At 53.4% G+C, this 115,343-nt stretch carries 104 protein-coding genes and 1 tRNA gene (2 of these 105 running past the window's edge); 61 read left to right on the forward strand and 44 right to left on the reverse strand.

The features are described from left to right. A protein-coding gene (locus ABJM21_RS16170; protein ID WP_348301949.1) for an Ig-like domain-containing protein crosses the window boundary here: on the reverse strand, window positions 1-14,305 show its 5' portion. Its footprint begins 125 nt before the window's first position; 14,305 of the gene's 14,430 nt are visible here — the first part of the coding sequence; its start codon is at window positions 14,303-14,305; its stop codon lies off the left edge, out of view. A gap of 620 nt (window positions 14,306-14,925) precedes the next feature. On the opposite strand from ABJM21_RS16170, the gene ABJM21_RS16175 reads away from it, so the two are divergent. The 3 genes from ABJM21_RS16175 to ABJM21_RS16185 all read left to right on the forward strand — a co-directional run bounded on the left by ABJM21_RS16175 (window position 14,926) and on the right by ABJM21_RS16185 (window position 20,192). Continuing rightward, window positions 14,926-18,072 (forward strand): glycosyl hydrolase, encoded by a 3,147-nt coding sequence (locus ABJM21_RS16175; protein ID WP_348301950.1) that lies wholly within the window; start codon window positions 14,926-14,928, stop codon window positions 18,070-18,072. A 330-nt stretch (window positions 18,073-18,402) separates the two neighbouring features. After that, entirely contained in the window at window positions 18,403-18,915 is a 513-nt protein-coding gene (locus tag ABJM21_RS16180) for a serine acetyltransferase (RefSeq protein ID WP_348301951.1), read from the forward strand. A gap of 35 nt (window positions 18,916-18,950) precedes the next feature. Then, entirely contained in the window at window positions 18,951-20,192 is a 1,242-nt protein-coding gene (locus tag ABJM21_RS16185) for a glycosyltransferase (protein ID WP_348301952.1), read from the forward strand. A 40-nt stretch (window positions 20,193-20,232) separates the two neighbouring features. Here ABJM21_RS16185 and ABJM21_RS16190 read toward each other — a convergent pair whose 3' ends face one another. Continuing rightward, the gene (locus tag ABJM21_RS16190; protein ID WP_348301953.1) at window positions 20,233-25,185 is read right to left on the reverse strand and encodes a hypothetical protein; all 4,953 of its coding nucleotides are present in this window, start codon (window positions 25,183-25,185) and stop codon (window positions 20,233-20,235) included. 460 nt (window positions 25,186-25,645) lie between these two features. On the opposite strand from ABJM21_RS16190, the gene ABJM21_RS16195 reads away from it, so the two are divergent. Further along, window positions 25,646-27,475: a helix-turn-helix domain-containing protein gene (locus ABJM21_RS16195; protein WP_348301954.1), complete on the forward strand. Its 1,830-nt coding sequence runs from the start codon at window positions 25,646-25,648 to the stop codon at window positions 27,473-27,475. Window positions 27,476-27,526: 51 nt separating this feature from the next. Here the strand turns inward: ABJM21_RS16195 and ABJM21_RS16200 are convergent. Continuing rightward, window positions 27,527-27,616: transfer RNA gene (locus tag ABJM21_RS16200), tRNA-Ser, on the reverse strand. Between the two features lie 106 nt (window positions 27,617-27,722). Between ABJM21_RS16200 and ABJM21_RS16205 the strand changes: the two genes are divergently transcribed. Further along, a complete protein-coding gene (locus ABJM21_RS16205; protein ID WP_348301955.1) occupies window positions 27,723-28,736 on the forward strand; it encodes a peptidylprolyl isomerase in 1,014 nt (337 codons plus the stop codon). A 204-nt stretch (window positions 28,737-28,940) separates the two neighbouring features. Further along, window positions 28,941-29,906 (forward strand): peptidylprolyl isomerase, encoded by a 966-nt coding sequence (locus ABJM21_RS16210; RefSeq protein WP_348301956.1) that lies wholly within the window; start codon window positions 28,941-28,943, stop codon window positions 29,904-29,906. Here ABJM21_RS16210 and ABJM21_RS16215 read toward each other — a convergent pair. Next, complete coding sequence (locus tag ABJM21_RS16215) at window positions 29,903-30,370, reverse strand: Lrp/AsnC family transcriptional regulator (RefSeq protein ID WP_348301957.1); 468 nt, start codon at window positions 30,368-30,370, stop codon at window positions 29,903-29,905. The genes ABJM21_RS16210 and ABJM21_RS16215 overlap by 4 nt on opposite strands. Before the next feature lie 132 nt (window positions 30,371-30,502). On the opposite strand from ABJM21_RS16215, the gene ald reads away from it, so the two are divergent. From ald to ABJM21_RS16235, 4 genes are read left to right on the forward strand one after another with little or no spacing between them, the layout of a single operon-like run. After that, window positions 30,503-31,627 carry an alanine dehydrogenase gene (ald, locus tag ABJM21_RS16220; RefSeq protein WP_348301958.1) on the forward strand — a complete coding sequence of 375 codons (1,125 nt, stop codon included), beginning with the start codon at window positions 30,503-30,505 and terminating at the stop codon, window positions 31,625-31,627. Between the two features lie 14 nt (window positions 31,628-31,641). Next, window positions 31,642-32,613, forward strand: coding sequence for an oxidoreductase (locus ABJM21_RS16225; protein ID WP_348301959.1), 972 nt, complete (start codon window positions 31,642-31,644; stop codon window positions 32,611-32,613). Beyond that, window positions 32,613-32,825, forward strand: coding sequence for a DUF5818 domain-containing protein (locus tag ABJM21_RS16230; RefSeq protein WP_348301960.1), 213 nt, complete (start codon window positions 32,613-32,615; stop codon window positions 32,823-32,825). Before ABJM21_RS16225 ends, ABJM21_RS16230 begins: the two co-directional genes overlap by 1 nt. Window positions 32,826-32,828: 3 nt before the next feature. Next, entirely contained in the window at window positions 32,829-33,371 is a 543-nt protein-coding gene (locus tag ABJM21_RS16235) for a GNAT family N-acetyltransferase (protein WP_348301961.1), read from the forward strand. Here the strand turns inward: ABJM21_RS16235 and rpoN are convergent. From rpoN to ABJM21_RS16260, 5 genes are all read right to left on the reverse strand, one after another. Then, window positions 33,368-34,882, reverse strand: a complete 1,515-nt coding sequence (gene rpoN, locus ABJM21_RS16240) for an RNA polymerase factor sigma-54 (protein WP_348301962.1) — start codon at window positions 34,880-34,882, stop codon at window positions 33,368-33,370. The two genes, ABJM21_RS16235 and rpoN, sit on opposite strands and share 4 nt — an antisense overlap. 19 nt (window positions 34,883-34,901) lie before the next feature. Further along, window positions 34,902-35,642 carry an LPS export ABC transporter ATP-binding protein gene (gene lptB / locus ABJM21_RS16245; RefSeq protein WP_348302081.1) on the reverse strand — a complete coding sequence of 247 codons (741 nt, stop codon included), beginning with the start codon at window positions 35,640-35,642 and terminating at the stop codon, window positions 34,902-34,904. Window positions 35,643-35,908: 266 nt separating this feature from the next. Next, on the reverse strand, window positions 35,909-36,457 hold the full coding sequence (locus ABJM21_RS16250) for an LptA/OstA family protein (protein ID WP_348301963.1): 549 nt from the start codon (window positions 36,455-36,457) through the stop codon (window positions 35,909-35,911). After that, the gene (gene lptC / locus ABJM21_RS16255) at window positions 36,458-37,102 is read right to left on the reverse strand and encodes an LPS export ABC transporter periplasmic protein LptC (protein WP_348301964.1); all 645 of its coding nucleotides are present in this window, start codon (window positions 37,100-37,102) and stop codon (window positions 36,458-36,460) included. A gap of 57 nt (window positions 37,103-37,159) precedes the next feature. After that, window positions 37,160-37,777: a ribonuclease D gene (locus ABJM21_RS16260; protein ID WP_348301965.1), complete on the reverse strand. Its 618-nt coding sequence runs from the start codon at window positions 37,775-37,777 to the stop codon at window positions 37,160-37,162. Window positions 37,778-37,921: 144 nt separating this feature from the next. Between ABJM21_RS16260 and ABJM21_RS16265 the strand changes: the two genes are divergently transcribed. Both ABJM21_RS16265 and ABJM21_RS16270 read left to right on the forward strand, forming a co-directional pair. Continuing rightward, a complete protein-coding gene (locus ABJM21_RS16265) occupies window positions 37,922-38,284 on the forward strand; it encodes a DUF4870 domain-containing protein (RefSeq protein WP_348301966.1) in 363 nt (120 codons plus the stop codon). Between the two features lie 188 nt (window positions 38,285-38,472). Next, complete coding sequence (locus ABJM21_RS16270) at window positions 38,473-39,147, forward strand: cold-shock protein (RefSeq protein ID WP_348301967.1); 675 nt, start codon at window positions 38,473-38,475, stop codon at window positions 39,145-39,147. A gap of 121 nt (window positions 39,148-39,268) precedes the next feature. Here the strand turns inward: ABJM21_RS16270 and ABJM21_RS16275 are convergent, their stop codons facing one another. The 3 genes from ABJM21_RS16275 to ABJM21_RS16285 form a co-directional block, all read right to left on the reverse strand. Further along, window positions 39,269-39,733 carry a DNA starvation/stationary phase protection protein gene (locus tag ABJM21_RS16275; RefSeq protein ID WP_348301968.1) on the reverse strand — a complete coding sequence of 155 codons (465 nt, stop codon included), beginning with the start codon at window positions 39,731-39,733 and terminating at the stop codon, window positions 39,269-39,271. Between the two features lie 134 nt (window positions 39,734-39,867). Beyond that, on the reverse strand, window positions 39,868-40,434 hold the full coding sequence (locus tag ABJM21_RS16280; RefSeq protein ID WP_348301969.1) for a TMEM165/GDT1 family protein: 567 nt from the start codon (window positions 40,432-40,434) through the stop codon (window positions 39,868-39,870). An 11-nt stretch (window positions 40,435-40,445) separates the two neighbouring features. Then, window positions 40,446-40,781 carry a hypothetical protein gene (locus ABJM21_RS16285; protein ID WP_348301970.1) on the reverse strand — a complete coding sequence of 112 codons (336 nt, stop codon included), beginning with the start codon at window positions 40,779-40,781 and terminating at the stop codon, window positions 40,446-40,448. A 218-nt stretch (window positions 40,782-40,999) separates the two neighbouring features. Between ABJM21_RS16285 and rpmG the strand changes: the two genes are divergently transcribed. Further along, window positions 41,000-41,167, forward strand: coding sequence for a 50S ribosomal protein L33 (gene rpmG / locus ABJM21_RS16290; RefSeq protein WP_066741431.1), 168 nt, complete (start codon window positions 41,000-41,002; stop codon window positions 41,165-41,167). Between the two features lie 39 nt (window positions 41,168-41,206). Here the strand turns inward: rpmG and ABJM21_RS16295 are convergent, their stop codons facing one another. After that, window positions 41,207-41,575, reverse strand: a complete 369-nt coding sequence (locus tag ABJM21_RS16295) for a response regulator (RefSeq protein WP_348301971.1) — start codon at window positions 41,573-41,575, stop codon at window positions 41,207-41,209. A 53-nt stretch (window positions 41,576-41,628) separates the two neighbouring features. On the opposite strand from ABJM21_RS16295, the gene ABJM21_RS16300 reads away from it, so the two are divergent. The 5 genes from ABJM21_RS16300 to ABJM21_RS16320 are packed head-to-tail and all read left to right on the forward strand — an operon-like array spanning window position 41,629 to window position 45,000. Then, window positions 41,629-41,916 (forward strand): DUF3572 domain-containing protein, encoded by a 288-nt coding sequence (locus tag ABJM21_RS16300; RefSeq protein ID WP_348301972.1) that lies wholly within the window; start codon window positions 41,629-41,631, stop codon window positions 41,914-41,916. Continuing rightward, window positions 41,913-42,587, forward strand: coding sequence for an HAD family hydrolase (locus ABJM21_RS16305; RefSeq protein ID WP_348301973.1), 675 nt, complete (start codon window positions 41,913-41,915; stop codon window positions 42,585-42,587). The genes ABJM21_RS16300 and ABJM21_RS16305 overlap by 4 nt, the downstream gene beginning before the upstream one ends. Window positions 42,588-42,600: 13 nt before the next feature. Beyond that, window positions 42,601-43,068, forward strand: coding sequence for a RidA family protein (locus tag ABJM21_RS16310; RefSeq protein ID WP_348301974.1), 468 nt, complete (start codon window positions 42,601-42,603; stop codon window positions 43,066-43,068). After that, the gene (locus tag ABJM21_RS16315) at window positions 43,046-43,819 is read left to right on the forward strand and encodes a glycerophosphodiester phosphodiesterase family protein (protein WP_348301975.1); all 774 of its coding nucleotides are present in this window, start codon (window positions 43,046-43,048) and stop codon (window positions 43,817-43,819) included. Before ABJM21_RS16310 ends, ABJM21_RS16315 begins: the two co-directional genes overlap by 23 nt. Window positions 43,820-43,833: 14 nt before the next feature. Next, window positions 43,834-45,000 (forward strand): GNAT family N-acetyltransferase, encoded by a 1,167-nt coding sequence (locus ABJM21_RS16320; RefSeq protein WP_348301976.1) that lies wholly within the window; start codon window positions 43,834-43,836, stop codon window positions 44,998-45,000. 4 nt (window positions 45,001-45,004) lie between these two features. On the opposite strand, the gene ABJM21_RS16325 is transcribed toward ABJM21_RS16320, so the two are convergent. The 5 genes from ABJM21_RS16325 to ABJM21_RS16345 form a co-directional block, all read right to left on the reverse strand. Further along, window positions 45,005-45,301, reverse strand: a complete 297-nt coding sequence (locus tag ABJM21_RS16325; RefSeq protein ID WP_348302082.1) for an SEL1-like repeat protein — start codon at window positions 45,299-45,301, stop codon at window positions 45,005-45,007. A 174-nt stretch (window positions 45,302-45,475) separates the two neighbouring features. After that, the gene (panC, locus tag ABJM21_RS16330) at window positions 45,476-46,315 is read right to left on the reverse strand and encodes a pantoate--beta-alanine ligase (protein ID WP_348301977.1); all 840 of its coding nucleotides are present in this window, start codon (window positions 46,313-46,315) and stop codon (window positions 45,476-45,478) included. A gap of 117 nt (window positions 46,316-46,432) precedes the next feature. Then, the gene (locus ABJM21_RS16335; protein WP_348301978.1) at window positions 46,433-47,206 is read right to left on the reverse strand and encodes an SDR family oxidoreductase; all 774 of its coding nucleotides are present in this window, start codon (window positions 47,204-47,206) and stop codon (window positions 46,433-46,435) included. A gap of 4 nt (window positions 47,207-47,210) precedes the next feature. Beyond that, the gene (locus ABJM21_RS16340; protein ID WP_348301979.1) at window positions 47,211-47,612 is read right to left on the reverse strand and encodes an antibiotic biosynthesis monooxygenase family protein; all 402 of its coding nucleotides are present in this window, start codon (window positions 47,610-47,612) and stop codon (window positions 47,211-47,213) included. 9 nt (window positions 47,613-47,621) lie between these two features. Continuing rightward, window positions 47,622-48,929, reverse strand: a complete 1,308-nt coding sequence (locus ABJM21_RS16345) for a cytochrome P450 (RefSeq protein ID WP_348301980.1) — start codon at window positions 48,927-48,929, stop codon at window positions 47,622-47,624. A 109-nt stretch (window positions 48,930-49,038) separates the two neighbouring features. Between ABJM21_RS16345 and ABJM21_RS16350 the strand changes: the two genes are divergently transcribed. From ABJM21_RS16350 to ABJM21_RS16360, 3 genes are all read left to right on the forward strand, one after another. Continuing rightward, on the forward strand, window positions 49,039-49,629 hold the full coding sequence (locus ABJM21_RS16350) for a carboxymuconolactone decarboxylase family protein (RefSeq protein WP_348301981.1): 591 nt from the start codon (window positions 49,039-49,041) through the stop codon (window positions 49,627-49,629). 17 nt (window positions 49,630-49,646) lie between these two features. Beyond that, complete coding sequence (locus ABJM21_RS16355; protein ID WP_348301982.1) at window positions 49,647-50,918, forward strand: cytochrome P450; 1,272 nt, start codon at window positions 49,647-49,649, stop codon at window positions 50,916-50,918. Window positions 50,919-51,010: 92 nt separating this feature from the next. Beyond that, the gene (locus ABJM21_RS16360) at window positions 51,011-52,726 is read left to right on the forward strand and encodes a solute:sodium symporter family transporter (protein WP_348301983.1); all 1,716 of its coding nucleotides are present in this window, start codon (window positions 51,011-51,013) and stop codon (window positions 52,724-52,726) included. Here the strand turns inward: ABJM21_RS16360 and ABJM21_RS16365 are convergent. From ABJM21_RS16365 to ABJM21_RS16375, 3 genes are all read right to left on the reverse strand, one after another. After that, on the reverse strand, window positions 52,719-53,654 hold the full coding sequence (locus ABJM21_RS16365; RefSeq protein WP_348301984.1) for a TauD/TfdA family dioxygenase: 936 nt from the start codon (window positions 53,652-53,654) through the stop codon (window positions 52,719-52,721). The genes ABJM21_RS16360 and ABJM21_RS16365 overlap by 8 nt on opposite strands. Window positions 53,655-53,710: 56 nt before the next feature. After that, window positions 53,711-54,790 carry a Gfo/Idh/MocA family oxidoreductase gene (locus ABJM21_RS16370; protein ID WP_348301985.1) on the reverse strand — a complete coding sequence of 360 codons (1,080 nt, stop codon included), beginning with the start codon at window positions 54,788-54,790 and terminating at the stop codon, window positions 53,711-53,713. A 101-nt stretch (window positions 54,791-54,891) separates the two neighbouring features. Beyond that, window positions 54,892-56,022 (reverse strand): serine hydrolase domain-containing protein, encoded by a 1,131-nt coding sequence (locus tag ABJM21_RS16375; protein ID WP_348301986.1) that lies wholly within the window; start codon window positions 56,020-56,022, stop codon window positions 54,892-54,894. 396 nt (window positions 56,023-56,418) lie between these two features. Between ABJM21_RS16375 and ABJM21_RS16380 the strand changes: the two genes are divergently transcribed. From ABJM21_RS16380 to ABJM21_RS16410, 7 genes are all read left to right on the forward strand, one after another. After that, a complete protein-coding gene (locus ABJM21_RS16380) occupies window positions 56,419-57,231 on the forward strand; it encodes a division plane positioning ATPase MipZ (protein ID WP_348301987.1) in 813 nt (270 codons plus the stop codon). A 3-nt stretch (window positions 57,232-57,234) separates the two neighbouring features. After that, window positions 57,235-57,669 carry a J domain-containing protein gene (locus tag ABJM21_RS16385; RefSeq protein WP_348301988.1) on the forward strand — a complete coding sequence of 145 codons (435 nt, stop codon included), beginning with the start codon at window positions 57,235-57,237 and terminating at the stop codon, window positions 57,667-57,669. A gap of 111 nt (window positions 57,670-57,780) precedes the next feature. Further along, window positions 57,781-59,190 (forward strand): phosphomannomutase/phosphoglucomutase, encoded by a 1,410-nt coding sequence (locus ABJM21_RS16390; RefSeq protein WP_348301989.1) that lies wholly within the window; start codon window positions 57,781-57,783, stop codon window positions 59,188-59,190. Between the two features lie 180 nt (window positions 59,191-59,370). Further along, window positions 59,371-60,294 (forward strand): AraC family transcriptional regulator, encoded by a 924-nt coding sequence (locus ABJM21_RS16395; RefSeq protein ID WP_348301990.1) that lies wholly within the window; start codon window positions 59,371-59,373, stop codon window positions 60,292-60,294. A 304-nt stretch (window positions 60,295-60,598) separates the two neighbouring features. Continuing rightward, window positions 60,599-61,081 (forward strand): YHS domain-containing (seleno)protein, encoded by a 483-nt coding sequence (locus tag ABJM21_RS16400; protein ID WP_348301991.1) that lies wholly within the window; start codon window positions 60,599-60,601, stop codon window positions 61,079-61,081. 59 nt (window positions 61,082-61,140) lie between these two features. After that, window positions 61,141-61,551, forward strand: coding sequence for an MAPEG family protein (locus ABJM21_RS16405; protein ID WP_348301992.1), 411 nt, complete (start codon window positions 61,141-61,143; stop codon window positions 61,549-61,551). Window positions 61,552-61,749: 198 nt separating this feature from the next. Continuing rightward, on the forward strand, window positions 61,750-62,157 hold the full coding sequence (locus tag ABJM21_RS16410) for a DUF1801 domain-containing protein (protein ID WP_348301993.1): 408 nt from the start codon (window positions 61,750-61,752) through the stop codon (window positions 62,155-62,157). On the opposite strand, the gene ABJM21_RS16415 is transcribed toward ABJM21_RS16410, so the two are convergent. Further along, entirely contained in the window at window positions 62,120-63,241 is a 1,122-nt protein-coding gene (locus tag ABJM21_RS16415) for an AI-2E family transporter (protein WP_348301994.1), read from the reverse strand. The two genes, ABJM21_RS16410 and ABJM21_RS16415, sit on opposite strands and share 38 nt — an antisense overlap. Window positions 63,242-63,379: 138 nt before the next feature. Here ABJM21_RS16415 and ABJM21_RS16420 point away from each other — a divergent pair, with 138 nt between their 5' ends. From ABJM21_RS16420 to ABJM21_RS16440, 5 genes are all read left to right on the forward strand, one after another. After that, window positions 63,380-64,327, forward strand: coding sequence for an MBL fold metallo-hydrolase (locus tag ABJM21_RS16420; RefSeq protein WP_348301995.1), 948 nt, complete (start codon window positions 63,380-63,382; stop codon window positions 64,325-64,327). A gap of 98 nt (window positions 64,328-64,425) precedes the next feature. After that, the gene (locus tag ABJM21_RS16425; protein ID WP_348301996.1) at window positions 64,426-65,097 is read left to right on the forward strand and encodes a crotonase/enoyl-CoA hydratase family protein; all 672 of its coding nucleotides are present in this window, start codon (window positions 64,426-64,428) and stop codon (window positions 65,095-65,097) included. A gap of 58 nt (window positions 65,098-65,155) precedes the next feature. Further along, window positions 65,156-67,591, forward strand: a complete 2,436-nt coding sequence (locus ABJM21_RS16430; protein ID WP_348301997.1) for a ligase-associated DNA damage response DEXH box helicase — start codon at window positions 65,156-65,158, stop codon at window positions 67,589-67,591. A 60-nt stretch (window positions 67,592-67,651) separates the two neighbouring features. Next, the gene (locus ABJM21_RS16435; RefSeq protein ID WP_348301998.1) at window positions 67,652-68,635 is read left to right on the forward strand and encodes an aspartyl protease family protein; all 984 of its coding nucleotides are present in this window, start codon (window positions 67,652-67,654) and stop codon (window positions 68,633-68,635) included. A gap of 67 nt (window positions 68,636-68,702) precedes the next feature. Beyond that, entirely contained in the window at window positions 68,703-69,677 is a 975-nt protein-coding gene (locus tag ABJM21_RS16440; RefSeq protein ID WP_348301999.1) for a retroviral-like aspartic protease family protein, read from the forward strand. Here the strand turns inward: ABJM21_RS16440 and ABJM21_RS16445 are convergent. Both ABJM21_RS16445 and ABJM21_RS16450 read right to left on the reverse strand, forming a co-directional pair. Next, on the reverse strand, window positions 69,667-70,320 hold the full coding sequence (locus tag ABJM21_RS16445; RefSeq protein WP_348302000.1) for a glutathione S-transferase: 654 nt from the start codon (window positions 70,318-70,320) through the stop codon (window positions 69,667-69,669). The genes ABJM21_RS16440 and ABJM21_RS16445 overlap by 11 nt on opposite strands. Further along, entirely contained in the window at window positions 70,317-71,276 is a 960-nt protein-coding gene (locus ABJM21_RS16450) for a rhodanese-related sulfurtransferase (RefSeq protein WP_348302001.1), read from the reverse strand. Before ABJM21_RS16450 ends, ABJM21_RS16445 begins: the two co-directional genes overlap by 4 nt. 60 nt (window positions 71,277-71,336) lie before the next feature. Here ABJM21_RS16450 and pdeM point away from each other — a divergent pair, with 60 nt between their 5' ends. From pdeM to ABJM21_RS16475, 5 genes are read left to right on the forward strand one after another with little or no spacing between them, the layout of a single operon-like run. Beyond that, complete coding sequence (pdeM, locus tag ABJM21_RS16455) at window positions 71,337-72,077, forward strand: ligase-associated DNA damage response endonuclease PdeM (protein ID WP_348302002.1); 741 nt, start codon at window positions 71,337-71,339, stop codon at window positions 72,075-72,077. Between the two features lie 17 nt (window positions 72,078-72,094). Next, window positions 72,095-73,237, forward strand: a complete 1,143-nt coding sequence (locus ABJM21_RS16460) for an 8-amino-7-oxononanoate synthase (protein ID WP_348302003.1) — start codon at window positions 72,095-72,097, stop codon at window positions 73,235-73,237. Continuing rightward, entirely contained in the window at window positions 73,234-73,863 is a 630-nt protein-coding gene (gene bioD, locus ABJM21_RS16465) for a dethiobiotin synthase (RefSeq protein WP_348302004.1), read from the forward strand. Before ABJM21_RS16460 ends, bioD begins: the two co-directional genes overlap by 4 nt. Then, on the forward strand, window positions 73,860-75,119 hold the full coding sequence (locus ABJM21_RS16470; protein WP_348302005.1) for an adenosylmethionine--8-amino-7-oxononanoate transaminase: 1,260 nt from the start codon (window positions 73,860-73,862) through the stop codon (window positions 75,117-75,119). The genes bioD and ABJM21_RS16470 overlap by 4 nt, the downstream gene beginning before the upstream one ends. A 27-nt stretch (window positions 75,120-75,146) precedes the next feature. Beyond that, complete coding sequence (locus tag ABJM21_RS16475) at window positions 75,147-77,003, forward strand: sodium:proton antiporter (protein WP_348302006.1); 1,857 nt, start codon at window positions 75,147-75,149, stop codon at window positions 77,001-77,003. On the opposite strand, the gene ABJM21_RS16480 is transcribed toward ABJM21_RS16475, so the two are convergent. Beyond that, window positions 77,000-77,671, reverse strand: a complete 672-nt coding sequence (locus ABJM21_RS16480; protein ID WP_348302007.1) for a YggS family pyridoxal phosphate-dependent enzyme — start codon at window positions 77,669-77,671, stop codon at window positions 77,000-77,002. The genes ABJM21_RS16475 and ABJM21_RS16480 overlap by 4 nt on opposite strands. A 46-nt stretch (window positions 77,672-77,717) precedes the next feature. On the opposite strand from ABJM21_RS16480, the gene ABJM21_RS16485 reads away from it, so the two are divergent. Further along, complete coding sequence (locus ABJM21_RS16485; RefSeq protein ID WP_348302008.1) at window positions 77,718-78,272, forward strand: thiamine phosphate synthase; 555 nt, start codon at window positions 77,718-77,720, stop codon at window positions 78,270-78,272. A gap of 43 nt (window positions 78,273-78,315) precedes the next feature. Here the strand turns inward: ABJM21_RS16485 and ABJM21_RS16490 are convergent, their stop codons facing one another. Next, complete coding sequence (locus ABJM21_RS16490) at window positions 78,316-79,050, reverse strand: hypothetical protein (protein WP_348302009.1); 735 nt, start codon at window positions 79,048-79,050, stop codon at window positions 78,316-78,318. Between the two features lie 384 nt (window positions 79,051-79,434). Here ABJM21_RS16490 and ABJM21_RS16495 point away from each other — a divergent pair, with 384 nt between their 5' ends. From ABJM21_RS16495 to holA, 4 genes are all read left to right on the forward strand, one after another. Further along, window positions 79,435-79,896, forward strand: a complete 462-nt coding sequence (locus tag ABJM21_RS16495; protein WP_348302010.1) for a DUF3576 domain-containing protein — start codon at window positions 79,435-79,437, stop codon at window positions 79,894-79,896. Between the two features lie 64 nt (window positions 79,897-79,960). Continuing rightward, the gene (gene leuS, locus ABJM21_RS16500; protein WP_348302011.1) at window positions 79,961-82,516 is read left to right on the forward strand and encodes a leucine--tRNA ligase; all 2,556 of its coding nucleotides are present in this window, start codon (window positions 79,961-79,963) and stop codon (window positions 82,514-82,516) included. Next, window positions 82,513-83,031, forward strand: coding sequence for an LPS assembly lipoprotein LptE (lptE, locus tag ABJM21_RS16505; protein ID WP_348302012.1), 519 nt, complete (start codon window positions 82,513-82,515; stop codon window positions 83,029-83,031). The genes leuS and lptE overlap by 4 nt, the downstream gene beginning before the upstream one ends. 37 nt (window positions 83,032-83,068) lie before the next feature. Beyond that, entirely contained in the window at window positions 83,069-84,115 is a 1,047-nt protein-coding gene (gene holA, locus ABJM21_RS16510; RefSeq protein WP_348302013.1) for a DNA polymerase III subunit delta, read from the forward strand. A 6-nt stretch (window positions 84,116-84,121) separates the two neighbouring features. Here the strand turns inward: holA and ABJM21_RS16515 are convergent, their stop codons facing one another. Further along, window positions 84,122-84,631, reverse strand: a complete 510-nt coding sequence (locus tag ABJM21_RS16515) for a DUF4402 domain-containing protein (protein ID WP_348377539.1) — start codon at window positions 84,629-84,631, stop codon at window positions 84,122-84,124. Between the two features lie 368 nt (window positions 84,632-84,999). Here ABJM21_RS16515 and msrB point away from each other — a divergent pair, with 368 nt between their 5' ends. Then, window positions 85,000-85,398 carry a peptide-methionine (R)-S-oxide reductase MsrB gene (msrB, locus tag ABJM21_RS16520; protein ID WP_348302014.1) on the forward strand — a complete coding sequence of 133 codons (399 nt, stop codon included), beginning with the start codon at window positions 85,000-85,002 and terminating at the stop codon, window positions 85,396-85,398. 111 nt (window positions 85,399-85,509) lie between these two features. Beyond that, on the forward strand, window positions 85,510-87,630 hold the full coding sequence (locus ABJM21_RS16525; RefSeq protein WP_348302015.1) for a PBP1A family penicillin-binding protein: 2,121 nt from the start codon (window positions 85,510-85,512) through the stop codon (window positions 87,628-87,630). 26 nt (window positions 87,631-87,656) lie between these two features. Here the strand turns inward: ABJM21_RS16525 and ABJM21_RS16530 are convergent, their stop codons facing one another. Genes ABJM21_RS16530 through ABJM21_RS16540 form a run of 3 tightly spaced genes read right to left on the reverse strand, consistent with a single transcriptional unit; the run spans window position 87,657 to window position 89,423 of the window. Further along, window positions 87,657-88,400 (reverse strand): SprT family zinc-dependent metalloprotease, encoded by a 744-nt coding sequence (locus ABJM21_RS16530; RefSeq protein ID WP_348302016.1) that lies wholly within the window; start codon window positions 88,398-88,400, stop codon window positions 87,657-87,659. Next, entirely contained in the window at window positions 88,387-88,833 is a 447-nt protein-coding gene (locus ABJM21_RS16535) for a YcgN family cysteine cluster protein (protein WP_348302017.1), read from the reverse strand. The genes ABJM21_RS16530 and ABJM21_RS16535 overlap by 14 nt, the downstream gene beginning before the upstream one ends. Continuing rightward, window positions 88,821-89,423 carry an SCO family protein gene (locus ABJM21_RS16540; RefSeq protein ID WP_348302018.1) on the reverse strand — a complete coding sequence of 201 codons (603 nt, stop codon included), beginning with the start codon at window positions 89,421-89,423 and terminating at the stop codon, window positions 88,821-88,823. The genes ABJM21_RS16535 and ABJM21_RS16540 overlap by 13 nt, the downstream gene beginning before the upstream one ends. 105 nt (window positions 89,424-89,528) lie before the next feature. On the opposite strand from ABJM21_RS16540, the gene ABJM21_RS16545 reads away from it, so the two are divergent. Beyond that, window positions 89,529-90,197: an ankyrin repeat domain-containing protein gene (locus ABJM21_RS16545; RefSeq protein ID WP_348302019.1), complete on the forward strand. Its 669-nt coding sequence runs from the start codon at window positions 89,529-89,531 to the stop codon at window positions 90,195-90,197. A 24-nt stretch (window positions 90,198-90,221) separates the two neighbouring features. Here the strand turns inward: ABJM21_RS16545 and ABJM21_RS16550 are convergent, their stop codons facing one another. From ABJM21_RS16550 to ABJM21_RS16600, 11 genes are all read right to left on the reverse strand, one after another. Next, complete coding sequence (locus ABJM21_RS16550) at window positions 90,222-90,764, reverse strand: MmcB family DNA repair protein (RefSeq protein ID WP_348302020.1); 543 nt, start codon at window positions 90,762-90,764, stop codon at window positions 90,222-90,224. Between the two features lie 234 nt (window positions 90,765-90,998). Beyond that, complete coding sequence (locus ABJM21_RS16555) at window positions 90,999-91,709, reverse strand: cell wall hydrolase (RefSeq protein WP_348302021.1); 711 nt, start codon at window positions 91,707-91,709, stop codon at window positions 90,999-91,001. Window positions 91,710-91,903: 194 nt separating this feature from the next. Beyond that, window positions 91,904-92,239 (reverse strand): DUF1491 family protein, encoded by a 336-nt coding sequence (locus ABJM21_RS16560; protein WP_348302022.1) that lies wholly within the window; start codon window positions 92,237-92,239, stop codon window positions 91,904-91,906. Beyond that, window positions 92,236-92,715 (reverse strand): PaaI family thioesterase, encoded by a 480-nt coding sequence (locus ABJM21_RS16565; protein WP_348302023.1) that lies wholly within the window; start codon window positions 92,713-92,715, stop codon window positions 92,236-92,238. The genes ABJM21_RS16560 and ABJM21_RS16565 overlap by 4 nt, the downstream gene beginning before the upstream one ends. 2 nt (window positions 92,716-92,717) lie before the next feature. Beyond that, window positions 92,718-93,185: a PTS sugar transporter subunit IIA gene (locus ABJM21_RS16570; RefSeq protein WP_348302024.1), complete on the reverse strand. Its 468-nt coding sequence runs from the start codon at window positions 93,183-93,185 to the stop codon at window positions 92,718-92,720. 140 nt (window positions 93,186-93,325) lie between these two features. Further along, window positions 93,326-93,898: a ribosome-associated translation inhibitor RaiA gene (gene raiA, locus ABJM21_RS16575; RefSeq protein WP_348302025.1), complete on the reverse strand. Its 573-nt coding sequence runs from the start codon at window positions 93,896-93,898 to the stop codon at window positions 93,326-93,328. 64 nt (window positions 93,899-93,962) lie between these two features. Next, window positions 93,963-94,661, reverse strand: a complete 699-nt coding sequence (dnaQ, locus tag ABJM21_RS16580; RefSeq protein WP_348302026.1) for a DNA polymerase III subunit epsilon — start codon at window positions 94,659-94,661, stop codon at window positions 93,963-93,965. 27 nt (window positions 94,662-94,688) lie between these two features. Further along, complete coding sequence (gene coaE, locus ABJM21_RS16585) at window positions 94,689-95,288, reverse strand: dephospho-CoA kinase (protein ID WP_348302027.1); 600 nt, start codon at window positions 95,286-95,288, stop codon at window positions 94,689-94,691. Further along, on the reverse strand, window positions 95,285-96,103 hold the full coding sequence (gene aroE / locus ABJM21_RS16590) for a shikimate dehydrogenase (RefSeq protein ID WP_348302028.1): 819 nt from the start codon (window positions 96,101-96,103) through the stop codon (window positions 95,285-95,287). Before aroE ends, coaE begins: the two co-directional genes overlap by 4 nt. After that, window positions 96,100-96,693 (reverse strand): nucleoside triphosphate pyrophosphatase, encoded by a 594-nt coding sequence (locus ABJM21_RS16595; RefSeq protein WP_348302084.1) that lies wholly within the window; start codon window positions 96,691-96,693, stop codon window positions 96,100-96,102. Before ABJM21_RS16595 ends, aroE begins: the two co-directional genes overlap by 4 nt. Window positions 96,694-96,709: 16 nt before the next feature. Beyond that, entirely contained in the window at window positions 96,710-97,555 is an 846-nt protein-coding gene (locus tag ABJM21_RS16600) for a pyruvate, water dikinase regulatory protein (RefSeq protein WP_348302029.1), read from the reverse strand. A gap of 302 nt (window positions 97,556-97,857) precedes the next feature. Between ABJM21_RS16600 and hemE the strand changes: the two genes are divergently transcribed. From hemE to ABJM21_RS16625, 5 genes are all read left to right on the forward strand, one after another. Then, complete coding sequence (gene hemE, locus ABJM21_RS16605; RefSeq protein ID WP_348302030.1) at window positions 97,858-98,892, forward strand: uroporphyrinogen decarboxylase; 1,035 nt, start codon at window positions 97,858-97,860, stop codon at window positions 98,890-98,892. Next, entirely contained in the window at window positions 98,889-99,332 is a 444-nt protein-coding gene (locus ABJM21_RS16610) for a CopD family protein (RefSeq protein ID WP_348302031.1), read from the forward strand. The genes hemE and ABJM21_RS16610 overlap by 4 nt, the downstream gene beginning before the upstream one ends. A gap of 167 nt (window positions 99,333-99,499) precedes the next feature. Further along, on the forward strand, window positions 99,500-100,756 hold the full coding sequence (rho, locus tag ABJM21_RS16615; RefSeq protein ID WP_348302032.1) for a transcription termination factor Rho: 1,257 nt from the start codon (window positions 99,500-99,502) through the stop codon (window positions 100,754-100,756). Between the two features lie 42 nt (window positions 100,757-100,798). Continuing rightward, window positions 100,799-101,095: an antibiotic biosynthesis monooxygenase gene (locus ABJM21_RS16620; protein ID WP_348302033.1), complete on the forward strand. Its 297-nt coding sequence runs from the start codon at window positions 100,799-100,801 to the stop codon at window positions 101,093-101,095. Further along, on the forward strand, window positions 101,092-101,814 hold the full coding sequence (locus ABJM21_RS16625) for a TerC family protein (RefSeq protein WP_348302034.1): 723 nt from the start codon (window positions 101,092-101,094) through the stop codon (window positions 101,812-101,814). Before ABJM21_RS16620 ends, ABJM21_RS16625 begins: the two co-directional genes overlap by 4 nt. 8 nt (window positions 101,815-101,822) lie before the next feature. Here ABJM21_RS16625 and ABJM21_RS16630 read toward each other — a convergent pair whose 3' ends face one another. Together ABJM21_RS16630 and ABJM21_RS16635 are read right to left on the reverse strand one after the other, a co-directional pair. Beyond that, entirely contained in the window at window positions 101,823-102,191 is a 369-nt protein-coding gene (locus ABJM21_RS16630) for a nuclear transport factor 2 family protein (RefSeq protein WP_348302085.1), read from the reverse strand. A 35-nt stretch (window positions 102,192-102,226) separates the two neighbouring features. Beyond that, the gene (locus ABJM21_RS16635) at window positions 102,227-102,925 is read right to left on the reverse strand and encodes a dienelactone hydrolase family protein (protein WP_348302035.1); all 699 of its coding nucleotides are present in this window, start codon (window positions 102,923-102,925) and stop codon (window positions 102,227-102,229) included. A gap of 135 nt (window positions 102,926-103,060) precedes the next feature. On the opposite strand from ABJM21_RS16635, the gene ABJM21_RS16640 reads away from it, so the two are divergent. The 10 genes from ABJM21_RS16640 (at window position 103,061) to ABJM21_RS16685 (ending at window position 114,653) form a co-directional block, all read left to right on the forward strand. Beyond that, on the forward strand, window positions 103,061-103,330 hold the full coding sequence (locus ABJM21_RS16640) for a DUF6489 family protein (protein ID WP_348302036.1): 270 nt from the start codon (window positions 103,061-103,063) through the stop codon (window positions 103,328-103,330). A 19-nt stretch (window positions 103,331-103,349) separates the two neighbouring features. Next, window positions 103,350-104,645: a tRNA uridine-5-carboxymethylaminomethyl(34) synthesis GTPase MnmE gene (gene mnmE / locus ABJM21_RS16645; protein ID WP_348302037.1), complete on the forward strand. Its 1,296-nt coding sequence runs from the start codon at window positions 103,350-103,352 to the stop codon at window positions 104,643-104,645. Between the two features lie 108 nt (window positions 104,646-104,753). After that, window positions 104,754-106,619, forward strand: a complete 1,866-nt coding sequence (gene mnmG / locus ABJM21_RS16650; protein WP_348302086.1) for a tRNA uridine-5-carboxymethylaminomethyl(34) synthesis enzyme MnmG — start codon at window positions 104,754-104,756, stop codon at window positions 106,617-106,619. Between the two features lie 7 nt (window positions 106,620-106,626). Then, entirely contained in the window at window positions 106,627-107,244 is a 618-nt protein-coding gene (rsmG, locus tag ABJM21_RS16655; protein ID WP_348302038.1) for a 16S rRNA (guanine(527)-N(7))-methyltransferase RsmG, read from the forward strand. Window positions 107,245-107,286: 42 nt separating this feature from the next. Continuing rightward, window positions 107,287-108,069 (forward strand): ParA family protein, encoded by a 783-nt coding sequence (locus ABJM21_RS16660; RefSeq protein WP_348302039.1) that lies wholly within the window; start codon window positions 107,287-107,289, stop codon window positions 108,067-108,069. Next, the gene (locus ABJM21_RS16665; RefSeq protein WP_348302087.1) at window positions 108,069-109,028 is read left to right on the forward strand and encodes a ParB/RepB/Spo0J family partition protein; all 960 of its coding nucleotides are present in this window, start codon (window positions 108,069-108,071) and stop codon (window positions 109,026-109,028) included. The genes ABJM21_RS16660 and ABJM21_RS16665 overlap by 1 nt, the downstream gene beginning before the upstream one ends. 266 nt (window positions 109,029-109,294) lie before the next feature. Further along, a complete protein-coding gene (locus ABJM21_RS16670; protein WP_348302040.1) occupies window positions 109,295-109,795 on the forward strand; it encodes a DUF4402 domain-containing protein in 501 nt (166 codons plus the stop codon). A 215-nt stretch (window positions 109,796-110,010) separates the two neighbouring features. After that, window positions 110,011-110,853 (forward strand): molecular chaperone, encoded by an 843-nt coding sequence (locus ABJM21_RS16675; RefSeq protein WP_348302041.1) that lies wholly within the window; start codon window positions 110,011-110,013, stop codon window positions 110,851-110,853. A gap of 54 nt (window positions 110,854-110,907) precedes the next feature. Continuing rightward, window positions 110,908-113,670 (forward strand): carboxypeptidase-like regulatory domain-containing protein, encoded by a 2,763-nt coding sequence (locus ABJM21_RS16680; protein ID WP_348302042.1) that lies wholly within the window; start codon window positions 110,908-110,910, stop codon window positions 113,668-113,670. A 92-nt stretch (window positions 113,671-113,762) separates the two neighbouring features. Next, entirely contained in the window at window positions 113,763-114,653 is an 891-nt protein-coding gene (locus ABJM21_RS16685) for an alpha/beta hydrolase (protein ID WP_348302043.1), read from the forward strand. A gap of 19 nt (window positions 114,654-114,672) precedes the next feature. Here the strand turns inward: ABJM21_RS16685 and ABJM21_RS16690 are convergent, their stop codons facing one another. Further along, window positions 114,673-115,343, reverse strand: the 3' portion of a protein-coding gene (locus ABJM21_RS16690; protein WP_348302044.1) for a diacylglycerol kinase family protein. Its footprint extends 238 nt past the window's final position; 671 of the gene's 909 nt are visible here — the last part of the coding sequence; the start codon falls outside the window, past its right edge — the gene reads right to left on this strand; it ends in the stop codon at window positions 114,673-114,675.

Raw genomic sequence — 115,343 nt, forward strand, 5'->3', positions numbered from 1 at the left:
TCTGGATTTCGCCTGTTGCTCCTTGAATAAGAACAGGAATTTCAACCACTTGTCCATCGGCGCGGATCGCCCGTACGATCAAGCGAACGGTTTCCGCGTCCACTGGTCGTTCGATAATCGCAAGGCCGCGCGCATCCATACGGATCCAGCTTGGCAGCGGGCTCCCATCGCGGGTGCGCAATTGATATTCAACCATGCGCGGATCACTCGCTGCACCGATGTCGCGGACTTCCATATAGATGACCCGATCGCGGACAACCGATTCAATCATTACCTGATCACTGCCGGTTGACAGCTGGCGAACCGAGAAGCCGGTAAGCCCTTCGACCAGGAAGTCACCAAAGCGCGGATCAAACAGACGGTCGGCACCAAAGCGCAGGTCGCGGATTTTATCGAGCTGATCGACAACATCGCTGATCGGATTACCGTCCACATCAAACGACCCAATACCGTTCAGGGAACGGAGCCCGTTGACGGCGGTTAGCAGTGGTCTGTCTCCATTCAAATCGGCGGTATTGTTCAACGAGCGGAAGCTGTTGGCCGTATCGTCGATAATCAGAGGCGTCGTGATAAAATCACTGATCGGGTCGACCGTGGTGCTTTGTGGTTCGCTATCGGGGAAACCGATACCGGGGTTGCCAAGCAGGTCGTTCACGTTCGCATTGGCCTGTGTAACGATGACGGTGGCGGTTGATTCCACAAAGCCGCCCTGACCATCGCTGACAATATAGGTGATTGTCGCAACGCCCTGAAACTCGGGATCTGCGAAATGGGAAATCGTACCGTCTGGATTGATCACCACCGTGCCGATATCAACTTTGGCGGTGAACACACTCAGCGGATCGCCATCGGGATCGCTGCCATTGGCAAGCACATCGATGATCGTCTCTGCACCGCCAATGCCGAACACTTGCTCATCGCCATCAACCGGTACTTCATTGACGTTACGGACGGTGACCGCGACGGTGGCAGTAGATGTCCCGCCATTGCCATCACTAATGGTATAAGTGATGGTGTCCGTGCCGAAAAAGTCGACATTTGGCGTGTAAGTGATTGTCCCATCCGGGTTGATCACCACTGTGCCATTGGCCGCAGCGGCATTGGTCACCGTCAGCGGATCACCATCGAGATCAACATCATTGGCGAGCACCGGAATGACCAGCGGCACCTCTTCATCGGTGTCGGCAACATCATTCGCCGCAACCGGTGGATCGTTGACCGGACTGACTGTCACTGTGATCGTCGCGGTGGTGAAGCCGCCATTGCCGTCGCTCACCTGATAGGTGATCACGTCCGTACCGTTGAAATTCGGATCAGGCGTGTAGGTAATCGTGCCATCTGGATTGATCGTCACCGTGCCATTGGGCGATGTTGCACTAACGATGGTAAGCGGATCGCCATCTACATCGCTAGCGTTGTCGAGCGGTGACAAGGTGACAGGCGTATCTTCCGGTGTACCTGCAACGCCCGGCGTGACCATTGGTGGATCATTAACCGGCGTAACATCGACGGTGACGGTTGCTGTAGAGGTACCACCCTGACCATCGCTGATCGTATAGGTGATGGTCGTTGGACCGTTGAAATCCGGATTGGGTGTGAAGGTAATCGTCCCATCGGGATTGATCACCACTGTGCCGTCTGGTGAGGTGGCATCGGTCACGGTCAGTGGATCGCCATCCGCATCCGTGTCGTTGCCGAGCACTGGGATGGTCACAGGCGCATCTTCCGGCGTCGAGACATTATCATTCACGGCCACTGGCACATCGTTCACCGGATTGACGGTGATCGTCGCGGTCGTCGTCGCGAAACCACCATTGCCGTCGGAGACCGTATAGGTGATCGTATCCGTACCGTTGAAATTCGGGTCAGGCGTATAGGTCACGGTGCCATCAGGATTGATGACTACTGTGCCATTGGGCGCAGTGGCCGCAGTCACCGTCAGCGGATCGCCATCGGCATCTGTATCATTGTCGAGTACAGACACGGTGACTGGCGTGTCTTCATCGGTCTGACCAACATCCGGCGTTGCCACTGGTGCGTCATTGACCGGGTCAACCGTCAGCGTGACCGTTGCTGTCGCCGTGCCGCCATTACCGTCACTAATCGTGTAGGTCACCGTCGTGGTGCCATTGAAATTTGGATTGGGCGTGAAGGTCACGGTGCCATCGGGATTGATCGTAACCTGACCATCTGGCGAGGTCGCCCCCGTCACGATGAGAGGATCGCCATCCACATCCGTATCGTTGCCGAGTACGTTCAGTGTGACAGGCGTGTCTTCTGGTGTCGTCGCGACATCGTCATTCGCCACTGGCGGGTCATTGACCGGATTGACGGTGACATCGACAGTCGCCGTCGCTGTGCCACCCTGACCATCGCTGATCGTATAGCTAATCGTCGTCGGGCCGTTGAAATCCTGATTGGGCGTGAAGGTGACCGTGCCATCGGGATTGATCACCACCGTACCGTCGGGCGAGCTGGCATTGGTAACCGTCAGTGGATCGCCGTCCACATCGCTATCATTGGCCAGTACAGGGATGGTAACTGGCGTTTCTTCATCTGTTACCGCCGTGTCATTCACTGCAACTGGTGGATCGTTGACAGGGCCAACGGTGACAGTCACCGTCGCAGTGGCCGTTCCGCCATTGCCATCACTGATTGTGTATGTGATCGTATCGGTGCCGTTAAAATCCTGATTAGGCGTGTAGTCAATCGTGCCATCTGGCTGTATGACCACCGTACCATTGGCCGCGCTGGCAGTTGTGACAGAGAGCGTATCGCCATCAGGGTCACTGTCATTGGCCAGAACCGGAATGTTAACCGGCAGGTCTTCCGACGTAGATGCCGTATCATTTACAGCAATCGGCGGAGGATTGGTGATTGTCCAGGTAAAGCTCTGGTCCACAGTTCCGCCTCTGCCGTCATCAGCGGTTACGACAACCGTATAGACACCGCCGGCTGGCTGGCTCGCATCACTGTCGATCGTACCGGAGATAATACCGGTGTTGGGATCAATAGACAGCCCAAGCGGCAAGCCCGCTGCCGTAAAGGTCAGTGTATCGCCATCAACATCTGAGAAGTTGGCAGCCACGGGTACGGAAACCACAGCACCATCGACATCGCCGCGCGGTGCAATCGGACTTGCCACCGGTGCGTCATTGACCTCGCCAACGTTAATTTCAACCGTCGCCGTAGAGGTGCCGCCATTGCCATCACTAATCGTATAGGTGATCGTATCGGGGCCGTTATAATCAGGGTCGGGAACATAGTTGATTGTGCCGTCCGGATTAATCGTCACGTCGCCATTGCCGGCCGTGGCCAAAGTCACGGTTAGCGTATCACCATCGGGATCCGTATCATTGCCGAGGACATTGATATCCAGCGGCGTATCTTCGGTCACCGCAATGGGCCCATCATTGACAGCGACTGGTGGTGGGTTGGTTACGGTCCAGCTGAAGGTGCTGGACACCGTTCCGCCAAAGCTATCATCGGCGGTGATGGTGACGCTATAAATGCCATCACCATTTGGTCCGCCCTGCGAAGCAGAAGGATCAATCGTTCCGGTAATATTACCAGCCGCATCAATAGTAAGTCCCGGAGGCAGACCCATTTGCGTAAAGGTCAGTGTGTCGCCATCAAGATCGTCAAAACTGCCGCTGACGTCTAACGCAATCACATCCGCGTCCGCATTGCCCAACGCCGGCAGCGCAGCAACTGTCGGTGCATCATTTTCAGCGCCAACCGTCACCGTCACTGTTGACGTAGAGCTTCCGCCCTGACCATCACTGATTGAATAAGTGATGGTATCGGTGCCGTTGAAATTGGCGTCTGGCGTATAGACAAGCGTTCCGTCCGGATTGATCACCACTGTGCCATTGGGCGCGCTCGCTGCCGTGACGGTCAGGTCATCGCCATCGGGATCATTGTCATTGGTCAGAACATCAATCGGCGCAGTTGCTGTATCCTCGGTTGTCGAAGCCGTATCCGTATTGGCCGTCGGTCCGGGATTGGTTATCGTCCAGATAAAGCTTTGCGTGGTTTCCAGTCCGCCATCATCGGTTGCGGTTATTTCAACCTGATAGACGCCGCCATTTACCTGGCTAGCATCAGCGTCAATGGTACCGGTGATATTACCGGCAGCATCAATCGATAGACCATCCGGCAGATTAGCAGCCGTAAAGGTTAGGACACCGCCTTCGGGATCGCTGAACAGCGGCCCAAAATCAGCACTGACCGCATCACCATCTTCGCTATCGCGATTGGGCAATATGGTCCCATCCGGCGCATCGTTGACGGGATCAATGACGATGGTGGCCACGGCTGTTGCAAATTCACCATTGGCATCTTGAATCGTGTAGGTCACGGTTGCCGTGCCGTTGAAATCCGGGTCAGGCGTAAAGTCGATTGTGCCGTCTGCAAGGATGACCGCCGTACCATTTGTCGCCACTGCGGACGTAATCACAATTGGCGTCATCGGATCGCCATCCGGATCGACATCATTGGTCAGGACATCGAGATTGATCAACGTGTCCTCTGTGCCGGAGTAATTATCGTTGATGGCCCGAGGCGGCTCGTTGGTGATCGTCCAGGTGAAGGTCGTGCTGACCGTTAGCCCAGCCGCATCTGTTGCTGTCACGGTCACGGTATAGATACCGTCACTGCCCGGTCCCCCAGAAGAGGCCAGCGGATCAGTCGTGCCGGTTACCTGGCCAGTCGCCGGATCAAATGTCAGGCCAGTTGGCAGGCCAGTAACATTATAAGTGAGCGTCGCATCATCGACATCGCTAAAGGCCGATCCCAGCGGAACCGTGATGGCTTCGTTGTTCGAGTCAAACAGATCGGGCAGGCCGACTGTTTCCGGTGCATCGTTCACTGCCGATACAGTCACTTCAACCGTAGCGGTCGCGGTGCCGCCATTGCCGTCGCTGATCGTATAGACAATCGTGTCGACACCATTGAAATTCGGGTCCGGCTGATAGGTCAGTGTGCCATCGGCTTCGATCACAATCGTGCCATTGGCGCTGTCGGCTGAAATCACCGTCAGCGTGTCACCATCGGGATCATTATCGTTGGTCAACACCGGGATGTTGACCGCAGTATCTTCAGGAGTGGTTGCTGTATCATTGGCCGCAACCGGTGGCGGGTTGTTAATCGTCCAAGTGAACACGGAATCCACCATGCCGCCATTGCCGTCATCGGCCGTGATTGTGACCGTATAGACACCCCCGTTAACCTGACTGGCGTCCGCATCTATCGTACCGGTAATTAAACCATTGGCGTCGATTGTTAGGCCCGCAGGCAAGCCGGCGGCTGTAAAGGTTAGCGTATCGCCGTCGAGATCTTCAAAACTGCCACTGACATCTACCGAGATTACATCGGCATCATCGTTGGTCTGATTGGTCAGCGGCGGATCGGCGGTCGGTGCGTCATTGACTGCGACTACGGTAACCTCAACGGTCGCCGTAGAGGTGCCGCCATTGCCATCGCTGATCGAATAGGTGATCGTATCCGTGCCGTTGAAATTGGCGGCCGGAGTATAAACCAATGTGCCATCGGGATTGATAACCACCGTGCCATTGGGCGCCGTTGCACTCGTCACCGTCAGGGTGTCGCCGTCCGGATCAGTGTCATTCGCCAGAACCGCAATCGGTGCGCTCGGCGTATCTTCGTTGGTGGTCGCGGTGTCGTTAGCCGCAGTCGGAGCCGGATTGGTGACAGTCCATGTGAAAGTGCCATCGACAGTTCCGCCATTACCATCGTCGGCAGTGATCGTGATCGTATAGACGCCGCCATTTACCTGGCTCGCCTGATTGTCAATTGTGCCGGTAATCAGGCCATTGGCATCGATCGACAGCCCAGCGGGCAAGCCGGCGGCGGTGAATGTTAGCGTGTCACCATCAAGGTCGCTGAACTTGTCACTCACATCAACGGAAATGACATCAGCATCTTCATTGTTGAGATTTGCAATGGGTATATCGACTTCCGGTGCATCATTAACTGGCGCTACCGTGACTTCGACCGTGGCTGTGGACGTCCCGCCATTGCCATCGCTGATCGTATAGGTAATCGTATCGGTGCCGTTGAAATCCTGATTGGGCGTGTAGGTTATTGTGCCGTCGGGATTAATTACAACCGTGCCATTGGGTGCGCTAGCCACCGTGACCGTCAGATCATCACCATCCGGATCATTGTCATTGGCCAATACCGGGATAGTAACCGGCGTATCCTCGTCGGTTGTCGCCGTATCATTGGTCGCCGTCGGAGCCGGGTTAGTGACACTATAGGTGAAGGTGGTGGAAACCGTTCCGCCATTGCCATCATCCGCGGTAACCGTAACCGTATAGACGCCGCCATTTACTTGGCTGGCCTGATTATCGATCGTGCCGGTGATCAGGCCGGTGTCTGGATCAATCGACAGTCCAGCGGGAAGGCCGGCTGCAGTGAAGGTCAGCGTATCACCATCGACATCGCTGAAATTGCCAGCGGTCGGGATAGAGGCCGTTTCGCCGTCAAGACCGGTAACATTGGGCAGCGGGCTATCGATAACTGGCGCATCATTGACCGGCGCGACAGTGACATCAACGGTGGCTGTTGACGTGCCGCCCTGACCATCGCTGATCGCATAGGTGATCGTGTCGGTGCCGTTGAAATCCTGATTGGGTGTATAGGTTATTGTGCCATCTGGATTAATCGTGACCAGGCCATTAGATGCCGTTGCCGATGTCACGCTGAGCGCGTCACCATCCGGGTCGGTATCATTGGCAAGCACGGCAATGGATACCGGCGTATCTTCATCAGTTGTCGCCACATCATCTACGGCTGTTGGCGCCGGGTTATTCACTTCCCAAACAAAGGTCTGACTTACTGTGCCGCCATTGCCATCGTCAGCCGTGACCGTCACGCTGTAAATACCATCGGAACCCGGACCACCTTGCGAAGCATCGGGATCAATTGTGCCAGTGATATTACCAGCCGCATCGATCGACAGGCCGGGAGGCAATCCCATGGCAGTGAAGGTCAGCGTGTCACCGTCAACATCCGTAAAATTACCGCTAACGTCAACAGCTATAACGTCCGCATCATTGTCATTTTGCGGCGCAATCGGTGTCGTTACAGGGGCATCATTTACCGCGTTCACTGTCACTTCAACCGTCGAAGTAGAGAAACCGCCCTGGCCATCGCTAATCGTGTAAGTGATCGTATCCGTGCCATTAAAATCCGGATCAGGGACATAAGTCACTGTACCATCCGGATTAATCGTCACTGTGCCATTGGGCGCATCGGCGGCTGTCACCGTCAACGGATCACCATCAACATCCGTGTCATTGGTCAGCACGGGAATATCAACCGGTGTGTCCTCATCGGTGGTCGCGCTGTCCATGTTGGCGACCGGCGGGTCGTTGACCGCATCGACTGTGACCGAAACGGTCGCGATAGAGGTACCACCATTGCCGTCGCTAATCGTATAGGTGATCGTCGTCAGGCCATTGAAGTTCGGAGCTGGCGTGAAGGTAATCGTGCCATCGGGATTGATCACCACCGTGCCATCAGGCGATGTCGCCGCTGTGACCGTCAACGGGTCGCCATCGGCATCGGTATCATTGGCGAGTACGCCGATGGTGACGGGCGTATCTTCATTGGTGGTCGCGACGTCGTCAACCGCCACAGGCGGATCATTGACCGGATTGACAGTAACTTCGACAACGGCCGTAGAAGTCCCGCCATTGCCATCGCTGATCACATAGGTGATCGTATCCATTCCGTTAAAGTCGGCGTCCGGTGCATAGGTTAGCGTCCCGTCCGGATTAATCGTTACGGTGCCGTTAAGCGCGGTTGCCATCGTCACCGTTAGCGGATCGCCATCCGGGTCCGTATCATTGGTCAGCACCGTGATATCAACCGGCGTATCTTCGTCGGTCGTGGCTGTGTCATTCACTGCTGTCGGCGCGGGATTGGTCACGGTCCAGGTAAAGGTCTGACTGGTGGTCAGGCCATCGGGATCGGTGCCCGTCACGGTGACCGAATAGACACCGCCATTGGGCTGACTGGCATCGCGGTCAATCGTGCCGCTGATAATACCGGTTGCTGGATCAATGCTCAGGCCGGCCGGCAGACCCGTGACACCAAAAGTCAGCGTGTCACCATCACGGTCGCTAAAGAAACTACCTGTATCGACCGAAACCGACTGATTGTCTTCATTAGTCACATCGGGAATTGGAAGAGACTCAGGCGCGTCATTCACTGCCACCACGTCGACGGTCAGAGTTGCCGTCGCTGTACCGCCCTGACCATCCGAAACGGTATAGGTAACAACAGCAGTACCATTGAAATCTTGTGCAGGGGTAAAGGTCAGCGTCCCGTCTGGATTTACGACAACAGTACCATCCGAGGTGTTCGCTGACGTGATCGTCAGCGGATCGCCATCAGGGTCACTATCATTGGTTAGAACGGCGACCGTGACGGGTGTGTCTTCTGGGGTGGTAGCCGTATCATTCACCGCTACTGGCGGGATATTCTGGATCGAATAAACAAAAGTCGTGGATACCGACTCACCCGATGGGTCGGTGGCAGTAACCGTGACGATAAACGGCCCGTTGACTGAACTATCGGAAGCAAGCGTGCCCGTAATCAAACCGGTATCCGGATCAATCGATAGCGCCGGTGGCAAGCCGGATGCCGTAAAGGTCAGATCATCGCCATCAATATCATCAAAGCCTTGCGCTGTCGGGATGGAAACATCTGCACCATCTTCGCCATTTTGATTGGCAAGGCCAACTGTTGTCGGGCCATCATTCACTGGGTTTACAGTGACAGTGACGGTCGCGGTAGAGAAACCGCCTTCGCCATCGCTAATCGTGTAGATGATCGTGTCTTCGCCATTGAAATTGGCATCGGGCGAATAAGCCAGCGTACCGTCAGGATTGATCGTAACAGTACCGTTGCCAGCCTCCGCCTCGGTAATCGTCAGTGGATCGCCATCATCATCAACATCATTGGTCAGCACAGCAATATTGACGTCCGTGTCTTCGTCCGTCGTCACACTGTCATTGCTCGCCACCGGGGCGGGGTTCGTGACCGTCCATGCAAAGGTGGTCGAAACGGTGCCGCCGCGACCGTCATCAGCCGTTACGGTAATTGAATAGACGCCGCCATTGACCTGGCTGGCGCTGCGGTCGATCGTACCGGAAATGACACCTGTGGCCGGGTCAATTGTCAGGCCAGCGGGCAGGCCAGCAGCGGTATAGGACAAGGTATCGCCGTCGGGATCACTAAATGCACCCGCAACCGGCAGGCTGATAACCTGACTATCCAGATTGGTCTGATCGCCGATACTGTTATTGGAAACCGGCGTGTCGTTAACATCCGCAACCGTAACCGTAATCTCGGCTATCGATGTGCCGCCCTCGCCATCCGAAATCTCATAAGTGATCGTATCGGTGCCGTTAAAATCGGGGTTAGGGGTATATGTGACCGTGCCATCGGGATTGATAACCACGTTGCCGTTCAACGCGCTGGCGGAAGTAATGGTGAGGTCATCGCCATCAGGATCACTGTCATTGGCCAAAGGTGAAATGGTGACCGGCGTGTCTTCATCCGTGGAAGCGCTGTCATCGACGGCTGTCGGCCCAGGATTGGCGACATTGAAAGTAATTGTCTGCGTTGTCGTACCGCCATTGCCGTCAGAGACGGTGATGGTCGCGGTGTATGTGCCGCCGCCCGTCTGGCTGGCCGAATTATCAATCGTGCCAGAGATAACGCCGGAAGCCGGGTCAATCGACAGACCAGGTGGCAGGTCCGCCGCCGCATATGTCAGTGTATCGCCATCAACGTCACTGAAATTACCAGCAACCGGCACAGAAATAACCGCGCCGTCTTCCGTATCCTGTGGCGGCAGTGCCGTGCCAACAGGCGCATCGTTGACCGGATCAACCGTCACTGTGATGGTCGCAGTCGCAGTGCCGCCTTCACCATCGCTGATGGTATAGGTGATCGTCGCCGTGCCATTGAAATTGGCGGGCGGGACATAGTTTACCTGATTGCCAACAACTGTTGCCTGACCCACCGAAGCGGCTGCGGCAATCAAGGTAATCGGATCGCCGTCAGGGTCGCTGTCATTAGGCAGCACGTCTATCAGAACCGGTGTGTCTTCATTGGTGGTGGCCGCATCGTCGACGGCAACCGGCCCTGGATTGGTTACGGTCCAGCTAAATGTCTGCGTGGTGCTAAGCCCGCCCGGATCGGTCGCGGTTACGGTAACCGTGTAAACACCGTTGGAGCCGGCTTGGCTGGCGCTGTTATCAATCGTGCCGGTTATCTCGCCTGTGGCAGAATCGATGCTGAGACCGGCGGGAAGGCCGGACACGCCATAGGTCAAGGTTGCATCATCGCTATCGGTGAAGCCGCCGGCTGTGGCGACGCTAATGCCCGTATCCGCATCAACATTGACCTGCGGCGGCAAGGCGCCCACGGGCGTCGGAGCATCGTTAACCGCGGCAACTGTGACTTCGACGGTTGCGGTCGCAGTTCCGCCTTCGCCGTCACTAATCGTATAGGTGATCGTATCAGTGCCGCTAAAACCGGCGTCAGGCGTGTAGGTCAACGTACCATTGGGATTGATGACGACAGTGCCACTGGCAGCGCTCGCCACTGTCACCGTCAAATCATCGCCATCGGGGTCATTGTCATTGCCGAGGACGGTTACTGTAACCGCTGTGTCTTCATCGGTTGAAGCGGTATCATTGGTTGCGGTTGGACCCGGATTGGTCACGGTCCACGCGAAAGTCTGGGTCGCAGGAGTGCCCTGAAAATCAGTCGCCGTTATAGTAACAGAATAAACGCCATTGGTGCCGCCCTGACTGGCACTGTTATCAATCGTGCCGGTAATCTCGCCAGTGCTGGAATTAATCGACAGCCCTGGGGGCAAGCCAGTTGCACTGTAGTTGATCGTCGGACCATCAATGTCGCTAAAACCACCAGCCGTAGCCACGCTCACACCATTATCGGCATCAACATTGGCCTGCGGTGGCAAGGAGCCAACCGGCACAGGGCCGTCATTCACCGCGTTCACAAAAATCGTAAAGACGGCCGTGTCGGTTCCGCCTTCGCCATCACTAATCGTATAGGTGATCACATCATTGCCATTAAAATTAGCATTGGGCGTATAGGTTAGCGTGCCATCTGCATTAATCACCACGGCCCCATTGGGCGCACTTGCAGAAACAACCGTTAGGTCATCGCCATCCGGATCCTGATCATTGTTCAGCACATTGACCGTGATCGGCGTGTCTTCATTGGTCGAGCCGCCACCGTTATTGGCTTGCGGCGGCGGATTGGTAATCGTCCATGCGAAATTTTGGGTCGCCGACTCACCATCCGGATCCGTCGCCGTAACCACAATATTATAGACGCCGCCAGAACCGCCCTGACTGGCGCTATTGTCTATCGTGCCGGTAATCGCGCCGGTACTGGCGTTGATCGACAAGCCGGGCGGCAGGCCAGTGGCCGAGTAGCTGAGCTCACCAAAGCCATTATCCGGATCGCTAAATCCTTGCGAGGTACCGACAAAAATACCCTGCGCTGCATCAACATTGGTTTGCGAAGGCAGGCTACCAACAGGCACGGGGGGATCATTTACCGATGCTACCGTCACATCAAAAGTTGCGGTCGATGTGCCGCCACGTCCATCGCTGATAGTGTACGTGACTGTATCGGTGCCGGAAAACCCGCCATTCGGCGTGTAATTTAATGTGCCATTGGCGTTGATTGTTACCGTGCCATTATTGGCATTTGCCGCCGTGACTGACAGGGAATCCCCATCACCGTCAAAATCATTGGCGAGCACATTAATGCCGGTAATCACCGTGCCCTCATCAGTAGTCTGGGTCGCATCATTGACCGCCGTTGGCGGATCATTAATTTCAACGACGCTGATGGTGGAAACCGCGACATTGGAACTCAGAGCCGAGTTCGCAAAGCTGATATCGATTGTACGGTCGACCTCAGACGGACGCTCCGTCGTATTTTCAAAAGTAATCGCTTTGAGGGCATTTTCGTATGCCCCCGCGCTTGCACCGCCGGTCAAAGAGACCCCGGTATCGGTTCGTGTGTAGTTGATTCCACCTGCCAATGTGCCCGATGCCGCTGTGGAACCATTGACCAGCAGCCGGTCGCCGGTTTGAGCATTGGTTAATGTTATGCTGGCATTTTGGACTGTGCCGTCTGGATTGGTAATCTCGACATCGCTATCCACGATGCTGGCTCCGGCGGCATTTTCGACATAAGTGCCGCTATAAGCTGAACCACCGGCAGTTCCGTCATTTGCATCCAGATCCAGTCGGGGTATCGAAACGGTAGTTCCGCCGGAACCGAGATTAAAATCTAGATCGCCGTCATGACCGAAACCGGCAGCAGTGAAGCCAGATGCGGGATCAAGATTATAGGTGATGGTGAAGCTGTTGGTATCCAGCCAATTGAAACGCGCCGCAGCTTGTGGACGGTTTTGAGTCTCGTTCTCCAGGCCCGATGCCGTAACCTCTCCTGGAATACTGGTATCAAAATCAATATCCGATATGCCGGCATTTTCAAAAGATGAAAGTGTATCAGTGCTAACTGTAACAAATTCACGGCTGCGGGGTTGCCCGCCGGAGCCGTCAATGTCGGCAACTGTAAAGGAAATATCGATATTCACCGGAGCTCCGCTACCGGCGTAGAAAATATCCCAGCGAATTTCGGTGGTAGCAACGCCCTCTGGGCCGCGCTCCCTCAGAAGAAGCCTCGGATCATCGCCTGACGTGCTAAACCGAATATCATCACCGGCGGTGAGAGAAACTACCGTTGCGCGCAAACTGATTTGCTGGCCGTTAAACGTCCCGACATTGGTCCATGTTGCAGTTGCACCTTCCCCAACGCGTGTATTGCTGTTGACAGCGTTACCAGCCCCATTGACCACGTTTGGGTTGCCTGACTGGACAGAAATCGACGTTGACGCCAACAATCCATCCCAATCTCGCGCGACCAGCGAAGCCGCCTCAACTTGGCCCAGCCGGTTTTCCAGCGTCCAGTCACCACCGCGCAAAATGCTGCCCGTATCGTCGATTGAAGCTGCGATGTCCGCACCGGTTGCCGCAGCCAGCGCGTTCATCAACTGCTGCCCCGCTTCATCCGCACCGACATCACAGCCGTAGATTAATATGTCACCGTCGGCCGAAAGCTTCGCACCTATCGACGCCAGCGACGATGCCAGCGCTCCGGAAACCGAAGCGCTGTCAATCTGGGTCGTACCCAACCAAAATACACCTTCATCACCATGACTAACGATATGGATGGCACCGATATCGCTGGCACCGGCCAAGGCGGTCATGATCTGATCCACCCCGTCGCTATTGCCATCAATGAGGACGACTATGCCTTTGCCGGCCCAGGTATCCGCTAGTTCCTGATAATTTTCGACATTGGTATCGATGAAAATATAGTCTTGCCCGGCGGCCGGCGCTGCACGCTGTTCAACCACAACATCCTCTACCATGGCTGGCTCGCCATTGTAGGATATCCGGTTCATGGCAAATCGGGAGTCATTGTCATCTATAATGAAATAGTCCCGGAAATCGGCAGGCCGAACACCTGATTCCCTGAGATCATAAGAGATCGGCTGCGGTGACACAGCGTCCTGGCGCACGACATTGTCTTGAACGGAAACAACCCCAACAACATCATCGGAAACTACAGCAGCGCGGCCGGTATCGCTGACGACAGCTTCTTTTGCAACGACTTGCTCTTTTACTGTAATATTTTCCGAAATATTTGATGATTGCTGCGCTGGGCCAACCGGTAATAAAACCGGATCATTGTTCACAGGAATGGTAAGCGCGGAACCAGCAACAGATGCAGCTGAATCTGACTCCGTTGCAACGACAGAGAAGGCTTCAGCATTGCTAGCAACAATAACCACATCCGCTCCGCCAAGCGATGACCCGTCCGCTACACTGCCCTTGCCAAGGCCGGAAACCAGATCACCAGAAAATGCGCTTTGCTCATCCAGCGCTGCGACGCTAACCGCTGTCAAATCGGGTTGGCTAACGCTTGAATCTGGCACTGATGTAATAGGTGGCGCAAGGCCAATATGGGGAACCGTATCTCCGGTTAGGCCATTATTTCCTGCGCTGAAAATACCTTGGGAAGATGCCCCGTTTTCCAGTGTATCCGCCGCGGTCAATGTTGCAGCTGCGGTGACAACCGCCGCGCCATCAAACATCATTCGAGGCTCAAGGGCAATGAGATGGGTTTGCGGAATCCTGGTATGCTTGGCCATCTAACTCTCCGAAATGAGCACTTCTTCACTATTATATTGCATCGCGCCTGCAACAGCTTGAAACAAAACAAATAGTCAACGCCCCAGACCGATTTGTTAGCGGCTATGGTTAACAGAGATGCGCAAGGTGCTGCAACCCCAAAATTCCAGCAGTTTCAGGCATTTTGTAAACTCTTCTCTCCTGCAAATTTGTCTGGCTAGTGATCTTTGCGCAGAATAGTTTTACAAAATATTATTTATAGAAATATCTATATTATAAATAGACGATTTAATAAAGCATAGTATTGAATTTAATATTGCCTGATCACTTTGCTGCCGAAAATGCTGACAAATGCCGAATCTTGATGGCAGGGCTGGATGTCGCCGGCGTGGCCGGGATACATTCGGTTTGCCACGCGCGGAGACTTTCTGCAGATGTTGCGGCTTGACATGATGCCGCCCTACATCCCATATAAATCAAATGATTTAAAATGGAGATACGGATATCAAAGCGTTGCGCGCAGCTTCTAACCAAGCAAGATGTGAATTTTAGTCACGGCCGATTGATGACAGCGAGAGGAAGCATTTTCAGAAGGTTATTTGATACTCTCCTGTTGCGGAACGGAGCGGTCAAAGGCCTATTGCTTTGGCTTCTTTCGTTAATCATCCTATTTTCTGTAATCGCAGGGCTTTGGCTAAAATCGACAATAGATACCGGTTTTGCCATTCCTGATGCAGAGCCAAACTCGGCGCTTTCCTGGCGTGATATCAATGCTCTAAATGCCATTGCCGATCAGCCATTGGATAGGCCTCAGGTAGAGCAAGGTCTTACTCCGAGCTACGATGCTGTTGAATATGATCCTTCTGAGATCCTAACACCTCCACGCAAGTTTGGCCCTTGGGCGTGGTGGTGGTGGCCCGGCGGCGATATCGATTTGGAGCAAGTCGAACAGCAGCTTGATGACTTGGCCGCAATGGGGTTTGCTGGCTTCGAACATGAAGCCTTTTCGGTCAATACAGGGTGGAAAGAGGACCAAGAAATTGCCAGCCGCGTTCTTACGGTTGGCACAGAGGATTATTTTAGAAAACTGGGCCGCGTTCTCGAGATGCTAGACGAACGTGATATGCAGATCGACCTTGGAGAATCCTCTGGTTGGCCGGCAAACGGCCCGCATATAACGCCTGAGCGCGGGATTTCTGACCTGAGCTTTGCGGAAATGTCCATTAATGGCGGGCGGTTTATTAACGCCCCTCTCCCCAAGCCTGTGCCGACCTACGCAGATTATCTGTTGCTGTTTCTGGAAGCATTTTCGGATGACGATATAGTCAATTTCACCAATGACGGTGCGAAGATAATTTCCGTTTTGGCAGCCAAGCCGATTTCGGGTGATCGCAGCAGTTTCTTCTTCAATTTGGAGGATCAGCTCCATTTGGATCCCGAATCCGTTGTTGATATTACCGATAAAGTGGACGGCCAAGGCGTTGTTCGTTGGCAAGCGCCCGACGGAGAGTGGTTGATTATCGCAGCCTATCAGCGTCCGTCAGCCTCTCTTGGTTCTGCTAGCACAGGGGCATATCCAAGAGGCGGTTTCGTTCTCGATCATTTCGACAAGGGCGAAGTCAGACGGCACTTGGAGTTTTCCTTCGGCGCCGAAACCAATTTATCAAAAGGCTTTGGCAAAGCAGTTCGGGGCATTTTTATCGATAGTGCGGAATTTGCCGTAAATACGCATATCACATCGGACTTCTTATCAGAGTTTGAAAAACGTCGCGGGTATAGCGTGGCGCCCCTCTTGCCGACAATTGCAGTGGATGGACGCCACCATTTTGCGGCGCATAGTTTGAGTATGAATGCAACGCCATCCTATTTGCTGACCGATCATGATGATAATATCAGACATGATTATGATCAGACCGTATCCGATCTCTATATTGAAAATTATCTCGGCGAATTGACGCATTGGTCCAATGCCAAAAGCATGGAAACAGTCGGAGAGGTTTTCGGGCTAAAGATCGATACGATACGTGCAATGGGACGTTTGGATATCCCGCAAACTGAGCAGCTATATGCTGGCGGCACGGACTTGTTTCTGAAGCTGTCTTCCGCTGCGGGAGCGCTTTATGGTCGGCGCATTGTCGCGGCCGAAACTTTTGTTTCGCTAGGGCGTGATTATACCTTCACTCCGCGCCGGCTTAAGATGATGGCTGACAAGGTTCTGTTAAATGGCATCAATCAGATACATTATCACGGCATAACTTATCCTTGGGAAACTAGCTCCAAAGAGGTTGGAAAGGTCAATTGGTTTCCTTGGTCGATGCCTGCAGCCTTCAACAAACTGCCGTCAGAGCTGTCCTTCACGTTCAATGCAACGCCCGACAATGTTTTCTGGTCAGATCTTCCGCCGCTGAACAAATATATCGCGCGCAGCCATTATATGTTGCGTCAGGGCGTACCGGATTATGATCTGCTGATATATTACCCCTTTCTTGGCTTTCCAAATGCCCTGGTGGGTGATGGATTTGCGCAGGAGCATCTATACCACGGCTATCTTGCCGATACAGACCATCCCTCCATGCAAACACTGGGTGGAGAAACTGAAAGCCAATCTCATCAATTGGACGACGGCAAGGTCAGAGACGACGTCAAATGGTTGAATCAGGTCCGGCAGTTAACGCATGGAATAGATGCGCAGGGTATCACCTGGAACTGGTTGAACAGTCATGCCCTCTCGTCAGGCCTTGTCGCGCCAGGCAAGCTACCCGCATCCGGCACTGCTTACAAAGCGATCTTGGTGCCTTTTGTTGATAAAATGCCCGCGGCCGATATGGAGCGCCTTCTCAATCTGGCGGATGCCGGTACGCAGATTCACATACTAGGGGATCCGCCGGTCGATCCACCGGGATATAAACAACATGCGGAACAAAGCGCGCGGCTTGCCCGCGCCATCGAGAGGGCAAAATCGCATCCAAACGTGACATTTTTCCCTGATAAAGCACGCTATCTGCCAGCCGTTACCAAGTTGCCGAAAACCAGTCTGCGTTTCTCCAGCCCATCCCTCGCAAGACGCGTAACACGTCAAGTTGGCCAGAACGGCCGCATCGATTTCATTGCCAGTATTTCCGCTAAGGATATCGCGTTGCGATTAAATGGTGATCCAACGATAGATCGATGGATATTCAACCCTATGACAGGGGCTGTCGAGGACTTCGTGCCGTTAAATGACAAGGGTGAATTTGTTTTGCCGTTGGAACCATTTGGCTCGCGATTCATTGTGGAAAATCTCAAGCGCCCAGATGTCGCATCGGCGACGCCGTGTCAGGATCCGGACCAAAACATGTTGCTCGATCGATGGACGGTAACTTCTAAAACACTTGAAAAGGACTTGTTGCTCGACCGCTTGACGGATTGGCGCGATGTTGATCGATTGCGCTATCATGAAGGCGCTGCGGATTACAGCACCACGCTCAATGTAAGAGGCCGCGACCAATGCATTAGGCTTGATCTAGGTTTAGTGCAGGGCGCAGCGGAAGTTTACGTCAATGGCCAACATGTTTCGCGGCTCGCCTATCATCCTTTTACAGTCAGTATTGGGGAATATCTGAAGGAAGGTGAAAACAATATCACCGTGCGACTTTTTCCGGCCCAACGAAACGCTTCCATTGGCAAGGCACTGGACGGAAACAAGAGATTTACGCAATTTAGGGATCGTTCAGAGCATTTAGTTGCAACCGGATTGCTTGGGCCTGTAAAAATATATTTTGATCGAGGAAACACGACCGTCGATTAGCGATCCAATTATTAAACTTGCAAGCTAGTGTCGGACCGGAGCGCGACCCGCTCATTTGGAGCTCCTCTTCTGCTTTTTCCCCATCAGAAGGGTCCGGTCCGACGATTTGTTATCCCAAAAGTGCCTAGTTTTGGGAAGATGTCCATTGGTACATAATCCCCGATCAATCTTTTATAAGTCTATTTGATTGTCGGTTAGTGATCCGCATCTGCCCGATTAATTATATTTTGACCCTAAGTGTCTAAATTCGTTACTGTGTTGTTTAGCACAAAGCGGGCTCTATGATGGTCTACCACGTAGCAACCATCGCAAATGACAAGGATTACTCCATTGGCTCTCAAAAATCGCGACAATGACTGGCGGTCGGATTTGGAAAGAGTGGATGGCACGCGCCCGATGCTGAAAGAGCAATCGCTTTGGGCCATCAAAGTCTATCGATATGGCCGGTCTGTCGACAGGCGCAATGGCGGCTTTCGGAAATGGTATGGAACTAAATTATACTGGATGCTGTTTCGCTTTTTTGAAACGCTGTTCGGGATCAGTCTGCCAAAAGAGGCTAGCGTCGGACCGGGTTTAAGGATCTGGCATTTTGGAGGAATCTTTATCAACCCGGGGGTTGTTCTAGGCTCTGGCTGTACGCTGCGTCAGGGCGTGACTATCGGCAACCGGGTTGAAGGCGGCGGCGTGCCTCATATTGGCGACAATGTTGAGATCGGCGCCTATGCGCAGATATTGGGCGACATTCGCATCGGAAATAATTGCAATATCGGCGCATCCGCCGTCGTCCTTTGCGACGTACCGGATGGAAAAACAGCGGTCGGAAATCCGGCCAAGATTATCTAGCGCCGGAATCACCAAAATTTTTGAAAGCCCGCCTCATGAATGCAAATGATGATATTTCTGACCGCACCAAGATAGCGTATCTGGTCAATCAATATCCCACCATCAGCCACACATTTATCAGGAACGAGATACTGGAACTCGAACGACAGGGGTTTGATGTAACCCGCATCTCTGTGCGCGGTTGGGATGCCGAACTTGCTGATGATGCTGATGTGGCCGAACGGAGCAAGACATCCTATTTGCTATCTGGCGGTGTCGGGCCGCTGATCGTCAGTCTGATCAAGATGCTGTTTTCCCATCCGATTTCCCTATTCTCGGCGCTTTTGCTGGCGATGAAAATGGGCCGGATCAGCGAACGCCCGATGCTTTTACATCTGGTCTATCTGGCCGAGGCATGTCTGCTGTTTGGCAAGATGCGGCAAAATGGCGTCTCCCATGTCCACTGCCACTTTGGCACTAATGCGACCGAAGTCGGCATGCTGTGCAGTGTCTTTGGCAAGACCTCTTACAGCTTCACGGTGCATGGCCCCGAAGAGTTTGACAAAGCCCACAGCCTCAATCTCCGCGAAAAAGTAAAGCGCGCGCAGTTTGTCGCCGCGATATCTGCCTTTGGGCGCAGTCAGATTTTCAGATTTGCGCGTGAGGAAGACTGGGGAAAGGTCAAAATCGTCCATTGCGGGCTGGGCAGTGAATTTATTGAGAGTGAGGTTTCGAACCCGCCAGCGACCCCGCATTTGGTGACGGTTGGCCGGTTTGCCGAACAGAAGGGGCAAATCATTCTGATCCGGGCGTGCCACCTGCTTGCCCAAAAAGGCGTACCGTTTGAACTGACTATGGTCGGCGACGGCGATATGCGACCGCAAATTGAGCAGGAAATTGCGCAATATGGTCTCGAAAAATCGATCCATCTGGTCGGTTGGAAAAATGGCGCCGAGATCAGGGACATCACCGCAAGGTCCAAGGCACTGGTTGTGCCGAGTTTTGCCGAGGGCCTGCCCGTGGTCATCATGGAAGCGATGGCCATCGCTCGGCCGATCATTTCAACTTATGTTGCCGGCATTCCAGAGCTTGTCCGTGACGGCACCGAAGGCTTTCTTGTTTACGCAAGCGATGCAGAGGGCCTCGCCATCGCCATGGAACAGCTTTTGAAGCTTGACGATGGCGCGCTCAAAACCATGGGTGAACGGGCGCGAGAGCGAGTCCGGCAAAGGCATTCCATCGTCACCGAGGCCGCCAAACTCAAAGCGCTTTTTCTAGACATCGAAAAATCACAATAAACCGGCATCCTTCAAACGATGTGATGGCGATGCTGCCCTATCAGAACCCAATTGCAAACCCGACCCGGCCGCCGGTTGTTCCTTTGACGGAAGAGCCGGCAATGCCGCCCGAAAAGTAGATTTTGTCCGTCAGCCGTCCGATAATTGCAGTCGAAAACCCGCGTTCGCCGCCATAGGTCGACAGATTGAAGGACAAGGACATTTTGCTGTCTGGCACGATAATGGCTCCAGACATGGCCATCGCCGCAGCTATGCCGCCATTGGCCTGACGGTCGACGAGCGAGACTTGCTCTTCCAACGCCGTGACCCGTCCACCGAGATTAACGAGTCCGCCAACGTCGAGAGAGGTGGCACCGAGATTGCCAGCCGCATCTGTGGTGACGAGGCTCAGCGCCCCTTCCTGTGCGGCCTGACTGGCGGCGGAGGTGATCCCGGAAATGCGCACCGTTGTATTCTCGCTGCCCAGAGCGATCAGGTTGTCGCGGTCGGCAACAGCGCCCGGGCCGATGGCAACGGCGCCATTGCCGATAGCCGAAGCGCCGTTGCCTAAAGCGATGGCTCCATTGCCATTAGCGACATTCAAATTGCCAATCGCCACCGCACCTGTGCCTGAGGCGCTATTGTCGGCACCCAGTGCCACAGCGCCGGTGCCGGTTGCAAAATTGGGATCGCCAATCGCCACTGCACCGTTGCCGGACGCGACATTCTGGGAACCGATGGACACGGCTTTGCCATTTATCGCCTGCGCGCCTGTGCCAATGGCTACCGACTCTTCGCCACTGGCTTCGCTGCCAGAGCCAATGGCGAGCGCGTTCTCTCCGGTAGCACTGGCGCCCGGACCCGTGCTGTTGCTGTCAAAATAGGCCAGTTCTTCGCTGTTCGCATCGGCCTGCGCCAGTGCGCGATTGGCGTCCGTTTGCGCCTGCATCGCCTCGGTCCGTGCGGTATCGGCACTAGCCTGTGCCTTGACCGCATTTTCAAAGGCTTCATCAGCTTTGTTCTGCGCATCGACCACACCAGCGCCAGCCTGATCCGCCGCCAGCTGCGCAGCCCTCGCTTCTGCACGCGCCGTGTCTGCTGTGGTTTGCGCTGTCGCCGCATTGGTAAAAGCTTCATCCGCCCGAGTTTGCGCTGCCGCTGCTTCCGTGCGCGCGGTATCAGCCGTGCTCTGGGCCGTAGCAGCGTTGGCAAGGGCTGTATTGGCGGTCCTTTGCGCATTATTAGCTGTCGTCTGGGCAGCCGCCGCATCGGCGACACCCTGATCGGCGGTCGCTTGCGCGGTCGCGGCATTGGCGAGCGCTGTGTCCGCCGTACCCTGCGCGGCGGTTGCAGCATCTGCGACGACATTCACCTGTCCAACATTGGCGGCATCGGTATTTTCCGTACCCGCCGCAACATTGGTTATTTGCCGTTCAGCGCCGGTACTCCCGATCGAAACCGTGTCGGCACGGTCGGCCACAGAACCTGCGCCCAGCGCTACCGCGTTGTCCGCTGTCGCTTGTGCATCATTACCGAGGGCTACCGCATCCCCGCCGGAAGCAACTGCACCAAGAGTATCATCGTCCCCGCCATCGCTGCCGATCGCTATAGATTGGTCACCGGTGGCATCGCTGTTTACACCGATGGCCGTGCTGTTTAAACCGGCCGCGCTGCTGTTATTTCCAAGTGCGGTGCTACGGTCACCGGCGGCATCACTGAAAGACCCGATGGCCGTGCTGCGGTCACCGGTGGCATCACTGAAAGACCCGATGGCCGCACTGCGGTCACCGATGGCGTCACTGAATGAACCAATGGCGATACCGTCTACACCGCTAGCCTCACTGAATGAGCCAATGGCGATGCCCTCTTCACCACTGGCCTCACTGAATGAGCCAATGGCGATGCCCTCTTCACCGCTGGCCTCACTGAATACGCCAATGGCGATGCCCTCTATACCGCTGGCCTTACTGGTGCGGCCCATGGCGATGCTGCTTTCACCGCTGGCCTCACTCCTTGTACCGATTGCGGTGCTGTCTTCACCGGTAGCGCTTGCTCTTGTTCCGAAGGCGATGGCATCATCACCCGAAGCTTGTGCGCTGTTACCAACCGCGCTCGCTCTTTCGCCGCTTGCCTCGCTATTGTCACCGATTGCGGTGCTGCCTGCCGCCGAGGCCATTGCCCCGTCACCGCATTCAAGCGTGTCGGCGGGATCGTCGGCGGTACCGGGGATGCCGTCAGGACCGGGATTGTTGCGACAGCCACTGGCGCCCGCCACCGCGAGGGATGAGTTAAGCTGGGCAAGGTTCACAGCATCGGTGTCTTGCGTACCTGCTGCGACATTGACGATCTGCCGCTCACCGCCGACAAAGCCGACCGATAAACTGTTGGCGCGATTGGCAATGGATCCAGCACCCAGCGCCACCGAATTAATCGCCGTTGCCTGTGTTTCATTACCGATTGCGATCGCGCCCCTGGCGGAGGCGGTAGCGGCAAGAGCGCCAATATTGTTGGGATCGTCGCCATCTGCACCAATAGCAATAGACTGGTCACCGCTGGCTTCGCTTCTTGAACCGACGGCGGTGCTGCGGTCACCGCTGGCTTCACTGAGAGAACCGAGTGCGGTGCTATATGCACTGGTTGCGTCGCTGGAAGTTCCGATGGCGGTGCTGCGTTCACCGCTGGCCACACTAGCCTGCCCGGTAGCAGTGCTGCTGATACCGCTAGATTCACTGAAACTTCCGGTAGCGGTGCTACCGACCCCGCTGGCCCGACTGTCGCGTCCGATAGCGGTGCTGTTGATACCACTGGCCTCGCTGGAAGCCCCGATGGCGGCGCTGCCCAAACCGCTGGCCACGCTGTTAAATCCGGAGGCGGTACTGCGTGCAGCACTGGCCTGGCTGGACGCTCCAATGGCGATGCTGCCGGTCCCGCTCGCCGCACTTCCGGATCCGAACGCGCTTGCTTGGGCATTGTTGGCCAATGCATCATTGCCCACTGCCGTGCTGTCATCGCTCGTGGCCCGCGCGCCCAGAGCATCGGGGTCCTGGCCATCTTCGCCTATGGCAACAGAACGCGCACCGGTGCTTCGAGAATCCGTACCAACAGCAACGGACCCCTCGCCAGTGGCCTGGGCTCCCCCGCCAACCGCAGTGGAGCCGGATGCAATCGCACCAAGACCAAGGGCCACCGCCCGTTCGCTGGTCGCTTGCGCATCATTGCCGATTGCAATTGCACCGCTGGCAGATGCGGTCGCGCCCTGATCATCTGCATCCTCGCCATCAGCGCCAATAGCAATAGAGCGGTCGCCGCTGGCCTCTGCCCCCACTCCATTGGCGGTGCTGTTGATACCGGTCGCCGCACTAAAGGCGCCCGTTGCGGTAGTGTTTATAGCCGTCGCCATACTCGTTCGGCCAAGGGCAGTGCTGGCATTGCCAGTGGCATCACTCGATACGCCAATCGCTGTGCTGGCGATCGCGGTTGCCTCGCTTAAAGTGCCTAATGCTGTGGCATTTAGAGCGGTGGCATCGCTTACAAAACCAATTGCGGTGGTGTTAGTTGCGGTTGCTCTGCTGCCGGTTCCCATGGAGGTTCCACTTAGACCGCTGGCCACACTGGCCTGCCCGATCGCAGTGCCACCTGTACCGCTGGCCTCACTTCTAAATCCGATCGCGGTGGTGCGATCACCGGCGGCCTCACTTTCAAATCCGATCGCGGTGCTGGTTTCACCGCTGGCCTCACTTCTAAACCCGATGGCGGTGCTTCTATCGCCTGTCGCCGCTGCCCCGTTTCCACATTCGAGCCTACCGTTGAAAATGTTGCGACAGCTGCCTGCACTGACCGTAGCGATGGATGCGGTAAGCTGCCCGAGGTTAACAGCGTCAGTATCTTCCGTGCCCGCTGCGACATTCACAATCTGTCGTTCCGCGCCCGCCGAGCCTACCGATACAGTATTCTCGCGATTGGCGACCGACCCAGCGCCCAGCGCAACCGAATTGAGCGCGGTCGCCTGTGCGCCGGATCCGAAGGTGCTGGCTCGAACAGCAGAAGCCAGCGCATCATTGCCTATGGCGGTGCTATCTTCCTCAGATGCGACAGCGCCTTGGGTGTCTCTATCAGCACCATCGCCGCCAATGGCGATGGACCTGTCACCACTTGCCAGGCTGGCTGGGCCGATTGCAGTGCCGACAATACCTGTAGCTATCGCATCATTGCCAATCGCGATCGCGCCGTCGCCCGATGCTATGGCACCGCGGATATTAGGGTCCGGACCATCCGCACCCAACGCGATGGATTGCTCGCCTGTGGCTTCGCTCAATGCGCCGAGGGCTGTGCTGCGATCACCGGCGGCCTCACTGAAAGCACCGACCGCTGTGCTTCTAATGCCCGACGCTTCACTGACAAACCCATTAGCGGTGCTGTCTTGGCTAGTCGCCATGCTGCTCGGTCCCATTGCAGTAGTGCCTGTGGCAGTCGCCATGCTTCGCGAGCCGAGGGCGGTGCTGCTGGGAGCTGTGGCCTGAGCGCCATCTCCGTAAGCGGAACTGTTCGTACCGCTCGCTCTACTGTCATGACCTGTCGCGGTGCTGCCGGTACCGGTGGCACGGCTTTCTGCGCCGATGGCCGTGCTGTTAATCCCGTTTGCATTGCTCACTCTACCAACGGCAACACTGCTCAAGCCACCTGCTGAGCTTTGGTAGCCGATGGCGGTGCTGGAGGGGCCGCTGGCCACGCTTTCAGTCCCAACTGCTGTGCTAGTGAAACCACTGGCCTCGCTATTTGCACCAATTGCGGTGCTTTCATCGCCGGTCGCCGTCGCTCCGACACCGCAGGCCAGTTGCAAATCATTGCCCTCTGCATCCGCCCCGCCATCATTGTCGGTGCCTGCATCGACCACGCCGTCATTATCCCGATCGAGCAGACAGGTTTCTGCCGAAGCAGGGTTGGCGGCGGTCAGCGCCGCGATGCTGGTGGCAAGCAAAAGACTGCAGCGGATTGTTTGGGTTGAAGGGGTCATGATGCAAATTCCTTGATGGGGGTGCGCGCCATTATGGCTGCTTGGCGGGCGGGTCGGCCCAATGATGTCTGATGGATATCTGGAGTGCTTGGTGGGCACGCGCGAAATGGACGGGACACCGGGGAGCACCCCGCCCATTCCCGCGGGTGCCTACTCATGCCCCCGAGACACATCGAACCTTTGGGGGTTCGAATTTCGGTCGCGCGACAGATCGCGTAAATATTGGGTCATATGGTCCTCCCCGGTGCTTTCAAACCGCCAGTGTCTGATCGATCACGGGCGCGGAAACGAAGGGCCGCCACGATGACTGGCCCTTGGGCCGAGTTCGTCCGATTGCAATATGCCGTTGCCAGCCATTGCAGTTCCGCTGCGTTTCTGAGATGGTGTAAACATCGGTAACGTTGGGTAATAAAGGGGTCGTGGTCAAATTGTCCGATACGCATCCAATTTTGTCCGAAATATGCTGTTGGCGGTCCAGAACCGGCGGCAAGCCCCGCGCGATTTGCAGGTTTTCGGGCGAATCACGGTGATCGGAATTGCACGAAAATGTGCACTTTGGCTTCTCGCCATGGCGCTAATCGGCTTGGTATCGTCCGCACCGGCTCATGCGCAAACCGGCAATGGTGCCTGTATCAATGACGGAGCAAGCGGGACCATTATCAACAGCCTCGCGGATTTACCCAGCGGTCAGTTGAAACCCCTTGCCGCCAGTTTCTTTCTCGATCCCGACGGGACGGTCGATGCAGACAGCATCACTGCCCAGCGCTTCACCTTGCAACCCTGCCAGGGTCAATTTGCAATACCGCGATCTCCGGGAGCCTTGTGGCTGAAATTTCAGGCGAGCAACCCTCATGAGGATGAGCAGATATGGGGCGTCTCGTTCATGGAAACCGTGATGGATGACGTGACCCTGTTTCAGGCACAGGACCGGAAGCTGGTCCAGATCGCGCGCGATGGGCGGACTATCCCGAAGGCGCAAAGCGACAATGACCGGCTGCAAACCGCTGTTTCATTCCGCATCGCACCGGAAGGGCAAGAAACCTATTATGTCCGGGTATCGGGCACCTATGCGCCCGCCGTCACCCCGGTTATCGGATCGGTCAGATTGCTGTCCAACTGGTCCAGCACATTTTCCGCGATATCCGCGCTGATGCTCGGCTTCTGTATCATCATGACGATATTCAGCCTGATATTATTCCGGCAAATTCACCCGCGTTTCTACCAATATTATGCGGCCTATCTGATCGGCATGTTCTTCGTCACCTTCCTCTATGACGGGTGGCCGCATATCATATTTGGCTCGACCGTTTCGACCGTGCAATGGAAGCCATTTGTCGAACTGGCGTCCGGTCTGGTGATGCTGGCCAATATTCAATATTGCCGGATATTGCTGACCATTGATACCGACCCGCGGCAGAGAAAGCAGGCGGTGTTTCACTGGCTGACCGGGCTGGGCGTGATCGCAACGATATGGGCGATGGCCGATCCCTTGGGCTGGGGAACGCCGGTTTCGATCCTGTTCATCATCAGTCCGTTTGTTTTGCTCTATGTGGCCGGGCGAAAAATATTTGATGGGGTCAAACAAGCTGTCCCGGTATTTGCATCCCTGCTCGCGCTCAGCATCGGCCTGTTTGCATCGCTCTATTTTTTCAAATTTCCAGTGAGCGTCACGACCACCAGTTCCACCTTTGAACTGATCATGATGCGACCGATTACCTTGAGTTATACCAGCTCGACGATCGTGGAAGCGATATTCATGATGGTCGCCATCTCCATCATGATCAATGCCATGCAGCGGCAAAGAAACGCTGCTGTGACCGAAGCGATCAAGCTTCGGAACGAGATAGACGTCTCTCAACAACAGCATCAACCAGCGCTACCCGGCGCGGACGAAGCAGGCGACACGCTTGATGCCCTTCTCGCGAGCAGTCTCGACAAAACACTTCCCCCGCCGGCCGGGCAGGGTTTCCTGGATCGCGCAACACGCGCGGTGATCGAAAATGTCGGCCAGCGCGGCTTTGGCGCGGGCGCTTTGGCCTCGGCTCTGGGGGTCACGGAAAAAACCCTCGGCCGCCGGCTCAAAAAGGCGCAAGGGCTGACACCGGCCGCCTTCATCCGCTCCATCCGTTTAAGCTATGCCCGCGATCTCATCATGCTTCGCCAATTTGATACTATCGCGGAAATTGCCGAGGCGTCAGGTTTTTCCAGCGTAAGCCATTTCGCCAAATTATTCCGTCAGGAGTTCAAGGAAACCCCGAGCGAAGCGTTCAAGTCGCTTGAACTTTTGTGACAGGCCGCTTTGGGGCGAAGCGGAAATTGCGCGAATATCCAAGGGGATAAATGGCGGAGTCGGAGGGATTCGAACCCTCGATAGGTTTAACCCTATACACGCTTTCCAAGCGTGCGCGATCGACCACTCTGCCACGACTCCGCATTGCTATTCAGAATCATAAGTGGTTCGAAACTCTGACAGCGCCGCCTCCCCTAGGGCGCGAAACGCTCTTTCGCAAGAGCTTGATGATGGTTAGGGTGCGCAGATGAGAAAAAATATCCTGATCGCGCCATTCGCTGCGTTACTCACACTAACTCCACTTTCGGCGCAAGAGCCGCCAAAACAGGAATATCCCAGCCCCAATGCGATAGTGGACGCGGCCCCGGCGAATGACTGGCAAGCCATAGCGGCCAGCGATCTGCTGGTCATGGATCTGGCCCCAGATGCAAAGGGTGAAGCGCGCCGCGTGGTCATCCAATTGATGCCGCCGCCTTTCTCGCAAGGCTGGATCGGCAATATCCGCAAGCTCGCCGCAGCGAAATTCTGGGATGGCACGAGCATCAACCGGGTGCAGGACAATTATGTGGTGCAATGGGGCGATGCGGGATACGACAATCCGGAATCGGGGGAGACCGAGCAGAAGGCTTTGCCGGAGGGTTTGGTTGAGGTGCCGGAGAGTGGGTATGTCAACAATAGTTATGACATCGAACAACTCATTTCCAAAAAGATATCTGAACATGTTTCGGATGAAGGATTAAAGGTCTCAGTCGAGGAGATAATGTTCCATCCGCGAGACTCATATACTGAAGGTTGGACTTTTTTCGCTGGCTGGCCAATTGCGGGAGACGGAGATAGTTATTGGCCCGTCCACTGCTACGGCATGGTCGGCGTAGGCCGCAACCTCTCCCCCAACACCGGTAGTGGCGCAGAACTCTATACCGTCATCGGTCATGCGCCACGCCATCTCGATCGCAATATCGCGGTGGTCGGGCGGATTATAGAAGGTATCGAACATCTTTCCAGCCTGCCGCGTGGCAAGGGGCAGTTGGGCTTTTATGCCGATCCCAAGAAACGCGTGCCGATCCAGTCGATCCGGCTGGGCACCGCCCTGCCCGATGCAGAGCAGCCCCAGTTTGAATATCTCAGCACCGATAGCAAAGCCTTTGCCCAATATGCCGATGCCCGCGCCAATCGCCGCGATCCGTTTTTTATCAAGCCAGCGGGCGGCGCGGATATCTGCAATATCCCAGTGCCGGTGCGGCGGGTGAAGGCGGATTGAATTTCCCCTTTCCTACAGCGGGCGAAATCGGTTAGAATTTGGCCATGCCCAAGCCATCCAGCCTTCTCGCGACATACGCACCCTGCCCCGGTTTTTCTGCCATTTTCGGGCGCAAAGCTTTTTCCGCTTTAGGGGGTGTGACCCTGTGTGACCCTAATGAATAATCCCAGCAAGTTTGGATTCTCGCGAAGGCAGGAATCCAGGGTGGCTATCGCAACCTTATTAGCGTTCTTACTGCCCATCGGCCCCGCGATGGCGCAGGAGGAAGATGATCCGGCCATCGAACAACCCGCACCAACCCCGCAAGAGGTGCTGGCCGCTGCGCCCGCCGACCATTGGTTGCCGATTCCGGTCACCGACCTGGTCATCTTCACTCTGCCTGATGATGCGGAGGGCAATAAGCGGCAGGCAGTGATCCAGCTGATCCCGGCCGAGCTATCCGGCGCGCATGTCCGCAATGTCCGGAAATTCGCCAGCCAACGCTGGTGGGATGGTACGAAAATCTATCGTGTCTCCAAAGATTTCGTCACCCAATTTGGCGGTAATCCCGACAACAAAAAAGTCCCCAAAAATCTCGAGACGGTTCCGGAAAGCGACTATTTCAATGCTGCTCTAGGTACCAAGCGCGATACAGACAGGGCCGCGCTGGATGCTGCCGTTGCTTATAGCAATGAATATCAGGGTACGGAAATCCGGCCGCTGATGAAGATGATCTATGAAAGCTATGGCAGCAAAGTCGGCTTTGGCGCGGGCTGGCCGATTGGCACCAAGGATGGCAAAGCCTTTCCGATCACCTGCCGCGGGTCGCTATCGCCGGCCCATTATGATCCGCCTGATGCGGGGACGGGCGCGGAAATCTCGATCATTACGGGCGAATCTGCGCGCAGTCTCGACATGACTTTTGGCATGGTCGGGCGGGTGATTGATGGCTTGGAACATGTCACCAACCTGCCACTCGGCACCGCAGCGGGCGGATTTTATGCCGACAAGTCACAGCATATCCCGATCACATCGGTCCGGCTGGCCAGCGAACTGCCGGTGGCCGATCAGCCGCGCTATGAATATCTCGCGAGTTACAGCCCGTCGCTGCTGCAATATATTGAGGCCCATGGCGGCTATGGCAATATTTGCACGGTACCGGTGCCAATTCGTCATATGAAGCCGCGTTAATCCAGTAAACGCTCCACCGGATAGCCAGACCATTTCTTGATCGCACGGATCGCAAAAGCGCTATGCATGGCAGCAACGCCGGGCAAGCGCGCCAGACAATTGCGATGAATATCATCATAGTCGGCAACATCCCGCGCCGCGACCCGCAGACGGTAATCGGCTTCGCCAGACATAAGGTGGCATTCCAATATTTCATCAATCTGATGAACCGCTGTTTCAAAGGCCGAAAAAGATATTTCGGTTTGCGCAGTCAGACGAATTTCTATGAATACATCCAGTTGTAATCCGATTTTGCGGTTATCCAACTCTGCAACATAGCGCTTAATAGCTCCTCCTTTTTCCAACGCCTTGATCCGGCGATGGCAAGCAGACGGCGACAACCCTACTTTTTCGGACAGGCTGGTCAGCGGAACCTGACTATCTTGCTGCATATGCTCCAGCAATGCGATATCGAGTCGATCCATTGAATTTTTTCCGACTATTTGATGATATTTTAGAATCATATTTCAATATATTGAAATTTGAAACAACTATTTCGAAATTATTCTTGCCCAGTTTGCGCTATTATCGGTTCAACATATTTAGGAGACTCGATCATGCGCGTTGGAACACCCAAAGAAGTCAAAAACCATGAATATCGCGTCGGGCTGACGCCGGAGTCGGTGCGGGAACTGTCCGCCCATGGCCATGATGTGCTGGTCGAAACCGGTGCCGGTCTGGGCATCGGGGCAGAAGATAGCGAATATGAAGCGGCAGGTGCGACTATCGCTAGTCTTGCATCAGACATATTTGAAAAATGCGACATGGTGGTCAAGGTGAAAGAACCGCAGCCTGCCGAGCGCGCAATGCTGCGCGAAGGGCAGATTTTGTTCACCTATCTCCACCTTGCGCCCGATCCGGATCAGACCGCCGATCTCGTCAAATCTAAAGCGACCTGTATCGCCTATGAAACCGTCACCGGTTCCGGCGGCCTGCCCTTGCTGAAACCTATGAGTCAGGTGGCTGGACGCATGTCGATTCAGGCCGGTGCCACAGCGCTGGAAAAAGCCCATGGCGGACGAGGCATATTGTTGGGCGGTGTCCCCGGTGTATCTCCCGGCAAAGTGACAGTGATCGGCGGCGGCGTAGTTGGCTTTAACGCCGCACAAATGGCCGCTGGTCTGGGCGCCGATGTCACCATCCTTGATCGCAATCCCGACGTACTCGAAAGTCTTGGCAATTATTTTGAGGCGCGCGCGAAAACACGTTTCTCGAACAAAGCCAATCTCGCTGAATGTGTCGCCGAGGCCGATCTGGTTATCGGCGCGGTGTTGATCCCCGGTGCCGAAGCGCCCAAGCTGGTGACACGCGATATGCTTTCGACCATGCGGCCGGGTTCGGTGCTGGCCGATGTGGCGATTGATCAAGGCGGCTGTTTTGAAACATCCAAGGCGACGACCCATCAGGACCCGACCTATGTTGTCGATGATGTGGTTCATTATTGCGTCGCCAATATGCCGGGCGCTGTATCGCGGACATCCACCTATGCGCTCAACAACGTCACCCTGCCCCACGCTCTGGCCATTGCGAATAAAGGTTGGGAGGCGGCCTTGCGTGACGATATCCATCTCGCCGAGGGGCTGAACGTATGGAACGGGCACGTTACCTATCGCGCGGTGGCCGAAGATTTGGGCTATGAATATATGCCTGTGTCAGAGATAGTGGGGCATAAACCCGAATAGAAGGACATCATATAATGGCAGCAGCAGATCAGAAACTGCTTGGTTCAGGCTTTCCAGCGAAGAGTGAACCGCATGAAGTGCTGGCTGACATTGACCTGACAGGCAAGATCGCGATTGTCACCGGCGGCTATTCCGGCATTGGTCTGGAAACGACGCGGGCACTGGCTGCCAAAGGCGCGAAGGTCGTGGTACCGGTTCGTGATGAGGCCAAGGCAGCGGATAATTTGTCGGGCGTGGACGGCGATGTGTCTTCCGCCACGATGGATTTGTCCGATATTGCTTCAGTCCGCAGTTTTGCCGATGCCATGTGTGGCAGTCTGAGCCAGTTGGACCTGCTGATCAACAATGCCGGGATCATGGCTTGCCCGCTTGAACGTGTCGGTCCCGGATGGGAAAGCCAGTTTGCTGTGAATCATATGGGTCATTTCGCCCTGACCAAAGGCTTGATGCCCTTGCTTGAAAAAGCAGATGCGCCGCGCGTCGTCGCGCTGTCTTCAATCGCCCATAAACGCAATGGGATTTTGTGGGACGATATCCAGTTCGAGAATAGCGAATATAATAAGTGGACCTCCTATGCGCAGGCCAAGAGTGCCAATGCATTGTTCGCCAATGCGCTCAGCCGGCGGATGGCCGGTTTTGGTGGGCGTGCTTTTTCGGTGCATCCGGGCGGTATTTTCACGCCGCTGCAGCGCCATTTACCCGTCGAAGAGCAAATCGCGCTGGGTTGGCTTGACGAAAATGGTGAGCCGTCGGAAATGGCGAAAAACGGATTTAAGACGCCAGCACAGGGTTGCACTACCAGCCTGTGGGCCGCGACTTCGCCGCTGTTGAACGACAAGCATGGCCTCTATTGCGAGGATTGCGATGTCGCCCAATTGATGGACGAAAATTCGCCGCCTTTTGCCTGTGTCGCACCTCATGCTTGTGATGACGATGATGCCGAGCGCCTTTGGGAATTGAGCGAGGCCTTGCTGGCAAAAGCCTAATGAAGGACAATCCGAACGACAGCGAATATGCCGGTCTGTTAGTCCGCGATGGCACCGGCTTCGTTCTACAATCCGACGATGGCCAGCGTTATCGCCTGGAATTGCTACGCACACCGATTGATGAAGTGGAAAAGCGGGTCATCATCACCGGGCTGCTGATCGGTGATGGCCAGATCGAGGCCGAGGGTGTGCGGCTGGCGGATGGGAGCTGAACGATGACGGGGCAAGACATGAATATGCGCGCAGCAAATGCACAAGACCTCCCTGCCCTGCACAAGTTAGTGGAAAGCGCCTATCGCGGCGATAGCGCCAAGCGCGGCTGGACCCATGAAGCGGATTTGCTGGGCGGACAGAGAACCGATCTAGAGGCTTTGCGGGAAATTGTTGCGGGCACAGACCAGGTCATTTTACTCGCGTTGGATGGTCAAGACATCGCCGGTTGCGTACAGCTCGTGCGCGTCAAAGAGGGGGTTGCTTATCTTGGTCTGCTGACTGTCGATCCGGATAGGCAAGCGGGTGGACTGGGCAAGAAATTGCTGGACGCGTCGGAACAATATGTTGCCGAAAACTGGCAAGCCGGGGCGATTGAGATGACCGTCATTCTCCAGCGCGCCGACCTGATCGCCTATTATGAACGGCGCGGATATAGCCAGACTGGTGAGCGGCGCCCCTTCCCGCTCGATGATCCGCGCTATGGTCTGCCCAAGACTCAGGAACTGGAATTTGTGGTGTTACGGAAGGAGATTGCAGCGGATTAAGCCGCCTTACCCTCAAGCGCTTTCTGCCGGCGGCGTTGAACCGAACTACCCAGCCCCAGGGCTTCGCGATATTTGGCCACTGTCCGCCGGGCAATATCGAAGCCCTTGTCTTTCAGCAGCGCAACCAGCTTGTCGTCTGACAGGATCTTCTTCGGATCCTCATTGTCGATCAGCGACTTAATATGGCTCTTAACCGCTTCCGCCGACGCCGCCTCGCCGCCGGTCGATGACTGGATGCCGCTAGTGAAGAAATATTTGAGCTCAAACGTCCCGCGCGAACAGGAAAGATATTTGTTCGACGTCACCCGGCTTACCGTCGATTCGTGCATCTCGATCTTGTCCGCAACATTCTTCAGCGTGAGCGGCCGCAAATGCTCCACCCCTTCGCGGAAGAAATTTTCCTGCTGTTTCACGATCTCAGTAGCAACCTTGATAATCGTACGTTGCCGCTGATCAAGCGCTTTGACCAGCCAACTCGCATCGGCGAGGCAATCATTGAGCCATTCTTTTGATGCCTTGTCCTGCGCGCCGTCTTTCAGTTCCGTAAAATAAGTCCGATTGACCAGCACTTTAGGCAGGGTCGCGCTATTGACTTCGATCAGCCATTTCCCACCACGCTCAGCGATAAAGATATCGGGAACAACCGCCTGCACATCACCGCCACCAATCTTGCAGCCGGGTTTGGGATCATAGGCACGAATTTCGGAAATCATGTCCATCAGGTCTTCATCGTCCACGCCGCACATGCGCTTGAGCTGCGGCAAAGCACCTTTGGCCAGCAGGTCGAGATTGTCGATCAGCCGCGCCATCGCCGGATCATAGCGATCCGCTTCCTTCGCCTGCAGTGCCAGACATTCTGAAAGATCCCGCGCACCGACACCAACCGGTTCCAGGCTCTGAACCTCAACCAATATGCGTTTCACATCATCCAGCTGCACACCGAGCCGGTGCGCAAATTCGAGCAGATCGGCCTGCAAATAACCGCATTCATCAATCTGGTCGATCAGATGCTGGGCAATGAATAAATCCGCCCCTGATAATATCGCGCCTGCCTGTTCCATCAAATGTTCAGCCAGCGTCGTCTCTGCAACCAGCATATTTTCAAAATCTGGCGCTTCGCCGCCAACGGCACCACTGCTCGATGAGGATGAGTCGTTTAGCCCCAAGCTGCCGTCCAGCGCCCCATCGCTTTCACTCAGGCTGTTGTTCGAAAACTGGTCCGCATCTCCAGCCATATCCAGTGTGGATTCCGCCTCGGCCGGGCCAGAAGACAATATCTCGTCGCTACCCTGCGTTCCCGGCTCAGGCGGCAGGTCGGTAGCACTCTCATCACTTTTTGATTCCGCACTGATTTCACCAGTGTCGAGCAGCGGGTTTTTTTCGATTTCCTCGGCAATATAAGTTTCCAATTCGAGATTGGATAAAGCCAGCAGTTTGATCGCCTGCTGCAATTGCGGCGTCATCACCAACGATTGGCTTTGCCTCAGGTCAAGACGGGGGCCTAATGCCATTATTCCGATCGCAACCTAGTCATAGCGCAAAGCCTTCACCAAGATACAGCCGTCGGACATTCTCATCTTTGACCAATGCCTCTGGACTTCCGGCAAATAAAACCTGACCATCATAGATGATGCAAGCGCGGTCGACGATATCCAGCGTCTCGCGGACATTATGATCTGTGATCAACACCCCAATACCGCGATTTTTCAATTGCACGACGAGATCGCGAATATCTGAAATCGAGATCGGATCGATGCCCGCAAACGGCTCATCGAGCAAAATAATTGACGGGTCAGCCGCCAATGCACGCGCAATTTCACAGCGGCGGCGTTCGCCGCCTGATAAAGCCATAGCCGGAGAACTACGCAGCTTGGTCAGGCCGAATTCATCGAGCAGTCGATCCAGCGTTTCAGCACGAACAGCCTTGTCATTCTCAACCATTTCAAGGACGGCTAGGATATTCTGTTCGACCGTCATCCCGCGAAAAATCGATGTTTCCTGAGGCAGATAGCCCAGGCCCAATATTGCCCGGCGATACATCGGAAGCGGCGTAATATCTTCACCATCGAGCATGATCCGGCCAGCATCAGGACGCACCAGTCCCATGACAGAATAGAAGCAAGTCGTTTTGCCCGCACCGTTGGGTCCGAGTAACCCCACCACTTCGCCGCGCCCGACAGACAAGGACACATCAGACAATACCGAACGTTTGTCATAGCTTTTCGCGATGGACACCACCGCAAGGCCATGTTCCATGGCATCGCTCGCCATCGCAGAGCCAGTATCTGCCGTGGCTGGTGTATCAAAAGTGGCTGCGTCGTTCATTTTGGTCCTTTGGCTCCGGCACCATTTGAACCGGATAAGATTGTGTAATGGTTAACAACATGGCCCAATTCACTCGAAATTGGCAAGCTTTATGCATGATTGATCGAAAATGGTTCTTTTTGGCGTGATAGAGCCGCAACTGAACGCCGGTTCATCGACAAAAAGCGGCAAAAACCCATCAGAAAGTTAAAATTATCACCAATTTGGAGAATTTAATTAGTGCGCTGGGGAACCGTAAAGGTGCCTGACACGCGGCCATCCGATCCTTGAGTGCCTGGAGCAGAACCGCCAGCAGCACGCCCATCAATGGTCGAGCGGCCTGATGCCAGATCGATAATCACACGGCCGCCGGACAGTCTGTTAGTACCCTGAGTCAATGTTACACCACCAACCAAGGTTATGAGGCGTCGATTGAGGTCATAAATCGCAACATTCCCGCTGGCCGTATCGCCACCTTTACGGATCGTCACACCACCAGAGGCATCAATCCGGTCAACCTCTATGCCGCCGGTATTGCGATAGGCGACCGTCATTCGGGCTGAATTCAAAACAAGCCCAGCCTGCTCGACGCGCACGGCTCCGGAAAGCACAACCCGGTCGGCCCGGTCCTGCACCTCGATCCGGCCTGCATCGAAATTCACCGGCGCATTGCTATTATGGCCGCCAAAAACTTGCGCTGGCGCCGGGCCAGCAAATGTCAGGACCGCCGCGGTGGCCATGAATGCCCCGGCTGAGGCTGCTAGATAAGAACGTTTGATCATCTATCGCCCTCTTAATCCGTTTTGCACGATACGCAACTTTGCGTTGCCATCGAGGGTCACTGTGCGTTCCGACATATCGGCTTTCAGGTTATCGGCCCGAAATGTTCCGATATTGGTCCGCCCTTCAACAGGCGCGTCACTTTTCAATGTTCGGCCTTTCAAATCCACGGTCACATTGTTGGTCGTTAGCCTATATCCGCCTGCGCTTTGCACCTGCACGGCGCCCGGGACTTTGACATCTTCCTGATCCATATCATAACGGCCAGCGCTCGCACGAATCTGGGCTGGCCCATCATTTAACAATATGCGTGCGGAGAGATCCTTCAAATCGACAACCGCTTCTTGGGAACTTTTCTGTACCGCCGACCCAGCCTTGATCGAAAACGGTCGACCTTGGCTGTCTTCACCACGATACAGGGCTTCGGTCACCCGCATGCGTTCTTTCGCAACATCGACGCTGTTCTTGTCGAGGACAAAGCTAAGTTCGCCGCTCATAGTGAATGGCGCCAGTGCCAATAATGCCCCCAAAGCGCCAACGCCGAGTGGCAACAATACTCGCAACCAGCGGATATTGCGGTCATGGCTGCCGCCTGGCGCAGCAAACTGCTGGCGCTTGCTTTTGATATGTTCGGTTGTAACGGTCATCTCTATCTATATTTTGGGCACCAATTGGAATGTATGAAGGCTGAATTCGCAGGCTTCTCAAGCATGGGCGAATATATCCGTTTCTGGCCAACCTGCTATATCCAGGCGCGCCCGGTGGGGGAGAAAGTCAAAACAGGCCTGCGCCATTGCGCTACGCCCCTCACGTTCCAATCGAATTTCGAGCTCATCCTTCAGCCGGTGGAGGAAACGGACATCGGATGCTGCATAGTCGCGTTGGGCATCGCTAAGCTCCGGGCCGCCCCAATCGCTGGATTGCTGTTGCTTGGAGATATCCTGACCCAGCAATTCCCTGACCAGTTCTTTCAAACCATGCCGATCCGTATAGGTCCGGATCAAACGCGATGCTATTTTAGTACAGAAGACCGGTTCTGCCATCACACCCATATAATATTCAATCGCTGCAAGATCGAAGCGCGCAAAATGATAGAGTTTTGTTCGGTTCGGATCAGCTAATATCTGTTTCAAATTTGGCGCTGCGAAATCGGTACCCGGATTGAAGCGGACGAGATGCTCATCACCGTTGCCATCAGATATCTGGAGCAAACAGAGCCTGTCCCGCAATGTTTGTAGGCCCATTGTCTCTGTATCAACAGCAACGGGGCCATCTGCTATGACGCCTGCGGGGAGGTCTTCTTCGTGGAAAAATACGGCCATCAGCCTTGCTCCATATTCGGGGATTCGAAAATATTTCAAAAAAGAATTTGTTGAGCTATAGTATGTGCCGCAGCACGGGATAAACAGCAAGAATTAGATTGCTGAAAAAGCACAGAATTTGTGCGTAATAAGGGGAAATTAGAAATGACGGACCAAACACCACAACCGACTTCGGGCGGTTTTGATATGAACAAAGCGACGATTATTTCGTTGCTCTATCTGGCTGGATTTGTCGTTGGTATCACGGGATTGGTCGGTATTGTCTTGGCATTTGTCTGGAAGGACGAAGTCGCGGGCACCTGGGAAGAAAGCCATTTACAGTTTCATATCATGACTTTCATCGTTGGACTGGTGGGCAGCGTCATCGGTGTTATTCTATCAATTGTATTGATTGGGATTCCGATTTTGATAGCCGTTGCCGTTTGGGTTTTCGTGCGTTCCCTTCTTGCACTTTTGAAAGCGCAGAAGCAGGAACCCATTGCCGATCCCAAGACCTGGCTCTTCTAAATAACCGGTTCGCACGCGATCAAGATAGAGCAGAAATTAACCTTGTGCGGATTTTTATTCGCACAAGGCGTGGTTTTTCTATATGGTTACACCGCGCAATATCGGGATTCGCGTAAGAAAATGTTCGTGCCATCGTCCGCTACGACATTTGATTTGATTTATTGGACGAAGTGAAAGACGATTCAAGAATGGGTTTTGATAGAAACCGGCGTGGCAGAGGCCGGGACAAGCGTGACAGCTTTGGCGATGAGAATTTTGATGGATATCAAGGTGACAGCGGCCCTCCAGTAGAAAGATATACACGGCCAGATACGGGCTATAGCGGCGGACAGCGCGGCGGTGGCTCGGGAGGCGGAATGCCTGATCAGGTTGTTGGCGAGAGTACCGGCAAGGTAAAATTCTTCAATGCTCAAAAAGGCTTTGGCTTCATCGTACAAGATGCTGGCGGCGAAGATGTATTCGTACATATCAGCCAGGTCGAACGCGCTGGCCTCAAAGGCCTCGCCGAAGGACAAGGCTTGCGCTTCTCCTTGGTCGATCGCGGCGGCAAAGTATCTGCATCTGATATTCAGATCGAAGGTGATTTGATCGAAGTTGCAGAGCCTGCGGCGCGCGAAGAGCGTGGCGGACCACCGCAGCGCGAGCTGACTGGTGAGAAAGCAACTGGCACCGTCAAATTCTTCAACAGCATGAAAGGCTTTGGCTTCATCCAGCGGGATGATGGCCAGCCAGATGCTTTTGTCCATATCTCCGCCGTAGAACGCGCAGGCATGAGCGGGCTGGAAGAAGGCGATAAGCTGGAATTTGAACTGGAAGTTGATCGTCGCGGCAAAACCGCAGCGGTAAACCTAGTTTCCAAATAGCAACAGCTGACATGATAAAATTTAGCGGGCGAAAGTCCGCTATTTTTTTGCCTGCTGATCATAAAAAAGGGGGCAACGAACAGACATCCGACGACCCCTTTTCCTTTTCCGCGAGTCTGGATCAGGCGTTTTGCGCACTTTCCAAAAGAAACCAGGCGCGCTGTTCTGCTTGATCGGTCCAATCGTCGATGATGCCATCTGTTGCATTGTCACCAGCCTCGCCGGCCAACTCCTTAGCCGCCCGCAAGTTCTCAACCAACGTCAAATTGTCCTGACGAAGTTCCTTGAGCATAGCATCGGCGGACAATTTTTCGGCATCATTGTCGGCAATATTCTGCCGCTTCGATATATCGCCAATTGATGTCAGGGTCCGCTGCCCATTTTTACGAACGCGCTCGGCAATCGCATCGGTCGTCATCAAAATCTGCGTGGCTTGCTCATCAAACATGAGATGATAGTCCCGAAAATGCGGACCGGATACATGCCAGTGGAAGTTTTTGGTTTTAAAATAGAGCGCAAAACTGTCAGCCAAAACAGCATTTAAGGAATCGGCCAAAGCTTTTCTTGCATTGTCACCTGTTGCCATATCAATCTCCATCGATTTAACTTCGTTATGGGATTCATATAGGAAGCCCAACCAAATCGAGCCAACGCAAAACATGGCTCAATATAATCGCTTTTATCAATGTTTAATTTATAAAATGATCGATTACGTGATTTTTAGATAATGCCCCATGCGCTCAACGCCATCACGGTACCAATGACCAAAAATATCGCGCCACCGATGTAACGCATAGCTTTGATCGGTAACATCTGCGCTAGTTTTTCCTGAAAAATCAATGCGGGAACACAGGCCAGCATCACACCGATCCACCCTCCTGCAGCCGCAAAAGCCCAGGCATCCGTACGCGCTGCCGTCGCTGCCAGGATGAATTGCCCTTTATCTCCAAATTGCAGAATGAAAAGACCCAGAAAAGATGTCCAAAATGGACCCAATATCCACTTTTCAAGCAAATCCACCGGTCGTCGCCACGCCACCATACCGATTCCCGCAAACATTAAGGAAAGTGCATAGAAGAGCCGCAATGGCTCCTCGCTAATCCACTGATTTACCACGGATCCGCCAATGGCAGAAATCAAGCAATTCAACAAAGTCGCTAGCGCCAAACCCCAGATTATGGGGGCTACGCGGCCATAGCGAATGGCGAGGGCCGCACATAATATCTGTGGCCGGTCTCCAATTTCGGCTAGGAGCAGAGCAAATAGGGAAGTGAGGAATGCATCCACTAGATAGGCCGTTAAGGCTGTCCGCCCAACCGCAAGGCCACATTGGCCATAAGAGCTTCAGACATGGCGCCATTTACGGGCCCGCACTTCAGGGCCTCTTGCATGGCCGCAAGATAAGAGTCTGCCACAACCACGCCTTTGCCACTTTGCAACGCTTGTTGCAGGGCCGATTCACAGGCGCAGCTTAGATCATGCAAGGCAGTCAGATGATGCTGCGCCGCTTTTTGCCGTATCTGGTCGAGATGCATCAGAAACTGTACAGGATGCTTTTCCACCAAAGATGATGGCATGCCCTCCAGTAAGGTCAGCATTTCAGCCTGAACGAGTAGATTTTGATCATGATCCATTTGGCCCGCCTCAATTACCGGTCTCATTAACCGGCCGACCATGCAAAAATATGGTTAAAGGGCAGTAAATGATACGCAAACAATTTCCCGCTGAACGAAAACGGCTTTTTCTTGACAATCGCCGCCGCTTTCAGCATTAGCGCGCTCAATTACAGCGGTTTGCATCGAGTTTTTGGACAAGCCGCTTTTTCAGAAAATTGCTTTTTAAGGAATGCGCCATGGCGAAACCAGCCAATGTAAAAATCAAACTCGTCAGCACGGCGGATACCGGCTTTTTCTACGTAACACGTAAAAACCCGCGTAATCTCACCGAAAAAATGGTGCAGCGCAAATATGATCCGGTTGTGCGCAAGCATGTCGAATTCAAAGAAGCGAAAATCAAGTAAGCGCTTTTTTTGCCGACAATTTGAAGATCTGAATCGCGATTAGCGTTGCAGGACGCCCTGCACCGATTCGATAAATTTCGCCACCGATATGGGCTTTGAGACATAAGCCTCTGCCCCGGCGCTCAAAATCCGGTCTTCATCGCCCTTGCCCGCATAGGCGGTCACCGCCATGATCGGGATGATTTTTAGTTGAACATCCTTTTTTATCTGCTCGATCAGGTCAAGGCCGCTGATATGGGGCAGCTGGATATCCATAATCACCAGATTGGGTACGAAACTCCGCGCTTTGTCGAGTACTTCGCGGCCATCTTTTACCGGTTCGACGACAAAGCCGTGCGCGCGCAGCAGGTCGCAGAACAGTTTCAGGTTCAGCTCGTTATCCTCTACCACTAAAACTCTTTTGGCCACTGTGCGACTTGCCCCTTCCAAACGCCCAGTTAACCCTTTAGGCGAAAGCCGAAATGGAAACAAACAGCAATATCTCCGCAGAAACCGAAATATTGGCGCTGCAGGCCCTCGGTTGGGTCTTGCAGGACGAGGATCGCGCCCAAAGATTGCTGGCCTTGACCGGGCTGGACCCCAGAGAATTGCGCTCGGGTCTGGAAGATCCAGCGATGCTTTCTTCGCTTTTGGGTTTCCTTGCCAATCATGAGCCGGATCTGATCGCTTGTGCTGAATCCATAGGTGTTCCACCTGAAAAACTGGCCGCTGCCGCCCAATATCTGAATAATCCCGGAGATTTTACATGAGCCAGAAGCCGCTTCTAATAAGCGACTGCGACGAAGTATTGCTGCATATGGTCGTCCCGTTTCGTGAATGGCTAGACGCTGACAAACATATCCATTTCGACCTTGAATCCGGCAGTTTTGTAGATGCGCTTCGCCACAAACATGATGGGACATTGGTCCCTCAGGATGCCGTTTGGCCGATGCTCAAGGAATTTTTTGACGGTGAAATGTACCGGCAAGGTGCGATTGATGGCGCCGTTGAAGCGATAAACAAGCTCGCGGAAACGGCCGATGTCGTGATCCTCACCAACTTACTCGATGATCGCCGGGAAGCCCGTGCTGAGCAGTTGCGCGCGGTTGGTATTGATTTTCCGGTCTATTGCAATCAGGGCGGGAAGGGTGAGCCACTGGCTAAAATAGTCGCTGACCATAATCCCAGCGTAACCGTTTTTGTTGATGATCTCGGGCACCAACATGGCAGTGTGGCCAAATATGCACCGGACGTTTGGCGACTACAAATGGTTGGTGAACCGATATTGACCAAACATATCAAGACCAACCCCGCAGCCCATGACCGCATCGACCTTTGGCCTGATGCGCTTAGCTGGATCATCGATAAGTTTGAATCAGGCAAAGCCGCACCGTCCATAGATTTGCCGCCAGAAGAGCTTGACCAGTTTGCCAAGACATGATTGATTCAGCACCATGACAGATAATATCGAAAAAGCATTGAACGACAAAGGCATAGAGCTCCCCAAAGCCGCTGCGCCAGTTGCCTCCTACGTCCCGGCCGTCGAAATAAACGGCCTGCTGCACATCAGCGGACAGGTGTCGATGGCTGACGGCAAGCTGATTACCGGCCGATTGGGAGACGGTATGTCCTTGGAAGAAGGGCAGCAAGCCGCCAAAGCCTGTGCCCTGATGATTGCCGCACAAATAAAGCTAGCGCTAGGTTCGCTCGACCGCGTCGACCGGATCGTCAAACTGGGCGTGTTCGTCAACAGCACCCCTGATTATACCGATCATCCGAAAGTGGCCAACGGCTGCTCTGACATGATGGAAGTCATTTTTGGTGCCGCCGGGCAACATGCTCGCAGCGCCGTTGGAGTGGCAGCGCTTCCTCTAGGTGTTGCGGTAGAGGTGGACGCTATTGTCGCTATCAAGCCAGCTTGATGCACTACTGGCACCGGCGCCGGAACCGGCGCGCGTCGCGTTTCTGAAAGGCCAACCCTATGCTCATAGGGGGCTACATGGCCCTTCACAAAATGGGGGTGTTCTGGAAAATAGTCCGGCCGCCTTTGATGGTGCGATAAAGCGCGACCACGGCATTGAATGCGATGTGCAAGCCGCCGAGGATGGTACAGCTTTTGTCTTCCACGATTTTGAACTGGATCGATTGACGGGACAACAAGGACAGCTGGCCAATATGCGCGCCAGTGACCTTGACCAAATAGACCTGAACGATGGTCATGGCAAAATCCCACGGTTGCGCGCCATATTGGCGCGAGTAGCCGGACAAGTACCGATACTCATTGAGATTAAATCGAACGATATGCGGGTGGGTCCGCTTTGCCTCTCGGTACGTCGGGCATTGGAAGGTTATACCGGCAAAGCCGCTATCATGTCTTTCAACCCCTTGGTATCTGCCTGGTTTCGCAAAAATGCTGCTCACATAGTCCGTGGATTGGTAGTGACTGAAGAAGATAGCAAGAATCTCAAAGGGCGGATTGCACGCCATCAGAGTTTATGGACAGCAAAGCCGGATTTCCTAGCTTATGATGTTCGCGATTTTCCTTCTACATTCGCCGCATCTAACCGTGCGAGGGGTTTGCCCATCGTCACATGGACCGTTCGCACAGCGGAACAGGAAAAAATTGCAGCGATTCATGCAGATGAACCGGTTTATGAGATGCCACATACCTGATAGCGTATCTGCGCATGTCTGATTCCCCTCCGCCACCAACCGACAATCCAACCGGCATTATCGCTCGCGTGGCGGATGATATTGCCAGCTTGCCAGCCGCTGAGTGGGATGCCTGCACCGGTAGAGCCAATCCATTTGTATCCCATGCTTTTCTCTCCGCCATGGAAGAATCAGGCAGCGTGGGACCGGGTACAGGATGGAAGTCCCTGCCGATCATCATCGAGGATGAAGCCGGTAAAATTGCGGCTTGCCTACCAAGCTATTTAAAATCTCATAGCCAAGGCGAATATATTTTTGACCAGCAGTGGGCTCATGCCTTTGAAAATGCTGGCGGCCAATATTATCCGAAAATCCAGATTGCTGCACCCTTCTCACCAGTGCCGGGTCCACGCCTGTTGCTGCGGGATCAAGCCATGGCTGTTCCGATATTGCGTGCCGCCGAACAACTAGCGGCCAATAATGGGATATCATCGGTGCACGCAACTTTTGTTGCGGAAGATCAATTGGATCATTTCCGTGATGCCGGATGGATGATCCGTTCCGATAGTCAATTCCATTGGCGCAATGACAACTATGCTAACTTTGACAGTTTTCTAGCCGCTTTGTCTTCCCGCAAACGTAAGGCGATTAAGAAAGAGCGCCGAAAAGCACAGGAAGCAGCGGAAATCATTCATGTTTCCGGCGATGCCATTACCGGCGAATATTGGGACTATTTTTGGGAATTTTATCAGGATACCGGCGCGCGAAAATGGGGAACGCCCTATCTGACTCGTACCGCATTTGATCTCTTGCATGAGAAAATGGGTAAAAAGCTCTTGCTGATCTTGGCGCTTCAGGACGGTATCCCGATTGCAGGAGCGCTCAATGTGATTGGCGAAGAGACCTTATACGGTCGCTATTGGGGCTGTAGCCGCGACGTGCCGTTTCTACATTTCGAGATTTGCTATTATCAGGCCATTGATGCCGCAATTGCACGTCGCCTGAAATATGTCGAAGCGGGCGCACAGGGCAGTCATAAACTGGCGAGGGGCTATCAACCCGTGGCGACATGGTCAGCTCACTATATTGCGGATCCGGGCTTCCGGTCGGCCATAGCTGACTATCTGGAGCGCGAGCGGCGAGCGGTTGCCGCCGATATCGAATTTCTGGCCGAAATGGGGCCGTTCAAAAAGTCCGGTTAGGCCTTTAGGCTGCGCGGCGTGATGTTTCCTGCAGCCAGCCACGTGCTTCACGCTGTGCTTCAGCAATTTCACGAGCAGTCATTTCCAGCGAAATTTCTGCACGGCAAACTTTGCTTTCATCATGGCCGGAGAGCGATGCCAGATTGAACCATTTATGTGCTTCGATCAGATCAACGTCCACACCCTCTGAACCGGTCGAGTAAATCACGCCGAGATCAAAATAAGCATTGCTGCTGCCCCGTGCCGCTTCTGCGAGCCGGCTTTCTATTAAAAAGGCTGCGCTTTTCATGCTGTTGCCCATAGTCTTCAAGTCCCTGTTCCTGTTGCGCCTCATTTGGCGACAGGTGGACTTTCACAGCAATTTCTTAAAAGAATGGTTAACAAGATCAGCAAAAACTTGCCGATTGGACGTCAAGAATGTCGAAAAACCCACATTTTACATGTTTTTGCAAGGTTAACGTATCCCGCGCCCACCCTAAGTCACAGCGATATTATCAATCAATCTGGTACTGCCGATATGCGCTGCAGCCAAAAGTCTCGCTGGTTCTTCAAAAATAGTAATATTTTCAAGCGTTTCGGCATTTCTAAGCTCGAAATAGTCAACTTCATGAAAACCGGATGCGAGCAATTTTTCGTTCGCATCACTCAAAATAGAAGCAATATCGCCGCCCTTTCCTATGGCCTCAGCGGCATCGCGCATCGTGTCGGGCAACGCAACCGCCTGACCGCGCTGTTCAGGCGTCAAATAAGCGTTACGAGAAGACAGCGCGACACCATCCGCATCGCGAACTGTCGGAACGCCGACAATATCATGCGTAAAATCAAGATCACGCGCCATCCGCCTTATAACTGCCAGTTGCTGATAATCTTTCTCACCAAAAAAAGCAGCATCCGGTCGAATCTGATTGAATAATTTGGCTACCACGGTTGCAACACCATCAAAATGGCCGGGCCGTGAACCGCCGCATAACCCAGTGCTAACCCCGCTGACACTGACATTGGTCGCAAAACCATCAGGATATACCTGATCAACGGTCGGTGCCCAGATCAGATCTACACCAGCCGCTTCCAAAAGCGCCGCATCGGCAGCTTCTTGACGGGGATAAGCGTCTAAATCTTCTCCTTCCCCAAATTGCGTCGGATTGACGAAAATCGATACAACCACAGCATCGCACTGAGCCATTGCGGTTTCAACCAAATGCATATGCCCCGCATGAAGCGCGCCCATTGTCGGCACCAAACCCAGATTGGATTTCTCTTGTCGCAATTTGCCCAGAGCATCACGAAGCGGGTCAATCTTTCTTATGATTTGCATGTGGCCTCGATTGTCAGTGTTTTTCACGCTTAGTATCTTGCGAACTATGCTGCAATGATTGTTCGGCTTCTACAATATGTGGGGGCCAGAAATCGACATCAGGTCGATCGACGTCGGTTAGACCTGCATCTCAGCGATCTGCTTCAAGCTTTCCGCTCGCGATGTTCCGCTAAAACCGAACGAATGCGAATGGCCGGTTTCACCAGTTGGACCTTGGTCAACAATATGGAACACGGCAGAGGCAATATCTTCTGGTTTCATGCCCGCATCTGCCAAGGTGGAATTCACCGCGCGCAACATTGGTGTGTCGACAGCTCCAAAGCAAAGCTCATTGACCCGGATCCCCTTGTCTTTGAGTTCGGCTGCCCACGTTTCAGTCAGACGCGACAATCCGAATTTTGCACAATCATAGCCGGTTGATCCAGCAATATGGGAAAGATGGCGTTCCGCATCCATATGCTCGGTATTCATATTGATAACGACAGGGTTCGTCGATTTTTCCAGCATCGGAACCGCGGCCAAAGTATTGTAGAAGGCGGCGTGCAGACAGGAATCAATAGCGGCCTGAAAAGCCTGTACTTGGCTTCCATAGTCTCCGGTAGTAAGGGAGCTGTCATTCCAGATCGCACTGTTATTCACCAGCAAGTCGATACGATCTGTCTCAGAGGAAATCCGTTCAAATATCTGACGCACGGCTTCCGGATCACCGGCATTAGCGGCAAAACTCGTACATCGCGCTCCTGTGCTCGCAACCAGTTTGTCGGTTTCATCGTTACCGGCTGCATCATGGTCGATATTATAGACCCGCCCCCCGCGTTCACCCACCGCGCGGGCTATGGCCTGTCCAATACCCACGGCTCCGCCGGTGATGACCGCTACTTGATCGGACATCGTTCTATCTCCTGCCTGCCCACCAACTGGCGACGTCGATGGGATAGCGTTCCTGAGCTATTTTCATCTCTTCTGCCATATCATCCGTCAAAGCCGGATCGACCGTGGACACCAATCCGCCGCCAGCCCCGTCGACCGGATCGACATATTCCAATTTGATATCGGCAATCACATCAGCAAAATCATGACCCTCATGATGGTCGGACATTTGATGCCGATAAAAAGCCCACTTGTCTTCGAAGGATAGCAGGCAATAATAGAAATTATCTTCTTGCCCTTTCCAATATTCATAGCGCGTAACCCCGGTTTCAGTTTCCAGTGTTTGCTTGACCATATCCTGCGTGATCGCTTCAAATTTCTCTAGTTTATCCGCCTTTATCCTGATGTGCGCTAGCAAAGTGGTCATGCGATGCTCCTATGCTTTTGTGAATGTCAGATTGAGTTTTAGCGTGCCCAACATAATGCCGGGTTGGTGCAGGAAATCATTGTCTTCGCCATATGCAATATCGTCCAGTCGATCGAGCAACCGGTTCCAGGCAATGGTCTGTTCCAGCCGTGATAGTCCAGCCCCCGGACAAACACGCAGGCCTGCAGAAAAAGCGAGATGCCGGGTCACCGCCTTGCGGTCCAGTTTCAGCTCTTTCGCATCTTCAAATTCATCCGGGTCGATATTCGCAGCCGCCCAACGCAGATGGAGCGAAGATCCTGCGGGCACTTCCACCCCTTGAAATATTTCATCCTGGCTCGTGATCCGGGTCGACAAGCCCTGCGTGGGGGATCGCAGTCGCATGCCTTCTTCGATAAAAATACGGATCAGGCTCCGGTCCTGTTTCAGTTTTTGAAAGAGCCCCGGCCTTTCGCAAATAAGCTGGGCTTGTTCAGCAAGCGCATATTGGGTGGTTTCAAGACCACCAATGAGCATGGCATAAACTACGCCATTAATTTCATCATCGGTCAACTTCCGGTCGAGTGCTTCATAGTGAACTTGCGTCAGGAAGGAGATCATATCATCCTTCGGATCAGCCCGCTTCTCTTTCGTTTTCTGGCGCACATAATGCCCAAACCCATCAAGCAGTTCGGATTTTTCACGGGTTTGTTCTTCGGTCAGTTTGTTATTGTGGCCGCATCCGTGGACATAGGCCATGACCTGTGCATTGCCCCAGGTTTCGAGTTGAGGAATGTCTTCCATTGGAAAACCGAGCACGGAAGCCATGGTTCGCTGCGGCAGTGAGCGGGCGAATTGTCTGACAAAGTCCAGGTCACCTTCATCGATCCAACGATCAATGAGATGATCCACATGGCCTGTTATCATATCCTCATGCCGGCCCGCACCCGGCCCGACCCAGGGATCCGTTAACTCCTGTCTATGCGCACGCCAAAGCTCCTGTGTTGGCCTGAGTGAACAAATCGAAATGATCATCGCATCCAGGCCAGGCATTTCCTGTGCCAGTGCGCCGGTCGTCTGGATTTGTTTGACCAGCAAGGAAAGAGTGGGCGGAAAACGCTCCCAATCTTTCACTACGCGCGAAATATCCTCATGTTTGGAAAGGATGAACGCGTCTTTATCTGGTGTCAGGCCTTCTCCTCGAAGGCACATGACCGGAGCTTGCTGATGCAGCACGTCATAAGCCGCATACCAGCGTTCCGGCGCGCCTGGCCCGAACAAATCGACGTCGTCCGGTGAACGCGGGCATTGCATGGACGGCGCTCCGTTTTTCGCCACTGTCTCCTCCTGACCAAGTTGTTTATTTCGTCAGTTGTTTCCGCGCCATAAAAGAGCATTCTTTGATCCATCTCCATTGGCAAATTGGAGAGGATTGGGAGAAGTGCATATGAGTCGCGTTGAAAAACTGCCGCCAGAGAAATGGGATCCGCGCATTGTCGCTGCCGTCAAACCGGAAGAAGCAACGGACCTTGAACAGGGATTGACGCGTTTCTTTGCCCATTGTCCCGAACAAGCCTTGGGCCTGATGGGCTTTGGCGGCGCGCTCAAGATGAACCGTTCCCTCCCTGACAGGCTGGTTGAACTGGTGCGGCTGCGCATTGCGTTCTTCAATCAATGCCGGTCCTGTATGGCTATCCGCTATAGCGATGCTCTCGCAGATGGGTTGAATGAAGAACTGGTTTGTTCACTGAAGAAACCGGCGGAAGCAGAAAACCTTACGGATGCAGAGAAGATAGCGATTCGCTATGGCGAGCTATTCGCGACCGATCACCTGGCGATTGATGATGCGATATATGACGACGTGCGGACTCATTTTAGCGAAGCCCAAATCGTTGAATTGGGCATGACCGTTGCCTTTTTTGTGGGTTTTGGGCGGCTCGCTGCGACCTGGAAAATGGTCGAAGAACTGCCGGCCGCGTTTCAAGATACCGACAAAACCATCGCGCCTTGGGGTGAAGACGCCATCCACGTCCGCTAGCCAATCAGGAGAGAAAAATGGCAACCAAAGGCGATCCGCAGATCAACCTGCTCGATGTTGAGACACAGCAATGTCCATATGATGCTTACAGGATATTGCGTGAAGAAGCCCCAGTGTACAAACAACCGGGCACGGATATCTATGTGGTTTCAAGATATGAGGACGTCCGTGCCATCTTAATGGACCCGCAGAATTTTCGCAGCGGAGCTGCCGGTACAGCCTATCGGATGAAAACCGGCAAGATCGAACGCCAACAGAAAATTGCAGCTCGTTTTGCAGAAAAGGGTTGGGTTCCGGAACCGACGCTGGGAAATCGCGATGATCCAGGTCACAAACAAATGCGCGCGATGTTCAACGAGGCTTTTCGGCCTGCGCGGATTAAAGAAATGGATCCGTTTGTCGAGACACTTGCTTTTGAACTGATCGATGGATTTATCGAAGATGGTCACTGCAACTGGGTGAAGCTATTCGCTGTCCCGCTGCCGCTATATATTATCGGCGAACAAATGGGTGCAAAGCGCGAAGATATGTGGAGAATCAAGGGTTGGACCGATGCATTCTTCCGGCGCATATCGATGATGCTTGATGAAGAAACAGAACTGGAAATGGTCGATCGTGAGATTGAGGGGCAGCATTATTTTCAGCCGATTTTTGACGAGCTACGAAAGAAGCCCAATGACAGTCTGTTGAGCGCTCTGGTCAATACAGTCATCGAAGAATGGGGACGACCGCTCACCGACAATGAGCTGCACGCCGAAATGATGGCAGATACATTTGTCGGAGGCAGTGAGACGACAACCAATGCTTTATCCGCCGGGATGAAGCTGCTGATTGAGAATAAGGACGTCTGGCACCAACTCAAAAGCGACCCTGACAAATATATGAAGGTTTTTGTCGAGGAGGTACTGCGGCTGGAATCGCCGGTGCAAAGCCTGATGCGATTTGCTGCGAACGATACCGAAATTCAGGGTACAAAAATTCCCGCAGGGTCACTCATCAATGTCCGGTTCGCTTCGGCCAATCGCGATGACGGGCAATTCGAATGCCCTGAAAAACTTGATTTGGATCGCGCAAAGCCAGGTTCCCATATCGCCTTTGGTTCCGGTGTGCATCATTGCCTCGGTGCGCCGCTCGCGAGACGGGAGCTGATCTGGGGCTTCACCGCTGTTGTCGACCGGTTCGAAGATATGTGGTTTGCTGAGGGCAAGAACGATTTTGCTATCCATCCCCATTTCCTGCTCCGTTCGCTTGAAGAACTGCATATCGAGTTTGAGCGGAAGAAGGGCTGACGCTGATCAAGCTATCCTCTCGAGTGCATTTATCGTAAGCCTCTCAGAATGATACGCTATTATTTCAGAAATCAAGGCGCGGAGCTATCCCGTTGATAGACGACAACCTCTTTCTGACACTCGCCAGCTGCATATTTTTCATGGGCCTTGTCGCCTGGATTTCATGGCGCAAAACACGAGGCGGTGTTGATAGCAAGGACGGCTATTTTCTGGCTGGCCGCGGACTGAGCAGCGTTTTTATTGCCGGATCGTTGCTGCTAACCAATTTGTCCGCGGAACAGCTTATCGGCCTTAACGGTTCGGCCTATGGATATAATCTCAGCAGCATGGCGTGGGAGGTGACGGCTGCGGTCGCGACCATTGCGATGGCCCTTATTTTCCTGCCGCGTTATCTCGCGGGCGCGTTTACGACCCTACCTCAATTTCTAAACGATCGTTTTGATGCCGATGTCCGGCGGATGTCGGTAATATTGTTCATGCTCGGCTATGGCTTGGTAACCATTCCATCGGTGCTTTATTCTGGTTCGATAGCTGTAATGCAGCTCTTCAACATACCGGAATTGCTGAACCTTGGTTATTTTGAAGCGCTGGTGATAACCGTCGTTGCAATCGGAGTGATCGGTTCGATTTACGCCATATTTGGGGGTTTGAAGGCGGTTGCGGTTTCGGATACTATCAATGGCATTGGCCTTTTGATTATTGGAATATTGGTGCCTGTGCTCGGCCTGATGGCACTAGGCAGCGGAAATTTTGGCGAAGGCCTGACCAAATTGATCAGCGACCATCCGGACAAGCTTAATGCCATTGGCAAAGCGGATGATCCAACGCCCTTTGGCACGCTGTTTACAGGCATGTTATTTGCAAACCTGTTCTACTGGTGCACCAATCAATATGTGATTCAAAGAACCTTGGGCGCAGCATCACTGGCAGAGGGACAGAAGGGCGTGCTATTCTCCGGCTTCTTCAAAGTGCTTGTTCCCTTCATGATGATGATCCCCGGCGTCATTGCCTTTCATCTCTACGGTCCGGGGCTCGGTTCGATTGATCAAGCCTATCCGCGGCTCATCAAGGATGTGATGCCTGTCTATCTGGCTGGCTTCTTCTTGGCCGTCTTGCTTGGTGCAGTGTTCAGCTCTTTCAACTCGCTGCTCAACAGCGCGGCCACTCTATTCTGCCTGGACGTTTATGAGCCTTGGAAAAAGGGCAAAGCGAGCGATCAGGAACTGGTGCGGGTTGCGAAAATTGCCAGTATTGTAATTGCGCTATTCTCGTTCGTCGTTGCTCCGTTGCTCTATTTTGCCGAGCAAGGGCTATGGCAGATAATTCGGATCTTTACCGGCTTCTATAATATCCCCACGGTCGTGATCGTAATCGTCGGCCTGTTCACCAAACGCGTACCCGCGCTGGGCGCGAAGCTAGTCATTGTCTTTCACGTCATAGCATATGGATTGTTACGCTTTGTTTTTGATGAGGCAATCACGCTTCATTTCCTGCATCAATATGCCATCTTGTTCGTCGTCGAAGTCGCCATCATGCTTGCTTGCGGCTATGTTCGGCCTCGGGAAACCCCTTGGAAATTTACGCCCAACGCTCAAGTCGATCTCACACCATGGCGCTTTGCCAAGCCTTTGGCGGCGACATTATTTTCCTGTGTCGTTGGTCTTTATTTGCTATTCTCGCCTCTCGGCTTGGCTTCCGGCATCGGCATGAGCAGCCTCTTTTACACGCTGCTATTCTCGATATTCCTGGCCAATATCATCTATTGGGTTTGGTCCGCAAAGTCGCGGAACCGGATGGCGGCTACTTGATCAAAGAAGCGAGCACTTTGCGCGTGCCCTTAAACGGTCTGCGACCATGCATCACCAGGAAATTGTCGATCAACGCCACATCACCGGATTGCCACTGCAAATCAAAGCTGAGCGCGTCTGCGAGATCGATAGCCGCCTGCATCTGGTCTGCTGCAATGGCACTGCCATCGCCAAAACAGATTGATTTGATCGGCTTGTTGCGCTCGTCTGCCCAACCGCGATAGGCGGCGATAAGCTGGTTGAAAAAGGTTCGCCGTCCATCGGCAAGCGTCCGCACCGCGTCCAGTCGAGGAGATGTTACGCGCAGCGCCTCATCCTCCAGCCATTGCCATGTATAACCCAAATCTGTGAGACGAGCTTCTGCCGCATCCTTATCCTCAACACCCAATGTGCTGCGCCAGCTGCGGCCTTGGCCAGATTGCGCATCATCTTGCGCGGGCATGCTATGAGTATAGCGCACCCCTTTTTCCGCAAAGGCTTCGACCAGTGCAGGGTTTTCTGTCTCCATTTTCTCCAGCAAAATATCGGATCGGCAAACCGGTGTTGCACCACCTTCGTCCGCAGCAATATTGCAATAAAAGAATAGCTTGGAAGGATAGATTGGCGTTTGTGCCATTTCATGGTGCAGAAAAATACTGGTTTCAGGCGGCGCTTCATTGGCCGTGAATACTCGCGGGGTCAGGTTTATCCGGACAGCATTAGACAGCGAATCTGCATAGGGAAAATTCTCTTCCCCATAAGCCTCAACGGCTGAATCAAAATCATCAATTGTCGGGACTTGAAACCCCCGAAACAATATGGCCCCGGTCCTCGCAAGATCGATATCAAGCTCGGGCTTTGCGCTCGCCAAATATTCCGCGAGACTATCGGTCGCGCCCGCCTCAATGATCTTGGGAAACGCAATATCTTGCCATTGCTGTCGTTTCATTCTCACACCTTCAGTCATTTACCGGATCGAGTAGGCTCTTTGATTGTCGCTTGCACTCACCTTCCTTCGTTAGAAGAGCTGGCCGTCAATTCCATCGGCAATCCGGTTTCTATAGATTGATGAGCCGCCGCGCCAATCTCAACAGACCGAAACCCGTCCCAAGTTGAAATCTCAGCGTCCTCCCCATTGACCAATGCCGTATGAAATTTTGTCAGTTGGAAAAATGTCGCTCCATGATGATCGCCGGCTTGCAATGCATCGCTTGGCGTTTCAACGCGTTCAACAAACGGCCCGCTCTTGTCACGCGGTGACCAGGTCAGATTTGCGGATGGTATACCGACCTGCAATTTGCCCTGATCGCCCAGCGCATAAATTTCTTCCTGTTCCTCCGAACCCTCAGCAAACATGCAAAGATCAAGAACGGCGCGGGTCCCTTTGGCAAAATCCAATACTACATAGGCATTGTCGAGAATGTCAGGTTGCCTGCCATCATAACGTTCATCGAGATGGTTCACATCCTGCCCCCCTGTGGCATAAATTCGTACGGGTTCGTCGCGCAATATATGCCGCATCAAATCGAAGAAATGACAGCATTTCTCGACCAGCGTACCACCGGTATTTTCGCTGAACCGGTTCCAATCGCCAACTTTTTCAAGAAATGGAAAGCGATGCTCTCTGATCGACAGCATTTTTACCGGACCCGTCATCCCGCTATGCACGCTTTCGATAAATTTGGTTACTGGTGGCATGTAACGATATTCGAGACCAACCCATAAAAGATGCGAATGATTTTTCGCCGCATCATGCAAAGCCTGTGCATCTTCAACCGTTGTGCACATCGGCTTTTCAAGCAGGATGGCAATCGGGTGCTGCATGACGTCCTGCATGATTTCAAAATGCTTATGATTTGGTGCCGCTATGATCACCGCATCAAGCGCAGACTGCGCGATCATATCCATATAATCATTATAGGTTTCCGGACCGAAACCCTCGGCTGTTGCATGTGCCAGTGATTGCTCAAGCGAACGCGCATCAAGGTCAGCGAAGGCGACCAATTCTGCTCCATCCACCAAGGCAATATTGCTGATGTGCTCCCGCCCCATCATACCCGCGCCGATAATCCCATAACGTTTCATTTTATCAGCGATCTTTCAAAATTTGTTTCAGCGATGCGCAACCGTCTGATATGATTTCATGGAAAATTGCAATCTCCAAACACCGCTGCCGACTTGCCCGACTATGTTTGAAGCGAAGCATACATCGCAGCCGCTAGCCCAAAACCGCGAGGATCGCCCAGCAGCCCGCTTTCCATCTTGTTCATCACATAGGAAAAGCATAGCCGGGCATCCTGATCGACAATTACCGACGAGCCGCCATAGCCGCCCCAAAAGCAGGTGTTTTGGTTCGGGCTGATAGGTACGAGGTCACTATTCAATCCATAACCCATGCCAAAGACCAACGGTACGCCCAAAACAAGATCGAGACCTTCCGACTGCTTTTCGAAAATACGCTTGGTTCCTGCTTCCGACATGATCGTTTTGCCAAATGCTATGCCGCCATTTGCCATCGCTGTTTGCGCGCGCACTATGCTACGCGCATTGCCCTGGCCATTGGCAGCCGGTATTTCCGCCGCGCGCCATTTTCGTTTTCTGGGTTCCGTGGCATCCACAACCGGATTGGCGAAGGTTCGGCCAGCTATAGAATCTGGGGCAGGAACAGCCGGGTTTTCTGGTGGAATGAGATTCCCAATCCGTTCATCCAATTCTTCGCCTGCTCCGATATGAAAGTCTGCATTCACTGGTTCAGCGATTTCCTGACGAAAAAAATTGCCAATGGATTGGCCCGTTACCCTTCGAACGATTTCACCAATGAGATGCCCTTGCGTGAGCGCATGATAACCGGATTGGGTTCCGGGTTCCCACCATGGTTCCTGACGGGCAAGGGCGCTTGTCATCCACTCCCAATCGTACAGCGCATCGCCTTCAACGGCTTCATTCATGCCAGACAAACCTGCCATGTGGCTAAGAAAATGACGGACTTCGACAGCCTGTTTGCCGCCTTGTGAAAATTCGGGCCAATATTTTGCAGCCGGTGCATGGAGATCAACCTCACCCCTATCGGCAAGCAGCAACAACGACATCGCGGCCATTGTTTTTGTGCTGGACCAGACATTGACTAGCGTGTCTTCCTGCCAGGGCTTAGTCCGTTCTTCGTCCAGATGCCCGCCCCACAGATCAACAACAAAAGCACCGTTAAGCGTGATCGCAACCGAAGCGCCGACATCTCCATGTTCGCGGAAGTTAGCTTCGAAAGCAGCCTTGACTGCATCAAAGCGAGGATCGCAAGATCCGTTTATTTGGACCGTCATTGAAACTCCATCTCTGATTATTGATCTGAACAGGCAGGGGGTTGTTGAACATAAACGCGCAAATCATGCAACGCACAGATTTTGGGCTGCCGAGAACAGCCTTCCGAACATCGAAGCAGATCGACGGAAGCTTGTGGCCATACTGGTCCAAGATTTACTCTTCTAAATGAAAGCGTTCGTAAGTTTCTGTCACAGGCACTTTTATTCAAACCTCGATTGGGTTAGCACTCCCTTCGGGACGGCAGTTTTTTAAAATGTGGTCCCGGACTGAAAGCCGGTTACTCTTGCAACGATAAGTGTCTGAAAAAGAGCATATCTATTGCGGGAGCAATTAACGGGAATTGCGGAAGCCGCGGCCAAAGCCAAGGCTTCCGTCAAATAGGGGTGCAAAAGCAAATGGCCGATAGCAAAACGCATCATATCGTATTTGCCAATGAAAAAGGCGGAACCGGCAAGTCTACTACCGCCGTTCACGTTGCTGTGGCGCTTGCCTATCAGGGGCACAAGGTTGCAGTGATCGATCTCGATCCGCGCCAGCGAACGCTTTATCGCTATCTCGAAAATCGCGCTGCCACGATGAACCGGCTCAATATTGATATTCCGCAACCCTATTTCGAGGTGTTTGAACAAGACAATCTCGCTCGCCTGGAGCAATTGATCGAGCGGATGGGGCACGGCGTGGATTATCTGCTTTACGATACGCCCGGCCGCGATGATAAATTTGCCCGCTTTGTCGCCACCCGTGCCAATACGCTGGTGACGCCAATTAATGACAGTTTTGTCGATTTCGACCTGATTGGACAAGTGGATCCTGAAACTTTCAAGGTACGCAAACTCAGCTTTTATGCCGAATTGATCTGGGAAGCCCGCAAAGCCCGCGCCAAGGCCGATGGTACGACCATTGACTGGGTAGTGCTGCGCAACCGCACCCAGCATGTTGAAGCCCATAATATGCAGCGGGTGATCTCGGCTCTTACCGAATTATCCCAACGCGTCGGCTTTCGTGTGATCCCGGGGCTGAGCGAACGGGTCATTTACCGCGAGCTTTTCCCCGCAGGACTGACCATGCTGGACAAGCAACATCTCGGGCGCCTCGCCACCAGCCATATTGCTGCACGTCAGGAATTGCGGGAATTGATTAAGCATCTTGCGCTACCGCAACCAGAAGGCGAACGACCGAGCTTTGGCAAACCCCAACTGGTCGCCTGACCCATGACTTTCATGCTGGTCCTCAGCGCTGCTGTTATTGCTGCGTTATTCCTGTCTGGCCGCGCCAAAACCATGAACGCCAATGACTGGATGGCCGTTGCTATCGCGTTGCTCGGCGTGAACTTGCTACGCGGTGGAAACTGGATAATGGGAGGCGGACTTGTGGTCGCAGCGGTTGCGTGGAGCGGTTCAAAGCTTCTGGGTGCAGTTAAATTGAAGAAGCTGGAAGAGCGAAAGCCCCGCAATTTCGAACTGGACCGGGCGCGGTCTCTTCTGGACGTCACTAATAGAGCCGATCGGGAAGCTATCAATGCTGCATGGCGCGCACGCCTGAGCGAGCATCACCCTGACCGTGGCGGAGACGAGCAGGTTGCACGTCAGATTAATCGGGCCCGGGATATTTTACTGGAAGAACTGGAGGCCACCAATCACCGCTAAGCTGCCCGACCGGTGCGACACTAGCACTAGCTTTTGCGCTACAGCCTTTATATTATTGCACTATCATCGCATCTGGGCGCCAAATTAACATCCCCAAAGGAAAAATATTTCATGACCGCACGCACATCCCATCAGTTCGATCCGTCTAGCCTGAGGGAATATGATATTCGCGGTATCATCGGAGAAACGCTGGGCAATGATGATGCCTATGCCATTGGCCGCGGCTTCGGCACGCTGATCGCGCGGGCAGGGGGAGCGGCTGTCGCAACCGGCTATGATGGCCGGACCAGCTCACCGATGCTCGAAGACGCGCTGATCGAAGGGCTGAACGATGCCGGGATCAATGCCGTTTCAATCGGCATGGGCCCGACACCGATGCTCTATTATGCGGAATGCGTGCTAGAACAGGTGCAGGGCGGCATTGAGATAACCGGCAGCCATAATCCCGCCAATTATAATGGCTTCAAAATGGTATTTCAGGGACGGCCGTTTTTTGGGGCGGATATTCAAAAGCTCGGCGCTATGGCGGCGAGCGGCGATTGGGATACGCCAGCCGATGACGCCATCGGAAGCATCGAACGAATTGATATAATTGATGAATATGTCGCTCGATTGACCCAGAATTTTACCGGAAGCGAGATGAAAATCGGTTGGGACGCTGGCAATGGCGCAGCGGGTCCGGTCATCGAAAAACTCACCGCCATGCTGCCAGGTGAGCATCATCTTCTCTATACAGATGTCGATGGTAATTTTCCTAATCATCATCCTGATCCTACCGAGGAAAAGAACCTTGCTGACTTGAAAGCGCTTGTCGCTGAGAAGAAGCTCGATTTCGGTGTGGCTTTTGATGGTGATGGCGACCGGATCGGCGCTATTGATGGCGAAGGCCGCGTGATCTGGGGCGATCAGCTTTTGCAAATCTATGCTGAAGACGTTCTGAAATCTGAGCCTGGAGCGACGATAATCGCGGATGTGAAGGCATCACAGGCGCTCTATGACCGGATCGCGGCGCTCGGCGGCAAGCCGCTTATGTGGAAAACCGGCCATAGTTTGATTAAATCCAAAATGAAGGAAGTTTCCTCGCCTCTCGCTGGTGAAATGAGCGGCCATGTGTTTTTCAAGCATGATTATTACGGTTTTGATGATGCGCCTTACGCCGCCGTCCGGTTGATTCAGGCCGCGACCAATATCGGCAAAAGCATAACGCAGCTGCGTAGCGATATGGTCGAAATGATCAACACACCGGAAATGCGCTTTCAGGTCGATGAAAGCCGCAAATTCACGGTGATTGAGGAAATATTGGAACGGCTCGCCGCCAGCGGTGCCGATGTCAACAACACCGATGGCGCGCGCGTGAATACAGACGACGGCTGGTGGCTGCTTCGGGCGTCCAACACACAGGATGTGCTGGTAGCGCGGGCAGAGGCGAAGTCGGAAGACGGGCTGGAACGACTAATGGCGCAAATTGATGAACAACTGGCGCTATCCGGCTTGGAGCGCGGAGAAACGGTCGGACACTAGCTGTTTTGATGTCCGCAATATCCCGAAAGCGGACATAGAGATCAATCCAGCTTGATGGCAGTCCGCCTTGTTAAGGCCGTTGACAAAGAGCTATGATCTGGACGATCTGCATCATAGTCGGGGGAAATCAGCAGATCATTGCCTATTGTGAGACAGTTAGTATGATCGTATCATTTGGTTATGGATATACTCAATGACATATTGGACACGCTTGACCTAAAGGGCGCACTGTATTTTCGTACTGATTTTTCGGGATCGTGGTCGGTCACTGTACCTGTGCTGGAGCACGCCGCGCGCTTTCATCTGGTTGTTCAAGGTCAATGCCATGTAAAACTTCCGAGCGAAGAAGCTGTTATACTTGGTCCCGGCGATTTGGTCCTGATACCAAAGGGACAAACCCATATATTGTCGGACAGTCCAGTCGAAGACGCGCCGTCGCTGGAACATGTGTTGGAAGCAGTTCAATATGATGGTGATGGCGTGTTGGTTGTGGGGGAAGGCAATGATACCGCTTCGACGCAACTTATCTGCGGCCATTTCACATTCCGGAAAAATGCAGATCATCCGATTTTAAGATCGCTGCCCGATTATCTGCTAACCACAGCATCGATGCGTGCTAAAAACCCATGGCTCGACGAAATATTGCGATTGATAAATCGTCAGATGTTCTCGGACAATGTTGGATCAGATGCTTCGGTACGCCGATTGTCGGAAATCATGTTCATTGAATTGCTGCGCGCAGGGATTGAAGAACAGGATGAGATTGGCGCTTTGCTAGAAGGTTTTCAGGATCCACAAATTGGACAGGCTTTGGAACTGATGCATCGGGAACCGACCGGATCATGGACAGTGGAATCTCTCGCACGGCAAGTGGGTATGTCACGAAGCCGCTTTGCCGAACGGTTTGGTGATCTGGTTGGACAAGGCCCCATGTCTTATCTGTCGGATTGGCGGCTGCAAAAGGCGCTCTCTATATTGGACCATAGCAACTGCTCTGTACAGCAAGTGGCCGTACAAACCGGCTATCAATCACCGGCAGCATTCACCCGCGCCTTCGCCGGAAAATTTGGTGTTGCACCAACAATATATCGTCAAATGCTATAACATTTTTGCATATCGTCCCAGTGGATTGATGATTAGTCGCTAACTAGTCCACAGATATTGCTTCATCGTCCCTTTCCAGAGAAAGACGCTCCAACGACATTGAAGGAGCGAATCATCAAACGGACCATGTGATAAACATTATCGGAGATTTTCAGCACCTCCTGCTGGGCATATCTTCCTTCCCACACCGTCACACAATTTCGTCTGAGGCAAATTCCTTGTCGTTAACTCGCGTGACCATTTTGGTTGCAAAATAACCGGGGCAAATTTCCCCGAAACATGATTAAATGAAAAGGAAATATCTATGTTAAAAAAAGTAACTCTCGCCACCGCAATCGCATTGGCAACCTTCGTCGCAGCGCCTGCAATGGCAGCTGACGAATATAATGTATCATCCGGCCTAACCGCAGCAGCAGCTCCTCTTGCTCTGCACGGTGTAGACACAGTCGCATTCATCAACACCGGTAACAGGATCGAAGGGTCAGCAAAATTTGCAGCTGTCCATGACGGCGTTGCATATTATTTCGCTAGCCAGACTAACCTCGATGCATTTCAGGCAAACCCAGCTCGATATCTGCCTCAAAATGGCGGCTTCTGTACCTTTGGTGTTTCGGTCGGCAAAAAGTTTGACGGCGATCCACGCTGGGCAGATGTTCGTGATGGCAAACTCTATGTTTTCCTGAGTGAAGACATTTTCAAAGCTTACCAGAAAGATCCAGAAGGCGCGATCGCTAAGGCCGAGACCAACTGGAAAACCATCCGTCACACGGCGGCAACCGACCTTTAACAATTGCGACGGGGTGAGCGGGCAATCTGCTCGCCCCGCCTGGCAATAGGAGTATCATCATGGAAATTGCATTTACCTATCTTGCCCTAAGCGGCATCCTCACCGTCCTTTTGTGGACACCTTATATCGTTGGCCGCTTATTCGTTTGGGGCTTACCCACATTCTTGTCCGGCTATCCCGAGAACTTCCCAAAGGAAGAACCGGAAACACCATTGTGGATGGACCGCGCAAAACGGGCGCATTTGAACATGGTTGAGACTATGCCAGCATTTGTAGCAGTCGTCGCTGCGGCAGGCTTACTCGGTGATGCCTCTATTGCTGAATCTGTTGGCACTTGGGCAAAAATATTCTTCTTTGCCCGTATCGCCCACGCCGTAGTTTACACGCTTGGCATTCCCGGCCTGAGAACGCCAGTTTACCTAATCTCATGGGCATCCATTTTAATGATTGGCGCTCAAATCGTTCTATAACTAGTCTTCATCCTAAACCTTACGAGACCTGCAAAGCCAATCTAAAGCGTTGCAGGTCTCGTCAATTATAGTTCATTGTAACTTGGTGTCCGCTTTTGCGCCCAAAGCGGACACTTCCTCTGGATTGGCAAAGAAACCACTATGCGGTAACGTTAGATTGCTGTGAATATTGCACAGTGGATCAGGCAGGATGACACCATGAACGCCGACATACCTTCACAAATACAACTCGTTTTCGATTCTTATGCCAAAGCCGCCCAAGACCGGTTGATACAGCTGAGGTCTCTCGTTTTCGAAGTCGCGGCGCATGATGACAGGATTGGCCCATTGGAAGAAACTTTGAAATGGGGGCAGCCTTCCTATCTCCCGTCGGCCACCAAATCCGGCACGACCATCCGCATTGACGCCAATGCGAAAACTTCTGAAAACTGCGCTATATATGTTCATTGCGGCACCGATTTGGTGGGCCGCTGGCGAGAGCTTTATGATGAATCATTGCATTTCGAAGGCAACCGCGCGGTCATTTTTGATGCCGATAAACCTCTTCCCGTAGAACCGGTAAAACATATTATGGCGATGGCTTTGACTTATCATCTGCGATCCTGAAGCTCGCCATGCGCGCTCTCTCGGTTTTGTTCATTTCGGCGAAAATACCCCAAACCGCGATAAACAAGGCCGCCAATAGCGGGCCGATCACAATACCATTGAAACCAAAAAGCTGAAGGCCGCCCAAGGTCGAGATGAGCACAACATAGTCTGGCATTCGCGTGTCCCGCCCGACCAATATCGGGCGAACAATATTATCTACCAAACTGATTACAAATATGCCTGCGAGAATGAGAACTACGCCTTGCCATATTGACCCCGTGACCAATAAATAAATCGCAACTGGTACCCAGACAAAGCCCGTACCAATGGCCGGGATTAGCGACAATATCGCCATCGACACCGCCCAGAGCAAAGCCCCGCGAATATCCAGAGCCCAGAAGATCAGGCCGCCAATGGTTCCCTGCAGCAAAGCGACAACAAAGCTGCCTTTGATCGTCGCGATAATCACAACGAAAAACTTGTCGATCAATATAGCGCTTTTGCTTTCAGAAAGCGGGACGATATTTTCAATTTGCGCTGCCAACGTGCGGCCGTCACGGAGCAGGAAGAATGTCAGATAGAGCATGACACCAAGGGCGAGCAGAAATCGAAACGCTCCCTGACCAAAGCTAAGCGCTTGCGCGATCAAAAATTCAAGGCTGCTGCCAATCGCCTCTTCAATCTGCGGCCGCACGGTTGCCAAATCACCATAGCCTAGGGCAGCTATCTCATCTTGCATCCACGTTGGCAGACTTTTTTGAAAGGCAATGAAGGCGCCCCCAAAATCAATTTCCCCAGCCTGTATGCTTTCATAGGCGCTGGTTGCCTCGCGCACCAAGGCCATGCCCAGCAAGATGGCGGGCACGATCACGAGTAAAATGACCAGGATCAGCGTCAAAAAGGCCGCAAGGTTTACGCGGGGAAAAAGCCAGCCGGATATTTTTTGATAAACCGGCTGAAATAATACGGCGACCACAACGCCCCAGACTATCGCACCAAAAAACGGCTCAATCAGCATCGCAAAGGCCAGTGAGATGATCGCGAGCAGCGCGAGCACGAACAATCGTTCTATTCCAAATTGAGGGCGCTCTGATTCATCCATATGATTTCCGCTGCTGTGCTAAATCAATTTGAGTTTTTGCACAACAAGGCCCTAAACCAAACCCCATTTCGGTCCTCTATCCAAATCGTTCGAAAGCTGCCAAAACAGCGAAAAGAAAGTAGCAAAGCGAGAGGCAGCATGGACGATATCCCCTTCCAAAAAGGTCTGTATGAAACCGGCAATGGCATCTTTGCCTATTTACAGCCTGATGGGGGCTGGGGATGGTCCAATGCCGGGCTCATAACCGACGGCGGACAATCCTTGCTGGTGGATACCTTGTTCGATGCCAGCCTGACTCGCGATATGCTCGCCACCATGGCCGATGCCGCAGGCGTTGGGGCCGATGATATCGGCACCATCGTTAACACCCATGCCAATGGCGATCATACGCATGGCAATGGTTGCTGCCAGCATGCAGAGGTCATTGCCTCAGATGCCAGCGCCAAAGAGATGGATGAATTGCCTGCTCCCGCTCTAGCCGCCATCATGGCGCAGACCAAAGATATGGGGCCGGCGGGACAGTATCTTGTGGATATTTTCGGTAGTTTTGACTTTACCGATGTAGCGGAAAAACACCCGACCAAGACATTTAGCGGCGAATATAGTGTGAAGGTCGGTGACAAACAGGTTGACCTGATTGAAGTTGGTCCCGCGCATACCGCAGGTGACGTGTTGGTCCATGTGCCCGATGACAAAACTGTTTTCACCGGCGACATCCTGTTTATCGAGGGCACACCGATCATGTGGGCGGGGCCAGTGTTGAACTGGATTGCCGCCTGTGATCATATCATTGACCTGAAACCTGGCACCATCGTTCCCGGTCATGGTCCGATCACCGATGAAGCTGGCGTTCGGCGGGTGCAGGATTATCTACACTATATTGATGGCGAAGCGCGCAAACGTTATAATGCGGGCCTCTCAGTGCGTGATGCTGCGCATGATATTAAGCTGGGTGATTTCTCCAGCTGGGGCGATAGCGAACGGATCGCAGTCAATGTGTCGACCCTTTACCGGGAATATGCGGGCGACACCACACCACCGGATGTGACACAATTATTTGGATTGATGGCCGAATTGAGACGCTAGAAACTTCTCCATCCCTGCCACAAATAGCAATTGCTTTCCTGACGGATTTAATCGATTGATTAAATTTGAATATGGAAGTCAGGATAATGGAGTCCAAAATGAGCATTACAGTGAAAATAGACGAAGACATTGCCTATCTGACAATGGATGATGGCAAGGCCAATGCGATCAATCCGGATTGGATGACCGACTTCATCGCGAAGTTCGCAGAAGCGGAAAACGGCGCGAAAGCAATTATCTTGTCGGGTCGCGAAGGTGTTTTTAGCGGCGGTTTTGATCTCAAATGGCTGGCGGCCGAAGGCGCGGCACGCTCCGGGGAACTGCTAGATCAAGCCAGCAACATGCTACTCAAAGTCTATAGTAGCCAGGTTCCTGTTGTTGCTGCCTGTAACGGACATGCCATTGCCATGGGTGCGTTTCTGCTGTTGGCCTGCGACACCCGCATCGGCGCAAATGGCGCGTTTCGCTATGGCGCGAATGAGACAATCAATAATATGAATTTGCCGGTCTTTGCTATCGAACTGCCGAAAGCACGTCTGGATAGTCGCAAACTTACGCAAGCGCTCATCCAGTCACAGCTTTACGAACCAGCCGAAGCTTTGGACGTCGGATATATCGACATGTTGGTTGATCCTGAACTGGTGTCCAAAACCGCACAAGAGCAAGCAGATCTGCTCAGCAAACTCCCCGGGCGTGCCTATGGGGCGAACAAAGTGGCTGTGCGCAAACATACGCTCGATCTTATCGAAGCCGCGATAGGAACATATTAGATATTTCAGCCGTCCGAAAATGATTCGATAATCCGGCCGCCTTGCTTATGGTAGCGCAATGAGCGGCGACCCACTTCCCAAACCTCTCTCCAGCTGGTTCGCCTCTCGTGGCTGGCGTGTGCGGCGACATCAGATGGAGATGCTGCAGGCAGCTGAGGCAGGGCGCCATGCCTTACTTACCGCGCCCACCGGAGCAGGCAAGACACTGGCGGGTTTTTTACCCACGCTGGTGGATCTTATACAACAGCCCGATTTCGACGGGCTGCATACGCTCTATATTTCTCCGCTCAAAGCTTTGGCGGTCGATGTACAGCGCAACCTGCTGACGCCGATTGATGAAATGGGCCTGCCGATCAAAGTTGAAACCCGAAGTGGCGATACGCCTGCCAATCGCAAGGCACGCCAGCGGGTCAAACCGCCGCAGATATTGCTGACTACGCCGGAATCGCTCAATCTGCTCTTGAGCCAAGAAGATAGTTTCACCCTGTTCGCCAATCTGAAACATGTGATTATTGATGAGGTGCATGCCTTTGCATCCGGCAAGCGCGGGGATTTGCTGTCTCTGTCGCTCGCGCGGTTGCAGCGGATTGCACCGGACATGAAGCGTGCAGCCTTGTCGGCAACGGTCGCTGACCCCGATGACTTTCGCGCTTGGCTGGCCCCCTATGGCGATATCGATACCGTCACCCATGTGCTCGGAGAAGAAGGCGCGCCAGCGGATATCGCGATCATGATTCCCGAAACACCGGAAGGCGACAAGATCCGGGTGCCCTGGGCTGGCCATGCCGGTGTCTATGCCATTCCGCAGGTGATGGAGCAGATCAAAGCCAACCGGATGACGCTGGTTTTTACCAACACGCGCTTTCTGGCCGAGTTTATCTTCCAGAAATTGTGGGAGATTAATGAGGAAACCCTGCCCATCGGGGTGCATCACGGCAGCCTGTCGAAAGAGGCGCGGCGCAAGGTTGAAAATGCCATGGCATCGGGCAAGATGCGCGCTCTGGTCTGTACCGCCTCGCTTGATTTGGGCGTCGACTGGGGCGATATTGATTGCGTGATCCAGATGGGCGCGCCCAAGGGTAGCTCGCGATTGCTCCAACGCATTGGCCGCGCCAATCACAGGCTCGATGTGTCATCCAAGGCGTTGCTAGTACCCGGCAACCGGTTCGAGTATCTCGAAGCGCAAGCGGCGCTGGATGCCGTCAATGAAGGCAAGCGGGATGGTGAGCCCTTTCGCCCCGGCGGACTGGATGTGCTCGCGCAGCATGTCATGACCTGTGCCTGCGCCGCACCGTTTCAGGAAGATGATCTGCTCGATGAGCTGCAATCTTCCTTACCCTTTAGTGCGCTCGATAAAGAGACTTTTGACCGCGTCCTCGGTTTTACGCGCGACGGCGGTTATGCGCTTAAAGCCTATGACAAGTTCAAGCGGTTGCGGCGCGATGCCAAGGGGGTTTGGCATCTGGTCCACCCACGTTTCGCCACCCAGCACCGCCTGAACGCCGGGATCATTGTCGATGCAGCCATGATGACGGTGCGATTTAAAAATGGCCGCAATCTTGGTAAGGTCGAAGAAAGCTTTGCCGCCATGCTAAGCCCCAGCGATACGTTTTTCTTTGCCGGCATGAGCCTTGAGTTGGTCAAGCTCGACACATCGGACGTGATCGTCCGCGCGACCAAGAAGGCAGCAATGATCCCCAGCTATATGGGTCTGCGCCTGCCGCTGACTACCCATTTGTCCGACCGGGTACGCGGCTTTTTGACGGACCGGGCAGGGTGGGCGCGCTTCCCCGATGATGTGCGCGAATGGCTTGAGATGCAGGACCACCGCTCGCGTTTGCCGGAGCAAGGCGAACTGCTGGTCGAGACCTTCCCGCACAAGGGCCTGCACTATATGACGGTCTATAGCTTTGAAGGTTGGAACGCGCATCAGTCTCTCGGGATGCTGCTGACCCGGCGCATGGAAACACGCGGGCTGAAACCTATCGGCTTTGTGGCCAATGATTATGCGCTGGCCTGCTGGAGCGTTGAACCGATTGCTGACCCCGCACCGCTATTTAGTGCTGACATTTTGGAAGATGAATTTTTCGACTGGATCGAAGGATCCTATCTCCTCAAACGCGCTTTTCGCGAAGTCGCGGTAATCAGCGGGCTGGTTGATCGTCAACATCCCGGCAAACGCAAGACTGGCAAGCAGGTGACATTCTCCACCGACTTGATTTTCGACGTGTTGCGCAAATATGAGCCCGATCATTTGCTGATGCAGGCGGCCTGGGCCGATGCGCGGGCACGGATGACCGATGTTGCGCGATTGGGTGATCTGCTCGACCGCGCCGCCGGTTCCATGGTACACGTCGATCTTGACCGGGTAAGCCCGCTGGCCGTGCCGGTACTGGTCATGATTGGCCGCGAGCATGTGGCACAAGGGGCCACAGATGATGCACTGCTGATCGAAGCCGAAAGCTTAATCGAAGAAGCCATGCGCGGCGACTAGCGGCACTGATTACCTCCAAGATATTTGTCGCCAGCCGAAAATTGGAGTAACTATACAGGCATGAGTATGTTTTCCCCGATAAGTGCGGTTTTGCCGCTGTTATTTTCAGCGCAAGTTGCTGAACCGGCGGCCCCTTTGCCGGAAACAGCAGCAGCCATACCGGAAATTGTCGAGCCTGAAGCGATATTGGCCGACCGGCTGCCCGATCAGTTTATCAAGCCGGATGCCGAACAAATTACGATTGATGAAGACCGGATGGCACGCATGACGGTGCCGGTCAGTATCGAAGGCAGTGGTCCGTTCAAGTTCATCATCGATACAGCGGCACAGCGCACCATTTTGTCCAAGGAAATAGCAGGTCGTCTGACCCTGGAACTAGAAGATGAGGTCAATATCATCGCCTTGGCAGGCAATACGATTGTACAAACCGTTTATGTCCCTGAACTGACCTTGGGCAGTCGCAGCTACGGGGGCATTGTCGCGCCAACTTTCCGATCAACCAATATTGGTGCCGACGGCGTATTGGGGCTCGATAGCCTGCAAGGGCAGCGCATACTCTTTGATTTTATCACCAGCGCTATTTCCGTCGAAGACACCGCCAAGAAACGCAAAGCACGCTCTCGCCGCGAAATTGTGGTCACTGCCCGGCGGCGGTCCGGCCAGTTGATTTTTACCAATGCCGAAATTTCCGGGATCAAAGTTAGTGTCATCATCGATACTGGCGGAGAGCTGTCAATTGGCAATAAGGCCTTGCAGCGGCGGCTGCGAATGAAACGCTCTGCGCTACAACAGATTAATCTTGTCGACGTGACCGGCCGTTCCATAGCCGCCGACTATGGTGTTGCCAGTGAGCTGCATATCGGACGCGCCCGTTTCGGGGTCATCCCGATCGCTTTTGCCGATATCGCGCCCTTTGCCGCACTGAATCTGGACAAAAAACCGGCCATGTTTTTAGGCATGGATGCGCTGCGAAAATTTGACCGCATGGCGATCGATTTCGCCAATCGCAAAATCTATTTTCTGCTGCCTAAAGACGCCTCTTAGGCGGACTTTGGCAATATACTGCTTTGGTGGTACAGTGTGTTAGAAAAAAATATGTCCGGAGAGTATAGTGCCGATCTTTTCTACTAATTTGATCCCCGGAATTATCGCATCGGCGCTGGCTTTTGCTTATCCGGTGCCAATGGGTCAGTCTGTACAGCCGGGGTCGCTGACAAAAGCAGACAGCGAAATTGTCGCGATAGACGAAGACCGCGCGCAGCGGATGACAGTCCCTGTAAGCATAGAAGGCCGCGGCCCTTTTTCCTTTGTCATCGATACCGGTGCTGAACGGACTGTGCTGTCTCGCAAAATAGCCACCAGGCTTGCGCTGGATGCGGAAGAACCAGCCGAATTGCTGAGTATCGCTGGCAGAAGCACGGTTGACATGGTGTACGTGCCTGAGTTGACTCTGGGCCGGAAAAGCTATGACAGCCTGATTGCACCGGTTTTGTTGGCTCGGCATATTGGCGCAGATGGTATTTTGGGCCTCGACGGGTTGCAAGATCAGCGCATATTATTTGATTTCATCAACAATCAGATCGCGATCGAAGATGCTGCTGAACCACGGGCCATGGCGTCGCGCCGCGAGATTGTCGTCACCGCCCGGCGCAAATCCGGCCAGCTTATCTTTACCGAAGCCACGATTTCCGGCCTGAAAGTCAATGTGATTGTCGACACCGGGGCTCAGGTTTCCATCGCCAATCTCGTCTTGAAAAAGCGCTTGATTAAACGCGCCAAAGAGCTGGGCGAAGAAAACAGCCTTATTGCCGTCACCGGTCAAACATTGGGCGTGGAGTTTGGCACGGCACGCGATTTTCGCATTGGCCGCGCACAATTTGAAAGCCTGCCAGTGGCCTTTGCAGACGCCCCGCCTTTTGAACGGTTAGGAATGGCCAAGAAACCAGCGCTGTTATTGGGTATGGATGTCCTGCGGAAATTTGACCAGGTCGCTATCGATTTCAAAAAACGGAAAATCCATTTCCTGCTGCCGAAGGATACAAGGCGTCAATATGAACAGCCAAAAAGCACGCGTATCAGGTCGTAGCGTCCTGAGTTCCAAATAGCGGTTCCGGGTCGCCGGTTTTCCATTGCGGGTATTTTTTCATTGTCGTGACGAAAAGATCCGATTGCAAATGTCCCGCCAGCCATTTTTGCAACGCGGGCAGCGATTGCGCATCAAACCAGTCGCGATCATTATTCGCAAATTGCCGGACAAAGGGAAAAATTGCGAAATCCGCCAACCGGGGCTGGTTTCCCAGCAACTGCCCCTTGGCGGCCAACGATTTTTCCAGCTTTTCCAGAAAGGCTAACCCGGCAGAACGATGAGCCATCGGGTCGACATCATCATAACGCGTGGGATATTTATAACGGTCGAGATTGTCCTTAAAATCGCTGTCGGCTTCTGTGATCAGATCCGCGCCAGCCTGCGCATCGTTCAGCCAGGCTGCCGGATCATTCCGGTCCAACGCCCAATGCATGATCGCAAGGCTTTCATCGATGACGGTCCCATCATCCTGCACGAGCACCGGCACTGTCGCTTTGGGTGAGGCCGCAATCATTTCCTCCGGCTTGTCGCGCAACACGACCTCTCGCAAGCGCACCGGTGTCTCGCTGATCAGCAGCGCCATGCGCCCGCGCATTGCGTAGGGGCAACGCCGAAAACTATAGAGAATCGGCGTATCGCTCATGCTGTTCCCAAATGCTGGCGGCCTTCTTGCGCTGCCTTTTCCACTTGCCGCTGCCGTTCGCGATAGCGTTCGCGCTGCTCATCAGTACGACTGTCATAGCAATGGGGGCAGGCCTCTCCCGGAACATATTTTTCCGATGCGCGCTCTTCGGCGTTTAGCGGCATCCGGCATGCATGGCATTGATCATAATCGCTTTCTTTCAGCCCATGGCCCACCGCCACGCGCTGGTCGAACAGGAAGCAATCCCCGTTCCAGCTACTATTTTCTTCCGGCACGTTTTCGAGATATTTGAGGATACCGCCTTTCAGATGATGGACATCATCAAAGCCCTGCGCCTTCACATAGGCGGTTGCCTTTTCGCAGCGTATCCCGCCAGTACAGAACATCGCAATCTTGGGTTGTTTGCCCGATTTCGCCTGCAATTGCTTGGAGAAATCATCGAACCAGGTCGGAAAATCGCGAAACGTCTCCGTATCTGGATTAATCGCGCCTTCAAAACTGCCAATCGCCACTTCATAAGCGTTGCGGGTATCGATCACGATGGTGTCGGGTTCCGAAATCATGGCGTTCCAGTCCAGTGGATCGACATAGTCACCTTTGGCCCGCGCGGCATCAATGCCGTCCACACCCATGGTCACGATTTCCTTTTTCAACCGCACTTTCATCCGCAGAAATGGCATATCATCGGCCGCAGAATATTTGACTTCCAGTCCGGAAAATTGCGGCAGGCCTCGCAGGAAAGCTATAGTCGAGTCAATGCCGTCAGCTTCACCTGCAATGGTGCCGTTAATCCCCTCGGGCGCGAGCAGGATCGTGCCTTTCAAGCCATTGGTTTCACAGGCAGCCAGTATCTCCGGCTTCAGCGCCGCTGGATCATCAACCACGGCAAAGTGATAGAGCGCCGCCACTTTGTAAGAAATATTTGATTCCGTCATGGCGCGCATATAGTCGCGCATGACCTTAAATTCCAACCCTTCCCGCTTGCATGGCCGATAAGATCATCGCATAGCAGAGCAATGGTTCCCCTTTCGTTCGCCAATCACCTATTTGATGTTGTCGCTCCGGCGGCGCTCTATTGGCCAGCGCGAAAGGCCTTGCTGGTGGCCGATCTGCATTTGGAAAAAGCCAGCTTTTATGCACGACAGGGACAGATGCTGCCGCCTTATGATAGCCGTGCAACATTGGATGAACTGGCCAGGCTAATAACCGAATCTGAGGCAGAGACAGTCTTTTGCCTCGGCGACAATTATCATGATGATGAAGGTGAAGCGCGATTGGAAGGCGAAGCGGCCAATCTTCTGGAAGAACTGACGAAAAATACCCACTGGGTTTGGATTAGCGGCAATCATGACCGCGATGTCAGCGGCCTATGGGGCGGCGAGGTGATGGCTGAATGGACTGGCGATGGTCTCGCGCTGCGTCATGAAGCGACGGCAGATACTACTTTTCCTGAAATTTCAGGCCATTTTCATCCCAAATTACGGGTCCCGGTGCGCGGACGGCATGTATCGCGCCGCTGTTTCGTCAAAGGCGAGAAACATTTGATCATGCCCGCTTTTGGTGCATTGACGGGAGGGCTGGGAGCCAATCATAGTGCGATTGAACAGGCTGTTGCCGGTCCGGCGGAGGCGGTCATCGCGCTTAAAGAAAAGCTGGTGTGCTTTGATCTCGGATTCGCACCTACGCCGTCTCAACCGCAGCAGAAAACCATGCAAAAAACGCAACTCACATTACCACTGGCCATAGCCAATAGCTGACTGCTAACAGCGCCGCGATGTCGCGATTCGAACCGTTTCAAAAGCACCTGAGCGCCCTTCATCGAGCGGGTCGCAAACGCGCCCTGATCAATCCTGCTGGCAGGGACTTTTCGTCCAATGATTATCTTGGCTTAGCACGCAGTTCCTATCTGAAAGAGATAGCTCATGCAGCACTCGATAGCGGGATACCGCATGGTTCTGGCGGATCACGATTATTGGGTGGCAATCATCCTGAGCATGAAGCATTGGAGCATTTTGCGGCAGAGCAATATGGTGCCGAGTCCGCTTTATTTTTCAGCACCGGCTATGCAGCCAATCTCGCTCTACTCTCAACATTACCGCAAACAGATGATCTGGTATTCTATGATGAACTGATCCACGCGAGCAGCCACGATGGCATGAAGCTGGGCCGCGCCAAGACACAGAACTTTCGGCATAATGATCTGTCAGACCTGACAGACAAAATAACGGTCTATCGTCAATCTGGAGGAATCGGGGCCATCTGGATTGCCGTGGAAAGCCTCTACAGCATGGATGGGGACCGGGCACCACTAATCGAACTGGCCGGAATTGCTGACGCTCATGACGCGGTGCTGATCATTGATGAAGCCCATGCAGTCGGAGTATTTGGCAGAGGCGGTGTTGGCCTATCCTGCGCGCTAAAGAATCAGGACAATGTCATCGTCTTGCGCACTTGCGGCAAAGCTATGGGGGTCGAAGGCGGATTGATCACCATGCCCCTGGTGCTGCGAGACTTCTTCATCAACCGCGCCCGGGCCTTTATCTTCTCAACCGCACCTAGCCCGCTCACCGCGCATCTGGTGCACAAAGCGATTGAATATATTACCAAAAATCCCTCACTGCAGACGCAGTTGCACGATCATATTGCGGTCGCTGAAAGCCGGCTCGGCGCGCTTTGTCCGGCGTCACGAGAAGGAAGTCAGATTTTCCCTGTTATCATAGGTGACGATAATGCCACCGTTCAGATAGCGGCCTCTTTACAGCAAAAGGGCTTTGATGTTCGCGCGATCCGTCCCCCTACAGTTCCCGCTGGAACCGCGCGGCTGCGCCTGTCCCTCACGTTAAACGTCTCGCAAGATGATATTGCGTCGCTAGCCGATGCCTTAACCGAAGCGCAGAAAATGGAGCATGCGGCTTGAACCAGAATATCGTGATTACCGGCACCGACACCGATATTGGAAAAACCGTTTTCGCCGCCGCGCTGACCGCTGCACTCGATGCTCATTATTGGAAACCTGTGCAGGCGGGCCTGGATGACGAAACAGATAGCGAGGCTGTCGCAAGGTTGAGCGGCATTGCTACCCATAGGATCCTGTCAGAAAAATATCGTCTCAAAACACCAGCCTCTCCGCATTTTGCAGCGGCTAAGGACGGCGTCGCGATATCCGCCGGTGATTTGAACATCCCGCAAGTTGATGGGCCTTTGGTGATTGAAGGCGCAGGCGGAGCGCTGGTGCCGATCAATGACACGCTGCTCTATGCTGATCTGTTTGCGCAGTGGAAATGCCCTGTCATCGTCGTCGCCTCTACAAAACTAGGTACGATTAATCACAGTTTACTGACTATCGAAGCTCTGCGCAGTCGAGGCGTTCCGATATTTGGCGTCGCCTTCATCGGCGATGAAATTGCCGATAGTCAGGACACCATATGCCGTATCGGCGGTGTGGAACAGTTGGGCCGCTTGCCGATCATCGAAAATCTATCGGCCCAGGCGCTTTCGACCGCTTTTCATGCACATTTTGACTTAGCGAACTTCGATCAATGACCACAAAAATCTGGCATCCATTTACGCAGCATGGTCTTGGACAACCGATTCCCGAGGTTGTCAGGGCAGAGGGAGCGTTACTTCACACGGAAGACGGCCGCGCGATTATCGATGCGATTTCCAGCTGGTGGGTCCAGACGCATGGCCATTGTCATCCCAAAATTGTCGCCGCGATACAGGAACAAAGCGCCAAGCTCGACCAGATTATTTTCGCAGGATGGACGCACGAGCCAGCCCAGCAACTGGCAAAAGGCCTATCCAACTTCCTGCCCGAAACGCTCGATCATATTTTCTTTTCCGATAGCGGATCGACCGCCGTCGAGGTTGCCCTGAAAATGGCGCTCGGCTTCTGGCATAATCAGGGTCAGCAGCGGCATCGCATATTGGTGATGGATCACAGCTATCATGGCGATACTATCGGCGCGATGTCGATTGGTGCACGCGGCGTGTTCAATGATGCCTATGCGCCGCTGCTCTTTGATGTGGGCTCGATTCCCTTTCCCGAATCCGGTGCCGAGCAAGCCACGCTCGATGCGCTGGTCGCTTTTTGCACTGACCAAGACAATCCGCCGGCTGCGCTGATTGTGGAGCCGCTGATCCTCGGGGCAGGAGGAATGAAGGTCTATTCGCCAAAAATCCTCGCCGAGATGCATCGCATCTGTCAGCAACATGATGTCCTGTTCATCGCTGATGAAGTGATGACGGGTTGGGGCCGCACCGGAACTGTCTTTGCTTGTGAGCAAGCAGGCGTCACACCCGATATCATGTGTATGGCAAAAGGCCTTACGGGTGGCGTGATTCCGCTTGCAGTCACGGCCGCTACTGCGCCGATTTATGATGCGCATTTTTCCGAAGACCGCGCCAAAATGTTCTTTCATTCAAGCAGCTTCACCGCCAATCCGATTGCCTGCGCCGCCGCCAATGCCAATTTGGAGATTTGGCGGGACGAACCGGTGCAACAACAGATTGACCATATCGCAGAGCGCCATCTGGAATTTGCGCAGCAGCTCGATGGACATCAGAACATCTCCGCCATTCGCCAATGCGGTACGATATTGGCATTTGAAATTGACGATGCGAGCGGTAACTACATGTCTGCGCTTGGGCCAGCTTTGCTGGGCTTTTTCGCTGACCGTAACGTTCTTCTGCGTCCGCTCGGCAATAGCGTCTATATCATGCCGCCCTATTGTATCACCGACGAGCAACTCTCCACAGTTTACCGCGTTATCGAAGAGGCCATCGATCATTTTGCATAATACTCAAAAAAACGGCATAGATTACAAATGATTATTGTTGATTCGCTGATGGTGAAAATTGCGTTGATTGGCCTTTTGGGTATTGGCGCACAATGGGTTGCCTGGCGCACTGGTCGCCCGGCCATCGCCCTTATGCTGATTGTCGGCATTATCGCTGGCCCGATATTGGGAATTATCGACCCTGAGCGCGACTTTGGTGCGCTACAAGAACCGATCATAAAACTGGCTGTTGCGGTCATCTTGTTTGAAGGCGGATTGAGCCTCAACTTTCGCGAACTGCGCCAAGCTGGTGGTGCTGTAACCATGATGGTACTGATCGCTGGTCCCATAGCCTGGGTGCTGGGCACGGCGGCCGCGCATTATGGCGCAGGCCTCTCCTGGGAAATTTCGGCTTTGCTCGGCGGTATCATGATCGTTACCGGCCCGACTGTGATTGGCCCGATGCTGCGGACTTTGCGCGTACCATCGCGCGTGCGCAACGTGCTCAAATGGGAAGGTATCGTCAACGACCCCATCGGTGCGCTGCTCGCGGTCGGGATTTATGCTTATATTACATATGAAGGCCCGAATGCGAACATCGCGTCGATCAGCATGGATGTGCTGGCCGCGAGCTTCCTCGCTGGTCTGATCGGTGCGGCATTGGGCTTTGCGATTACCTGGCTATTCCCACGCGGCCATGTTCCGGAATATTTGAAAGCGCCGTTTTTGCTGATCACGGTCATTGGCGGCTTCGTGCTTGCCGACCTTATCATGCATGAAACTGGCTTGATCACGGTGACAGTCATGGGCGTCGTGCTCGCCAACCGTCATATTTATTCCAGTCAGGCGCTCCACCGGTTCAAAGAAGACCTTGCGGTGCTGCTGATTTCCGGCGTGTTCATCATTCTGTCTGCTACGCTTGATTGGGAAACCGTCCAGCAGTTCCGGCCGCAATTTGTGATCTTCCTGATCCTGTTGCTATTCGTGGTGCGCCCAATTTCGGTTCTGGTCGCGCTTTTGTTCAGCTCTCTGCCATGGCGGGAGCGGCTGTTTATCGCGTGGATTGCTCCGCGCGGTATTGTTGCGGTCGCCATTACCGGCCTGTTTGCTATCCGGCTGGTCGATTATGGTTTCCCCGGCGCCGAAGCGCTGGTCCCGCTCAGCTTTGCAGTGGTTATTGCGACGATATTTGCCCATGGTTTCTCGGCTGGCTGGGTCGCAGAAAAACTCGGCATCAATGAAGGGAAGGGCGAAGGCATTTTGATTGTCGGCGCAACCCGCTGGTCCATCGGCCTTGGCAAAATCCTGAAATCCCTCGATATTGATGTCTTGATGGCGGATACCAGCTCCTTTGCCCTGCGCCGCGCCCGCCATGAGAATTTGGCGGTTCACCAAGGCGATATTTTGGACGAAGCGCATAGCGACCATATCGAACTAGGCAAATTTCAGCATATGATCGTGGCGACCGACAATGATAGCCATAATCAGCTGATCACTGCTGACCTTGGCCCTGAAATGGGCTTTGATCAGATCAGCCGCCTGTCCAATGACGGTCGCGACAAAAGCAAGAGCAAGATCGGCCACGGTCGGATATTGTTTGAAACAGGCGCTGACTTTAACAGCTTGCATGACCGCGAACGCGAAGGATGGCGGTTCAGCAAAACGAATATCACCGAAATATTCACCGCCGACGAATATCGCAAAAATCTGGAGGCCGATGAAGAACCTTTGGCTGTGATAAAAGATGATCGCCGGATATTATTCTTCGCAACCGATGCAAGGCCAGTCATAGAGGATGGCGATGTCGTGATCAGCTTTGTTGCCCCAGATACACCAGAGGAACGCAAGGCAGATCGCGCAGCCAAAGAAGCCGAAAAAAACGGTCAGTCCAAAGCTGAGAGCTAGGCCCGTTCTCCAAAAAGAGCGGTGCCGACGCGGATATATGTCGCTCCCAGCTTGATCGCGCTTTCAAAGTCACCCGACATACCCATGCTGAGGCCTGGCAAATCACTATCTTTTGCCAGTTTCGCTAACAACGCAAAATAAGGGGCAGGGTTCACAGCGGAAGGCGGCACGCACATCAGACCTGCTACTTCTAAACCGGCGGATCGCGCGGACGCGATAAGACTGGGAACATCCGCAATCGCGCAGCCCCCTTTTTGTGACTCCTCACCGATATTGACCTGAACATAACAGGGGATATGCCGGTCGAGCTTGTCCATCGCTTTTGCAAGCGCCTTGATCAAGGATGGTCGATCGAGCGAATGAACAGCGTCAAAAAGTGCGACCGCATCTTCCGCCTTGTTCGATTGCAACTGGCCGACCAAGTGCAATTCCACATCGTCATATTCGTCACGTAGAGCAGGCCATTTAGCAGCAGCCTCTTGCACGCGGTTCTCGCCGAAAAGCCGGTGCCCCGTATCCAGCAGGGGTCTTATCTCATCGGCAGACCGGGTTTTGGATATGGCAATCAGGCGCGCATCCTCGGCTTTGCGCTGCGCCTGCTTCGCCGCTTTGGCTATTTGCTTCTGAATGGCATTCAGGCGCTCATTCGATTCCGTCATTTGCGTCATAAAATTCTCAATTGGCTATTGGCCGCCTATATGGCAGGTGATCAGCATGCACCACCCCTGCTTTTCCAATCTTTATCCGCAAATCTGGTTGATGACCGATCGGCGTAATGACGCGGTGCTGGAAAAATCGATCGCAGGCCTGCCGCGCGGCAGCGGGATTATATTCCGCCATTACCATCTGGATGAAGCCGCACGCTATACTAGGTTTCAAACCATCAGGAACTACGCTCGGCGAAGCGATCATCTTCTGATCCTCGCCGGCCCGCCGAGGCTGGCGCATCTATGGGGTGCAGATGGGGTTCACGGACGGCAATGGAAAAGACACCAGACTGCTGGCTTACTGCATAGCGCGCCGGTTCATAATGCCAGAGAGATTTTGACAGCCAAACATGTTGGCGCAGACCTGTTATTCTTGTCCCCTACCTTTGCAACCCGGTCCCATCCGGATCAACGGCCTCTTGGTCAACTGCAACTCAGACGCCTTATTGCCTTGTGCAACAAGCCGGTATTCCTACTCGGCGGTATGAATGCGCGGCGATTTCAGCAGCGCGAACATCTCGGTGCACATGGCTGGGCCGCGATTGATGGGCTAAGCGCGTAGGGTTTCAAGTTTTTGGAAATCGGCTTGTCGAAACAGCCTAATATTAGAAACGGAACTGCGTTCCAACATACACGGCTTGGCTATCCTGACGCGAATCGGTCAAAGGAGCCATCCGGTCCCGCTCATTTCTCAAACGAACGCCAGCGGTCACATCCAGATTGCGAGTCACGGAATAGCTGCCGCCAAGATCAAGCGAATAGTCTTTTTCACTGGCTGTCAAAGCACCTGGTGCAGCGCCAAGTGGCGTTTTTGCATCAATGGACAGACGCGGACTAAACCGGCTCTTCTTGCCGGTATCTTTATCATCTTTATCAACGCCAGCACCAATTTCGGAGAGATCAGGCAGATTATCACCTAGCTTCTTAACCGGAATAGCGAAGCTCTTCAGACCTTTGGCCGTGCCCAGGCTGAAAGATGTTTGCGTGATTTTGGTTGGTGTCAGAACGCCAGCACCCGGAGCCGCCGAAGCAATATTCTCTCGAATGGAAATGGCTTTGCTGGACGCATCCTGGCGTACCACAACAGTAACGGCACGATCACCGCTTGTATTACCACCAGCAGGCGTGAATTTAAATTGGGTCTTACCGCCCAAGCTATTGCGTTTGAAGCTCGCAGCCAGTTCGGGATCAGCGCCAGCGGTTGTAAAAGAACCAATGGTGTTCAGTGATACCGCGTCGCTCTGTCCGGAAAGTACACGCGCCAGTGCAGGAGTCATGGCAAGACCAGAAGCCGCGAGTCCCGCAGCTAACCAACCCAAAAGATTGCCATTTTTCTTCATGACGACGTTATTTCCCCTTGCTGAGTCGTAGCTATACCAAATTTTCGGTTAAGACACGAGTCAACTTGCTGATTTAGTCTGATTTTCCTGATCTAAGTGCTTTCTGTTGCAGATCGGTTACGGTTTCACATTCAACGGCCCAGCATTTTAGATAGGCCAAGCTGAACCAAAGATTATCGAGTCGCTCAACCCAACCGCATCTCCGTCACAGCTCAACCCGCTCATTCAACTGCTATTCACCCAGAGCTTCGCATGAGCAAAATGTTGCGCTTTGGCTTGCCCCTTGCGGCAAAGCAATTATAGAGAGCGTTGAAATCAGATTTACCGGCATGCGGCGCCATTGTTTATTATGCGCGCGCCATATTGCCAACGAGGAGTGTAGTCATGTCCCGCCTTTCTTTATCCGCTGCTAAAATGCGTCCTTTGGTAATGGGCCTTTCGGCCGTGGCATTGGTATCCGGCCTTTCAGCCTGCGCTAGCAAAGACCGGCCGCGGGCTGATCTCGCCGCATCGCAGATCACCACCATTGGCGTGAACAGCTATTTGTGGCGCGCAACCCTCGACAGCCTGTCCTTTATGCCGCTGACCCAAACCGACAGCAATGGCGGCGTGATCCTGACCGACTGGTATGTGAATCCGCAAAATCCTTCAGAACGGATGAAACTGAATATCTCGATCCTCGATCAGGATCTACGCGCAGATGCGCTGCGCGTCGGGGCTTCCCGGCAAGTGCGCAATGGCGGCACCTGGGTGGACGCACCTGTGAAGGCGGCTACCACACAGAAGTTGGAACAGATCATCCTCACCAAAGCGCGCGATTTGCGCCGCGGGGCCCTTACTAATTGATTGGGACCACAAACTAATCTAACGACGAGCCTGCCGAAGCGGGCCACATTTTTATAGGACCAGCATGACCGATCAGCGTTTTAACCCTTTATCGGCGGACAAACGCTGGCAGGCCCGCTGGTCTGAAGCCGGCACGTTTGAAGCCGACGACAATTCGCCAAAGCCGCGCAGCTTTGTGTTGGAAATGTTTCCCTACCCCTCTGGCCGCATTCATATGGGCCATGTCCGCAACTATACCATGGGCGACGTTCTCGCTCGTTTCCGGCGGATGCAGGGTTTTGAAGTGCTTCATCCCATGGGTTGGGATGCTTTCGGTATGCCAGCGGAAAATGCGGCGATGGAAAAGAAAGTCCATCCCGGTGAATGGACCCGCGCCAATATCGTGGGAATGCGCGATCAGATAAAACGCCTCGGCTTTGCGCTCGATTGGAGCCGCGAAATCGCGACCTGTGAGCCGGATTATTATGGTCAGGAACAAGCGCTGTTCATCGACATGTTTGAGGGCGGGCTGGTCTATCGCAAGGAGTCGGCGGTCAACTGGGACCCGGTCGATATGACCGTGCTAGCCAATGAGCAGGTGATTGATGGCAAAGGCTGGCGCTCCGGCGCTCCGGTGGAAAAGCGCAAGCTCAGCCAGTGGTTTTTGAAAATTACCGATTTTGCTGAAGAACTGCTTAGCGGTCTGGATGATCTAAAAGGCTGGCCGGAAAAGGTCCGGACGATGCAGGAAAACTGGATCGGCAAGTCGCAAGGCCTGCAATTTCATTTTGCGCTGGCAGAGAAGCAGCAGGATATTGAAACCATAGAGGTTTTCTCAACGCGCCCGGATACGATTTTCGGCGCGAGCTTTATCGCCCTGTCCGCTGATCACCCGCTGGCCCAGCAACTGGCGCAAGACAATGAAATGCTCGCGGCCTTTTGTGAGGACTGCAAGAAAACCGGCACGACAGCAGCTGAACTCGAGACGATGGAGAAAAAGGGTTTTGATACCGGCCTGAAAGTAACCCATCCGCTGGACCCTTCGTGGGAGTTGCCGGTGTTCGTCGCGAATTTCGTGTTGATGGATTATGGAACCGGCGCCGTGTTCGGTGTGCCGGCCCATGACCAGCGCGATCTGGATTTCGCTCGCAAATATGCACTGCCAGTGACACGTGTGGTCGCTGCAGAGGGCGACGAAGCCGCGCCGATCCACGATGAATCCTATACCGGACCGGGCAAGCTGGTGAACAGCCGCATGCTCGACGGCATGGATATAGAGACCGCTCAGAAAACCGTCATTGACCAAGCGGAATCAGAGGACTGGGGTAAGGCCCAAACCACCTGGCGTCTGCGCGACTGGGGCGTTTCGCGTCAGCGTTACTGGGGCACACCGATTCCGATCATTCACTGTGACGATTGTGGCGCAGTTCCGGTTCCCAAGGATCAATTGCCGGTTACGCTGCCAGATGATGTCAGCTTTGATATTCCCGGTAATCCGCTGGAACGCCATGAGACTTGGAGCCAAGTCGATTGCCCCAAATGCGGCAAGGCGGCGCGGCGCGAGACCGATACGCTGGATACGTTCACTAACTCCAGCTGGTATTTCCTGCGCTTTGCCAGCCAGCCGGATGATCAGCCATTTGACCCTGATGTGGTCAAACAATGGATGCCGGTATCGCAATATATTGGCGGCATCGAACATGCGATCCTGCACCTGCTATATGCGCGGTTCTGGACCCGAGCACTGGCCTCCATTGGCAAGCTGGATTTTGCCGAACCGTTTGAAAGCCTGTTCACGCAGGGCATGGTGACGCACGAGACCTATTTCGAAACGGTTCAGAACGCAGAGACCGGGGCCGATCAGATCGTCTATTATAGCCCCGACGAGGTGGATCACCGCGAAGGCGGCGTGTTCAAATCATCTGGCGGCGCCCCGATTCAAATCGGCCGCATTGAAAAAATGTCGAAGTCGAAGAAGAACGTTATCGATCCTGATCCGATTATCGAACAATATGGCGCAGATGCGGTGCGTTTCTTCATGCTGTCTGACAGCCCGCCGGAACGCGACCTGCCTTGGTCAGAGGCGGGAATCGAAGGCAGCTGGCGCTTTGTCCAGCGGCTTTGGCGTCTCTTCATAGCAATTGCGGATCAGCCCGCTCCAGACGGCGAAGACAAGAAGCTGAAACGCAAGCTGCATCAGACCATTGCCGGCGTCGCCGAAGATGTCGAGGCCTTGTCCTTCAACAAAGCGGTCGCGAAGGTGTTTGAGCTGGTCAATATGATCGAGAAAGCCGAGCCCTCGGCCGATCGCCACGACGCCATTCGCGCGCTGGCCCGGATTGTCGCACCGATGGTGCCCCATATTGCCGAAGAGGCGTGGGCCCTGTTCGGTGAAAGCGACCTTATTGCCAATGCGCCGTGGCCAGAGGTGGACGAAAGCCTGCTGGTGGAAGATGAAGTCACCATCGCAATTCAGGTGCGCGGTAAATTGCGCGATACCATTGTCACGGCCAAGGGCAGCGACAAGTCCGTACTGGAGGAACTTGCACTTGGCTCCGAGAAGGTGCAGCGTACCATTGATGGAGCGGACATAAAGAAGGTGATCGTAGTGCCCGACCGACTGGTCAACATCGTCATATGATGAAACTGTTGAGCAAAATCACTTTGCTTGCCGCTGCCAGCACATTGCTGGCCTCTTGCGGCCTGCAACCCCTTTATTCCGGCGGCACCAATAGCGTGGTCGCGACCCAGCTTGGCAATGTCCAAGTGGAGCCGATAAAGGGCAAGGCAGGCTGGTTGATGCGCAATGCGCTCAATGATCAACTGTCCACCTTTCAAGGCAGCGAAGCAAAATATCGACTGATCATTGAACTGGACGACAAAATTGCCGGCTTTGGTGTGCGCAGCAACGATCGTATCACTCGCGAACGCCGGACATTGCGCGCGCGTTATCAACTGGTTCGCCTGTCCGACAGCAAAGTGGTACTGGATGCGACTGCGGGATCAGACGCCGGTATTGATGTTGTGTCTTCGGAATATGCCACGGTCGCTGCCGAGGAAACAGCACTGGAAAACCTCTCCACGCGCGTTGCTGACCAGATTGTCAAAAGACTCTCCCTCTTTGCGCGCGAACAGGCCAGCGCCGATGAAAATTGACGGTAGCAACTAATAGCAGCGGCATGAGAATGAAGCCGTGAAAGTCAAAGATAATGAAATTGTGCGCCGCTTTCATGCGGCCCCTGATGCCACGAGACTGGCCGTCTTATGCGGCCCCAATGCTACCCGCTGTCAGGCACTAGCGAATGAACTGGCTGCCCCGCTCGCAGAATCCGCCGAACGGATTGACCTCACCATTGCCGACCTCACCGAAAGCGCCGCCCGGCTGAATGACGAAGCCACATCTGCCTCCCTTTTCGGGGACAAAAGATTCATCATGGTCCGCCTCAATAGCGGAGAAGCGGTAAGGGCGGCGGCAGCGATAGAAAATCTTCTGGAAAGCGACACCAAAGGCGATCCGGTGTTCATCGTTGCGGCGGGCATGGCGGACAAAACCGCTTTGGCCAAGAAGATCGCTGCTGCGCCAGATGCGCTGATCGCGACTTGTTATGAAACCTCTCAAGGCGACGCTGTTGCTGCCATATCCGGCATGGCGCGCGACGAAGGCGTGCAGATGTCACGCGATATGGCCGCCGCCATTGCCGCGCTAACCAGCAATGATCTGGTGCTGGCGAAACTCGAAGTCGAAAAAATCGCGCTTTATCTGGATGCAACACCAGACAATCCGCAAACCGCCGAAATCGAACTGCTTTCGTTACTGGGGGCAGAAAATGATGAAGAAGATTTGGGCCTGCTCATTAACGCGGCTATCGGCGGCGACACCAAAAAGCTGTCCCATGAACTGGCGGCCGTCAGTACAACAGGCTTTAGCGAAGTTGGCTTGATCCGTTTGATGCTGCGGCACCTGACTAAGCTCGCGGAACTGCGTACCAAGGCCGATCAGGGGTCCAATATCGGCAAACTGGTCAATCACCCCAGCGTTTTCTGGAAAGACCGTGACCATTATGCGCGTCAACTCAGTATCTGGTCTTCCGGCCATATCGCGCGGCTGATTGAACGGATACTAGCGCTGGAAATAGCTCTCAAAAGCAGCGGCCAGCCTGAACATGTGCTGGTTGAGCAGGAGTTACTGACCATCGCCCGGAAAGCAGCGCAAGCCAGAAAAAGAAGCGGCCTGCGCTAAAATTTCTCACTCATAATTAGCGGTAATAGCGATCCGTCCACGGAATTGACCGCTAGCACTGCCCGTAACCCGCAGTTTTCCGCCAAAGGTGAAGGTAAGGCGCCCATCACGATCCAACCGTGCCTGCGCCGGTAAATCGGTGTCGAGCTTGACCAGATCAGCAGTCGCACCATTGGGAGCACTAAGGGTGATCCGTTCTGGCAGTTGAACGCGCACCAGCCGTCCCGGTTCACCGGTTAGACGACCTTCGCCGTGAAGCGAAAGCCCGCCAAGATCGGCTATACCGCCACTGAACCGGCGTTGACCCGATGCTGGATCCAATTCGACTTCACCGCCCGTTCGATTGAGCAAAGCGAACCGCGAAAAATCAAGATTGGTCGTGATTTCGATACTTAACGGTTTGTCGGCCTCACCAGAGGAGCGTGACGAGGATGCATCACTTGGCTGCGCCGCACATAAACGGCATTGTGCCACTGCGCTATCGGGCAGAAACACCATAGCGCCGAGCATCAGCATCAGAACCGGAAGAACCGGTCGAAAGTTCGCACATATCATCACCACTGGTCGATTTTGCAGCAAATGCCTGAAAAAATGGTTAATTTTCTATGATTATGGTCGGAATCCAGCCGTTTTCGCGCTTTCCTACACCCGTTTTTCTGTGGTAATTTAAACGCTGCTCATTCTCTGCTTTAGATACCTCTATGTTAGCTGAAATTTGGCCGAAAATGTCAAACTTCAACGGATAACGGGCTGTGATGTGTGTGAACTTTGGATGCGAAATCGAAGATTTGGGTGATGATATTTGACCTAAAAGACACTGTGAAGATTGTAAACTTCACCCAGATTCGCTTGACGTCCCGCCGGTTTCTCCCCATTTTAAAGTCATGGAAAAAATCATCTTGAGCGCCGAGGAATGGCGCGAAAAACTATCTCCCGAACAATATCATGTGCTGCGCGAAGCGGGTACCGAACGCGCCTTTACCGGCCAACTCAATGCTGAAAAACGCGATGGCGAATTTTTTTGTGCGGGATGCGGCACCAAATTATTCGATGCCACAAAAAAATTCGACAGCGGATGCGGCTGGCCCAGTTTTACCGAACCTACCGAATCAGAAGCGGTAACCGAGATCGAAGATCTGAGTCATGGCATGCGCCGCATTGAAGTGCGTTGCACCAGCTGTGACGGGCATTTGGGCCATGTTTTCCCCGATGGCCCGGCGGAAAATGGCCTGCGCTATTGCATGAACAGCGCGGCGCTGGAATTCGAACCCAAAGAGGCCTGATCGGCTTTCGACAAGCTTTTCACAAATTTTACTGTCCTACACTGTTCAGCATGCAGTAAGACGACAACACGCTAAAACGCGTAGAGTTAGGCGTATAGTGAATGGGATAATATGGCGCGGGGCAAAAAACGCAGCAAACAACCAGGACCGGTTCGCAAATGGTTTTTCCGGCTAGTCAAAACCGGATTGGTCATTGGCTTGCTCGGCTTTATCGCGCTTGCGGTTACAGTTACGGTTATTCGATCATCCCTGCCGGGATATGAAGATCTGAAATCGTCGCCCAATGGCCAGATGATCCGCGTGCTCGACGTAAGCGGCCGTGAGCTTTTTTCTATGGGCCCCAGCTATGGCCAATGGCTGGAATATGATGATATTCCGCAAGTCATGATCGATGCCATGGTGGCGGTGGAAGACCGGCGCTATGAAAGTCATCTGGGGGTTGATCCCATCGGTATTGCCCGGTCGGTGAAAGTGCGTCTGGAACGCGGTCGTTGGGTGCAAGGCGGCTCGACCATCACCCAGCAACTGGCACGCAATATCTTTCTGAACAACAGCCGAACCTTTGGCCGCAAGGGTCGCGAGATGTTGCTGGCACTGGCCATCGAGCGTAAATTCTCCAAAGAACAAATTTTGGAACTTTACCTGAACAAAGTTTACTATGGCGGCGGTGCATATGGGATTGATGCGGCCTCGCGCCGGTTTTTTGCCCATAGCGCAAGCGAATTGAGCCTGGCGGAAGCGGCAATTATTGCGGGACTAGTCAAAGCACCATCACGCTATTCCCCGACCGCCGATGCCCAAGCGGCAATTGACCGCGCCACCGTCGTATTGCGCGTCATGCAGGATGCTGGTGCAATCACCGCGGCCCAAGCAGCAGAAACCAAGCCAACCGCTGTAAAAATGGCACCCGAACCCCGGCAGAACAGCGTGCGTTACTTTACCGACTGGGCATTACCACAACTGGATTTGCTAATCGATGAAACGGTGGAACCGATTGAAGTGTGGACAACATTGGATCTCGGAATGCAGCGTGCGGCCACCAATGCCATTCAAACCGGTGTGCCAGCAGGCGTGCAAGGTGCGCTTGTTGCCATTGACCGTGACGGGGCCGTGCGGGCGATGGTTGGCGGTACCGATTACGTCACATCCAACTATAACCGCGCGACACAAGCTGTGCGGCAGCCGGGATCTGCCTGGAAAGCCTTTGTCTATATGGCGGCTTTAGAAGCGGGTTATTCACCCAATGATATAGTCACAGACCAACCGATAAAAATCGGAAACTGGACACCGCGTAACAGCGGCGGAAACTATGCCGGGGACATTTCTTTGCGTAGCGCCTTTGCCTATTCGAAAAACACCGTCGCTGCCGCCATCGGCAATGATATCGGCACAACCACAGTCGCCAACATGGCACGGCGGTTTGGCATTAGCACACCGATTGACGTCTATCCTTCGATGGTGCTGGGCACTTCCGACGTCCGGCTACTCGAAATGACCCGTGCCTTTGCGTCCATCAATGCCAAAGGTATCGCCATCACCCCCTATGCGATTACCAAAGTCAGCAACATGAACGGCGACGTTCTGTATAAGAGCAAATATGATGGTAGCCGGGTTCTGGTAGACCCCTGGGTCGCCGCCGGGATTACCGACCTTATGCAGACCGCCGTCAATACCGGTACTGGTAGAGCAGCGAAGATTGGGCGTCCGGTAGCAGGTAAGACCGGAACAACAAGCAGCAACAAAGATGGCTGGTTCCTTGGCTTTTCAAGCGGTCTGACGACGGGCGTTTGGATGGGCCGCGACGATGCCAAAGCGGTTCGCGGGCTGCAGGGTGGCCGTGCACCTGCCGCTGCTTTTGCGGCCTTCATGAAAGTTGCTGTCGCCAAGCGCAAAATCGAGAAATTTGAGACCGATTTGGTCTTGCCGGACTGGCAGCTGGAACCGGATGAAGAAGAACTATATGGTGCACCCGAAGACGGAATTTATGTCGACGAAAACGGCATGCCAATAGAGACCGGTCAGGGTCTGGAATATGATCTGGAGGACGGCCAAGCCGAAGATGGTCCGCCGCAACTGGATCAAGGGTGGATTGACTCGGTGTTAGGCAGAGGGGAACAGGGCGAACAACCAGAGACCCGGCAAAGCGAGAATGATTCACCGGCGGATGAACCTCAAACACCCGCAAGGCCGGATGCACCCGTTTCGATTTTGCCAAAGCCGGCCGAAGAATAGGTGCTAAGCGCTGGGCTCGGCGATATCTAGCGGGCCGGAGCACCGATAAGATGCAGAGCCGGTCCATGCTGCTTGAGCCAGCGATCCGCGTCGCGCCGGTCCCCTTCAAATATGCCATCAAGCAAAGCATAGAAAGATGGGCTATGGTTCATATGGCGCAAATGAGCCACTTCATGCGCGACCACCGAACGCCGCACCATCGGCGGGGCCATGACCAGTCGCCAGCTCAACCGTATCGCCTTGCGTCCGGAACAACTTCCCCAGCGGCGACGGGCATCCCCAACGGACAATGTCGGTAGATCGGTTTCAGCACGCGCGCAGTAATAACCCAGGTCATCTGCATAAATGGCTCGCGCCTGATCTTTCATCCAGTCGATCACGCGCACTTCAATTCTTTCCTCCGGGCCTCCGACTTGAATTTCATCATCTAATTTCAAAGGTTTTCGGTTAAAATCACTGGACCAACGGACGAAATGGCTTTGTCCTGCAAAGGCCAGTTCAGCACCATTAACAATAGGAACGGGCGGGAGGGCATCGGCAAAACGGGCTGCCAGCCAATCGGATTTAGACTGAGCAAAGCGCAGTGCATGTGCGGTGTTGGCGTGAATAGGCATCGTAAGACGAACCTCACCTTTCACGGTATCCGCGGAAACGGCAATAGAACGTGACTGCGCCAATTTGCGGACACGCAGGGGATAATATTCGCCGTCCAACTCAATTTCCAATTCATCCTGATCTGCCTGAACAGATCGGTGTTTAGAGCGGCTCATCGAGAATATGCTGTTCAATCGGCCCAGCTTCCACCTCCGTTATAACCTTGCCGCGAATAGAATTTCCGGTCTCGTGAATAGTCTCACGATCGCCGGAAATCAGATAGTGCCAGTCCGGGAGTGGCTGGCCCCGTGCCCGCATCTTATAGGCACAGCTATCGGGTAGCCAGGAGAATGTATCAAGCTTGCTGCGGGTCAGCCGGACACAATCTGGTACATAATAGCGGCGGCGGCGATAATCACTACACTGGGCGCTTTGCATATCCAGCATCTTACAAGCAATGTTGGTCATGTAGATTTGACCATCATCCTCATCTTCCGCTTTGAGTAGACAGCATTTTCCGCATCCGTCGCACAAAGCCTCCCATTGCGCGCGGTCCAGCTCATCGAGAGGCCGTTCCCAAAATGGAGGAGCGTCCGCTATCGTGTCCACCGCTTGATTTCATCTGCTACCTGCTGGGGTGTCCCGTCAAACGGAAGCAGCGCAATAGGCTCACCTTGCGGTCCGAACAAATATCCTTGCCGACTGTGGTCGACAAGATACTCACTAAAACCGGGGCTTTCGCGCTTATTATAAATGATCAGATATTTCTTCGCGACAGCAGCTATTTCGTCGACCGTGCCTGTTAGTCCGATCAGCCGAGGGTGAAAATTGTCTGTATATTGCTTGAGCTGTTCCGGTCCATCACGTTCCGGATCGATGGAAATAAATATCGGCTGGATCTTCTCGACCAGCGCCGGGTCTTCTTTCTCCGCGAGAGTGAGTCCATTCATCAAATTGGCCAGATCTATCGGACAAACGTCGGGGCAATAGGTAAAACCGAAATAGATGATCCGATATTTCCCATCAAAGTCCGTGTCTGAGCTTTTTCCGCCATCCTGGTTGGTCAGCGTAAAGCTTCCCCCAATTTTCGCACCAGCAAGCGGCGCTTCTGCTTCAGCATTATCGGAAGAAGCCGGGTTGCAGCCAGACATTAGCGACAGTAGAAGCATGGCTGACAAAGCGGATCTGAATTTGTTCATCATGCGGCCAGACATGGTCTGCTAAGGGATAATATTCAACCGATAATTGACGCAATCTATCGCCGGATGGTAATTCGGCCGTCAAATCTGGATAGGGCAGTATTTATGTTTTGGGGCAACAGTAAATTTTCACGGGCAAATGGCTCATTTGTAGGGAAAAGCGCGATCAAAAATGCTTTCCTTGGTCTCATGGTCCTCTGTTCTCTAACAATTCCTCAGTTGGCCAGCGCGCAATTTTCCAGCAGCTATAATTTCCTGAAAGCCGTGAAAGATCGTGACGGAACCGAGGCCACCAAATTTTTGAATGAACCGGGCACCGTCATCGTCAACACACGGGACGTTACGACCGGCGAAACTGCCCTGCACATTGTAATCGCCCGGCGCGATGCAACCTGGGCCGGCTTTTTGTTGCAGAAAGGCGCTAATCCCAACCTCCGAGACAAACAGGGTACCACGCCGCTGCTTCTGGCCACGCGATTGCGGTTCATTGAAGGCGCAAAGATTCTATTGTCCAAAAAAGCCGAAGTTAATCAAACAAATAACCGCGGCGAAACCGCTTTAATCCGGGCCGTGCAACTGCGGGATTCGGAAATGACCCGGTTGTTGCTGAAAAACGGTGCCGACCCGGACCGTTCTGACACGTTGGCCGGACTGTCTGCCCGCGACTATGCCACGCGAGACCGGCGTGCTGCTGCGATTTTGCGTGAAATCGAAAAAGCCGATGCGGAGAAGAAACCGGAAACCGAAGGACGGTTTTTCGGACCAGAAGGTTAGATCACTGACCCGCGATATTTTCGCTCAGTAAAATTCACGCGCCTCTGGATCAATCCAGCCGTTCACCACAGACAGCCGCTGCATGGATCGCCGCGCCAGCCGCATGGTCTCGGCCTTTCTTCGAGCCGGCGCGAGAGCATGGGTGGCCGCTGGTCGGATCATTTCCGCATCATAAGCATCTGCGATGATCAAACCGGCTCGTTCTGGCAAGAAGTCTGCGCGCTCCAGTGGCGAGATATCCAATTCTCCGGGTACAGCCCAATAGAACCGATCGCAAAAATCCAGATATTCGGTCCATTTATCATCGGCTAGCAAATCTCCGCGCGCGACTTTTATCTCGACGATTACAATCTGACCCTTGGCATCGACTCCCATTAAGTCAGCACGCCTTCTATTCGGAAGACTGACCTCAGATAGTACCGTAATATCATGTCTGGAAAAAAGCCTCGCAACCCCCCGGGCAACAGCTGCTGCCCCGGTCAAGGGCGCGCTGTTTTCGTCTATCTGGCCAGAATCAGGAGCCAAGGCAGCGGTGTTCAACGGCGAATCATTGGGTGCTATCATCATTCAGATAAGATAGAACATAAAAAGAACAAAATAAAGATGCTTGTCATTTTCGGACAACTGCGGAAGCCGATAATATCAGGCAATGCCCTTGATCAGACGAAACAAAAGTGATTTCCATCTAAAGTTCACACACATCACAGCCTACTAGGTGGAACAATCGATATTTCGCCCATGGGCCTCCAAAAATAAAGGCTCCCATTTGGGAGCCTTTATAAAATCCTTTGATGATCGAAATCAGCGATAGAATATATGGTTATCGATCGTTGCCATGCGCTTGAGCCGCCACCCGGGCGATACATAGCGGGCGTGGAAGAATAGAGCGCCTTCAACAGGGCTTTTCCAACCATCATTCACCGCAATCTTTGCAATCGCAACCGCATTGCGCCAGTGGCGATGCCCTTTATCGATCCGCGGCATTTTGCCATTGCGAATGAAAGAAAATTGTTTGCGCTGATATACAACGCCGCAAAGGCTATTGGGAAACCGCGATGAAGCAGCCCGGGCCATGACAACGCGCGCCACGGCGAGCTGACCAGGCAGTGTTTCGCCCTTGGATTCAAAATAGACTGTTCCAGCAAGACACTGCATTTCTTTGCTGAGTGATCCGTCAACAGATTGTTGCTTAACCAATTCACGCAGCGATCCAGCGCCTTCATTGGTGAAATCAACGCTCTCGACAGCAGCTTGCTCTTCATTGGCGAGCCGATCTGCATCAATGACATCTTGGGGGATTTCAGACAGAACTTCCTGCTGTTCACCAAATATGACGGTTTCGAAACCTGGTGTATTGTCTTTATTGTCCAGCATTGCCGGATCAATGACGATCTCGGTCTCTGGGGTATCATTGGCAGCTTCTAGTGCGAATGATACATCGGTCACAGCAAGAGCGGCGACCGTAGAAAATGCAAGCGATAGGACGCTTGCAGCTTTTAAAATTTTGCTCATAAACCTGTTATTTTATGCGGCGAGTCCAATGCGGGCCAAAACCAGCGTAAATAAGCCTAAAAACCAACCAACGGCTTATCCCTGTTCCCTCCGTCTGCGTGTCCGTTCCATGTCCATATGGACAATCCCTTGGAACAACCTTCGCTTCAAAGTTGGCCGCGAGATAGTTGTGCAGTGCAACAAAGTCAATTGAATCAGGTCATATCAGCGATGAGCCGTTCCGCATCCGGGACGTCCAGTTCAATTAACCATAAGTCAGGGTCAAATCCGGTTCTGCGCTTCAAATACTCGTCTAAATCTTGTTTTTTTTCAGTATCTTGCGGCCGTATCATTTGCCATGTCGATGGACCATCAAGACTCGGCATTTTCTCCAAAAGTCGCGGATCTTTACCTTTTTCAAGGCATATTATGAGGATCGCGCCAGAGATTCGGTCGCCCTTGCGGAGCACGACACCAAAGCCGCCCTCCTGATTCACTTTGCGCAGCAACGATTGCACAACCATTTCCGCAGACAGTCGCGGCTCGATCATTGGTCCTGCTTATATCCGGGAAGCGACGCTAACGAGATGTGGGAGCGCATGAATGTACCGGTACCACGGGCTATTTCCTCACCATCTTGGTCAATCAGCCGGGAATCAGCCACAAAAACCCGCCTTTTCCCGCTAACCCAACGACCTTCAGCCGTCACCGTGCTGGATTTCAACGGCCGTGTGAACAGAAGATTGAAAGCAGTAGTCAGCAAAAATCGGTCGGAAACCAGGCTGTTGGCTGCATAAAAGGCAGCATCATCAAGCATTTTGAAGTAGCTGGTACCGTGAACGGCGCCAGCCGCGTGATAATGACGCTCATCGACCGCAAATGTAATGCGAGCAAAACCGCGCTCTGTAATTTCGAGATCGGATTCAAATAATGTGTTGATCGGTGCGGCTTTATAAAGTCGCTCTAAAGCGCGAAAATGTTCATGGGATCCATCGGGTTCCTGCTCTGAATCTTTTTCTGACGCCATTATCAAGCCGCTTGCTGGTCCTGTTGTCCGGTTAGCAAGACATAGAGCGCATCTTCGGACGCTGCACCCCGTAATTTTGCTACAATTGATTCGTCACGCAGGAATCGTGAAACCTCTGCCAAGGCTTTCAGGTGGTCGGCGCTGCCTTGTTCCGGCGACAACAGACCAAAGATCAAATCAACAATCTGACCATCATGAGCATCAAAACCGATGGGCTGTTCGAGGCGGATGAACAAGCCAACGCAACGATCCAGCTCTTTGATTCTGGCATGCGGAATCGCAACTGATCCGCCAAAACCGGTCGATCCCAAGGTTTCGCGGTCTTGCAGACGGTTCATTACTATATCCGCGTCGAGGCCGTAACACTGAGACGCTTTTTTCGCCAAAGTCGCGAAAATATCTTGCTTGGATAGGCCGGTTGCGCTCGCCGTTACAGCGGCAGCATCCATATGAACTGACAAATATTCCATTTTATCCTCAAAGGCCCAAAGGCCTGAACTATTACTACGCAAAGCATCTTGGCGAATCGCCTTTAAAAGATGCAGCTGATCACACTTATCTTTCCGCCAAAATTCCTAGCGAAACGGGGGTTTCAAGAGCGAAAAAAGCGCTATTTTTGTGGTTCAACCCAACCGATAGTGCCGTCGGATCGGCGGTAAACCATATTATGCGATCCAGTTCCAGCATTTTTAAACAATAGCGCGCCAGTGTTACGCAAATCCATCATCATCACGGCATCGGAAACGCTAGCTTCGGGAATATCGGTGCTCGTTTCAGCGATGATCGGTGGTGCTTCAGAATTTACTTCCACCTCAATCTCATCATCGCCCGCATCAAATACGCGATAGGCTGCTTCTTCCTGTTTGGCAGCATATTGTGCTTGAACATGATGATCGTTGAGGCGGCGCATGTAGCGGCGCAGCTGTTTTTCGATCTTGTCCGCAGCCTGTTCGAAAGCCTGATGGGCATCACCAGCCCGCGCCTCTGATTTCAGCATCAGCCCGGTCATAATATGAGAGACAATATCGCATTGGAAGTGATTGTGGGGGGCTTTGCCAAATGTCGCATGGCTGGAAATGGCCTTGGGGAAATATTTGTCGGCTATCGCATTCATTCGATCGTCAACATGGCCTTGGAGCGCATCGCCGGTGTCCACCTGATGTCCTGAAACACGAATTTCCATATTTTTTCTCCATTATGGTTGCGCAAATTTTAAAACTACACGGCAGGAAAGAATATCTAGACCATCAACTATCGGCCCAGAGCGGATCTTTTATCCCTTCCATAAAAGCAGCATGGCGCGCCAGTTCTTCTGCGCTGGCGCTATGGGGCCGGGGCGCAATAAATTGTCGGCGCAGCGCGGCTTCCTTCTGTGTCGGTTGCCGGTCGTCCGTCTCAGAAACGACCTTGTCATCGGCAAGACCCAGACCGATCTGACGACCACCAGTTAATTCTATATAGAGTTGAGTCAGTAATTCCGCGTCAAGCAAGGCCCCGTGTTTGACGCGGTGGCTGCGATCAATACCATAACGGCTACACAAGGCATCGAGCGATAATTTGGCGCCAGGGTGTTTCACCTTTGCTATGGCGAGCGTGTCAACCATGCGAAATTGTGAAATCGGCGACTTGCCGCACAAGACCAGTTCCGCATTCAGGAAGTTAAAGTCAAATTGCGCGTTATGTGCGACCAAGTTGGCCTCGCCGAGAAATTCCAGCAATTCGTCCGCGCCAGCAGCAAATAGCTTCTTATCAGATAGAAAAACATCCGACAGCCCGTGGACTTCTTCTGCAGCTTTAGGCATCGAGCGTTGGGGATTATAATAGCAGTGGAAGCTTGCACCGGTTTCCACGCGGTCGATCATTTCAATACAGCCAATTTCAACCATCCGGTCGCCGCTTTGGGGGTCGAATCCGGTGGTTTCAGTATCGAAAATTATTTCCCGCATGAGTCCAATATCGGACTCAAATTCCGGTTACGCAAGGGAAGCTTTCAATTTTTCTATAGTATTTCGCACCTGCTGCCGCGTTTTGTCCAAAGGCTGCGATGTGTCGATGATAAAATCGGCCCGTTTCCGCTTTTCTTCATCCGGCATTTGCAAGGACTTAATTGTCTCGAACTTGTCCACCGTCATGCCGGAGCGGCGCAAGACCCGCTCCCGCTGATCGTCCTGCGTAGCTGAAACGACAATGATATGATCAATGCCAGCCGCGCCGCTTTTCTCGAACAACAGCGGTATATCGAAGAGAATCATCGGGGCGACTTTGTTTCTCTCGAGAAATTCCATCCGCATCGCGCCCACAGCTGGATGAATAAGAGCTTCCAGCTGTTTTAATGCATCTGGATTGCCAAGCACGGCGGGACCTAGCTTCTGACGGTCCACGCCATTTTCGTTCGTTGTTCCAGGAAACAGGGCTTCAATTTGCTCGACCAGCGCCCCGCCCGGCCCCTGCAATATATGCACCGCAGCATCAGCATCGAAAATCGGCACGCCCTCATCAGCAAACATCTCGGCCACGGTCGATTTGCCCATGCCGATGGAACCGGTAAGACCGATGATCATCGGTCCGGTCATGCCAGAAGCAGCTTTCTCAATTCTTCATCATGTTCCAGCGGCGGGGCTTGACCGAAGAAAATTTCGAAAGCGACTGCAGCTTGGCCGATCAACATCGATACTCCATCGATCGTCTCGAGACCCCGCGCCTTGGCAGCTACAAGCAATTTAGTTTTGAGCGGCACATAAACCAGATCATAGATAATCGCGTCATCGGGCAGGCTACTTAGGTCAACAAGGAGTTCATCCTGCCCTTTCATGCCGAGTGCGCTAGCATTCACCAACAATCTCGCCGGCGGCAAGGCGGATCCATGTTCCAAAGCCTTTCCCTTCAAACCAAAGCGAGCGAGAAGAGCCGAGGCTTTTAGTACATTACGGTTGATGATCGTGACAGATCCAACATCAATGCGCGACAATGCGAACAGGACCGCTTGGGCAGCGCCACCAGCACCAATGACAATCACATCCTGACCAGTGAGCGGCACGTCAGCTATCGGCGCGAAAAAGCCCCCAGCGTCCGTATTTGTTCCAAAAAGATCTCCGCTTTCCGTCCTCGCTATCGTATTCATCGCTCCAATTGATGCCCGCACATCACCCGGATCAGACACATGATCCATCACCGCCAGTTTATGCGGAATCGTAACGTTGCACCCTTGCCAATGAGGATCATCGCGGCGGCTCGCAATATAATCCGCCAGTTCATCCGGTTTCACGTGGAACATCCGGTAGTCGGCTTCAATGGCCAGTTTCTCGAGCCAGAATTTATGGATGATCGGCGATTTGCTGTGGGCAATGGGATCGCCGATAACTTCAGCATAGGAGAGTGTATCGGTCATGACGGCATCACCCCTCTAACGCGCAAGTAGTCGAGCAAATGAAGCAGCGGCAGACCCATGATCGTAAATTGACTCCCTTTAATGTCGGAAAAAAGCTGTGCGCCTCGGCCTTCAATTTCATAGCAGCCAACACAATGGCGAATATTACCCCATTCCGCATCAACATAGCTATCGATAAACGCATCACTTAAGGGCCGCATGGTCAAAGTCGCTATATCAATATGTCGCCACACCGGTGACCCCTGATCCGCGATCACCGCTGCGCTGAATAATTTATGTTTTTTGCCGGACAGCAACCGCAAATGGGCTTTGGCGTCAGCTCGGTCGACCGGCTTGTCCAGCATAGACCCGTCTTCTAGCGCCAATACCTGATCCCCGCCGAGCACTAAAGCGGGACCAATGCGGCGGGAAAGCCGTACCGCTTTGGCCTCGGCCAATGCATCAGCCAGATTCCGAGCGGTCACACCATCGGCCTGCAGCCCCTCTTTCAAAGCCTCTTCATCCACATTGGGCGCCAGCGAATCAATCGCAACGCCCGCCGCTTCAAGCATGGCACGTCGCGCTTTGCTCTTTGAGGCCAGTATCAGCATCGGTTCGTGCGAAGAGTCATTCATTTTCGTCACTCTTGACGCTTTCGTTCAGGCTTGTGTGACGCTCATTATAAAAATTGATGATCGCCGCTGCTGATTCCTCGATCGAGCGCCGCGTTACGTCAATCATGGGCCAAGCGTTATCTGCAAACATCCGCCGGGCATATTGGGTTTCAGCCTTCACCTTTTCCTCGTCGACATAATCAGTTTCCGGTGCCTGATTGAGCGACAATAACCGGTTGCGGCGTACCTGCACCAACCGGCTAGCCCCAGCAACGAGGCCAACGACCAACGGATTTTTCAGATGATAAAGCGCATCAGGCGGCGGCGATTCCGGGACGATTGGAATATTGGCGGTCTTATAGCCGCGATTGGCGAGATAGATGGATGTCGGGGTTTTGGATGTGCGCGAAACACCGGCGAGAATAATGTCCGCCTCTTCCCAGTTCTGCCAGCCAATGCCATCATCATGCGCAATGGTGAACTGAATCGCCTCCACCCGTTCGAAATAGGCGGCATCTAATATATGTTGGCGACCAGGCCGTGCTTTGGCTTCCTGTCCCAACATGTTGGAAAGGGCGTCGGTGACTGTATCAAGCGCAGGGACGACCGGCAGGCCGAGATGGCGGCATTCGCGCTCCAGCCGCGCCCTTATATCACTGTTTACCAAGGTAAAAATGACTAACCCCGGATTATCGGCAACCTCGACCAATATCCGGTTCAAGTGGGTTTCCGAGCGCACCATCGGCCAGAAATGCTTGATGATTTCGACCCCATCAAATTGCGCCAGTGCCGCCTTAGCAATATTCTCTAGCGTCTCGCCGGTAGAGTCCGATAACATATGAAGATGCAAACGATTCATGCCCGCAACCCTGTGATTTCATTGTGGATAAAGCAAGGGATGAATATGGGATTTTTACGCCCGTCATTTTCATCCCCATCATCCCTAATTCTATCCACAACCGGTCAAGTTTTGATAATTTCATCCACAGATTGTGGATAATGGGGAGCGAATTTGGGAATCGGTAAAATTTTCGTTAACAGCTGTCTGTCAATCTGTTTGTAATCGCGGTAGACCCGCTTTACCGCTGCTATCCACGCTCTATCATCATCAACAAGATTCTTTAAATATACTATATTATTATATTGGGTGACCCTTATCCTATGCCTGACGTTACCGACTCCCCGAAAATTTTGCTCGAAACTCTGCATGGCAGGAAAACTGCTCAGACTCCGGTCTGGCTTATGCGCCAAGCAGGACGCTATTTACCCGAATATCGCGAGCTACGCGCGCAAAAAGGCGGATTTCTGGAGCTATGCTATGATGCAGAAGCGGCTGCTGAAGTTACGGTGCAACCGATAAAGCGCTTTGGCTTTGACGGCGCGATCTTGTTTTCCGACATATTGATTGTCCCCCACGCCATGGGTCAGAAATTGTGGTTTGAGACGGGAGAAGGACCTCGTCTGGCGCCAAGGCTCGTCGATGCCGCTTTGTCGTCTCTAGAGGCTGCTCCAGAGCATTTTGAGGCCATTTATAAGACGGTGAGAGCCGTCGCTGCGCAGCTGGATGACAAAACCACCTTCATGGGCTTTGCAGGAAGCCCCTGGACTGTCGCGACTTATATGACCCATGGACAAGGCAGCAAGGATCAGGCTGTGACCCGGCGCTATGCTTATAGCGATGAGTTGGCCTTTTCAGAATTAATCAATGCGATCATCGAAAATACCGTGAAATATCTGCTCGGTCAGATTGATGCGGGCGTCGATGCGGTACAGCTTTTTGACAGTTGGTCAGGAACGCTTTCTCCTACGCAATTTGAAAAATGGGTCATTGCGCCCAATGCGGAAATTATCGCGCGAATAAAGGCGGTTCATCCCGATCTGCCGATTATCGGTTTTCCTAAAGGGGCTGGTGCCAAATTAACTGCTTATGCGAATGAAACGGGTGCAGACGCGATTGGTTTGGATGAAACAGTTGATCCGGTCTGGGCGCATAAAAACCTGCCATCGAACATACCTTTGCAAGGGAATCTCGACCCGCTAGCGTTAATCGCGGGCGGTGAAGCGCTGGAAACATCGGTACGCCATATCTTGCAAGTCTTTGAAGATCGCCCGCATATTTTCAATCTGGGCCACGGGATTTTACCGGACACACCCATTGAACATGTTAAAAAGCTGCTTACACTTGTCCGGCAATGAATGAAATTCTCTCGATGCTCTATCTCTGGCTAAAATCCGCTCATATCATCTTCGTCATCTTCTGGATGGCGGGCCTATTCATGATGCCGCGTTTCTTCGTCTATCATCAGGAAACTGCGGTGGGGTCAGACGAGGATTCCAAATGGATCGAGCGTGAAGGGAAGCTCAGAAAAATCATCCTCAATCCGTCGCTGATCATCACATGGGTTTTGGGATTGTTGCTTGCTTATAATATTGGCGCGTTTAGCCAGGGCTGGTTCCATGCCAAATTGCTTATGCTGCTACTGCTCTCCGGCTATCATGGCTGGATGATGGGCTATGTTAAAAAGCTGACCCGCGGCGAGCGGACGATGACGGATAAGAAGCTTCGTCTGGTCAACGAAGTGCCCGGTATAGCGGCGGCGGTCATTGTGATTTTGGTGATTGTGAAACCGTTCTAATCGAGTCCGTCCGTTTTGGTTCCAGCTTTTGTTGACAGCCACAGGGCAACAGCGTAATTGACGCTCAAAGCCCGTCCGGGCGACCTTTCATGTGAAAATTTGACGGCGCATACGCTGCACACATGCAAAAACAAACATAACTTCCTATTATTTTTGGATAAACCTCCATGCATTTAAAAGAATTAAAAGAAAAAACGCCCGCTGGTCTCGTCTCTATGGCCGAAGAACTGGGCGTTGAAAGCGCATCAACCTTGCGCAAACAGGATCTGATGTTCGCGATTCTGAAAGAACTCGCGGATCAGGACGAACTGATCATGGGTCTTGGCACGATTGAAGTGCTGCCTGATGGATTTGGCTTTTTGCGGTCTCCCGAAGCCAATTACCTTGCCGGCCCCGATGATATTTATGTGTCCCCTAACCAGGTTCGTAAATTTGGCCTGCGTACTGGTGATACCGTCGAAGGCGAAATTCGCGCGCCGCGCGATGGCGAGCGTTATTTTGCGCTCACCAAGCTAACAGCGATTAACTTTGACGAGCCAGATGCTGTCCGTCACCGGGTTAATTTTGATAACCTCACGCCGCTTTACCCTGACTCAAAGCTGACGCTGGATAGTCTCGACCCCACAGTCAAAGACAAGTCAGCGCGTGTCATCGATATTATTTCGCCACAAGGTAAAGGTCAGCGTGCCTTGATTGTGGCACCGCCGCGGACCGGTAAAACCGTGCTGCTGCAAAATATTGCCAAGGCGATTACCGACAACCATCCTGAGGTATATTTGCTCGTGTTGCTCATCGATGAGCGCCCAGAGGAAGTTACCGATATGCAGCGCTCGGTTAAGGGCGAAGTGATTAGCTCCACCTTTGACGAACCCGCGACGCGCCACGTGCAAGTTGCTGAAATGGTTATTGAAAAAGCCAAACGCCTTGTCGAACACAAGCATGATGTCGTCATCTTGCTCGACTCTATTACCCGTTTGGGCCGTGCCTATAATACGGTCGTGCCAAGTTCCGGTAAGGTTCTGACCGGCGGTGTCGATGCCAATGCCTTGCAACGGCCAAAACGCTTTTTCGGTGCCGCGCGTAATATTGAAGAAGGCGGCTCGCTTTCCATCATTGCAACTGCGCTGATCGATACCGGCAGCCGGATGGACGAAGTGATCTTCGAAGAGTTTAAAGGCACCGGTAACTCCGAAATCGTGCTGGACCGTAAAGTTGCAGACAAGCGGATCTTCCCAGCACTGGATGTTGGCAAATCCGGTACCCGTAAGGAAGAATTGCTGGTCGAAGATGACAAGCTCAAGAAAATGTGGGTGCTGCGCCGTATCCTCATGCAAATGGGTACGATCGACGCGATGGAATTCCTGCTCGACAAGATGAAGGATAGCAAAGCGAACGACGATTTCTTCGACAGCATGAATCAATAAAGAAAAGCGCTCAGCCTGAGCGTGGTGGGGGCCAAACCGATAATGATTATCGAACAGGCATTGCTGCAGGTTAAACCGGATCAGTCAGACCAGTTTACCAAAGCCATGCATCAGGCAAGGCCGCTTATTGCGGTCCAGCCAGGCTTTCAATCGATCGAGGTTCGTCCATCGAAAGATAGTCCCGATCGGTTTTTGTTGCTGGTCAAATGGGATGAAGTGGAATCCCATCGTGATGGCTTTCGCAAATCACCGGAATATGAACAGTGGCGCGCCTTGCTTCATGATTTCTATGACCCTATGCCGACTGTAAGTTATTTTGGAGCTTCGATTTTTTCATGATTGATCTTCTTTTCATATTATCCGCGGCCGCTCCAACCGGGCTCGGCTCATTATCAGAAATGTGGGCGGCGATCGTCCATGATTTCTCCAATATTGGATCTCCGGAAGCGCTCGCCGCTTTTGGGCAAGTGGTATTGATCGACCTGGTTTTTGCTGCGGATAATGCGATTGTCGTCGGCGCATTGGCTGGCGGTTTGCCACCGGATCAGCGCCGTAAAGTGATCATGATCGGCATCAGCGCCGCCTTGGTGATGCGGATCATATTTGCGCTGGCAGTGAGCTTGCTTTTGTCAATTGTCGGCCTGATTTTCGCCGGCGGTTTGCTGCTATTGTGGGTTGCTTGGAATTTCTGGCGTGAAATATTCCATGAAGGTGAATCTTCTGGTTCTCCAGAGATTGAAGGTGACGAGCATAGCGGTGTAAAATCTACCAAGACGTTCTGGGGAGCCGTCTGGGCTGTAACAGCAGCGGATATCTCTATGAGCCTGGACAATGTTCTGGGCGTAGCTGGTGCCGCCCGCGAGCATCCAGGCATATTGGTCGTAGGACTGCTATTATCCGTCGCGCTAATGGGCCTCGCAGCCAATGTGATCGCGAAATATATCGAGCGCTACAAGTGGATCGCCTATATCGGTCTCGCGGTCATTGTTTGGGTGGCCGGGCGGATGATTTATGACGGTATTGTCGATCCGAAATTGGGGATGATGACGCTTTTCTGACCCGCTGATTAGGCCGTCTTTTTCATTCTTTCCAGCATCTTACCCATTTCATCCCAGACTTTGTTGATGGCCTGCAACGGGCGGACCATGACCTTGAAGTCCTGAATCATACCGTCATCATTCCAGCTGATAATATCGACGCCATTGACCTGAATATCATCCAATTGCAGCTCAAATTCGAGCATCGCCATATTGGCGCTGTCGTCGACAATCTCTCGCACATAGCGGAAGCTGTCATTGCCAAGGACGTTATCGGCCGCCATCAGATAAGCCATGACAATCGGCTTCCCAGCCTGCGGTGTGTGGACGACAGGGGAGTGGAACACGGCATCATCGGCGAGTTGGGCGCTGAGTGCCGCTTCGCTTTTATCGGCCATGCGGGCATGCCAAACCTTTAAATTATCGCGAGTACTCATGCTAAATGCTCCTTGAAAAATTCTGCGGTACGGCTGTCGGCCAATGTTGCGGCTGCCTCATCCCGGCGTGCCCCAAATTCGGCTGCAAAACCGTGATCCAAGCCTTCATAATCGTGCAATGTCACCTTGGGATGATCATCCAGCCCTTCATGCATGGCTGCCTGCGCATCGGCGGGTACAAAGCCATCAGCGGTCGGGATGTGCAGCATGACATCATGGGCAATGGCGTGACTTTCACGCAGCAACCCGTCTATGCCGACGCCATAATAGCCGACAGAGGCATTAATATCGGTGCGGGCTGCGGTCATGAAAGCCAGTCTGCCGCCCAGACAATAGCCAACACAGCCCACTTTTCCACCATTTACACCTGCGCGGGCAAAATGAATCGCCGCTTCAATGTCTCTTATGCCCTGATCCTGATCAAATTTGCCCATCAGATCGAGCGCGACCTGAAATTCCTCCTCAACATCAGCATCGAGATCGGTGCCATCGTTGACTCGCCAGAAGAGATCGGGCGCGACGGCAAGGTAACCGGCTTTGGCCCAGCTATCGCATTTGGCCTTAATGCCCTTATTAACGCCAAAAATTTCCTGAATCACGATGATAGCCGCCTTGGCATCGCCATCTGGGCTGGCAACATAGCAAGGAAATTCGGCGTCTCCGCTTAGCGTCTTAATCGGTTTCATTTCACCCATTTTTACAGCTCCTTTGCATCATGACTTGATTATTGGTGCACAATATCCCCATATCCTGTTGTGGCAAGGTGGAACATCATCTGTTGCGGTGAGGGAGGGAACTTCGCTTCGACGATAAGGATAAGAGGAAGCATTATGAAAGTAACCGTAGAACTGGATTGCACCCCGGAAGAAGCACGCCGGATGATGGGTTTGCCAGACGTGGCAAAACTCAATGAAACCTACGTGAAAGAATTGTCCAAATTCCTGCAGGGTGCGAGTTCGGTCGAGCAATTGCAGAATTTTACCAAGATCATCGCGCCAATGGGTGAGGCTGGCATCAAGATGTTCTCCTCCTTCTTGGGCGGCGCTATGGGCGGTGGCTCCAATGGTGGAAAATCGTCTTCATCAAAGAAAAAAGATTAGATATCAGATAGATAGTTAAATGTCAGCGGCTGACACCATCTTTGCTTTGTCCAGTGGGCAACCGCCGGCAGCAATCGGTATCATCCGGATTAGCGGTCCAAAAGCATCAGATGCTTTGCATGTTCTCAGCGGCTCTGTGCCGGAGGAGCGGCGCGCGCGTTTGGCGAAGCTGACCGACCCCGCGAGTGGCGAGCTGCTTGATACCGCTCTCGTCTTGTGGTTCCCGGGACCCAATAGTGCGAGCGGTGAGGATCTCGCCGAAATCCATTGCCATGGCGGCCGGGCAGTTGTTCGCGCTCTGGAAATCACGCTGGAAAAAATGGATGGCCTGCGGCAGGCAGAGCCTGGGGAATTTACCCGCCGCGCTTTCACCCACGGCCGGATGGACTTGGCCGAAGCGGAAGGATTGTCTGACCTGCTTTTTGCCGAGACTGAACTGCAACGCCGTTCGGCGATACAGGCGGCGGGCGGAGCGCTATCGCGCAAAGTAGATGATTGGCAAAATGCTATTTTGCGCCTGTCTGCGATGGTGGAGGCTGAGCTTGATTTTTCCGACGAGGATGATGTGACGGCGGCTCAGCTTTCTGTTGTGCAATCAGCGGCAACTGATCTGGCTACGGAAATGGCGGCAATGCTTAATCGCCCGCGCGCGGAAAAATTACGCGAAGGGGTGAGGGTGGTTTTAGGCGGCCCGCCCAATAGCGGGAAGTCCACCTTGCTCAACGCGCTGGTGGAAAGAGAAGCCGCGATTGTATCTGCTATTGCAGGAACGACGCGGGACGTGATCGAGGTGCCGATTGCGATAAAGGGGATACCCTTTCTGTTTATCGACACGGCCGGTGTCCGTAATGAAGGCACGGAAGAAATTGAGCGCATAGGAATTGACCGGGCGCGGCAACAATTTGATATAGCCGACTTGATCCTGTGGCTCGGCCCGGAAGGGCAAGGCCCGCAAAAACCCAATCTGGTCGAACTGGCTTCGCGTCAAGACCATCACGAATTTCAACCCAAATCCGCCGGTGTCATTTCGCTATCGCCCTTGGCAGGCAAGGGCATGGATGCGCTGGTCACTTTGCTAGTCGACCGTGCAAAAGACATTGTTCCAAGCGGCGATGAAATTAGCGTCAACAAGCGCCAAGCCGATCATCTGGCCGAAGCGCAGCGCAATCTTGACGATATATCCCAGCTGCAGGATTATCTCATTATCGCAGAGCAATTGCGATTGGCCCGCGCGGCCCTTGATGCGCTGACCGGCAGAGCCAGCACCGAGGATATGCTCGACAGCCTGTTCGGCAAATTCTGTATCGGAAAATAGGATTGTTCCACGTGGAACAGAAGAGCGCGGACTCCAATGACTTGGCTTGGCGGTTCAACCGGCCGAGATCATTTTGACCTGAAACACCCATTCGGCTATGGGCGCAGCATGAATCGCGATTTTGATCTTATTGTTGTGGGCGGCGGACATGCCGGCTGTGAAGCTGCGGCTGTGGCTGCGCGCATGGGCGTGCGCACAGCCCTGGTCAGTTTCACCAAAGAGAGCATTGGCGCGATGTCCTGCAATCCGGCAATTGGCGGTTTGGGCAAGGGCCATCTGGTGCGTGAAGTAGATGCCTTTGATGGCCTGATCGGACGGGCGGCCGACGCGGCGGCGATCCATTATCGTATGTTGAATCTGTCGAAGGGTGCAGCGGTGCAGGGGCCTCGGGTTCAGGCGGATCGCACGCTTTACAAAGCGGAGATACACCGGATGCTGGATGCGCAGGACAACCTGTCAATTGTTGAGGGCGAAGTCGCATCGCTGATTTTTGATGGGCAAACCGTTAGCGGCATTAATCTCGCGGACGAAAGCCGGATCACGGCGTCCGCGGTCATATTGGCGACCGGGACATTTCTGAACGGCAAATTGTTCCGCGGCGAAGAAACCATCGACGGCGGTCGGACAGGAGAGGCGAGTGCGGTATCTCTGGGTCAGCAGATTCGCGATGCCAATCTTCCCATAGCGCGTCTGAAAACTGGAACACCGCCGCGTATCGATGGCCGCACAATAGATTGGGCGTTACTGCCGGAGCAACCGTCAGATGACGATGGTTGGACGATGTCGCCCCTATCATCACGGCGAGATGTCCCGCAGATATTCTGCGCGGTCAGCAGAACCAGTGCAGCAACCCACGATATTATTCGTGATAACCTCAACCGGTCCCCCCTATTCAGTGGAGCGATTGATGCGCAGGGGCCGCGCTATTGCCCTTCTATAGAAGATAAGATTCACCGCTTTGCCGATCGCGATTCTCACCAAGTATTCTTGGAGCCCGAAGGATTGGACACAACTTTGGTCTATCCGAATGGGATCAGTACATCGCTGCCTGCTGACGTGCAGGAAGCTTTTGTTCGGACCATGGACGGCCTTTCCAGAGCTGAGATTATAGTGCCGGGCTATGCGGTTGAATATGACCATATCGATCCCCGCGCTTTGGACCGCTCACTAAAGGTTCGTGATCTCGAAGGCCTTTATTGTGCTGGTCAGATTAACGGCACGACTGGCTATGAAGAAGCTGCGGCACAGGGCCTGATTGCAGGCATCGGTGCAGCTTGCGCGATTCAGGGTAAGGCTGCGCCAGAACTCGATCGCGGAACTAGCTATATGGCGGTGATGATTGACGATCTGGTGCTGCAGGGTGTGACGGAACCGTACCGGATGCTCACAGCACGTGCGGAATACCGCCTGCGCCTGCGGGCGGATAACGCGACAACGCGGCTGAGTCCCGTTGCTCAGGATATTGATTGTCTGAGTTCTGAAAGACAGCGCTGGTTTAATGATCGGCAAATACAACGCACAGCGATTATGGAAGAACTGGAGGCCGTATATAGCTGTGAGGCTGTTGCCGACCAGGGTATTGAAGTGCGCCGCGATGGTACCAAACAGTCGTTGTTTGAATGGCTGCGCTTTCCCAATATCTCGATTGCAGCACTTGAAGGTCTGGGTCTATCCGTTGCCGATATGGATCCCGGTCTATTGGCTGAGGTTGAGGAAGACGCCCGCTATGCGCCTTATCTGCAGCGGCAGGAAGCGGAGCTGAAAGACCTGCGCGCGAACGAGCAAATACGCTTGGGCGATGATCTCGACTATGCTTCGATAGCTGGACTGTCGAATGAAATGGTTGAGCGATTGAAAAGCGCGCGGCCAGAAACACTCGCAGCCGCTTCGCGCGTCCGGGGTATTACACCAGCGGCACTGGCGGCCATCCTGGTCCATGCTCGGCGCCGCGAAGCCAAGACTTTGGCGGCATGAGCACCGTATGACGGAACAAGAAGCGCAGGATTGGTTGCGCAAAAATTTCAACGTTCCACGTGAAACATGGGATCAGCTGGAGGGGTTTCTGGCGCTGTTGGCAGAGGAGATGTTGCATCAGAATCTCATTTCCAAATCGAGCGCAGACCATGTCTGGGACCGCCATGTTGTCGACAGTGCCCAGTTGCTGCTGCATGCTTCAAAGGGAGAGAGCGGTAAAATCTGGATGGACCTGGGTACCGGCGCTGGTTTCCCAGGGATCATTATTGCCATATTGAGCGACTATAAAGTGCAGATGGTTGAATCGCGTGCGCGCCGGGTCACCTTTCTTGAAACTGTCGTGACAAAGCTGGGGTTGACCGAAAAAGCCTTGGTTTTTGGCGACCGTTTGGAGAATGTCGAAAGCCATCCCGTGGATGTCATTAGCGCCAGAGCTTTTGCCCCGTTGCAAAAATTACTTTCACTTTCGCACCGGTTTTCCACAGAAAATACGGTTTGGCTCTTACCAAAGGGCAAAAATGCGGTAAGAGAGTTGAAAGGCCTATCGCCAAAACGGCAAAAAATGTTCCACGTGGAACAAAGTTTGACTGACCCGGATGCGGGAATATTGGTAGGATTTGGCTGAAAACGTTATTTTATATCAGCTTAGCGAAGGGTTCTGCGTAAAATGGTCCGGATAGCGATAGCAAATCAAAAAGGCGGCGTGGGAAAAACGACCACGGCTATTAATATGGCGACCGCTCTTGCTGCGAGTGGTTGGAAAGTGTTGCTGATCGATCTGGATCCGCAGGGTAATGCATCGACGGGGCTTGGCTTGAACCAAGCGGAACGTACGAATAGCAGCTATGACCTGTTGGTTTCCGATACGCCATTGGCGGACTGCGTGATCAATACCCGCGTGCCCGGCCTTGATATAGTGCCCGCTGTCGTCGATCTTTCCGGAGCGGAAGTTGAGCTGGTTGAGTTTGAAGAACGCACGCATCGGCTGAAAAAAGCTCTCGATGCCGGGGATGATGGTCAGTGGGATATCTGCCTGATCGATTGTCCGCCATCGCTTGGATTGCTGACCCTTAACGCGATGGTCGCGGTCGAATCATTGTTAGTCCCGCTACAATGCGAGTTTTTTGCATTGGAAGGGCTGAGCCAACTGCTGCAGACAGTCGAACGTATTAGAGCGCGTTTCAACAGGGCTTTGTCAGTCATGGGCGTAGTGCTCACCATGTATGATCGCCGCAACAAGCTCACCGAACAGGTATCTGATGATGTTCGCGCTTGCCTCGGAAATGTTGTTTTCGATACCGTTATTCCCAGAAATGTGAGGCTTTCAGAGGCTCCGAGCCATGGCTTGCCAGCGCTGATTTATGATCATCGGTGCAGTGGATCGGAAGCCTATATTAATCTGGCACGGGAATTAATCTCTCGTCTGCCAGAACGGAAGGTAGCTGCATGATGGCGAAAGAAGAGGAAGCTCCATTGCCGAAAAAGGCTGCGATCAAGAAAGCCACGGGACTGGGCAGGGGACTGAACTCGCTTTTCGGTGAAATCCAGCGGGAAGAACCTCTGATTCAAGCACCGGAAGCCGAAATCGATGACGATAGTCCGGAAACTCGTACCGATGGGCTGCGCTCGATAGCTATTTCCGACATCCGCCCCAATCCCGATCAGCCGCGACAGACTTTTGATAATGAAGCGTTAGACGAGTTGGCCGACAGCATGAAGTTGCGCGGTGTGATCCAGCCAATTGTTGTTCGCCCCCATGGCAAGAATTTCCAGATTGTCGCCGGTGAACGCCGCTGGCGAGCGGCCCAGCGCGCGAGGCTCCACCGCGTTCCAGCGATTGTTCGTAGCCTGAATGACGCAGAAACACTGGAAATCGCAATTGTTGAGAATGTCCAGCGCCGCGACCTTAATGCTGTGGAAGAAGCTGAAGCTTATGTAAAGTTGAAGGATGATTTTGGCCATAGCCAGGCTAAATTGGCAGAATTGGTGGGAAAATCCCGCAGTCATATCGCGAATCTCATGCGATTACTCGAGCTGCCCGAATCGGTTCGGGCCTTCGTTGGTGAAGAGAAACTGACTATGGGCCATGCTCGAGCGCTTATTAATGCGCCGGATTCGGCGGAGCTGGCCAAGCAGGTCGTTAAACAAGGGCTTTCGGTAAGGGATACCGAGAAGCTCGTGCGCAAGGCATTGGGCGGCGGTCGGCGGAAAGCCAAAGCACCCCTGATGGGGGCGAGTGAGAGCGATGCTGACATTCGTGCGGTAGAAAGCCATCTCGGCGATCTCTTAGGTTTGAAAGTGTCAATTCAATCCAAGGGGCAGACTGGCGCTGGATCTATGACGATAGATTATAGCAATCTCGATCAGCTGGACCTGATTTGCCAGCGTTTAACCGGCGAACATATTTAATATTTGGTGTTTTTTCGACGATTCTAGCGATTCGGCCCCGATTCCCAGATCTAAAATTTTGTAACATGGGTCAGAAAAACAGCTATTTTTCTTATATTTAGGTCGTTTCCAGTTTCTTAACCATGGCTGGCAGCAAAACCTTATTCTTTGTCCCCGATAACCAATCTCGAATGTTGGCGTATAGCGACGTTTAGCCAGTGGGTTTGGCGAGACGCACCGTAGACGCCCTTTCGAATGTAAGTAGTGAAATATAGGGACCAGAAAATATGTCTAAATTTATTAAAGCCGCTTTGGCTTCTTCCGTTCTTGCCGCTTCAGTAATGGGTGCGAACGCGGCTCACGCTGCAACGGCTTCTGCTGATGCACGCGCTAACATCTTGGAGCAGGTTACTGTAACCAACACTTCAGATCTTGATTTCGCAACCATCGTTACAGGCGCTACCGCTGGTAACGTTGTTGTTGACGCTGCTGGTGCCGTTACATGTGATGCCGCTCTGGTTTGCTCAGGCACGACCACAGCTGCTGGTTTCTCGGTTGCCGGTACAACCGGTCAGACCGTTGATATTGACGCAGACGCAACCGTTACGCTGACCAACGCTGGCGGTAACGCTATGGTCGCAACTTTGACGGAAAGCGCAACCACACTGACCATTTCTGGTACAGCTGCAACCGACGTTTTCACGGTTGGTGGTAGCCTGGCTGTTGGTGCAAACCAAGCTGATGGCGCTTACCTTGGTAACTTTGACGTAACCGTCAACTACCAGTAAGCCTTAATCAAGTCGGCCAAAGCGCCGACGGATTCAAAGAATGTGAGACCCGTCTGCAACTCAGGTTGCAGTCGGGTTTCCTTTTTCTCATCACCTACCGTCAAATAGTTGTCGTGGTTAGCGCTTTGGTAACCCTCTTTGGGCATAGTGGGCGATGTGGGGATGTTGGCGGAAAACCGTCATGTCCGGAATTATATGCTAAACCGGAGACAGTGATGACGACCAGTGGTCTGAAACGATTCAAAAAACTCTATACGGGCCTCGCAGTTGTGGGATCCGCGCTTTTCCTCTCGAGCAGCCCAGCACAGGCGGCCGGCGATCTCCTGGTTGCTCCGACGCGTATCGTTCTTGATGGACAGCGTGGTACAGAGGTTATTCTCAACAATATTGGTTCAGAAACAGCAACTTACCGTATTTCTTTAGAATTGCGCAGGATGACAGCGGAGGGTAAGCTGAAAGAAGTCAGTACCGAAGACGCCAATGCAATTGAGCAGGCGGCAAAGGAAATGATTCGCTATGCGCCGCGCCGCGTCACTTTACCGCCTAACCAGCCGCAGGCTATTCGGCTTGGTATAAGGCCGCCTAAAGATCTCGAAGATGGCGAATATCGGGCCCATCTACTGTTTCGCGCTATTCCAAAGGCACAGAGCGTAACCGAGCAGACAAATTCAAGTGGCGGTTTCACCATCGCTCTCACTCCTATATATGGAGTAACCATTCCGGTTATAATTCGGCAAGGTAACTTGCAAGCAACTGCTGGAATTGCCAATGCCCGTGTAGAAACGAGTGGCAATGGTCAAGCATTTGCATTTGATTTGAGCCGTACCGGAGATCGATCTACTTATGGCGAGATCCGCGTACTCAAGCAGGGCGAGAGCGAGCCTCTATTTGTAGCCAGGGGTATTGCTATTTACCCCGAAGTGACAAGCCGAAAGGTTACCCTACCCGTACCGGCGGAAATTGCGGCAAAGCTTAAAGGGCCAATCTCTGTTGAATATTACGAGCCGGATAATGCTGGCGGTGGCTTGATAGCCAAAAGCCAGATGGTTCTAAGATAGGTATATATTTCAATATATTAGGCCGACTTCACAACTTCAAGCGGCCAAATATCGATGATGAAAAACCACCTTTCCATATTCCGTCAGCGTTTCAAATCGCTGGCCATGGCCGCCGGGATCAGTACGATCTTGGCGGCTTCACCGGTTATGGCGCAGGTGGCCCATGGGCAAACGTCAAACGATCAGCCGGCATGGACGGCAAATGATGATGATGCTCTGCTTTTCGATCTTCGTTCTGGCAAATACCGGCTCGGAGACGGTGTTCGCGGCTATCAGACTAACAATGGTGTCTGCGTTGATTTCGGCGATGTCATCTTGGCGCTTGATGTACCAGTTCGGTTGGATAAAAAGTCGCGCCGCGCAACTGGTTGGATATTCGCAGAACGCGAAACACTGATCATTGAACGCGACAGCAATACAGTACAAAAGGTGAACAGCAAGAAAGAGCTTCAGAAAAACGATATTTACGACACGCCGGAGGGCTGGTGTGTGAATGTCAAAAGCCTGTCCAACTGGCTGGACCTCAAACTAGCACCTGATCTGTCCAACGCTCTACTGAATATTGAATCCGACCGAAAATTGCCCTTCCAACTGGCGCTGGAACGCAAGGAACGGGCAGCGAAAATCAGGCCCCGGCAGAATTTTGATCTGTCCAGCCTGCCGCAATCTACGGAACCGTATAAATTCTGGCGGACACCGTCGGTTGATGCGGTCGTTTCTGCAGGTGGTCTGCGCGACAAGCGATCCGGGCAAGAGCTTGATGTGCGTTACGAACTATTTGCCTCTGGAGAAGTTGGTAAAGCGTCTTTTGATGCGCGTTTATCATCTGATGACAAGGGCGTACCGGAAAGCCTGCGCGTGCGGGCCTATCGCACGGACCCCAAGGGCGGTCTTTTGGGGCCGCTCAAGGCGACTCATTTCGCGTTAGGCGATGTTTCCACCTTTTCAACGCCGATAGTGTCCCAGAGTACTGTTGGCCGCGGTGCTGTGGTCACAAACCGTCCGGTCGACCGGCCTGATAATTTCGATCGCACGAGTTTTCGTGGAGAATTGCCCGAAGGATGGGATGCAGAACTCTATCGCAATGGCCAATTGCTGGCTTTTGCGGAAACCCGTTCGGATGGTCGCTACGAATTTATCGATGTGCCGCTTCTCTATGGGCAGAATCGCTTTGAAGTCGTGCTCTATGGCCCGCAAGGCCAGGTCCGCAGGGACAGCAAGTCGGTTCCGGTTGGGCTCGATTCCATTCCACCCCGCAAAACCTATTATTGGGCCGGCGGGCAGGAGGCAGGCAGAGACCTGATCAACTTCAATTCATTCTTGCCGATAGAGCAGGCTGGTTGGCGTGGCGGTTTTGGTGTCGAACGCGGGCTTAATGCCAAGACATCGGTCGCTGCATCCCTGTTCAGCCTGCAGATTGACGGGAAGCGTCACAATTATGTCGAAGGATCAGTGCGCCGCGCTGTTGGACCGACGCTGGTAGAACTGACGGCGTCGTCCGATCTGAAAAAAGGCACCGCTTTCCGCGGACAATTGCTTGGCGAGCTCGGCAAGACTTTCATCACGGCCGAGACTATCTGGGCACAGGGTAATTTCCGGTCGGATCATATCGAACAAAACATGAACGGGCGCCATAGCCTCTCACTTGACCATAATTTCAAGTTGGGCAGTAGAGTCGTTCCGTTCCATATTGACGCCCAGTATGAAACCCGCTCGGACGGACGGTCTTCGCTTGACTTTACCGGCCGTGCATCTTTGAATTTGCGACGTTTCTCACTTACAGGCGAATTGAGTTGGGAAAAACGCTTCAATGATCTGGGGCCAAATCCGCCGGATATCGCCGAGGCACGGGTGCTTGCCAATGGCCGAATTGCCGGCGTCAGGATACGCGGTGAGGCCACTTATCGGGTCGCGCCGGAGAAACGTTTCGAAAGGGTTAATTTTACCGGCGAATGGCGTGCGGGCGACCGGGCCGACTGGCGTGCGGAGCTCGGCTATGATGTCGGACTTGATCGCGGGCGTGCCGGGATCGGGATAATCCGGCGTTTTGACAAATTTTCGCTAACCGCCAGTGCCGAAGCAGCCACCGATGGCTCTGTTGCGGCTGGATTAAACCTTGCTTTCAGCCTCGGCCCTGATCCGCGTAATGGCAAATTCCGTTTCTCTAACAATAAGCTTGCCAATAGTGGTCAGGCACTGGCCATTGTCTATCGAGACAAGAATCGCGACGGCAAACGGCAGGCGGACGAAGAGCTGGTAGAAAATGTCGAGCTGACGGCTGGAAAAACAACGACGCTGACACCAACAGATGCCAAAGGCCAGTCTATCATTGATAATCTGGAGCCTTTCCGGCCGGTTCTGATTGGCATTGATACCAGCAGTTTGCCGGATCCCTATGTTCAACCCGCCCTGCCCGGCGTGGTAGTGACACCGCGCCCCGGTATTGCCGCAACTGTTGAACTGCCGCTGGTTAGCGCAGGAGAGGTTGAAGGAACGCTGGTCCGCAAAGGCGGCAGCGCGCTGGCTGGAGTGGGTCTGGAATTGCTCGATGTTACCGGCCGGGTAACCCATGAAACGCAAAGTGAATTTGACGGATTCTTCCTGTTCGAGGGTGTGCCCTACGGCGCTTATCAACTGCGTATTCAAAAATTGTCTGCTCAAGCGATCTCCGTCTCGCCGATAGTGAATATTCGCGCCGTTGTTGATGATGACAATCAAGTGGCCAGATTGGGTGTTGTTGTGGCCGCTTCCGATTCTGTGATGGCGAAACTGGGAGATGTCCCGACCGGAACACCTGCGGGATCGCCTGACCCCTAATATATAGCGGACCGATCCTGTCTTGTGCAGTTTTCCGGTTCTGCTAAGCTTTTGCGCTGTTTGAAAGCCCAGCATGGAATCAGGATCAAAATATGCAAGTCACCGCCAACGGCATTAACATTGAAGTCGAAGATCATGGTAAAGCCAACGATCCCGCGATCCTTCTTATCATGGGATATGGAACGCAGCTCATCGCCTGGCCGATGGATTTTGTGAATGGACTGGTTGAATCTGGTTTTCGGGTGGTTGCTTTCGATAATCGCGACGTCGGACTATCCTATAAATGCGACGGGGTTTCCGCCCCCGGCCCGATCCGGCAGCTTTTCACAAAACGGTTTTTTCCCAGTCAAAATCTGGCCCCTTATAATCTAAGCGACATGGCCAGAGATGCGATTGGCGTTTTGGACGCGCTCAATATCGATAAAGCACATATTGTCGGCGCGTCCATGGGCGGAATGATTGGACAATTAGTGGCGGCTGATCATGCAGACCGTGTTTTGTCTCTGACGCCGATCATGTCATCCACCAACGCGCCCGGTCTTCCGGGTGCCGATCCTCTGGTTCGTAAGGGCCTCATCCAATCCGCTCGGGCAAAAGCAACTACGATTGACGAAGCGCTAATTGCCGGCATGGCATTTTCATCGATAATTGCATCCGAAGAGGGGCGGGCAAGAGAAGAAGAACGCAAGGCATTGATGAAAATTGCTCTGGACCGCAGTTTTTATCCAGCTGGCCGACAGAGACAAATGGCAGCGATTATCGAGACTGGCAATTTGCGGCCCAAGGCGAGAGCGATATCTGTTCCAACCATGGTCATTCATGGCACATCGGATCCGCTCATTCCCCATCCCTGCGGAGAGGATATCGCGGCCAATGTCAATAATGCCCGTCTTGAGCTTGTCGATGGCATGGGACATGACTTGCCGCCCAGCAAATTACCGGCGATGGTAGAAATGATCGCGGACCATTGCAGCGCAGCTTAAGCTGCGGTCATCAATGGTGCTAATTGTCTAGTGGCAAGCAATATTCCACCACATAGTCGGTCATCACTATCCGCTTCGGCGGACACATCATTTCATCACCATCCATTTGAAAAAATTGATTTATTTCTGCAATTTCTGGATGCCCGATAGCTACGGATCGTGCACGATGGACGCTTGCGAAGGATAGTTTCTTGGGAGCATTGCCGCGTGCTACCGAGAGCATGAAGCGGACAAAATTCCAGCGTGTGGCTCGCGACAGGGTAATCAGATGGAAATCATCTCCGCCCAGACCGGCCTCTGGTGTCAAGATCCATGGTCCGGCAAAATATCGCCCCTTGGCAATGTAAAAAGCCTCGCAGGACAATTTATTTTGTGATCCATCGACTGCGTTGAAATCCAGTGAAAATTGCTGTCGCGGCCAGTGTAGGAATAGTTTGAGGAACGACCAGGCATAGGCGTTACGGCCGATTTTCTTTTTGATCTGGGGAGAATGTGTTGCCACTGCGACACCATCGGGACCCGCACTCAAACAGGCGGCAAAAGGGCCATGATCGCTCGCTACAACCGGTTCTCTCAGACGGGCATTAGACCCAGCGAGATAACCCCGCATGACTTCGCTCGCAAATTGCTCTGGCTCGGATGCATAGCCAATTTCGCGGGCGACGAGATTGACGGTACCGGCAGGAAAAA

The sequence above is a fragment of the Parasphingorhabdus sp. genome (assembly GCF_039977335.1).
Classification (GTDB): Bacteria; Pseudomonadota; Alphaproteobacteria; order Sphingomonadales; family Sphingomonadaceae; genus Parasphingorhabdus.

What these genes read in the sequence shown, in the direction of transcription:
- ABJM21_RS16185 (WP_348301952.1), top strand. Translation starts at nt 18,951, where the DNA reads ATGAATGCAAATGATGATATTTCTGACCGCACCAAGATAGCGTATCTG.
- ABJM21_RS16190 (WP_348301953.1), bottom strand. Translation starts at nt 25,185, where the DNA reads ATGACCCCTTCAACCCAAACAATCCGCTGCAGTCTTTTGCTTGCCACC.
- ABJM21_RS16195 (WP_348301954.1), top strand. Translation starts at nt 25,646, where the DNA reads ATGCTGTTGGCGGTCCAGAACCGGCGGCAAGCCCCGCGCGATTTGCAG.
- ABJM21_RS16205 (WP_348301955.1), top strand. Translation starts at nt 27,723, where the DNA reads ATGAGAAAAAATATCCTGATCGCGCCATTCGCTGCGTTACTCACACTA.
- ABJM21_RS16215 (WP_348301957.1), bottom strand. Translation starts at nt 30,370, where the DNA reads ATGGATCGACTCGATATCGCATTGCTGGAGCATATGCAGCAAGATAGT.
- ald (WP_348301958.1), top strand. Translation starts at nt 30,503, where the DNA reads ATGCGCGTTGGAACACCCAAAGAAGTCAAAAACCATGAATATCGCGTC.
- ABJM21_RS16225 (WP_348301959.1), top strand. Translation starts at nt 31,642, where the DNA reads ATGGCAGCAGCAGATCAGAAACTGCTTGGTTCAGGCTTTCCAGCGAAG.
- ABJM21_RS16230 (WP_348301960.1), top strand. Translation starts at nt 32,613, where the DNA reads ATGAAGGACAATCCGAACGACAGCGAATATGCCGGTCTGTTAGTCCGC.
- ABJM21_RS16235 (WP_348301961.1), top strand. Translation starts at nt 32,829, where the DNA reads ATGACGGGGCAAGACATGAATATGCGCGCAGCAAATGCACAAGACCTC.
- rpoN (WP_348301962.1), bottom strand. Translation starts at nt 34,882, where the DNA reads ATGGCATTAGGCCCCCGTCTTGACCTGAGGCAAAGCCAATCGTTGGTG.
- lptB (WP_348302081.1), bottom strand. Translation starts at nt 35,642, where the DNA reads ATGGCGAGCGATGCCATGGAACATGGCCTTGCGGTGGTGTCCATCGCG.
- ABJM21_RS16250 (WP_348301963.1), bottom strand. Translation starts at nt 36,457, where the DNA reads ATGATCAAACGTTCTTATCTAGCAGCCTCAGCCGGGGCATTCATGGCC.
- lptC (WP_348301964.1), bottom strand. Translation starts at nt 37,102, where the DNA reads ATGACCGTTACAACCGAACATATCAAAAGCAAGCGCCAGCAGTTTGCT.
- ABJM21_RS16260 (WP_348301965.1), bottom strand. Translation starts at nt 37,777, where the DNA reads ATGGCCGTATTTTTCCACGAAGAAGACCTCCCCGCAGGCGTCATAGCA.
- ABJM21_RS16265 (WP_348301966.1), top strand. Translation starts at nt 37,922, where the DNA reads ATGACGGACCAAACACCACAACCGACTTCGGGCGGTTTTGATATGAAC.
- ABJM21_RS16270 (WP_348301967.1), top strand. Translation starts at nt 38,473, where the DNA reads ATGGGTTTTGATAGAAACCGGCGTGGCAGAGGCCGGGACAAGCGTGAC.
- ABJM21_RS16275 (WP_348301968.1), bottom strand. Translation starts at nt 39,733, where the DNA reads ATGGCAACAGGTGACAATGCAAGAAAAGCTTTGGCCGATTCCTTAAAT.
- ABJM21_RS16285 (WP_348301970.1), bottom strand. Translation starts at nt 40,781, where the DNA reads ATGGATCATGATCAAAATCTACTCGTTCAGGCTGAAATGCTGACCTTA.
- rpmG (WP_066741431.1), top strand. Translation starts at nt 41,000, where the DNA reads ATGGCGAAACCAGCCAATGTAAAAATCAAACTCGTCAGCACGGCGGAT.
- ABJM21_RS16300 (WP_348301972.1), top strand. Translation starts at nt 41,629, where the DNA reads ATGGAAACAAACAGCAATATCTCCGCAGAAACCGAAATATTGGCGCTG.
- ABJM21_RS16305 (WP_348301973.1), top strand. Translation starts at nt 41,913, where the DNA reads ATGAGCCAGAAGCCGCTTCTAATAAGCGACTGCGACGAAGTATTGCTG.
- ABJM21_RS16310 (WP_348301974.1), top strand. Translation starts at nt 42,601, where the DNA reads ATGACAGATAATATCGAAAAAGCATTGAACGACAAAGGCATAGAGCTC.
- ABJM21_RS16320 (WP_348301976.1), top strand. Translation starts at nt 43,834, where the DNA reads ATGTCTGATTCCCCTCCGCCACCAACCGACAATCCAACCGGCATTATC.
- ABJM21_RS16325 (WP_348302082.1), bottom strand. Translation starts at nt 45,301, where the DNA reads ATGGGCAACAGCATGAAAAGCGCAGCCTTTTTAATAGAAAGCCGGCTC.
- panC (WP_348301977.1), bottom strand. Translation starts at nt 46,315, where the DNA reads ATGCAAATCATAAGAAAGATTGACCCGCTTCGTGATGCTCTGGGCAAA.
- ABJM21_RS16335 (WP_348301978.1), bottom strand. Translation starts at nt 47,206, where the DNA reads ATGTCCGATCAAGTAGCGGTCATCACCGGCGGAGCCGTGGGTATTGGA.
- ABJM21_RS16340 (WP_348301979.1), bottom strand. Translation starts at nt 47,612, where the DNA reads ATGACCACTTTGCTAGCGCACATCAGGATAAAGGCGGATAAACTAGAG.
- ABJM21_RS16350 (WP_348301981.1), top strand. Translation starts at nt 49,039, where the DNA reads ATGAGTCGCGTTGAAAAACTGCCGCCAGAGAAATGGGATCCGCGCATT.
- ABJM21_RS16355 (WP_348301982.1), top strand. Translation starts at nt 49,647, where the DNA reads ATGGCAACCAAAGGCGATCCGCAGATCAACCTGCTCGATGTTGAGACA.
- ABJM21_RS16365 (WP_348301984.1), bottom strand. Translation starts at nt 53,654, where the DNA reads ATGAAACGACAGCAATGGCAAGATATTGCGTTTCCCAAGATCATTGAG.
- ABJM21_RS16370 (WP_348301985.1), bottom strand. Translation starts at nt 54,790, where the DNA reads ATGAAACGTTATGGGATTATCGGCGCGGGTATGATGGGGCGGGAGCAC.
- ABJM21_RS16375 (WP_348301986.1), bottom strand. Translation starts at nt 56,022, where the DNA reads ATGACGGTCCAAATAAACGGATCTTGCGATCCTCGCTTTGATGCAGTC.
- ABJM21_RS16380 (WP_348301987.1), top strand. Translation starts at nt 56,419, where the DNA reads ATGGCCGATAGCAAAACGCATCATATCGTATTTGCCAATGAAAAAGGC.
- ABJM21_RS16385 (WP_348301988.1), top strand. Translation starts at nt 57,235, where the DNA reads ATGACTTTCATGCTGGTCCTCAGCGCTGCTGTTATTGCTGCGTTATTC.
- ABJM21_RS16390 (WP_348301989.1), top strand. Translation starts at nt 57,781, where the DNA reads ATGACCGCACGCACATCCCATCAGTTCGATCCGTCTAGCCTGAGGGAA.
- ABJM21_RS16395 (WP_348301990.1), top strand. Translation starts at nt 59,371, where the DNA reads ATGGATATACTCAATGACATATTGGACACGCTTGACCTAAAGGGCGCA.
- ABJM21_RS16400 (WP_348301991.1), top strand. Translation starts at nt 60,599, where the DNA reads ATGTTAAAAAAAGTAACTCTCGCCACCGCAATCGCATTGGCAACCTTC.
- ABJM21_RS16405 (WP_348301992.1), top strand. Translation starts at nt 61,141, where the DNA reads ATGGAAATTGCATTTACCTATCTTGCCCTAAGCGGCATCCTCACCGTC.
- ABJM21_RS16410 (WP_348301993.1), top strand. Translation starts at nt 61,750, where the DNA reads ATGAACGCCGACATACCTTCACAAATACAACTCGTTTTCGATTCTTAT.
- ABJM21_RS16415 (WP_348301994.1), bottom strand. Translation starts at nt 63,241, where the DNA reads ATGGATGAATCAGAGCGCCCTCAATTTGGAATAGAACGATTGTTCGTG.
- ABJM21_RS16420 (WP_348301995.1), top strand. Translation starts at nt 63,380, where the DNA reads ATGGACGATATCCCCTTCCAAAAAGGTCTGTATGAAACCGGCAATGGC.
- ABJM21_RS16425 (WP_348301996.1), top strand. Translation starts at nt 64,426, where the DNA reads ATGAGCATTACAGTGAAAATAGACGAAGACATTGCCTATCTGACAATG.
- ABJM21_RS16430 (WP_348301997.1), top strand. Translation starts at nt 65,156, where the DNA reads ATGAGCGGCGACCCACTTCCCAAACCTCTCTCCAGCTGGTTCGCCTCT.
- ABJM21_RS16435 (WP_348301998.1), top strand. Translation starts at nt 67,652, where the DNA reads ATGAGTATGTTTTCCCCGATAAGTGCGGTTTTGCCGCTGTTATTTTCA.
- ABJM21_RS16445 (WP_348302000.1), bottom strand. Translation starts at nt 70,320, where the DNA reads ATGAGCGATACGCCGATTCTCTATAGTTTTCGGCGTTGCCCCTACGCA.
- ABJM21_RS16450 (WP_348302001.1), bottom strand. Translation starts at nt 71,276, where the DNA reads ATGCGCGACTATATGCGCGCCATGACGGAATCAAATATTTCTTACAAA.
- pdeM (WP_348302002.1), top strand. Translation starts at nt 71,337, where the DNA reads ATGGTTCCCCTTTCGTTCGCCAATCACCTATTTGATGTTGTCGCTCCG.
- ABJM21_RS16460 (WP_348302003.1), top strand. Translation starts at nt 72,095, where the DNA reads ATGTCGCGATTCGAACCGTTTCAAAAGCACCTGAGCGCCCTTCATCGA.
- ABJM21_RS16470 (WP_348302005.1), top strand. Translation starts at nt 73,860, where the DNA reads ATGACCACAAAAATCTGGCATCCATTTACGCAGCATGGTCTTGGACAA.
- ABJM21_RS16475 (WP_348302006.1), top strand. Translation starts at nt 75,147, where the DNA reads ATGATTATTGTTGATTCGCTGATGGTGAAAATTGCGTTGATTGGCCTT.
- ABJM21_RS16480 (WP_348302007.1), bottom strand. Translation starts at nt 77,671, where the DNA reads ATGACGCAAATGACGGAATCGAATGAGCGCCTGAATGCCATTCAGAAG.
- ABJM21_RS16485 (WP_348302008.1), top strand. Translation starts at nt 77,718, where the DNA reads ATGCACCACCCCTGCTTTTCCAATCTTTATCCGCAAATCTGGTTGATG.
- ABJM21_RS16490 (WP_348302009.1), bottom strand. Translation starts at nt 79,050, where the DNA reads ATGAAGAAAAATGGCAATCTTTTGGGTTGGTTAGCTGCGGGACTCGCG.
- ABJM21_RS16495 (WP_348302010.1), top strand. Translation starts at nt 79,435, where the DNA reads ATGTCCCGCCTTTCTTTATCCGCTGCTAAAATGCGTCCTTTGGTAATG.
- leuS (WP_348302011.1), top strand. Translation starts at nt 79,961, where the DNA reads ATGACCGATCAGCGTTTTAACCCTTTATCGGCGGACAAACGCTGGCAG.
- lptE (WP_348302012.1), top strand. Translation starts at nt 82,513, where the DNA reads ATGATGAAACTGTTGAGCAAAATCACTTTGCTTGCCGCTGCCAGCACA.
- ABJM21_RS16515 (WP_348377539.1), bottom strand. Translation starts at nt 84,631, where the DNA reads ATGCTGATGCTCGGCGCTATGGTGTTTCTGCCCGATAGCGCAGTGGCA.
- msrB (WP_348302014.1), top strand. Translation starts at nt 85,000, where the DNA reads ATGGAAAAAATCATCTTGAGCGCCGAGGAATGGCGCGAAAAACTATCT.
- ABJM21_RS16525 (WP_348302015.1), top strand. Translation starts at nt 85,510, where the DNA reads ATGGCGCGGGGCAAAAAACGCAGCAAACAACCAGGACCGGTTCGCAAA.
- ABJM21_RS16530 (WP_348302016.1), bottom strand. Translation starts at nt 88,400, where the DNA reads ATGAGCCGCTCTAAACACCGATCTGTTCAGGCAGATCAGGATGAATTG.
- ABJM21_RS16540 (WP_348302018.1), bottom strand. Translation starts at nt 89,423, where the DNA reads ATGAACAAATTCAGATCCGCTTTGTCAGCCATGCTTCTACTGTCGCTA.
- ABJM21_RS16545 (WP_348302019.1), top strand. Translation starts at nt 89,529, where the DNA reads ATGTTTTGGGGCAACAGTAAATTTTCACGGGCAAATGGCTCATTTGTA.
- ABJM21_RS16550 (WP_348302020.1), bottom strand. Translation starts at nt 90,764, where the DNA reads ATGATGATAGCACCCAATGATTCGCCGTTGAACACCGCTGCCTTGGCT.
- ABJM21_RS16555 (WP_348302021.1), bottom strand. Translation starts at nt 91,709, where the DNA reads ATGAGCAAAATTTTAAAAGCTGCAAGCGTCCTATCGCTTGCATTTTCT.
- ABJM21_RS16560 (WP_348302022.1), bottom strand. Translation starts at nt 92,239, where the DNA reads ATGATCGAGCCGCGACTGTCTGCGGAAATGGTTGTGCAATCGTTGCTG.
- ABJM21_RS16565 (WP_348302023.1), bottom strand. Translation starts at nt 92,715, where the DNA reads ATGGCGTCAGAAAAAGATTCAGAGCAGGAACCCGATGGATCCCATGAA.
- ABJM21_RS16570 (WP_348302024.1), bottom strand. Translation starts at nt 93,185, where the DNA reads ATGGAATATTTGTCAGTTCATATGGATGCTGCCGCTGTAACGGCGAGC.
- raiA (WP_348302025.1), bottom strand. Translation starts at nt 93,898, where the DNA reads ATGGAAATTCGTGTTTCAGGACATCAGGTGGACACCGGCGATGCGCTC.
- dnaQ (WP_348302026.1), bottom strand. Translation starts at nt 94,661, where the DNA reads ATGCGGGAAATAATTTTCGATACTGAAACCACCGGATTCGACCCCCAA.
- coaE (WP_348302027.1), bottom strand. Translation starts at nt 95,288, where the DNA reads ATGACCGGACCGATGATCATCGGTCTTACCGGTTCCATCGGCATGGGC.
- aroE (WP_348302028.1), bottom strand. Translation starts at nt 96,103, where the DNA reads ATGACCGATACACTCTCCTATGCTGAAGTTATCGGCGATCCCATTGCC.
- ABJM21_RS16595 (WP_348302084.1), bottom strand. Translation starts at nt 96,693, where the DNA reads ATGCTGATACTGGCCTCAAAGAGCAAAGCGCGACGTGCCATGCTTGAA.
- ABJM21_RS16600 (WP_348302029.1), bottom strand. Translation starts at nt 97,555, where the DNA reads ATGAATCGTTTGCATCTTCATATGTTATCGGACTCTACCGGCGAGACG.
- hemE (WP_348302030.1), top strand. Translation starts at nt 97,858, where the DNA reads ATGCCTGACGTTACCGACTCCCCGAAAATTTTGCTCGAAACTCTGCAT.
- ABJM21_RS16610 (WP_348302031.1), top strand. Translation starts at nt 98,889, where the DNA reads ATGAATGAAATTCTCTCGATGCTCTATCTCTGGCTAAAATCCGCTCAT.
- rho (WP_348302032.1), top strand. Translation starts at nt 99,500, where the DNA reads ATGCATTTAAAAGAATTAAAAGAAAAAACGCCCGCTGGTCTCGTCTCT.
- ABJM21_RS16620 (WP_348302033.1), top strand. Translation starts at nt 100,799, where the DNA reads ATGATTATCGAACAGGCATTGCTGCAGGTTAAACCGGATCAGTCAGAC.
- ABJM21_RS16625 (WP_348302034.1), top strand. Translation starts at nt 101,092, where the DNA reads ATGATTGATCTTCTTTTCATATTATCCGCGGCCGCTCCAACCGGGCTC.
- ABJM21_RS16630 (WP_348302085.1), bottom strand. Translation starts at nt 102,191, where the DNA reads ATGGCCGATAAAAGCGAAGCGGCACTCAGCGCCCAACTCGCCGATGAT.
- ABJM21_RS16635 (WP_348302035.1), bottom strand. Translation starts at nt 102,925, where the DNA reads ATGGGTGAAATGAAACCGATTAAGACGCTAAGCGGAGACGCCGAATTT.
- ABJM21_RS16640 (WP_348302036.1), top strand. Translation starts at nt 103,061, where the DNA reads ATGAAAGTAACCGTAGAACTGGATTGCACCCCGGAAGAAGCACGCCGG.
- mnmE (WP_348302037.1), top strand. Translation starts at nt 103,350, where the DNA reads ATGTCAGCGGCTGACACCATCTTTGCTTTGTCCAGTGGGCAACCGCCG.
- mnmG (WP_348302086.1), top strand. Translation starts at nt 104,754, where the DNA reads ATGAATCGCGATTTTGATCTTATTGTTGTGGGCGGCGGACATGCCGGC.
- rsmG (WP_348302038.1), top strand. Translation starts at nt 106,627, where the DNA reads ATGACGGAACAAGAAGCGCAGGATTGGTTGCGCAAAAATTTCAACGTT.
- ABJM21_RS16660 (WP_348302039.1), top strand. Translation starts at nt 107,287, where the DNA reads ATGGTCCGGATAGCGATAGCAAATCAAAAAGGCGGCGTGGGAAAAACG.
- ABJM21_RS16665 (WP_348302087.1), top strand. Translation starts at nt 108,069, where the DNA reads ATGGCGAAAGAAGAGGAAGCTCCATTGCCGAAAAAGGCTGCGATCAAG.
- ABJM21_RS16670 (WP_348302040.1), top strand. Translation starts at nt 109,295, where the DNA reads ATGTCTAAATTTATTAAAGCCGCTTTGGCTTCTTCCGTTCTTGCCGCT.
- ABJM21_RS16675 (WP_348302041.1), top strand. Translation starts at nt 110,011, where the DNA reads ATGACGACCAGTGGTCTGAAACGATTCAAAAAACTCTATACGGGCCTC.
- ABJM21_RS16680 (WP_348302042.1), top strand. Translation starts at nt 110,908, where the DNA reads ATGATGAAAAACCACCTTTCCATATTCCGTCAGCGTTTCAAATCGCTG.
- ABJM21_RS16685 (WP_348302043.1), top strand. Translation starts at nt 113,763, where the DNA reads ATGCAAGTCACCGCCAACGGCATTAACATTGAAGTCGAAGATCATGGT.